Origin of the sequence: Streptomyces sp. NPDC058691 (assembly GCF_042714775.1) — a bacterium.
GTDB lineage: Bacteria > Actinomycetota > Actinomycetes > Streptomycetales > Streptomycetaceae > Actinacidiphila.
Window position 1 is genome coordinate 1 of sequence record NZ_JBHXSO010000022.1, and the last position, 113,827, is coordinate 113,827.

Consider the following 113,827-nt stretch of genomic DNA (forward strand, 5'->3'; position numbering starts at 1 on the left):
ACCCGGCCGCCGCCGCGCTGGAGGGCGTCGGCCTCCTGCGCCTGCGCCCGCTCGGCCCGGCGGCCGCGCGCCGCCTGCTCGCCGGGCGCCCGTCCGGGACGGCGCTGCCGGAGCCGGTGGCGGCCACCGTGCTGGCACTGGCCGGGGGCAATCCGCTCGCCCTGACCGAACTCGCCGACGCCGCGGCCGCCGGCCTGCTGCCGGACCCGCCCGCGCTCCCGGCCGAGAGCAGGCTGCGGGAACGGCACCGGGCCCGCTTCCACGCCCTGAGCCCGGCCGCCCGCGCCCTGGTGTCGGTGGTCGTGGCCGGCGGCCCGCTGCCCGCCGCCCTGCTGCGGGCCGCCGCCCGCCGGCTGCGTCTGGGCGCCGGGGCCCTGGACAGCGCCCATGCCGCGGGGCTCCTCGTCACCCGGGAGGGCACGACGGCCGTGCCGGGCCGGCTGTTGCGTTCCTCGCTGGCCGCGCTGCTCTCCCCCGCCGACCGCACGGCGGCGCACGCCACCCTGGCCGCCGTCCTGGACCCCTCCTCCGCCCGGCTCTACCGGGCCCTGCACCGGCTCGCCCTCGCCACCGGGCCCGCACCGGCGGCCGAGCGGCAACTGGAGGAGGCCGCGACCGCCGCCCGCCGCGACCGCGGCCACGCCGCGGCGGCCGCCGCCCTGGAACACGGCGCCGGTACGACCGCGCACCCCGCCACCCGCGACCGCTGGCTGCTCGCGGCCGCCGCCGACGCGCGGACCTCGGGGGACACCCGGTGGGCGCGGGAACTGCTGCGCCGGGCCGGACCGGGCGGCGGCCCGGCGCCGTCGGAGGCCCTGCGCGCGCTCGTCCAGGGTGAGATCCGGCTGCGCGACGGCGTGCCCGCCGCGGCATGCCGCGATCTGACCGGCGCCATCGGCCGCTTCCCGGCGACGCAGCGCACCCTCGCCCTACGGGCGCTGATGCTGGCGGGCGAGGCGTGCTGTCTGGCGGGGGACTTCACCGCCTACTTCGCGCTCGCCGAGCGGGCGCGCACGATGCGCCGCGGCGACGAGACCCCCGCGCAGCGGCTGGTCCTCGACCACTTCACGGGCCTCGCCGCGACCTTCGCCGGCCGGCACCGGGAGGCCCACTGGGCGCTGCGCCGGGTGGTGCGGCTGGCCGAGGCGGCCGGCGATCCGGAGTCGGCGATCTGGGCAAGCCAGGCGGCGTACACCCTGGGGGACGCGCGGCGGGCGCACGCGCTCGCCTCGGCCGCCGCGCAGCGGGCGCGGCGCCAGGGCGCCGCCGCCCTGGTGCCCGCGGCCCTGGTGTACGAGGCCCTGTGCGCGCTCGCGCTGGACCGCTACGCGGCGGCGGGGGAGGCGGCCGAGGAGGGCGTGCGGCTCGCCGAGGAGACCGGCCAGCGCAATCTGGCCGTCGACCATCTGTCCGTACTGGCCCTGCTGGCGGCGTTGCAGGGCGACAGCGCCACCGCCGCGGTGCGGATGAAGGCCGCCGGGCACGCGGTGGCGTCCCGCGGACTGGGCCGTCCCGAGGCGTTCAACTCCTGGGCGTCGGCCTGCGCGGACCTCGCCGCGGGCCGTCCGGCCGACGCGCTCTCCCGCTTCGGCCGGATGCGTGCAGGGGCGGGCCAGGTCAACCTGGCGATCCGGGGGCTGGCCACCCCGCACTTCGTCGAGGCGGCGGTGCGCTGCGGGCAGCGCGCGAAGGCCGAGGGCGCGCTGCGCGGCTACGAGGACTGGGCCGCGGGCAGCCACAGCACGCTGCGGCTGGCACAGGCCCACCGCTGCCATGCCCTGCTGGCCGAGGACGACGCGGCGGCCGTCGGCCACTTCCGCGAGGCGCTGCGGTTGCACCAGGACGACGACACCGTCCTGGAACTGGCCAAGACCGAGCTGTTCTACGCCTCCCGGCTGCGCCGCATCCGCCGTCCCGGCGAGGCACGTGGCCTGCTGCGGGACGCGCTGGCGGTCTTCCGGCAGTTCGACGCGCGCCCGTGGGCCGAGCGGGCCACCGCCGAACTGCGGGCGGCGGGCGACCGCGTCGGACCGGTGGCACGGGAGCCCGGCGGGGCCCGGGAGCTGACCGCGCAGCAGACCCGGATCTCCGAGCTGGTGGCCCAGGGGGCCACCAATCAGGAGATCGCCGACCTGCTGGTGCTCAGCACGCGCACCGTCGAGTACCACCTGCGGAACATCTTCAGCAGGCTGGGCGTGCGCTCCCGCGTCGAACTGGCGGCACTGTTCCGTTGACCGGGCGGCCCGGTCACCGGTGGTGGGTCAGGCCAGGGCGAACCAGGCGACGGCCGCCACGACCACGACGGCCGCGATGATGCCGACGATCAGTCCCGTCCGGTTGCCGCCCGAGGTCTGGGCCTGCGCGGGCTCCTCGTCGACGAAGGCGCGGAACATCTGGGTGTTGCCGGCCGGGTCGTAATTGTTGTCAGGGGTAGTCATGGTGCAGGACCCTAGCGAAGTCATGTCGTGCCGGTCACCCCTGGGGCCCGGACAACCGGGGGACGGGTACGGGAATACCGCCCGTCGAAATGGTGTCGCACGTTGCATGGCACTCATCGGCACCTCTGATCTCGATGTTCTTCCCCTCTCCCTCGGCGGCAACGTCTTCGGCTGGACCGCGGACGAGGAGACCTCCTTCGCCGTGCTGGACGCGTACACCGCGGCCGGCGGCAACTTCGTCGACACCGCGGACACCTACTCCTCGTGGGTCCCGGGCCACAGCGGCGGCGAGTCCGAGTTCCTGATCGGCAGCTGGCTCTCCAAGCGCGGGCGGCGCGACGACATCGTCGTCGCCACGAAGGTCGGCTCCCACCCGGACTTCAAGGGCCTGAAGGCCGCGACCATCAAGGCCGCGGCGGAGGAGTCGCTGCGCCGGCTCGGCACCGACCACATCGACCTCTATTACACGCACTTCGACGACGTCGAGACCCCGGTCGAGGAGATCATCGGCGCGATGGACGCGCTGGTCCGCGAGGGCAAGGTGCGCTACATCGCCGCGTCCAACATCAGCCCGGAGCGGCTGACCGCCTCGCTGGAGTTCTCCGACCGGGAGGGCCTGGCGAAGTACGTGGCGCTGCAGCAGCACTACAACCTCGTCGAGCGGGAGTACGAGGGCCCGCTGCGCGAGGTGGTGCGGGCGCACGGGCTGGCCTCGGTCCCCTACTTCGGCCTGGCGCGCGGCTTCCTCACCGGCAAGTACCGGCCCGGCGTCGTGGTGGACAGCCCCCGCGCGGGCGGGGCCGGCGCCTACCTGGAGTCGGAGAGCGGGCCGCGCGTGCTGGCCGCGCTGGACGAGGTGGCGGCGGCGCACGGCGCGGAGCAGGCGAGCGTCGCGCTGGCCTGGCTGCGGTCCCGGCCGACCGTCGTTGCGCCGATCGCCAGCGCCCGGACGCCCGAACAGCTGCCGGCGCTGCTGGCCTCGATGGAGCTGGAGCTGACCGCTCAGGAGCTTGAGCTGCTCACCGAGGCATCGGCCTGACCTGCGCCTTTCGCCACACGGCCCGCTTCCTTGACTGGAGGCGGGCCGTTCCTTTTGGAGCTTTTTACCCATAAGAATTTGCCTGCAGCAACCAATCAATCCTACGGTTGCTCAAGGCAACCAATAGTCCGGAGGGAAGGCGACGGTCCACATGGCATCGCAGGAGCTGTACGGGGAGCTGGCAGGCCAACTGCGCGCCATTCCCGCCGTGGCCCGCGAGCTCAGCCGCTCGTGCCCGCCGAACTGCCCGCCCGCCTCGCTGGGTGTGCTCGCGGTCGTGAGCCGCCACGGCGAACTGCGGATGAGCCGGCTGGCGGAGCTGCTGGACATCGACATGTCGGTCACCAGCCGCCATGTCGCACACCTCGCGGAGCGCGGCTGGATCGACCGGCTGCCCGATCCGCACGACAGACGCTCGCGGCTGCTGCGGCTGACCCCTGGCGGCATGGACATGCTCCGCGCCGCACAGGACGGAGTCACCGCCTCGCTCGCCGACCACCTGCGGGACTGGCCCGATCAGGACGTCATGGAGCTCTGCGGGCTGCTGGAGCGGCTGCGCACGGCCTTCACCGCCGACTGCCACCCCCGTACGCAAACGATCACGACGTGAAGAGGATGACGATGGCAACAACCGCAGCACCGGCCGGTGTGCGGGGGACCGACGCCCACAGCGGACACGCGGCCCCCATGTCGCACCGGCAGATCATGGAGGCCCTGACCGGGCTGATCCTGGGCCTGTTCGTGGCGATCCTGTCCTCCACGATCGTCTCCAACGCCCTGCCGAAGATCATCTCCGATCTGCACGGTGGTCAGAGCGCGTACACGTGGGTCATCACCGCCGCACTGCTCACCACCACCGCCACCACCCCGCTGTGGGGCAAGCTGTCCGACCTGTTCAGCAAGAAGCTGCTGGTCCAGCTGGCGCTGGTGATCTACGTGGTCGGCTCGCTGATCGCGGGGCTGTCGCAGAACACGGGCATGCTGATCGCCTGCCGGATCGTCCAGGGTGTCGGCGTCGGCGGCCTGATCGCGCTGACCCAGGTCATCATGGCCTCGATGATCTCGCCGCGGGAGCGCGGCCGGTACAGCGGCTACCTCGGCGCGGCCTTCGCGGTCGGCACCGTCGGCGGCCCGCTGCTCGGCGGCGTCATCGTCGACACCGACTGGCTCGGCTGGCGCTGGTGCTTCTACGTCGGCGTGCCCTTCGCGATCCTCGCGCTGGTCGTGCTGCAGAAGACCCTGCACCTGCCGGTCGTCAAGCGCCAGGCCAAGGTCGACTGGGCGGGCGCCACGTTCGTCACGGCCGCCGTCAGCCTGCTGCTCGTCTGGGTCACCTTCGCCGGCGACAAGTACGAGTGGATCTCCTGGCAGACCTGGGTCATGACCGGCGGCGCGGTGCTGCTCGGCCTGGTCTTCGTACTGGTCGAGTCCCGCGCGCGCGAGCCGATCATGCCGCTGCGGCTGTTCCGCAACAAGACGATCAGCCTGACCTCGGCCGCCTCGCTCTTCGTCGGCCTGGCGATGTACAGCGGAACCGTCTTCCTGAGCCAGTACTTCCAGCTGGCGCGCGACAAGTCGCCGACCATGTCCGGCGTCCTGACCATTCCGTTGATCGCCGGCCTGTTCGTGTCCTCCACCGTCTCCGGCCAGGTCATCACCCGGACCGGCCGCTGGAAGGCGATCCTGGTCTCCGGCAGCGTGCTGCTCACCGCGGGCCTGGGCCTGCTGGGCACGCTGCGGTACGACACCGTCTACTGGCACATGGCGATCTTCATGGCGCTGCTGGGCCTGGGCCTCGGCATGGTGATGCAGAACCTGGTCCTCGCCGTGCAGAACCAGGTGGGCGCCAGGGACCTCGGCGCGGCGAGCTCCATGGTCACCTTCTTCCGCACCCTCGGCGGCGCGGTCGGCGTCTCCGCGCTGGGCGCGGTGCTCGCCAACCGGGTCACCCACTACACCACGGACGGACTGTCCGCGCTGGGTGTGGACTCCACCGGCTCCTCCGACGGCGCCATCCCGGACCTCGGGTCGCTGCCGGCGCCGATCCGCCACGTCATCGAGACCGCGTACGGCCACGGCGCGGGCGATGTGTTCCTGGTGGCGGCCCCGGTCGCGTTCCTCGCGCTGCTGCTGGTGCTCTTCATCAAGGAGGTGCCGCTGCGGACGTCGAGCGGTCTGCAGCAGGCGGCCGGTGTGTCCGGACAGCCGGAGCCGGCGGCCGTCGTACCCGGCGGCCAGGAGCCGGTGGCCGCGGCCCCGGCCACCGTCCCGCTGCCCGCACCCGAACCCATACCCGCACCAGCGCCCGCACCCGTCCAGGAGGGCCCCATGATCCACGGCCAGGTACGCAACTCCGAAGGCGCCGGCGTCGAACGCGCCACGCTCACGCTGATCTCGCTCACCGGCAAGCAGCTCGGCCGGGCCACCGCACACGCCGACGGCGGCTACGTGCTCACCGCGCCCGGCGCCGGCTCGTACGTCCTGATCGCGGCGGCCGACGGCCACCAGCCGCAGGCCTCCACGGTCGTGGTCGGCGAGGAGCCGGTCCCCTACGACGTGGTCCTGGCCGGCACCAGCGGCCTCACCGGCACCGTCACCTCCGAGGCGGACGGCATCCCCGTCCACGGCGCCGTGGTCGTCGTCACCGACATCCGCGGCGAGGTGCTGGCCAGCGGCGGCACCGGGCAGGACGGCGGCTTCGGCTTCCACGGCCTCCCGGCCGGCGACTTCACCCTCGCGGTCAACGCCACCGGCTTCCGGCCGGTCGCCCTCCCCGTCGGGGTCGCCGGCACCGGCCCGACCCACGTCGATGTCGCGCTGCGCCTCGGCGGCCGCGTCCAGGGCACCGTCCTCGGCGGCGCGACCCGGCTGCCGCTGCCCGAGGCCCGCGTCACCCTCGTGGACGGGGCGGGCAACGTCGTGGCCACCGCCACGACCGGCGGCGACGGCGGGTACGCCTTCGGCGATCTGGACGCGGGCGAGTACTCGCTCATAGCCAGTGGATTCCCGCCGGTGGCGACCACGATCACGGTCGGCGACGAGAGCGCCAAGGACGTCGACGTGGAGCTCAGCCACCCCGAGGGGTGAGCGGGCCCGCTCGAGAACGGCCGGGTCGTGCGCCTGCGGAGACGCACGAACCGGCGCGGGGGGACCCCGGTCCGGTCCTGACGGCACGGCAGGGGACGGCCGCACCGTCCGGACCGGGCCACACCGGGTGGCTCCCGCAGGGGCCCGGGGTTCGCCCCGGGCCCCGTTCCCCCGGGGAACACACACGCAACGGAAGGCGAGCGATGAGCATGACCACGACCGGGAAGACGGGCCTGCGGGGGCGGGTCCTGACCAAGGACGGCTGGGCGGTGCCGCACGCCGTGGTGACGGTCACCGACATGACGGGTCAGCAGGTCGCCAGGGAGCCCGCGGACGCCGAGGGCACGGTGCGCACCGCCGCGCTGGCCCAGGGCGCGTACACGGTCATCGTGACGGCCGTCGGCTACCGCCCGACGGCGGCGACGGCGCTGGTCAACGCCTCGGGTTCGGCGGATGTCGGCACCCTGACGCTCGCCCGCTCCGGCGGTGTCGAACTGCCCCCGCCGGGCGTGTGGACCGTCGACCCCGCCCACTCCGAGATCCGCGCGGTCGCCCAGCACCTGGGCCTGTCCAGCGTGCACGGCCGCTTCAAGAGCTTCGCGGCGAGCATCGAGATCGCCGAGCATCCGCTGCGCTCCGGCGTGCAGGCCGTGATCGACGCGGCGTCCATCGACACCGGCAACGGCACCCGCGACGCGCACCTGCGCTCCCCCGACTTCCTGGACGTGGCGGCGCACCCCAGCGTGACCTACCGCAGCACCTCCCTGGAGCAGGCCGCCCCGGACCGCTGGACCGTGCACGGCGAGCTGTCGATGCGCGGCGTGAACCGCCCGGTGGACCTGGACCTGGCCTACCTGGGCACCGGCCCTGACCCGTGGGGCGGGGTGCGCGCCGCCTTCCGCGCGACGGCGCAGCTACGGCGGGAGGACTTCGCCATGCACTACAACCAGGTCGTGCAGGCCGGGATCGTCGCCGTCGGCACCACCGTGAAGGTCGAGCTCGACATCCAGGCCGTGCAGGGCACCACGCTCCCCGCCCTGTAGCCGCGGGCGGCATAGGCTGCTGTCATGGCCTACATCGCGACCAACACCGCCGTGCAGCTCGATCAGTTGCTGGAGTTCGTCCGTCCGCGCCACCGCGCCCTGCTGCTGACCACCCGCTCGGACGGGCGCCCCCAGGGCTCCCCCGTGACCTGCGGCGTCGACGACTCCGGGCGGCTGGTGGTCTCCACGTACCCCGAGCGGGCCAAGGCCCGCAACGCGCGCCGCGACCCGCGGGCGAGCGTGATCGTGCTCTCCGACGAGTGGGACGGGCCCTGGGTCCAGATCGACGGCACCGCCGAGGTGGTCGACCCGCCGGAGTCGGTCGAGCCGCTCGTGGAGTACTACCGCAACATCGCCGGCGAGCACCCGGACTGGGACGAGTACCGCGCCGCGATGCTCAAGCAGGGCAAGTCGCTGCTCCGGGTGACCCCGGAGCGCTGGGGGCCCCTCGCGACGGGCGGCTTCCCGGCCCGGCTGGCGCCCTCCGAGGACTGACCGGCCGGCTGGGCCGGGCGGGCCCGCCCGTGTACAGCGAGGGGCGGCGGCCGAGGGCCCCCCCCCTTCCCGCGTCCACGACCTGGGTCAGCTCGGGTCGGTCAGGTCGTAGACGGTCACTCCGCCCAGGGTCGTGGAGCCGAAGTTCTCCTCGACCCATGAGCTGATCTGTGAGGCCGTGCCATTGCCGCTACTGCCCCGGCCGCCGCCGCCCATGCCGCCCGAGGCGATGAAGTAGTGGATCCGGCCCTGTGCCACGTAGTTCTTGAACCGGTCGAGGGTCGGGGACGGGTCACTGCCGTTGAAGCCGCCGATGGCCATCACGGCCCTGTTGGTGGCCAGTTGGTAGCTCGCCGCGTTCTGTGAGCCGATCGCGGCGGCCACCCAGGTGTAGCGGTCGGCGTCGGCCAGGAGCGCGTTCTTGGCGGCGTCGCTCACGGTCGCGCCGTTCAGCAGGCCGCCGAGGCCGCCCGCGCCACCGCGTCCGGTGCCGCCGGAACCGCCCTGCGGGCCGCCGGGGAAGCCCTGTTGACCCTGGCCACCGCCCGGGAAGCCACCGGTGCCACCGCCCGGGAAGCCCTGCTGGCCCTGTTGCCCCTGCCCGCCGCCCGGGAAGCCGCCGGTGCCACCGCGCATGCCGCCGGGGAAGCCGCCGGTGCCGCGGCGCATGCCGCCCATGCCGCCCTGCACCGCGGGTCCGGCCGTCACGATGGAGCCGGTGTGCGGGGTGCCGATCGTCTGGAGGGTGTACGCCAGCGGCCCGCCGAGCGCCGCCGCGAGGCCGAGCGCGGCCGCCGCCAAGGCCAGGTGCCGGCCCAGTCGCGCCGCGAGCAGCAGTCCGAGCGTCGCCGCGATCCCGGCGACGAGTACCGCGTACCGGACCCAGGGGTACCAGTCCGCCGAGCGGCCCAGCAGGACGCACGACCACACCGCCGTCACCAGGACCGTGGCCGCGAGCACCGCCGACGCGGCCGGGTGCCGGCGCCGCTCCCACAGCAGCGTGGCGCCCATGCCCACCAGCGCCGCGATATAGGGCGCCAGGGCGATGTTGTAGTACTGGTGGAAGATCCCGGACATGAAGCTGAAGGTCAGGAAGGTGAAGACCAGCGCGCCGCCCCAGACCAGGAAGGCCGAGCGCCGGGCGTCGGCGCGCGGCGCCCGCCGGGTCAGCCACAGGCCGGCCACGAGCAGGACGAACGCCGCGGGCAGCAGCCAGGCGATCTGACCGCCCATGTCGGTGCCGAACAGCCGGCCCCAGCCGGTCTCGCCCCACTGGCCCCCGCCGCCCGGACCCGCGCCGCCGCCGACGGAGCCGGTCTCGTCGCCGGTGATACGGCCGAAGCCGTTGTAGCCGAAGGTCAGCGACAGGAAGCTGTTGTCCTGCGATCCGCCGATGTACGGGCGCGAGGACGCGGGCCACAGCTCGACGATCGCGACCCACCACCCGCCGGAGACCACGGCCGCCAGCCCCGCGAGCCCGATCTGCCCGAACCGCCGCCTGACGCGCGTGGGCGCGCACACCGCGTACACGACGGCCGGCGGCGGCAGGATCAGCCACGCCTGGAGCGTCTTGGTCAGGAAGGCGAGACCGAAGGCGACGCCCGCGAGCACCAGCCACTTCGTCCGGGCGTCCTCCAGGGCGCGCAGCACGCAGTACACCGCCACCACCATCAGCAGGCAGAGCAGGGCGTCCGGGTTGTTGAAGCGGAACATCAGGGCGGCGACCGGCGTGAGCGCGAACGCGAGCCCCGCGATCAGCCCCGCGGCCGCGCTGAAACGGCGTCGCACGGCGGCGTACAGCACGCCCACCGCCGCCACGCCCATCAGCGCCTCGGGCACGAGGACCGACCAGGAGCTCAGTCCGAAGACCCGCACCGACAGCGCCATCGGCCACAGCGCGGCCGGGGGCTTGTCGACGGTGATGGAGTTGCCGGCGTCCGAGGAGCCGAAGAAGAACGCCTTCCAGCTCTCGGCGCCCGCCTGCACGGCGGCGGAGTAGAAGGAGTTCGCCCATCCCGAGGCGCCCAGGTCCCACAACTGGACGACGGCCGTGAGGGCGAGCAGCGCGAGGAACGCCGGCCGGGCCCAGCGGGGGTCCTCCGGCCGCCCCCGCCACAGACGGGCGGCGATTCCGGCGGTACCAGCAGTACCAGCGGCGCCGCCGGTATCGAGGGGCCGCACGGCCAAGGGCGGGGGTGCCCCCTGCGGGACGGGGCTTCGTCCTGTGGCCCCCGGCGGCGGTGCGTCGGCCGGGACCGGGGTGCGGTGCACGGCCGCGGGGGTGTGTCCCGGGACCGGCGGGACGGTGTGCGGGGTCCCCGGGGTCCCCTCCGGCGCGTGGTGCGACGTGGTCATCGGTGGCTCCTGGGGTCGTGTGCCTCGTATTCCGGGTATTCCGCGGCCGTCACGGGGGCCGCGGAATCGTGCGGAAGGAGGTGCGGCGGGAGGGCGTGCCGTCCCGGCCGCCGCCGGGCGGCCGGCTCGTCGTCGTACGGCGTGCCCGGCCGGACCGCCACGGGCGGCACGGGCGGCACCGGCGGCACCGGCGATCCGGCGCCGGAGGCCGCGCGGTCCGGGAAGACCCAGGCGCGGAAGAGCAGGAAGCGCAGGACGGTCGCCGCCAGGTTGGCCGCGACGAGGACGGCGATCTCGGTGCCGTGCGAGGGACTGCCGTTCGCGCTGTGCAGGGCGGCCAGCGAGCCGCTGGTGAGCGCCAGGCCGATGCCGAACACGACCAGCCCCTGCGCCTGGTGCCGCGCGGCCCGGTCCCGGCCGCGCACGCCGAAGGTCAGCCGCCGGTTGGCGGCGGTGTTGCCCGCCGCCGAGATCAGCAGGGCCAGCGCGTTGGCCGGCTGGGCACCTGTCGCGCCGCGCAGGAGCGCGAAGAGCAGCAGGTACACGACGGTGCTCAGCCCGCCCACGGCGCAGAAGCCGGCCAGTTGCCGGGCGAGCCCGGCGGGCACGTCGGCGATGTCGCGGTCGCGCGGGTCGTCGCCGAAGGGCCGGCGCAGCCGGTCCAGCGGCAGCGCGCCCGTGGCGAGCGCCCGTCCGATCCGCCACAGGCCCTTGAGGTCGTCGGTCGCGGTGCGGACGAGGTCCACGGTCGAGTGGGGGTCGTCCACCCAGTCGACCGGCACCTCGTGGATGCGCAGCCCGGCCCGTTCGGCCAGCACCAGCAGCTCGGTGTCGAAGAACCAGCCGCTGTCCTCCACCAGCGGCAGCAGCCGCTCGGCAACGTCCTTGCGGATCGCCTTGAAGCCGCACTGCGCGTCGGTGAAACGGGCGGCCAGCGAGGTCCGCAACAGGATGTTGTAGGAGCGGGAGATGAACTCCCGCTTGGCGCCCCGGACGACGCGCGAACTGCGCGCCAGCCGGGAGCCGATCGCCAGGTCGGAGTGGCCGGAGATGAGCGGGGCGACCAGCGGCAGCAGCGCGTTGAGGTCGGTGGACAGATCGGCGTCCATGTACGCCAGCACGGGCGCGTCGGAGGCGGACCACACCGCGCGCAGGGCGTTCCCGCGGCCCTTGCGCTCCAGGCGGACGGCGGTGACGGCCGGTATCCCGGCCTCCAGCCCCTTGGCGATCAGGGCCGTGCGGTCGGTGCTGGCGTTGTCGGCGACGGTGATCCGGAAGGGGTAGGGGAAGGTCCGCTCCAGGTGCGCGTGAAGTCTGCGGACGCAGCCTTCGAGGTCTTTCTCCTCGTTGAAGACGGGGATCACGACGTCCAGTACCGGTCCGGTCCGGGAGACGGCCAGATGCTCGCGGGCGGGGAGGCTCCCCGGGCTCCGATCCTCCCGGCCGGTCGGCGGGAGCTGTTGGGTTCGCATGCCGACGACCCTCCCGGCGCGCGCTGTCATGACGTTGTGGCGGCGCTGAGCGGTGCCTGTGAGTCCGCGGCGGGCAGGTGGACGCGGAAGACGGTGGCACCGGGCTCGCTGTCGATCGACACCCGGCCGCCGTGCGCGGTCACCACCGCTTGCACGATGGCGAGTCCGAGGCCCGTGCTGCCGGCCGCCCGGGAGCGGGAGGCGTCGCCGCGGGCGAAGCGCTCGAAGACGTGCGGCAGCAGGGCGGGCGGGATGCCGGGGCCGTCGTCGGCGACCTCGACCCGCACCTCCGGGCCGTACGGCACGACCCGCGCCACCACGGTGGTGCCGGGCGGGGTGTGCGTACGGGCGTTCGCCAGCAGGTTGGTGAGCACCTGGTGCAACCGCTGCGGGTCGCCCCGCACGACGGTGGGGTCGTCGGGGAGTTCCAGCCGCCAGCGGTGGTCGCGCCCGGCCGCGCGGGCGTCGCTGACCGCGTCGACGACCAGCGGCGACATGTCGGTCCCGGCCAGGCTGAGCGGCCGGCCCGCGTCGAGCCGGGCGAGCAGCAGCAGGTCCTCGACGAGCGTGGTCATCCGGGCGGCCTCCGACTCGATGCGGCCCAGCGCGTGGCGGGTGTCCGGGCCGATGGCCTCGCGCCCGCGGCGGGTCAGCTCGGCGTAGCCGCGGATCGACGCCAGCGGGGTGCGCAGTTCGTGACTGGCGTCGGCGACGAACCGCCGTACCCGCGTCTCGCTCTCCTGCCGGGCGTGCAGGGCGCCGCCGACGTGGTCGAGCATGCGGTTGAGCGCGGCCCCGACCTGGCCCACCTCGGTGCGGGGATCGGTGTCGGCGTCCGGCATCCGCTCGTGGAGCGCCACCTCGCCGTGGTGCAGGGTGAGTTCGGAGACGCGGGTCGCGGTGGCGGCGACCCGGCGCAGCGGCTGGAGGTTGAGCCGGATCATGACGAAGCCGGCCATCCCGGCGGCGGCCAGGCCCGCGGCGGTGACGCAGACCTCGACGAGGACCAGGGTGCCGATGGTGTCCCGGACGCTCGCGGTGGGCAGCCCGACGATCCGGGCCTGCCCGTAGCCGTAGATGACCGACTGCACTCTGAAGGTGCCCAGGCCCGGGACGTCCAGCGTGTGGAGGGCGCCGTCCGGCGGGACGTACGCGAAGACGGCGGCCTGCCGGGCGGTGAGCTGCTCGATGTCCAGGCGGGTGCCCGTGGTGCTGCTGGGCTGGGAGCTGACGCCGGCGAGGACGACCGTGCCCGAGTCCACTTGGGCGCCGACGGTGCCCGGTGGGATGCCGGGGCCGGTGATGAAGGGCAGGGGGGAACCGTCGCCGGCGGCCCGGCGGTCCCCGCTCGGCAGGCTCCGCTGATCGCCGCCGGGACCCAGGGCGCGCTTCGCGACCGCGGCGACCTGGCCGTCCAGTTGCGCGTAGAGGAAGGACTGCAGGGCGAGCGCCGTGACCGTGCCGATCACCGCGCAGACGACCGCGATGAGCGCGACCGAGGAGACCACCAGCCGGGTGCGCAGCGACCAGCGGCGCCGGGGCCGGCGCGCGGCGGGCGTACGGCGCGGCGCGGGTGCGCCGCGGCTCACGCCGGTTCGCCCGGCTTGATCAGGTATCCGGCGCCGCGCCGGGTGTGGATCATCGGGGGCCGGCCGGAGTCGATCTTCTTGCGCAGGTAGGAGATGTACAGCTCGACCACATTGGCCTGGCCGCCGAAGTCGTACGACCAGACGCGGTCGAGGATCTGCGCCTTGCTGAGCACCCGGCGCGGATTGCGCATCAGGTAGCGCAGCAGCTCGAACTCGGTGGCGGTGAGGTGGATGCCGGCGCCGGCGCGGCTGACCTCGTGACTGTCCTCGTTCAGCACGAGATCGCCGACGACCAGCAGCGACTCCTGCCGCGCGGCGGCCGCCCCGGCCCGGCGCAGCAGGCCGCGCAGCCGGGCGACTACCTCCTCCAGGCTGAAGGGCTTGGTGACGTAGTCGTCGCCGCCCGCGGTGAGCCCGGCGATGCGGTCCTCGACGGCGTCCTTGGCGGTGAGGAACAGCACGGGCACGTCGGTCAGGTCGCGGCGCAGCCTGGCCAGGACCTCCAGCCCGTCCATGTCGGGCAGCATCACGTCCAGGACCACGGCGTCCGGGCGCAGTTCGCGGGCGGCGCGCAGGGCGTCGGCGCCGCTGCCCTCGGAGCGGACCTCCCAGCCCTCGTAACGCAGGGCCATCGAGAGCAGATCGGCCAGGGCGGTCTCGTCGTCCACGACGAGGACGCGCACGGGGGAGCCGTCAGGACGGGTGAGGTCGGCGGCGGCGGAGGAAGGAGACGCGGTCATGGGGAAAATCCTGTGAGCCGCCGCTGAGAGCACCCTTGGCGGTCTCTGTGAATTGTCTGAGAAACGCCTTCGTGACAGCCCGCCAGGGTCCCTGGGCGGCGGGGAGCACGGGAGGCGGCCGGACGCGAACACGCCGCCCGCGGGGAATGCGGAGGTGTCCTGGCCGCGTTTGGTACGACGGACTCCGGACTTCAGTCGACCTGGTGGTGGGAGACGGCCCATGGGCTTCAGCGGCAACGGCACGCAGGCGCAGGCGATCGGCCGGTACGGACTGTGGAACGGCGGTCTGCGCGACCCCGACCCCGCCCGCGCGAAGGAACTCGCCGAGACCGCAGCCGAGTTGGAGGAGCTGGGTTACGGCGCCCTCTGGCTCGGCGGCAGCAGCGGCGTGGAGCACGCCGCCCCGCTGATCGAGGCGACCTCGTCCATCACCGTCGCGACGGGCATCCTCAGCATCTGGCAGTACGAGGCCGCGGACGTCGCCGCCCGCTGGTCCGCGCTGGAGTCCGCCCACCCCAGCCGCTTCCTGCTCGGGCTCGGCGTCAGCCACGCGAAGCTCGCCGCACAGTACGAGCGCCCCTACGCCGCCATGACCGGCTACCTCGACGCACTGGACGCCGCCGGGGTCCCGGCCGGCCGCCGCGTGCTGGCCGCACTCGGCCCGAAGATGATGGAGCTCACCCGCGACCGCTCCGCGGGCGCGCACCCGTACCTCGTCACCCCCGAGCACACCGCGCAGTCCCGCGAGATCCTCGGCCGGGGCCCGCTGCTCGCCCCGGAGTTCACGGTCGTCCTGGACACCGATCCCGAGCGGGCCCGAACGACCGCCCGCGCCATGCTCTCGTTCTACCTGACCCTGCCCAACTACACCAACAGCTGGCTGCGGCTGGGCTTCACCGAGGACGACCTGGCGAACGGTGGCAGCGACCGCCTGGTGGACGCGCTCATCGGCTGGGGCGACGAGGAGCGGCTGCGCGAGCGCATCGACGCCTTCCTCGACGCGGGGGCCGACCACGTCGCCGTCCAGGTGCTGACCGCCGGCGGGGACCGGAACGGTCTGCCGCGCGAGGAGTGGCGGCGGCTCGCGGCGGCTCTGGGGCTCTGAGCCCGTCACCGGACCTGCGAAAAGAGGCAGTTGGCGACAGTCGGGGACAACCGTCCGTCAGGAACGGAAGCCTCCGCTCAAAGCCGTTCAGCGCCCGGCCGGGCACCGGGACCGGGCGTATGTTCGGCCCATGGACAGCGGCACCGTGCCCCGAACCGTCCCGGTCGACCGCATGGCGTCCGGCGACCACGCCTGCCTCGGCTTCGAGGACGAGGACGCCCGCTGGGAGGTCCGCGCCGCCTTCACCGCCATCGGCCTCGACCAGGGGGAACGCGTCCTGCTCTTCAGCGGGCGCGGCACACCCCCGGCGGAGGCCGTGACGAGGCTCACCGCACTCGGCGTCCGCGCCGCCGAGGCGGTGCGCCGCGGGGCACTCGTCATCACCCCGCTGGTCCCCGGCTACGACTCCGCCGCCGCCTGGTCCGCCCTCACCGAGACCGCCCGCCGCCTCGGCTACCGCGGACTGCGCGCCGCGGGCGACATGTCCTGGGCGCTGCGGCCGGGCCTCGACCGGGACCGGCTCATCGGGCACGAGGCCGCCATGACCCCGGTGCTGGCGGGCCTCGGGCTCACCGCCGTCTGCGAGTACGACCAGCGGCGCTTCCACGCCTCACTGCTGGCGCGGGTGCGCGCCGCCCACCCGGTGTGCCTGCGGCCGCCGTCCGGCGCCCTTCATGTCGAGCGGCTCGGCGGCACGCTCGCCCTCAGCGGCGACGCCGACCTCGCCACGCGCACCGAATTCGAGGTCGGCCTGCGCCACGCCTTCACCTCACCGGCCGGCCCGCCGTACGTCATCGACCTCACCGGTGTCGGATTCATCGACGCCCGCTGCGCCGGCGTCCTCATCCGCCACGCGGCGTCCCTCGGCCCCGCCGACCGCGTCACCGTCCGCTGCCCGCGACTGCACGCCCGGACCCTTCGCCTGTGCGGCGCGACCGAGGTCCCCCAACTCGTCCTCGACGAGACCTGAGGCTCAGACCTGCTGCGCCGCCCAGAACTCGTCCCAGGAGATCTTGCCGTCACCGTTGGTGTCGACCCTGCTGATCACGGACTGGGCCACCGTCTCGGTCACGTTGAAGTCACCCAGCTGGGCCATCACGCTCTTGTACTCGCTCGCCGTGATGAGACCGTCCCCGTCGATGTCGTACCGCGTGAACGCTCGCTTGCACGCCTCGATGTCGGCCATCGTGACCACCCCTCCATGTATGTGTCGGTCTGCAGCGGACACCCTAGCCGCCCCGGCCCGGCCCTCTCCCGGCGTGCGGCCAACCGTCCCTCCCGACCAGGGGAGGGACGCATGACGGAGGGTCTACACCCCGAGCGTCCGCCGGACATCCGCGTGCCGCTCCCGCGCCTCGGCGATCCAGTCGCCGCTCAGGTCCAGGGGCACGCGCACGCAGATCTGCGTACCGGGCGCATCGTGGACCTCGACCACGTAGGGGTCGTCGGCCACGAAGGTGAGGTACGCGGTGCCGCCTTCGTACGGCCAGTCCCCGGCGAACACCAGGTCTTCGTCCTGGTCGGCGTCGGCTTCCTCGACGGCATCCAGGAGCGAGCCCCATTCCTGTATGTCTTCGGCGTCGAACCCCGTCCGGACGGTGGCGTTGACGAAGTCGCTCGCGATGACGATCTCGGCGTCGTAGTAGTCCCCCTGCCGGGAGAGCACGCGGACGGCGACGCTTTGCCCCCCGTCGTCCAAGCGGATCAATTCCAGCGGCTCGGCGCTCTCGGCCAAGGCTCCCCCTCAGGCTGACACGGTTGCTCTGCTTCGTTGCCGTACGCACGACAAAGCCCCCTCCGGGATGATCCCGAGGGGGCTTTGGCCTGCTGTGCACTCGGCAGGATTCGAACCTGCAACCTTCTGATCCGTAGTCAGATGCTCTATCCGTTGAGCTACGAGTGCTTGTGCTTCCCGGCGTTTTCTTGCCGGTCGGCGTTGCGGGAACAACATTACATGACCCGCGCCGTGAGGTGAAATCCATTAGCCGCACCCTGCATGAGCTGCGGAAACGCCCCAGCGGAGGGGTCAGGAGGGCCTCCGGGAACGGCAGAAGCCCCGGCCGAGTGGCCGGGGCTTCCGGGGAGCGGAGGCGGAGGGATTTGAACCCTCGATGGACGGTAAAGCCCAAACCGCATTAGCAGTGCGGCGCCATAGACCGGACTAGGCGACGCCTCCAGGTGTCCCGCGCGAGCGGGTGCACGCAGATGATGACACAGCCCACTGGGCTGGGACCAATCGCTGACCAGATTACTAGGCCGCCCATGGGCAGGGCAAAGGCGTTGCGGCGGGCGTCGCCGCGGCGCGCCCACGATCGGGTGCGTTGCCGGGTCGCGGCGGGTGCCGGGCGGTAGGGACGAGGCATGCGAATGGCTCGAATGCCCCTGACCGCCGCGCTCGCGCTCGGCCTGTCGCTGACCGCCGCCGCGCCGGCGCCCGCCTGCCCGCCGGACCGGGCGGGGGACCGCCTGACGGTGATCGTGGACGACGGGAAGGACGGCCTGTCCTCGTACGAGCTGCGCTGCGGCCCGGGCGGCGGACGGGGGACGCACCCCGACGCGCGGGGCGCCTGCGACCGGCTGCGGCGGCTGGGCGGGCCGGTGGGGCCGGCCCCGAAGGGCACGCAGTGCACGATGATCTACGGCGGCCCGCAGCGGGCCCGGGTGCGCGGCACCTGGGACGGCAGGCCGGTGGACGACCGCTACGACCGCACGAACGGCTGCGAGGCCGATCGCTGGCGGCGGATGGCCCCCGTGCTCCCCGCGACGCCCGGCGCGGCCCCCGGCGGCGCCTTCACCGAACCGCCACGTCACGACCCATGGGCGTGACCGATACCACATCGGCGCCACGCAATCGTGAACGATACCCACACGTACGGGACATGGGCATCCGGAGCCTCCCGTCCAACGCCTGCCCGTACACTCGCTCTAGTGACATGCCCCGCGGTCGGCGGCAAGATGGGCCGCCACCGGTAGGACCCCTTGGTGGGTGTGGCGCGGCGGCAAGTGCGGTTTCCAGGGAGGACGCGTCTCGTGAGCAGCAGGCCATCCCGAGGCGCTGCTCGCCTCGCGGCAATACTCGACGCGCTCCCGGACGCGTTGCTGCTGGTCAATGCCAACGGCACCGTCGTCAACGCGAATTCCATCGCCCTGGAGACCTTCGAGTCCCCCGGAACGGCGCTCGTGGGCCGCGGCCTGCTGGACCTGCTGCCCTCCTTCGACGCCCGTCGCATCCCCGGCTCCATGCGCCGCCCGGACGACGACATGGGCCGCACGAAACCCACCCGGATGATCGCCCGGCGCACCGACGGCAGTGAAATTCCGGTGGAGGTTACGAGCGCCAACCTCGACGACGCCCGCACACCCTTCGCCGAGACCTACAGCTACACCGGCGACGAACTGCTGATGCTGGTCGTCCGCGACCTGACCGGCACCCTGGACACCGAGACCGAACTCGCCCGCCAGCAGCGCCAGACCGAGATGATCCTGCGCGCCGCGAGCGAGGGCGTCATCGGCGTCGACACCGAGGGCAAGATCGTCCTGGTCAATCCCTCGGCCGCGCAGATCCTCGGCTTCCGCGCCACCGATCTCGGCGGCCAGGAGATGCACCCCCTGGTCCACCACTCCCGGCCGGACGGCACCCCGCTGCCGTACGAGGAGACCCCGCTCGCCGGCACCCTGCGCTCCGGGCTGAAGCACCGCGCGCGGGGCCAGGTGCTGTGGCGCAAGGACGGGCGCTCGGTGCCGGTGGACCTGATCACGGCGCCGGTGCGGGAGGGCGACCAGCTGGTCGGCGCGGTGATGACCTTCACCGACCGGTCGGCCTTCGACGCGGTCGCGGCCCGCAACGAGCAGTTGCGGTCGCTGCTCGGCGACACGCTGCGCGGCCCGCTGGACGAACTGCGCGGCGAGCTCGCCGGGCTGGCCAACGACCCAGCCGGGCAGCTGTGGCCGGAGGCCAACCAGATCCTGCACCACCTGACGGCGGGCTACGCGCGGATCACCACGCTGATCGACAGCGTGCTCACCTTCCAGCGGCTCGACCGCGGCGAGGAGAAGCTCCAGCGCGAGACCACGTCCATGGACAAGGTCGTCGCGTCGGGTGTCGAGGCGGCCATCGAGCTGATCGGGCCCGGCCGGGCCCAGTACGCGGTGCACGCCCCGCCGATCGAGGCGACGGTGGACCCCGAGCGCATGTCGCAGGCGCTGTCCCACCTGATCGCGGACGTGGCGGGCGTGGACGCGGCCGGCAACGTGCCGGTCGTGGCGAACAGCGGCGACTCGACGATCGTGGTCGCGGCGGCGCAGCGCGGCGACTCCGTGCGCATCGAGGTGCGCGGGCCGCACGCCGGCGCCAACCCGGTGCACCTGCCGATCGCGCGCGGCATCGTCGAGCGCCACGGCGGGGTGCTGCAGACGCACGACGTGCCCGGGCAGGGCAGCGCGTACGTGGTCGAGGTGCCGGTCGGCACGGCGGGCGGCAAGACGGCGGTGAAGGAGCCCCGGCGGGAGTCGGAGACGACCGTCATGCCGGTGCCCTCGGAGCCGGTGCGCGGTACGGCCCCCGCGGCTCCCGCGGCCCCCATGGTCCCGGCCCCCGCCCTGGCACCGCCCCGCCCGGCCGACGACACCGCGCCGCCGGCGCTGCCCCCCGCGGGCGGTTCCGCGCTGGCGCTGCCCGCCGCGCCCACCACGGACTCCCCGACCCCGACCGGCCGCCGCCGGGCGCTGCGACGTCCCGGTGAGGCTCCGGCGCTGGAGGCCCGCCCCGTGGCGATCCCCGCCCCGGCCCCCCCGGCTCCGCACATCCCGGCCGCCGCGCCGGCCCCGCAGATCCCCGTCCCGGCGCCCGCGCCGCAGGCCCCTCCACCGGCGGCACCGCAGCAGGTCCCGGAGCAGCCGACCGGCCGCCGGGCCCGCCGCGCCACGGCACCCGCCCCGGCTCCGGCCCCGCAGGAGCCGCGGGCGGACCTGCTGCCGGCCCTCCCGTCGGCGCCGTCCCCGTCCCCCGCACCGGGCACGAACGGCAGCGGCCCCGGGCACGGAACCGCCGCCCCCGAGTGGCCGGAAGCCGTGGGTTCCGCGCCCCGCTCACGCGGCATCATCGAGAGCACCCCGCGCCCGTCCGCGATCGTCGACCCGCGCCGGCTGCCCGCCCCCGCCCCTGCGCCCGCCCCGGCTGTGCTGCCCACGCCGGAACCGGCGCCGGCCCCCGCGCCCGCGCCCCCCGCGCCGGTGATCCCGGAGCAGACGCAGCGCAGCCCCGAGCCCCCGGCCCCGCAGCCGGAACCGCCGGCGCCCGCCCCCGTGCCGCCGCCGGCGCAGCCCCAGTCGTCGACGACCCAGGGCCGCGCCATCAGCGTGCGCACCCTCGGTCAGGGCGTCCCCTTCGCCCAGCAGATCAGTGAGCAGACCGCGCAGCCGGTCACTCCGACCGGCCGCCGTCGCAAGCTGGCCAACCCCATGGAGTCCGAGGCCCGTCCGTCGGTACCCGCGGCGGCTCCGACTCCTACCCCGGCACCGGCACCGTCCCCGCCGAACGGCCGGAGCGCCCCGGGCGGTGCGGACACCCCCGGCCGCGCGTACGCCATAGGCGCCCCGACGGAGGACACCGAGGGCCCCGAACCGCTCGACGGCCCGAACGGCGCGGTCGATGTCACCGACGAGGCGCCGCACGAGCCGGAGGCCGTGTTCGACGAGCCGCGCCGCCTGCTGGTGTGGCCGGAGCCGGATGTCTCGACCCGCCAGGCGCTGACCGACCGCGGCTACCGCCCGGTCATCGTGCGCTCCCGCGAGGAGGTCGACGCCCAGGTCGCCGAGCCGCCCGCCGCGCTCTTCGTGGACCCACTGACCGGGCCCATCACCCGTACCGCGCTGCAGTCGCTGCGCCAGGCCGCCGCTCAGGCGGAGGTGCCGGTGCTGGTCACCGCGGGGCTGGGCCAGGCGACCCGGGAGGCCGCGTACGGCGCCGACCCCGCCGTGCTGCTGAAGGCGCTCGCGCCGCGCGACAGCGACCAGCACCCGCCGCGCGTGCTGCTGATCGAGGAGCACCTGCCGATCGCCCAGGCCTTCACCGGCACGCTGGAACGGCGCGGCATGCAGGTGGCGCACGCCTCCTCGGAGGCCGAGGCGATGACCATGGCCGGGCAGTTCCACCCGAACCTGGTGGTCATGGACCTCATGCTGGTGCGCCGCCGGCGCCAGGGCATCGTCGACTGGCTGCACGCCAACGGCCGCATGGAGCGCACCCCGCTGGTCGTCTACACCGCCGTGGACATCGACCCGGCGGAGCTGCCGCGGCTGGCGTCCGGCGAGACGGTGCTCTTCCTCGCGGAGCGCTCCACGAGCACGGACGTGCAGTCCCGCATCGTCGACCTGCTGGGCAAGATCGGTTCCTGACGGCCCGCAGGCTTTGGCGGACATGCCGGAGGCCCCGGCGAACCGGGGCCCCTGACAGTTCCTGACTGACGCTCCGTCAGCTCTGCGTGGGGGCCGGGGCCTCCACACCGCTTCTGGCCAGCGGGGGCAGCGTCGTGACGTCGAGCCCGCCGGACTTGTGCAGAGCGCGCAACTTCTTCTTGTCGAACTTGCCGACCGACGTCTTCGGCACGGCCGAGATGATCGCCCACCGCTCGGGCAGCTGCCAGCGCGCGATGTGCCCGCCGAGGAACGCGCGCAGCTCCTCGTAGCCGATCTCGACGCCGTCCTTGAGCACGACGGTGGCCAGCGGGCGCTCGCCCCAGCGGTCGTCGGGCACCGCGACGACGGCCGCCTCCGCGACACCGGGGTGCGCCATGAGCGCGTTCTCCAGCTCGACGGAGGAGATCCACTCCCCGCCGGACTTGATGACGTCCTTGGCGCGGTCGGTGAGGGTCAGGTAGCCGTCGTACGTGATCGTGCCGACGTCACCGGTGCGCAGCCACCCGTCCTCGCTGAACTTGTCCTCGGGGCGCAGCGATTCGGCGCCGGCGCCGCCGTAGTAGGCCGCGGCGATCCACGGGCCGCGCACCTCCAGCTCGCCCGCGGACTCCCCGTCCCAGGGCAGGATCTCCCCGGAGGGGCCGACCAGGCGCGCCTCGACGGAGGCGGGGAAGCGGCCCTGCGTGATGCGGTACGGCCACTCCTCCTCGGCCGTGAGGCCGGCCGGCGGGTGGGCCATGGTGCCCAGCGGCGAGGTCTCGGTCATGCCCCAGGCGTGGCAGAGCCGGACGCCCAGCTTGTCGTACGCCTCCATCAGGGAGGGCGGGCAGGCGGAGCCGCCGATGGTGACCTGCCGCATGCTGCTGATGTCGCGCGGGTTGACGGCGAGTTCGGCCAGCAGCCCCTGCCAGATGGTGGGCACCGCGGCGGCGTGGCTGGGGCGCTCCGCGGCGATCATCTCGGCGAGCGGGCCGGGCTGCAGGAAGCGGTCGGGCATCAGCATGTTGATGCCGGTCATGAAGGTGGCGTGCGGCAGGCCCCAGGCGTTGACGTGGAACTGCGGCACGACGACGAGGGTGGTGTCGCGGTCGCTCAGGCCCATCGACTCGGTCATGTTGACCTGCATGGAGTGCAGGTAGATCGAGCGGTGCGAGAAGAGGACGCCCTTGGGGTCGCCGGTGGTGCCGGAGGTGTAGCACATGGCCGCGGCGGAACGCTCGTCCAGCTCGGGCCAGTCGTAGGTGTCGGGGCGGCCCTCGATGAGGGACTCGTACGCGTGCAGGGCGGGACGGCAGCCCTCCAGGGGCGCGGTGTCGCCGGGGCCGACCACCACGACGTGCTCGACCGACTCCATCGCCGGGAGCAGCGGGGCGAGCAGCGGGATCAGGGTGCCGTTGACGAGGATGACCCGGTCGGCGGCGTGGTTGGCGATGAAGACCAGTTGGTCCGCGGGCAGGCGCAGATTGAGCGTGTGCAGGATCGCGCCCATCGAGGGGATGGCGAGATAGGCCTCGACATGCTCCGCGTTGTTCCACATCAAGGTGGCGACCCGCTCGTCGCGGCCCACCCCGAGCTCGTCACGCAGTGCCCCGGCGAGGCGGGCGGCGCGGGCCCCTATCTCGGCGAACGAGCGGCGGTGCGGCTCCCCTTCGCCGGTCCAGGTGGTGACCTGCGACCTGCCGTGCACGGTCGTGCCGTGGGTCAGAATCCGTGAGACCAGCAAGGGCACGTCCTGCATTGTGCTCAGCACCGGGCGCCTCCTCATCGAAGCGGCTACGCGAAGGTAGGTGGGTGCTGCGATTCTGCTGCCATACCGAGCGGTATGTCACTACCCCGGGAACAATTCGGGGTCCTCGCGCAATTTGCCCAGGGCGCGGGAGACGGCGCTCTTGACGGTGCCGACCGAGACGCCGAGCGCCTCGGCGGTCTGGACCTCGCTCATGTCCTCGTAGTAGCGCAGGACGACCATGGCCCGCTGGCGCGCGGGAAGCCGGGATATCGCGCGCAGCATGGCGTCGCGCTGGGCCTGCTGCTCGGCCTGGTCGTGACCGGTGAGGGCCGCCGGGCCGTACGGCTCGGGCAGGTCGTCGGTGGCGTACTCCTCGACGCGGCGCTTGCGCCACTGCGAGGTGCGGGTGTTGACCAGGGTCCGGCGGACGTAGCCGTCGACGGCTCGGTGGTCGTCGATCCGGTCCCACGCCAGGTAGGTCTTGGTCAGGGCGGTCTGCAGCAGGTCCTCGGCGTCGCACGGATCGGCGGTCAGCGAGCGCGCGGTCCGCAGCAGCGCCGGGCCCTTGGCCCGCACGTAGCTGGTGAACTGTGCCTGCGAGGCGCTGGTGCACACGGGCGTGGTCATGGCTCCACGCTATGAGCGCGGCCGGTCCCCGCGGATCCGCCGCAGGTGCCGGAGCGGGGTCACCCTGAAGTCGTACGAGGGGGGTCCGCCCCACCTCCGGAGGACGGAGAGCGGCGCCGCCGCCCCTACGGGGTCACCCCGCAGGGGCGGCGGCGCGGCGCGTCATCCGCGGCGTGTCAGTTGACGACGGCCACGGGACCGTCCAGGCGGTTGCGGTCGATCGCCAGCCGCTTGCCGCCATGCCTCTCGCGGACGGCGCCCGAGTACTGGTGGATCCGGCCGCCGTTCCAGGCGTCCCGGCTGAGCACCGGTTCGCTGCGCACCGCGGGCCTGCCCTTCCAGCGGGCGAACCAGACGGCCTCCGGGAGGTCGTCGGCACCCTGCCGGCGGGCCCGCTCGATGTGCCGGATACCGGACTCCGAGCTGCTGTACAGGCCGGGCAGGTAGCCGTTCTCGCTGACCTGACGGTCCCAGGCCTGGATGAAGCCCAGGGTCTGGTCGGCGCAGCGGGCCTTCCCGACGCGGTACGCCTCCATGTCGAGGTAGAGCGCGCTGCCGGGTTCGAAGCCGAGGTCGGCGGCGCTGCGCACGGCGTCCCAGCCCTCGCTCTCGCCCTGGCCCTCGGGGTCGTCCGGGTCGATCCGGTAGTTGCGCAGGTGCTTGCCGCGCACACAGGGCGACTGCGAGCCGACGTAGATCGGCATGATGCGCCAGCCCATCCGGTGCACGGACTGGACCCAGTTGCGGTTGAGGTTGCGCTGGCTGCAAGCACGGGCGCGGCCGCCGAAGTACACGCCGATGGCGCGGTACTTGGACTTCAGCCAGGCGCGCATCGTGGCCAGCGAGGGGGCGCGGCAGGTGTCGAAGCCGTAGCCCTTGAAGTTCCGCCGCTCGGGCGTGGCTCCGTCGGGCTCCTCGCTGCCGTAGGCGTCGTACGGCATGAGCAGTCCGGACAGGTCCGGGCCGAGGTCGTACCCGCTCAGTGCGTCGCCGGGATCCGTGTCGCCGCCCGGTGCCATGGCCGACGCCGGAACGGGCGCGAGCACGGCGGAGCGGGTAGCGGCGAGCCGGGGGACGGCGGCCTCCGCGGAGACCGGTCCGGTCAGCAGACAGGCGAGCACCAGCCCTACGATCGCCGCATATCGGATGATCGGCTTGTGTTCGTGCATGCGATGAGTGAAAGGGCGCGGCAGTCCGCCGGACCGTTCGCCACGCCCGGGTGTCCACCGGACGCAGCAATGCGGGCCTCGTGATCACCGGGGCCGCCGCAGGGCGCCCGGCCGGTCCGCAGCCCCGAGCGGCAGACCCGGGGCCGACACCTGCGCACCCGCTCCGACCAGCGCGTTCCACGCGCCGGGCGGCTGCCGGACGCTACTGCCCCGCGATCGGCGCACTCCTTCAGCCATGCCGTTCACACCGCGCGGGCACGCCTCTCCGAACTGGCCGCCGCGGGGGTTCACGGGTAGCGGGGCGGCGCACTTTCCACACGGCTGAAGACGGTGCCCCCGTCCCGGCGGCCGGTACGGTGTCCCACGCGCCGGAGCCGCGGGCGTCGCGGGCGTTCGCGGGCGTTCGCGGGCGTTCGCGGGCGGGAAGCCGGGGCCGGCGCGCTGTCCACAGCCTGTGGACACCAGAACGCGACTGCGCGACGGCAGTGAGGTTGCCGTCGCGCAGTCGCCCCTTGTCAGCGAGCCCCAGGGGCCCCGGTCACCACAGCGGACCGAAGAAGATGTTCACGTTCGACTGGTGGATCTCGGTGAACGCCGAGCCGACCACGCTCGCGTTGTTGTTCTGGTTGGACGCGCCCGCCCCGGTGGCGGCCTGCTGCGTCGTGGTCACGCTCCCGAAGTTGTCGCGCCCCACGCTGCCACCGCTGTTGCTCACCACGGTCGCGTTGGAACCGCCGCCCGACAGGGCTCCGTTGTCGGCCACTGCCGTCCCGGCGAACAGTGCCGCGGCCAGCGGCAGCGAGGCCATCGCGGCCAGGACTCGGGCGGTACGGGTGCTTGCCATGTCTTGCCCTCCAGAGGACTGGATACGGGGTGTGCGGGGCGGTTGGCCGACCGCTCCGCCGACTGTGCGACGTCGCCGCAACCAGAGTTGCCCAGCACTCGGGCCGCCAACCAGGCCCTCCGTCCCATTTCGCTCGCAAGCGTGACGATCTATCGACAAACCCCTAAGGTCACCTCAATTCACCGCATCGGCCCCATGGCGCGGCACACAACCCGGGCCGCACAAGCGGCAAAACGTTCACTCACGACTTTCGGCCAACCTTCGCCGGAGCCCGGAGCCCGGGGCACGCCGATCCGCCGGGTGCTGCCGTTGGGGCGGATAGCGCGCCGGGGGGCGTGGCGCGGCGGGGAGGCGGGCGCGCCGCTCCTTAGGCTCCGTCTGACGATCCGCGAGTGGGCCCGCTCCGCCGCACGGCTTCCCCTGGGAGAGAAGTGACTCGGTCCCGATCCACCGCGGCCCGGCTCGCCGCCGGCCTGGCGCTCCTGATCACCTGGCTCGCCGGATGCGGCCACGGCCCTTCGGTGCCCGGCCCGCAGGACGGCCCCGCCTCCCCGGCCGCGGCGGGCCCGCGCCTGCAGGACCCGCCGGAACTGGTGAGCCACGACGGCGTGCTCAAGACCGGCATCGTGGTCGAGCGGCGCAAGGTCCGGGTCGGCGACCGCCGGCTGTGGGCCACCACCTACAACGGCATGTACATGCCTCCGACGCTGCGTGTGCGGCCCGGCGACACCATCGACCTGACCATGACCAACAAGGTCGACGAGGACACCAACCTGCACGTCCACGGGCTCCACGTCTCACCGCGCAGCCCCTCGGACGACATCTTCATCGCCATCAAGTACGGGTCCTCGTACCACTACACCTACCGGCTGCCGCGCGACATCACCCCCGGCACCTACTGGTACCACTCCCACGCCGACATGATGTCCGCCGCCCAGGTCGCCGGCGGCGAGTCCGGCGTCATCGTCGTCGACGGCCTGCGGCAGTACCTGCCGCCGTCCCTGCGCGGCATCACCGAGCACGTCATCGCGCTCAAGGACTTCCAGGTCGAGGGCGATGCCGTCAAGACCCATCCGCTGAGCATCGGTGCCCCCACCAACCGCACCGTCAACGGCCAGCAGAACTCCGTCATCGGCATCCGGCCGGGCGAGACCCAGCTGTGGCGACTGGCCAACATCGGCGCCAACATCTACTACAAGCTGCACCTGCCCGGGCACCGCTTCCACGTGATCGCCCAGGACGGCTACCCCGTCCGGCGGGTCTGGGCGGCGGACTCCCTGGTCATCGCGGCCGGGGCGCGCTACGACGTCCTGGTCCGCGGCGGCTCTCCCGGCACCACACGACTGGAGACCCTGGCGTACGACACCGGCAAGGCCGGGAACCAGTTCCCCCGCGCCGATCTCGCCACCCTCGTCACCGGTGGCACCCCGGTCCGGCCGGCCGCGCTCCCGAGCGCCTTCGCCCCGAACGAGGACCTGTCCCGCGCCACGATCGCCGCCCGCAAGACCGTCGTCTTCACGGAGAACGCGGCGGGCACCGTCTTCTACGTCAACGGGCGCACCTACGACCCCAAGCGGAACGACTTCACCTCCGTGCTCGGCACCGTCGAGGAGTGGACGGTGCGCAACGACAGCGACGAGGAGCACTCGTTCCACGTCCACACCAACCAGTTCCAGCTGATGAGCACCGACGGGAAGCCCCACCCGCCCTCCCACCGCTGGTTCGACACGGTCAACGTGCCCGCCCGCGGCAAGGTGGTCCTGCGCATCCCGTTCCGGGACTTCACCGGGCGGACCGTCCTGCACTGCCACATCCTGAACCATGAGGACATGGGCATGATGGCCGTCCTCGACATCGTCCGTCCCTCCGGCCGGAGCCGGGACGAGACGCGGGGCAAGTAGTGCCCGGCCCCGGCTCCGGCTCGGGCTCCGGCGGGAAGGACGACCACGTGGCACCCGGCGACCCGACCCCGCCGATGGGCGAGGCGGAGGAAGCGATGCTCAACGCCCTCTTCACCCAGTCGCCGGTGGGCCTGCATCTGCTCGACACCGATCTGCGCGTGGTGCGGGTCAACACGGCCACCTCCGCCATGCGGGGTGTGTCGCCCGCGGCCCTGCTCGGCCACCGGTTCTCCGACGCGTACGACATCATCGACGCGGATCGGCACGAGGCGGCGGTCCGCGAGGTGCTGGAGACCGGCGTGCCGCTGCGCGAGTGGCTGGTGCGGGCACGCCGCAAGGGCGGGACGGCACCGCCCGGGTACTACGCGATGTCGGTGTTCCGTCTCGACAACCCGGGCGGGCAGGTGCTGGGGCTCGCCCTGTCGGTGGTCGACGTCACCCGCCGGGAACGGGCGTTCGAGCGGCTGCGGGTCCTGGACACGGTGCGCGAGAGGGTCGGCCGCACGATGGACTCCGTGGTGACCTGCGACGAGCTGGTCAGCACGCTGGTCCCGGAGTACGCCGAGGTGGCCGTCGTGGAACTGGTGGACGCGGTGCTCCGCGGCGACGATCCCCCGCTCTCCCCGCTCCCCGCGGGCGTCCCCCTGCTGCGGGCCGCCTACCGCAACAGCCGCGGGCCGGACCAGGTGCAGGCGCACCCGGTGGGCGCCGTGCTCAGGCTGCCGGGCCCGACCCCGTTCACCCAGGCCCTGGCCGACCTGCGGCCCCGGGTGATCGCCCTGGAGTCCGAGCCCCCATGGCTGGCCACCGACCCCGCCCGCGCCGAGGCCATCATCGCGGGCGGGGTGTGCTCGCTCCTGGTCGTCCCGCTGGCGCTGCACGGCAGCATCCTCGGCCTCGTCAGCCTCTACCGCGGCCGATACCTCGAACCGTACGACGAGGACGACATCGAACTCGCCCTGCAGATGGCCGACCACACCGCCCTGTGCATCGACAACGGACGGCGCTTCACCCGCGAGCACACCATCGCCTCCACCGTCCAGCGCCACCTGCTGCCGCACCGGCCCGCCACGCACACCGCCCTGGAGACGGCGTACGTGCCGACCGCCACGAACGGCGCCGGTTCCTGGTACGACACCATCTCGCTCTCCGCCGCACGCACCGCCCTGGTCATCGGCAACGTCGCCGGGCACGGCATCCACGCCACCGCCACCATGGGCCAACTGCGCACCGTCATCCGCTCGCTGGCCGCCTTCGACCTGCCGCCCGACGAACTCCTCGCCCGTCTCAACGACACCGCGACCCTGCTGGCCGCCGAACGCGCGTCCCTGCCGCCCAGCGACCCCCTGCACCGCGAGGCGCTGACCGCCGCGTGCGTGTACGCCGTCTACGATCCGCTGACCCGGATGTGCACCGTCGCCCGCGCCGGCCACCTCGCCCCGGTCATCGTGCGGCCCGACGGCACCGCGGAGACCCCCGACATCCCGATCGGCCCGCCGCTGGGCGTCACCAGCGGCTCGCCGTTCACCACTTGCGACGTGGCGCTGGAGGAGGGCAGCATCCTGGCCCTGTCCAGCTCACCCGTCGTGGCCGCCCATCTCGCCGGTCACCCCGGGCTGCTCCACCGTCCCCCGGATGCCGCGGACCCGGACGCGGGCGCGGACGCGGGCGCGGGCGCGGACCCGGGAGCGGACGCCGGCCCGCCCCTGGCGGACCTCTGCGACGACGTCCTCTACTCCCTCCCCACGGCCCTGGCCGGCCGCGCCGGCGCCCTCCTCCTCGCCCGCACCCGGCCCTTCCCCGCCGACCGGGTGGCCTCCTGGGAACTCGAACCCGAGCCCGCCGCGGTCTGCGCCGCGCGCCATCACGCCGGCGAACAGCTCGCGGCCTGGGGGATCGAGGGCGACACCGTCTTCAACACCGAGCTGATCGTCAGCGAACTCGTCACCAACGCCATCCGCCACGGCGCTCCGCCGCTCGCCCTGCGCCTCATCAACGACCGCACCCTCACCTGCGAGGTCCGCGACGCCGGCCCCGCCGCCCCGCGCCTCCGCCACGCCCGCACCGTCGACGAGGGCGGCCGCGGCCTGTTCATCACCTCCCAGCTCGCCCAGGCCTGGGGCACCCGCTACGACGCGGAGGGCAAGACGATCTGGACCGAGCAACCCCTGCCGCCGCGGCCGTCCTGACAGGCGACGGCCCCCGGCCGCGGTCGCGATCGGGGGCCGTCGCCCTGTCGTCCGGCTGCCCTTACTGCGAGATCACCTGGCCGAAGCCGGAGTTGCCCTTGAGGGACACGGTGCGGGCGCTGATGGTCTTGACGTTGACGGCCGTGGGCCCGGCGGCCGTGCCGCGCAGCACGGTGATCGTGCCGTAGGCGTTCTCCTCGCTGCCGATGACGAGCTCGGCCCGGCCGTTGCGGTTGTCGTCGACGATGCGGACCGAGGAGCCGAACAGGTCGTACCTCTCGACGTTGTCCGGAATCCCGGCCGTGGCCTGGGTGAAGCGCAGGGCACCGCTCGCCTTGAGCCCGGAGGCCGAACCGAAGAAGACCGTGACGGAGCCCGCGTCCTGCGTGCTGCCGACGTCCTCGCCGGGCGCGCCGACCGCGACATCGGCGTAGCCGTCGCCGTTGGTGTCGCCGACGCTCAACGCCAGGCCGAAGTGGTCCTCGGCCTCACCGCCGTCGGGAACGCCGGGGGTGTCCTGGCTGATGACCGTCGGGCGCTGCGCCGGGTTCGGGCCGGTGGCGGAGCCGTACCAGACGGCGATCTCGCCGCCCTTGTGGCCGTCGGGGGCCCCGGACCGGGGGTCGTCGTAGTTGCCGGTGACGACGTCGCCGTAGCCGTCGCCGTTGATGTCGCCGATGGCGACCTTCTCGCCGTCGGCGGAGGTCAGTTCGGTCTTGACGTACTTGGTGCCGTTCCAGCCGTGATAGCTGATGTCGCCGCCCGGGTCGTCGGTGACGAGGTACGGGTAGATGCGCTCGGCGTCGCCGTCTCCGTTGAGGTCGCCCGCGACGACGTCGCCCCTCGTGCCGAGGCCGAGCTTGGTGACGCCGCCCAGGGTGACAGAGGTCCCCGAACGCTTGAAGGGGCCCTTGAGGAGGCGGCTCTGGGTCCGGCCGGTGAGGGTGACATCGGCGTGGCCGTCCCCGTCGAAGTCGGCGGCGGCGACACCGCTCGCGTAGGTCTCCCACTCGCCGAAGGACGGCTGCGGCAGGATCGAACCGCCGGAGAGGCCGGACTTGCCGCCCCACAGGACCGTGGCCTGGCCGACGCCCTCCTTGCCACCGACCACCTGGCGGGGGGCGCCGACGACCAGGTCCGCGTAGCCGTCCTCATTGAGGTCGGCGGAGGTGAGGCTCGCGCCGAAGAAGTCGGTCGCCTCGGCCGTACCGGGCACATTGGCCGAGTTCTGGGTGATGACACTCCGCTTGCTGGAGGCGGAGATGCCCTTGGACGTGCCGTAGAAGACGACGACGGCGCCCGCGAGATCGGCGCTGCCGACGTCCGCGGACGGGGAGCCGACGGCGAGGTCGCGGTAGCCGTCTCCGTTGAAGTCGTCGTAGTGCTTCGCGGGAGCGGCGTCCGCCGGGACGGCGAGGGTGAGCGGGGTGAGGCCGGCCGTGAGCAGGCAGGCCGCGACCGTTGCGGTACGAAGACGCATGGGCGGCGGAGGCTCCTACGTGAGAGGGGTGTGCGGGGCGTCCAGCGCTGTCCGGGTGCCATGGGGCACCGCTTGTGCCGGGATCCGGCTCGGCATGGAGCGGCGGTGGCCTATCCCAGACCGCCGAAGGGCCGCCAGGGTTGTACGGGACGGGTGGGGAGATTTCCCGGATGCCGGCGCGCTGGGCCGGCGGGCCATCGGCTGGGGCCGACCAGCGGCTGACCTGGGACGTTCCGTTACTCTCCGGGGAGATCGCACAGCTCGGACGGGGCACCATGGACAAGAAGCGCAAACTCGCTCTGGCAGCGGCGGCAGTGGTCGTCGCCGCCGTGCCGAGCGCGCTGGTCGTACAGGACAGACTCGAAGCGGCGGAGCGGAAGTCGCTTGAGCAAGCCGCCGTGAAGATCTTCCAGCACGACGCGGACCTCCCCACGGCGCGGTGGCGCAGCGACGAACCCCCCATGGGCAAGGTGTGGGAAAAGGCCGTCGCCGCGGCTGACATCACCGAGGTCGAGATGCAGGGTGACCGGGCCAAGGTGTGGGTCAACGCGTACACCACGCCGTACGTCACCGACATGCTCGGCAAGCACCCGGAGCCTGACGTGCCCTACGTGGGCAGCCACGTCTTCGTGTTCGAGCCGGCGGGGGACGGCTGGCGACTCGCCGAGGACCTGACCCAGTCCGAGTTGGGCGGCTGACGTCTCGCATCGCGTCGCGTCACAGGTCGGCCACCAATTCCACACGTTTCCCACACGTATCCCGCGGACGGCGCTACGGTCATCCCCACACAGTCCTAGGGGGGACCGCATGACCTGGGGAAACCAGCCCAACCCGCAGCCCGGTTGGGGAAATCCGTACCCGCCACAACCCCCGCGGCCGACGCCGGGGGGCGGGCCGAAGTGGGCCCGCAAGCGCTTCGTGTTGCCCGCGATCGTCGTCGCCCTGCTCATCGGTGTCGGCATGGGGGGCGCGTCGAACGGGGACGGCACCGCCACGGCCGCGACCACGAAGGCCGCTCCCGCGCCGACGGTGACCGTCACGACGACGGCACGGCCCACCGCGACGGCAACCGTGACGGCGGACCCCGAGCCCGCCGTCACCGTGACGAAGACCAAGACGAAGACCGTCCGCGTCACCGTCACCGTCACGGCCAAGGCCGCCTCGAACGGCGGCAACAGCGGCGGAGGCGGCTCCGGCGGCGGCTCCACGTACTACGCCAACTGCACCGCCGCCCGGGCCGCCGGCGCCGCACCTCTCTACGAAGGCGAGCCCGGCTACGCCTCCCACCTCGACCGTGACGGCGACGGCGTCGCCTGCGAGTAGCCGCCGCGGCGAGACGAACGCGACAAGGTGAACGTCCAAGGGGGTGCCCTCGTGTCGAGGGCACCCCCTTCTGGCGGACGGGACGTCGCGATGTCCGGCAATCACCGGGATTGTTCGCGTGTCGCGGGTTCACTACTCCCGGGTCGTTGCCGACCATGGGCGGATGGCACCCAAGCGCAGGGAACCGCATCATCCGTTCCGCTCCTGCCCAACCGACGCGCTGCTGGCGGGGCTCCGCAAGGCGGTGTCGGTCGCGCTGCTGGCCGCGTCGCTGACAACCCTCTCTGCCGTCTGCGGCTGGCAGCAGTCCGCCATGGCCTCAGCAAGCCTGGCCCCCATTCCGAGGATCCCGTCACCGTCCGTCGACGTCCCGGCGAACGGGGTGATTTCCACCCGGCGCGTGTACTTCACAGAGACCACGCACGGGGTGCCCTCGGTGCACACCGTCCTCGACAACGAGCGCGACCTGTACCGGCTCCCCGGGTACTTCATGGCGTCGGAGCCCCGGATCGGTGAGGAGATCACGTCGCGCGCCGCGCGGACGGACTTCTCGCGCTTCGTCCTGGTCGCCTGGAGCCGCACGACGGGCTGCGACAGCACAAAGGACGCGACGCTGTTCCGCAGCGGCAGCCGTCTCGTGCTCGGCCTCGACCAGACCCCCATGGGCCGGTGCCTGGCGGCCAACCAGGTGGTCGCCGTCTTCGAGGTGCCGCGCGACCGGATGCCGAAGGAGCCGCGCTTCGCCCAGGAGCAGAACCCCCGGGCCGATCCGCCGGGCCCCGGGCGGACCTTGGCGTTGAGCCCCCTCGACGGCGACTCGCGCAGTTCCGGGGGGCGCCGCAGCGCCGAGGTCACGACCACCCGTCAGCTTGACGCCTTCCTCGCCGGCCTGCCCCGCAAGGGCGCGGACGCCGTGCGCAGGCAGCTGGCCGGCCATCCGCAGCGCGGCGGCGAACGGCGCTTCGCCTTCATCCTGTCGAGCTGCCGGGCCACCGGCGCCAATCTCAATATCGGCCGCCGGGAGCTGTCCGCGGCGCCCACCGGCGACGAGGCCGTGGACTGCTACCGGGCCCATCCGTACGTTGCCGTGCTCTCGATCGCGTCCCATCTCGTACCGGCGCACGCTCAGCTCGTCGGCTGACAGACACTTTCCGGCCGACACCGCCGGCCCACGGGTCATGCCTGCGCTTCGACGCGGTAACCCGCGGGCGGCAGCGGGCACTCACGGCAACCCGTACAGCAACGAGCCCCCGACCAGAACCGCTGGTCGGGGGCCGTTCACGGGCGGAGAGTGTGGGATTTGAACCCACGGTGACATCGCTGCCACGACGGTTTTCAAGACCGTTCCCTTAGGCCGCTCGGGCAACTCTCCCCGCGCCGCGTGCCCCGTGGACGGGGTGGCGGCGCGGGGACAGCCTAACGGGTCGGGTCAGCTGGCGCTGTCGCCCTTGCGCTCGCCGAGGGTGAGGGTGGCGGTGCGGGTCTGGCCGTCGCGGGTGTAGGTGACGTCGACCTTCTCGCCGGGCTGGTGCTGCCAGATCTCGCCGATGAGGGTCGGGGAGGAGTCGACGACGGTGTCGTCGAACTTGGTGATGATGTCGCCGGAGCGCAGCCCGGCCTTCTCGGCGGGGCCGCCGGCGGTGACCGCGGACGAGCCGGTGGCGATCTTGGCGCCCTCGCCGTTGTAGCTGGAGTCGACGCTGACGCCGATGACGGGGTAGATCGGCTGGCCGGTCTTGATCAGGTCCTCGGCGACGCGACGGGCCTGGTCGATCGGGATCGCGAAGCCGAGGCCGACGCTGCCGGACTGGGAGGTGCCGTCGTTGCTGCCGGTGGACTGGATCGCGGAGTTGATGCCGATGACGGCACCCTCGGAGTTGAGGAGGGGGCCGCCGGAGTTGCCGGGGTTGATGGAGGCGTCGGTCTGTATGGCGCTCATGTAGGAGGCGTTGGAGCCTTCGCCGTCGCTGGAGGCGATGGGGCGGTGCAGCGCGCTGACGATGCCGGTGGTGACGGTGCCGGAGAGGCCGAAGGGGGCGCCGATGGCGATGGTGGAGTCGCCGACGGCGACCTTCTCGGAGTCGCCGACGGCGAGCGGGGTGAGCTGGTCGGGGCTGACGCCCTTGAGCTTGATGACGGCGACGTCGTAGCCCTGGGCCCGGCCGACGACCTCGGCCTCGTACTTCTTGCCGTTGGAGAACGTGGCGGTGAGCTTGCCGCCGTCCGCCGCCGGGGCGACCACGTGGTTGTTGGTGAGGATGTGGCCTTCCTTGTCGTAGACGAAGCCGGTGCCGGTGCCGCTCTCCTGGCTGCCGGAGGCCTCGATGGTGACGACGCTGGGAAGGGACTGCTTGGCGATGCCGGCGACGGAGTCGGCGGCGCGGCTGAGGTCCTTGGGGTTGCCCGCGGCGGAGATCGTGGTGGACCCGCTGCTGTCGTTGCGGTCGGCGGCCCAGAAGCCGATGCCGCCGCCGATGCCGCCGGCGACCAGCGCGGCGACCAGGACCGCGGCGACCAGGGCGCCGTTGCCGCGCTTGCGCGGCGCGGCGGGGGCCGGCGGCACGGGCGCGCCCCAGACCGGGCCGGCGGGACCGCCGGGACCCGCGGGGCCCCCGAAGGGCTGGGTCGGCGGAACCGCGGGCGGCCCGGCCGGGTGCGCGGCGAAGGGACCCGCGTGCGGGGCCGCGTGGTGAGGGGGCGCGTGATGCGTGGCGGCGTGGTGCGGCGGGGGCGCGTGGTGCGGCGCGGCGTGCGGCAGGGCGGCGTGCGGGGGCACGGCGTGCGGCGGCGCCGGAGGCTGCACGGGCGGCTGCGCGGGGGGAACGGCGGCGTCGGCCGGCGGTGCGTCGGCCGGGTGCGCCGAAGCGGCCGCGGGAGGACCGTCGGCCGGCGCGGGCGCCGCCGGCGCCGGGGGATCGGCAGGGGCCGCGGGCGCGGCCTGCGGCGGCACGGGAGGTGCAGCGGGAGCGGCGGGCTCAGTGGCATCGGACGGCTGCGCCGGCTGCGTTGCCGGGACCGGACCGACCTCGTTCTCGGTGCTCACGGCTGTATCTCCTCCGGGAGTTGCGTTGTATGCCGTGCGTACGGTTGCGGTCACGGAGACGTACGACGGCCGACAGGATGGGGACAGCTTTTCCCACCGGTTGTCAGACCACCGTAAACAGTCGCGAGCGGCGTCCGTGGTACGACCGGGCGGATGGCACGATAGCCCGGTGACCCAAGACCGCGCGATCCAGGTCGTCGCCCACCGCGGTGCCTCCGAGGATGTCCCGGAGCACACCCTCGCCGCGTACCGGAAGGCGATCGAGGACGGCGCGGACGCCCTGGAGTGCGACGTACGTCTCACTGCCGACGGCGTGCTGGTCTGCGTCCACGACCGCCGGGTGAACCGCACCTCCAACGGCCGGGGCGCCGTCTCGGCCATGGAGCTCGCCGATCTGCGGACGCTGGACTTCGGCTCGTGGAAGGGGCAGCACACCGACGCCGAGGTGCCGGACCGCTTCGACGCCGACCCGGACGAGGCGAGCCGGGTGCTGACCCTCGAGCGCCTGCTGGAGCTGATCGCCGACACCGGCCGCCGGATCGAGCTCGCGGTGGAGACCAAGCACCCCACCCGCTGGGCGGGCCAGGTCGAGGACCGCCTGCTGGAACTGCTGGACCGTTTCGGCATGCTACACCCGCCGGCGGGCGAGCCGCCGCGGGTGCGGGTGATGAGCTTCTCCTCCCGCTCGCTGCGCCGGGTCCGGCTGGCCGCGCCCGAGCTGCCGACCGTCTTCCTCATGCAGTACGTGCTGCCCCGGCACCGCGACGGGCGGCTGCCCGCCGGGGTGCGGATCGCCGGGCCGAGCATCCGCATCCTGCGGGCGAACCCCGGGTACGTGGAGCGGCTGCACCGGGCCGGGCACAGCGTGCACGTGTGGACGGTCAACGAACCGGAGGACGTCGAACTGTGCGCGCGCCTCGGCGTCGAGGCCGTCATCACCAACCGCCCCAAGCAGGTTCTGGCCCAACTCGGCCGCTAGGCAAGGACGGTGGAGGACACCGCTCCACTCCCGCCGCCACGGCCGGCCGGAACTCGGCGCGCACCGGCGCGTTGAGTGCCCGTTCGATCGCTGTGTGTGCACCAAGAGATCGCTGTTGGCCGGTTTCCGGCATGAAACGAGAGGGCATCCATCCGGTGGCGTGGGGTGAAGGAGGTCTCGGGGGTGGCGTTGGTGGTGGCCCAGGAGGTGCCGACGTCCTCGACCATGGCCCTGCCGCATGGTCCGACGGGTGTCGCTGAGGCGCGGCGCAGGCTGCGCAAGGAATTGTGTACGAACGAGGTTCCGGAGCCCGTTGTCGACGACGCGGTGCTGATCCTCTCCGAGTTGCTGAGCAATTCCTGCCGGCACGCGCGCCCGCTGGGCGAGGACGAGCCGTCGGCGGCCGGCGGCAGCGGCATCCGCGCCGCATGGCGCATCGACGAGGACGGCCTGCTGACGGTCGAGGTGACCGACGGCGGCGGTCCGACCCGCCCGCTTCCGGCCAGTCCCTCGCTCACCGCACGCGGCGGCCGGGGGCTCGGCATCGTCCGCAGCCTGTCGCTGCGCTGGGGTGTACGGGACGCCCCGGGCGAGGTCACGGTCTGGGCGATGCTGGCGGTGCGCAGCCGCCACGCGCGGCGTGACGACCTGGCGCCGCAGATCGACATCCCGATCGACTTCGCTGACCCCTTCGAAGACCTTCCCTGACACGGGCCCGACCGCGTCCGGGCCCTCGGCAACGCGGCCCGGGCCCCGCCCCGGTCGCGACCTCCGCTGACGGAAGGGCACGTGGCGCTAGGCTCACGCCCGGAACACCGCCGTTACCGGGAGAGATCGAGCCATGGCGAACAAGCGCCCGACGAAGACGAAGGCCCCCGCCCGACCCGCGCAGCTCGCCGATGGGGAGATCCCCGTCGTCGGCGCCCGGGAGCCCTGCCCGTGCGGTTCCGGGCGGCGCTACAAGGCGTGCCACGGACGCGAGGCGTCTCACGCGGTGGCCGAGTTGGTGCGACGGCCGTTCGAGGGTCTGCCCGGCGAGTGCGACTGGGTGGCGCTGCGCGAACTGGTGCCCGCGGGGACGGCGGAGCTGAAGCTGAAGGACGGGCTGCCCGAGGGCGTGCCCATGGTCACGCTGGCGACCGTACTGCCCATGGCCTGGCCGGGGTTGCGCCGGGACACCGGCGCGGTGCTGCTGGGCCTGCAGAACGAGACGGCCTCCGGGGACATCAGCCGTGACCTCGCGGAGACGCTGCTGCGCGCGCTGACGGCGGAGCCGGGCCACCCCGTGGACGGGAACCGGCCGGCGCCGGTCGGACCGCGACTGCAGGACGTGCTCGACCTGGACGCGCCGTTCGAGCCGGTGGTGCACACCGGGTTCGAGTTCTGGCTGGAGAACGCGGACGCCGCCACCGGCGAGGTCGCCGCCTCCCTGGAGCGGGCGAACGCGGCCGTGATCCCCACCGTGCGGCTGACCGGCGTGGACGCCGCGTACTGGTGCCAGACCCCGGAGAAGAACCACCTGCGCTGGGTCATGCCGCACCCGGAGGAGCGGCTGCTGGACGCGATGTCGCGGCTGCACGCCGCCGGCGTCTCGTCGCTGGGCGAGGGCACCCGGCTGGTCGGGTCGTTCCGCGCACACGGTCTGGTCGTGCCGGTGTGGGACCTGCCGGTGGGCGTGTCCGCGGAGGAAGTGGAGAAGCCCGCGGCGGCGTTCGGCGAACGGCTGGCCGAGGCGCTGGAGCAGGAGACCCCGCTGACGGCGGACGAGCGCCGGGCGCGCAGCGGCTTCACGAACCGGCAGATCACGCTGAGTTGACACTCAGTGACAGCAGTGTGACGGTGTGAAGATCGTCGTGGTGATCCTGGTCACAGCCACCCCGGTCAGGGGTCGAACAAGGGCCGGAATCCGCGCACCCGGATTTGCGTTCGGGCGAAGTCTTGTTACCGTTTGAACAGTCCGGTCGCTGGTGCATCCCCCGTCGCCAGCGACCGGACGTTTCATTGTGCGGACCCGCTGCGCAGCAGCGGGCGTTCCGCGTTCTCCTCGGCGATCTCCGCCACCGCCATGTAGGGCTCGGCGCCCTCCGGCACCGGCACCGTCCGCTCGCGCGGTGTCTCGCAACTCCCGCTCCCCAGCGCCGCGTCGATGGCACAGCGTGCCTGCACGGCCCGGCCGTCGGGCAGCAGCAGGGTCAGCACACCGTCCAGCCGCCGGCCGGTGGTGTTGCTCCAGTACGTGCGCGCCCATGTGTCGCCCTCCGCGGCGACGGTGCAGGTCTGCGCCCGCAACCCCTGCGGCGAGACGGACTTCGGACCGCAGGACGCGCTCTGGCGTTCGGATTCGGCCGTCTTGGACAGGCTGCCCAGCAGTTCGGAGCCGCTCGACAGCAATCCGTCCGCCGTGTCGGCGGACACCGGTTCGACGGGGACGAGCGGCCCCGCGCCGGAGGCCGCCGGGACGACGAACGCGGCCGCCACGACGACACAGACGAGGGCGGCCATCCGAAGGTTCGACGCGCGCATCATGCGCCGAACATAGCGGGATCAAAGGGCGGAAAAGCCGGGGCCACGGGCAGTTGACCGCCCCGCGGCCCCGCTCTTACCCGAAAGAGTGACGGCGAACGGCACTCGGCACGCGAGGCTCAGTACGAGAGCCGGCTGCCGTCCGGCGCCGTACGCCCCGCCTGCACCAGCGTGTCGACGATCACCCGCACACTCGGCAGCCACGGCGTCCGCTCCCCCGGGTCCACGACCGGCCGTTGCTCCCAGCGCGCACCGCCGGCCCCGACGGGCGAGGGGGGCAGCACGGTGTAGCCGCCCTGACCGTGGAAGCGCAGCGAGGTCGGCACCCATTCGTGCCGGTCGAGCAACTCCCCCAGTTCCTCCAGGGAGTACGGCTCCACCAGGACCACGACACGGGTCGGGGTGGCCACCACCGGCCCGGTGCGCACTCCGCGCTTGGCGAGCACGCCCAGCGCCCGCGCCCCCGCGACGGCCGGCAGGCTGACCGCGGAGACGCACCCGCCGGTGGCGAGGACGACGGGCTGGTCCGGGTGGTGCGTCCACCACCAGCGCACCATCCGCGGGTCACGGGTGGCCGCCAGGAGGCCGGGGTCGCGCGGATGGGCGCCGGGGACCGGGCAGTCGGGGCGCAGGCAGGCGCAGCCGCCGTACGCGTCCGTCCCGGCTCCGGGCACCACGGGCCACTGCCACTGCTCGGCGCAGGTGAGCGCCGCGCGCAGCAGCTCGGGACTGCTCTTGCGTCGCTTTCCGAGGATCTCACGCATCCGCGCTCGTTCCTTTCCGTTGGCGCTCAGGGATCTGCCCATGACACAACGTAATCTGGAACACACCGCTTACGAGGCAGCGCATCACGTCTCGAGCCGAGCGTGGAACGTGGCGGGGGGTGGCGCACACATGGCGCTTGTTCGTCCAGGGTGTGCTGCGTACTGCGTTTCCGTGGTCTGCGTGCTCCGTGTGCGGTCCCGCTGGCTGTGCAACACCCCGCCGTGGGGGGAGGGTCGGCCGTCGCCGTCTAAGACGCTCGGGCCGGGCGCCGGGTTCCTGAGGCCGCCAACTCCCATCCCGTACGTACCCACTGCTGTGGATATGACGCACTGTCGAACCCCCCCAGTCGACAACTAATTGTGGCACGCGGTGCCCTTTTTCAGCCATACTCCCGCAACCCTTACGGCGCATCGACACCACCGCACCTACCTGGGCAATCCTGGACACACCCCTAAGGAGGCGGTAGAAGGTAATCCATTGATAGCGGCGCAGAACGACTTGGGGGTTTGCGATGCTATTGACACAAATGCGCTGCTCTACGGAGCCGCCGCCGTATCGCGTCAAAGGTCGCGAAAGCCGGCGACCATGAGCACGGCGGGACTTCCGAAAGTGGCCGGAATCAACCCACCCATTCCGACATCGGCGCACACTGCCGCTCCCGCGGTCGAACAACAATCCCACCCGGACGACCGGTCCAAACAGGGTGAGCAGGGCGGACCGGACGGGCCGGCCGGTCAACCCGGCGCGGTGCAGGACGGCTTGGCGTCGTCGGTCGCCGACCTGACGACACTGCACGAGCTGTCCGAACGCCTCGCCCGCACCGCCTGCGTCGAGGACGCGCTGCGCGAAATGCTGCGCGCGGGCGGCACCTTGACCGGCGCACGGCGCGGGCTGGCCTCGGCCGGCCCGGCCGACCAGGGCGGCCCGGCCACCGTCACCGGGCTCGGGCTCTGCCCGGCGGAGCTCGGCGCGCTGGAGACCGTCCCGCTGCCCGCCTCCCCCGGGACCGTGCCGGCCGAGGAGATCCACCCCGACCTGTGCCACGAGCCGGGCCTGGATCCGCGCCACCGCGAGGTCGCCGTGCGACTGGGCCTGGGCGCCAGCTACACGGTGCTGCTGGCCACGGAGAGCGCCGGGCGGCTCGGGTCTGCCGTCTGGTTCTACGACGAGCCCGCAGAACCGGGCGAGCGGCTGCGCCATCTCATCGGCCTGTACTGCCGCCACGCCACCGAGCACCTGGCCCGGCTGGTCGAGCTGGACCACCTCCGCGCCACCGCGGCCGGCCTGCGCGCGCAGCTGCTGCCCACCCGCCTGCCCCGGATCCCCGGGGTCCGGCTGGCCGTGACACACGTCGCGGCTCCCGGCGGAGGAGGGGACTGGTACGACGCGATGGCGCTGCCCGAGGGCGCCCTCGGGCTGTCCGTGGGCGGGGTCACCGGCTCCGGCACGGGCACGGTCGGCGCGATGGGACGGCTGCGGGCGGCCCTGCGGGCGTACGCGGTGCTGGAGGGCGAGGACCCGGTGGCGGTGCTGTCCGACCTGGAGCTGCTGCTGCGGCTGACCGAGCCCGCGCGCTCGGCGACCGCGCTGTACGCGCACGTCGATCCCGCCGCCCGCCGGATCGCGCTGTCCGGGGCCGGGCACTGCCCGCCGCTGGTCGTCGGCGAGCGCCGGGTGGAGTTCGTGGAGACCTCGCTGTCGGCACCGCTGGGCATGCTCAGCTGCTGGGAGGCCCCCAGCGCCGAGTTCCGGGCGCTGCCCGGCGAGACGCTGCTGCTCTACACCGACGGGCTGCTGCACCGCACCGGCGATGCCACCGACCGCGCCGTCACGCGTCTGCACGCCGCCGCGGCGGGTGCCCCGCGCGCCGCCCGGGAGGACCCGGCCCTGCTGACCGACCACATCCTGCGCACCCTGCTGCCGGACGGCCGCGGAGCCGAGGAGGGAACGGAGGACCTCGTCCTGCTGGCCGCCCGCTTCGACTGACCCACTTACGATGGGTGGGTCTACAGCGAGGAGGCATGACGTGGCCGAGGACCGCGCACCGGGGAACCCGGAAGGCGACGAGCCCATCAAGCAGCGGAAGAACGGCCTGTACCCGGCCGTCTCCGACGAGCTCACCGAAGTGATGAAGTCCGGCTGGGCCGACACGGAGCTGCACGGCCTGCAGCCCCTGGAGCAGTCGGCGTACGCCGCCAAGCGGCGCGCCGCCCTGTCCGCCCGCTTCCCCGGCGAGCGGCTGGTGGTCCCGGCCGGAAATCTGCGTACCCGCGCGAACGACACGGACTACCCCTTCCGTGCCGCCACCGAGTACGTGTACCTGACCGGCGACCAGACCCAGGACGCCGTCCTGGTCATGGAGCCGAACGGTGACGCGGGTCACGATGCGACCGCCTACCTGCTGCCGCGTTCCTCCCGGGAGAACGGCGAGTTCTGGCTCGACGGCCAGGGCGAGCTGTGGACCGGCCGCCGGCACAGCCTGGCGGAGGCCGAGGTGCTGCTCGGGATCCCCTGCGCCGATGTGCGCAAGGCCGCGGACGCGCTGCGCGAGGCGACCGGCCCGGTCCGCGTCGTCCGGGGCTACGACGCCGGCATCGAGGCCGCGCTGACCGACAAGGTCACCGCGGAGCGCGACGCCGAGCTGAAGGAGTTCCTGTCCGAGCTGCGGCTGGTCAAGGACGAGTGGGAGATCGGCGAGCTGCAGAAGGCCTGCGACTCCACCGCCCGCGGCTTCGAGGACGTCGTCCGCGTCCTGGACAAGGCCGAGGCCACGTCCGAGCGCTACATCGAGGGAACGTTCTTCCTGCGCGCCCGCGTCGAGGGCAACGACGTCGGCTACGGCTCCATCTGCGCCGCCGGCCCGCACGCCTGCACCCTGCACTGGGTCCGCAACGACGGCCCGGTGCGCTCCGGCGACCTGCTGCTGCTCGACGCCGGTGTGGAGACGCACTCCCTCTACACCGCCGACGTCACCCGCACCCTGCCGGTCGACGGCACGTACACCGGCATCCAGCGCAAGATCTACGACGCGGTGTACGAGGCCCAGGAGGCCGGCATCGCCGCCGTCCGCCCCGGCGCCGCCTACCGCGACTTCCATGACGCGGCCCAGCGCGTGCTGACGGAGAAGCTCGTCGAGTGGGGCCTGGTCGAGGGACCCGTCGACCGTGTCCTGGAACTCGGCCTGCAGCGCCGCTGGACCCTGCACGGGACCGGTCACATGCTCGGCCTCGACGTGCACGACTGCGCCGCGGCCCGCACCGAGACCTACGTCAACGGCACGCTGGAGCCCGGCGTGGTCCTCACCGTCGAGCCCGGCCTGTACTTCCAGGCCGACGATCTGACGGTCCCCGAGGAGTACCGCGGCATCGGCGTGCGCATCGAGGACGACATCCTCGTCACCGCCGACGGCAACCGGAACCTCAGCGCGGGCCTGCCGCGCAGCTCCGACGAGGTCGAGAGCTGGATGGCCGGCCTGCGCGGCTGAGCCACCGCGCGCGGGCGGTGCCCCCGCTCCGTCCCCACGGGACGGGGGGCCGCCCGCACCGGCGCAAGGACCGCGCGCGGGCGGGCGGTTGACGCCGGGCGGGGACGCCCTGGGTCACGACACCCTGAGCAGCGCGTCGTCCCGCCATTTGAGGATCTTGTCGAAACTGACCACCGCCCCGTGACCGGGCCGGTTGTGGAAGTGGACATGGTCCACCAGCGCCTCGATCAGGAACAGCCCGCGTCCGTGCTCGGCGTGCTGGTCCTTCTTCGACAGCGGTCGTACGGAGTGGTGCGTGCGGCGCAGATCCGGGGCGAAGCCCGGTCCGGAGTCGGCCACCTCGATGCGGCAGCGGTCGCCCTCGATACGGGCGGTCACCCGGTACTCGCCGTGGCTCGCGTGCTCAACAGCGTTGGCACAGGCCTCGCTGAGGGCCACGGACAAGTCGTACGAGATGTCGGGGTCCACCCCGGCGGTCTCCATCGTCCCCAGCAGGAGCCGACGGGCGAGCGGAACGCTCGCAGCCTCGCGCCGCAAATGGAGGGACCACCAGATGCTCATGCTCAGCCTCCTGGCTGCGGCTCGACATACCGTTACGTATTGCCCCGAAACACGGCCGGTAAGCGTGGTGTTGACGTGATGCCGCCCATACGGCCGATGCCCGGCCCTGGCACATGGGTGTACGCGGGCGGCCGGAACCCATAGCACACACCGCCGAAATGCGAGACCCACTGCACGCGAACGGGGGACCCGGTGAGAGGATGACGCCCGTCATGGCCTCTCCTGTGCGCGCCGGCGCCGATCTGCGACTGCTGCGGGCCGCGGTGTTCACCGCGGTCTGCGTCGTGTTGTCCGCGGTCGCGCACTCGCTCGCCTCGGGCCACGCGGTGCCCGGCTGGTCGCTGGTGGCCGGCTGGGTGATGGTCTTCGCGGTGGCGGCGCCGCTGGCCGGCCGGGAGCGGTCGCTCCCCGGGATCGCCGCGGGCCTGGCCGGCGGACAGCTGGCCCTGCACGTGCTGTTCAACGCGGGCGGGGTCTGCGGTCCGGGCGGCGCCCCCCGGACCGGCGGGATCATGGAGCTCGCCGGACGGCTGATCTGCAGCCACCGGGCTCTGCCGCTCACCCCGTCGACGGCACGGCAGATCGTGCGCCAGGCGGGCATCGACCCGGACGCCCTGCCGCTCGGTGGCATGGCCCACATGAGCGGGATGAGCGGGATGAGCGGCATGACGCACGCTCACGCCGAGAGCACGATGCTGGCCTACAGCCTGCCGATGCTGCTGGGGCACCTGCTCGCCGCGCTCGCCGCGGGCTGGCTGCTGCGCCGTGGCGAGGTCGCGCTGTGGCGGCTGATCACTCTGGGCGTGCGCGGTCTCGCGGAACTCACCGGCGCCGCCCTGCGGCACGCCGTCGCTCTGATGCGCGCCCTGGTGTCGGAGGCGCTCACCACGCCGTCCGCCGCGGCCGTCCCGCGCCGCCGGGCCGCCGACTCCGGTCGGCCGCGCACAGTCCTGTTGCGGCACAGCCTCGCCCGGCGCGGGCCTCCGGCGTACGCCCTCGCGGCCTGAACGCGACCCGCTCCACGGACGTAGGGAGACGGAGTCGCGCGCCGCACGCGTGCCATCTGTCATCCCTCACACCTTCATCACCCGTGGAGTGTCTGCACCCATGAACCCCATGAGCACCGCCATGCGTCGCGCCGTCGCCATCGCCGGACTCAGCGGAGCGGCCGTCCTCGCCGCCGCCGTGCCCGCCTTCGCGCACGTCTCCGTGCAGCCGGGCACCGCCGCCAAGGGCGGCTACAGCACCGTGGCCTTCAAGGTCCCCAACGAGGAGGACAAGGCGTCGACCATCAAGGTCGAGGTCAACCTGCCGGCCGACCACCCGATCGCGTCGGTCTCCCTCCAGCCCGTCCCCGGCTGGAAGGCGGAGGTCGTCAAGACCAAGCTCGCCAAGCCCATCACGAGCGACGACGGCAGCATCACCGAGGCCGTCACCAAGATCACCTGGACCGGTGGGAAGATCGCCCCGGGTGAGTTCCAGCAGTTCCCGGTCTCGCTCGGCCCCCTGCCGGAGGACGCCGACCAGCTGGTCTTCAAGGCCGTCCAGACGTACGACAACAAGGACGTCGTCCGCTGGATCGAGGAGCAGCAGGAGGGCCAGGACGAGCCGGAGCACCCGGCGCCCGTGCTGACGCTGGCGGCTGCCGCCGACGCCGAGCCCGGCGGTCACAGCCACGGCGCCGCCGCTTCCCCCTCCCCCGTCGCCGACACCAAGGCCGGTGGTGACGGCAAGACCGCCACCACGGTGAAGACCGCGTCCGCCGACTCCAGTGACACCACCGCCCGGGTCCTGGGCGTCGTCGGCATCGTCGTCGGCGTGCTGGGCGTCGGCTTCGGCGTGCTCGCCGGCCGCCGCCGCGGCGCCGGCGGCGGCACCCCCGCCGTCTGACGCAGCATCGCCGGGTGACCGCCGCCGTGCGCGGCGGCGGCCACCCGGCGTCGTACCGAACTTCCTGGGGAAACCTGATGCGTACCACCACCCGGACGGCGGCCGCGGCGGCCGCCGTCGCCGCGCTCGCCCTCACCCTGGCCGCCTGCGGCGGCTCCGACGACACGGCGGGCGCCGGCAACGACGCCGTCGTCGTGTCCAGCGACGCCACTCAGAAGGCCGCGACCGTCCTCGACACGCCGTTCGACAAGCCGGACATGATCCTCACGGACACCCACGGCGCGAAGTACGACCTGGTCAAGAAGACCGCGGGCAAGCCCACACTGCTCTTCTTCGGCTACACCCACTGCCCCGACGTCTGCCCGACGACGATGAGTGACATCGCCATCGCCAAGTCCAAGCTGCCCAAGGCCGAACAGGCCGCGCTCACCGTGGTCTTCGTCAGCACCGACCCCGCGCGCGACACCCCGTCGCGGCTCGGCGCCTGGCTGGGCGCCATGGACAAGTCCTTCGTCGGCCTGACCGGTGACTTCGCCACGATCCAGGCGGGCGCGCGCTCGCTCGGGATCGCCGTGGAGAAGCCCGTGAAGGAGAAGGACGGCAGCATCACCGTCACGCACGGCGCGCAGGTCATGGCGTACTCGCCGAAGGACGACAAGGCGCACGTGCTCTACATGTCGGGCACCACCTCGCAGCAGTTCGCCGCCGACCTGCCCAAGATCATCCAGGGACGGACACCGTGAGGCGCCCGGCCGCAGCGGTGGCGGTCGCGTTGACCCTCGGGCTGGGGCTCGGCGCCACGGCCTGCGGCTCCTCGCCGAACGGTCCCGAACTCAACGTCAGCGGCGCCTACATACCGCAGCCCGCGCTCGGGGACATGGCGGCCGGCTACTTCACGCTGACCAACAGCGGTGACCAGGACGCCCGGCTGACCTCGGTGACCAGCGACCTGGCCGGCGAGGTGACCATGCACTCCACCGCGGGCAACGCGATGCGGTCCGTGGCCTCGTTCACCGTCCCGGCGGGCGGACGGCTGACCCTCGGGCTCGGCGGCAACCACCTGATGCTGATGAAGCTCACGCACAAGCCCGTGGCCGGGGAGGAGGTGTCCGTGGAACTGCACTTCGACGACACCGACGCCATCGACGTACGGGTCCCGGTCAAGCCGGCGGGCTATCGCCCGGGGGACTGAGGAGGGCGTTATGAAGGAGCTGACGAAGGCCGGGCTGCGACTGCTGGCCGTACCACTGGCGGTGCTCGGCCTGCTGCTCGGCGGCGCCGCGCCCGCCTCCGCGCACGCCGCGCTGGTGAAGACCGAACCGGCACAGGGCTCGGTGGTGAAGACCGCGCCGCAGCAGGTGCGGCTGACCTTCTCCGAGGGCGTGCTGCTGGCGTCCGACGCCGTCCGCGTCCTCGGACCGGACGGCAAGCGGGCCGACAGCGGCGCCGCGAGCAACGGCGGCGAGGGGAGCGACACGGCGGTCGTCGCGCTGCGGCCCGGGCTGGGCAACGGCACGTACACCGTGGCCTGGAAGGCGGTCTCCGCCGACAGCCACCCGGTGGCGGGGGCCTTCGTCTTCTCCGTCGGCGCGCCCTCGAAGACCACGGTCAGCCTGCCCACCGAGGAGGCGGGCGGCGGTGTGGTCGGAGCGCTGTACGACGTAGGGCGCTACGCCGCCTATCTCGGGTTCGCCCTGCTGGTCGGCTCGGCCTTCTTCCTGGGCGTCTGCTGGCCGGCCGGCGCCCAGCTGCGGCCGCTGCGCCGGCTGGTCGCCGGCGGCTGGGCCACCATGGTCGCCGCGACGATAGCGCTGCTGCTGCTGCGCGCCCCGTACGCCAACGGGGGCTCTCTCGGGGACGTCCTCGACCTCGGCGCCGTGAGTGACGTCCTGGACACCCGGCCCGGCGCCGCGCTGCTGTCGCGGATGCTGCTGCTCGCGGCGTCGGCCGTCTTCATCGCCGTGCTGTTCGGCAGTTACGCCAAGCGCGAGGACCCGGTCGAGCGCCAGGACCTCGCCTGGGGTCTGTCGATCGGCGGCACCGTCGTGGCCGTGGGCCTCGCCGCGACCTGGGCGATGGCCGAGCACGCCTCGGTCGGCATCCAGGCGTCGGTGGCCATGCCGGTCGACATCGTCCACCTGCTGGCCATGGCGGTCTGGCTGGGCGGCCTGGCCACACTGCTCGTCGCGCTGTGGCGGGGGCTGCCGGTGGAGCGTTCGGCGGTACGGCGGTTCTCACGGATCGCCTTCTGGGCCGTGGCGGCCCTGGTCGCCACCGGCGTCTACCAGTCGTGGCGTCAGCTCGGCTCCTGGGACGCCCTGGTCTCCACCGGCTACGGGCAGCTCCTGCTGGTGAAGCTCGGACTGGTCGTGCTGCTGCTGGAGCTGGCCTGGCTCTCCCGGCGCTGGACGGGGCGGCTCGCCGAGAAGGCCAAGGCCGTCCAGCCCGTGCGGAGCGCGAAGAGCGCAAGGGCCGCGGCCGCCGTCGCCCAGCCGGTGGCCGCGGGGCGCGGCGGCGACCCCTCCGTACGCACCGCGCAACTGGCCCGGCAGGAGGCGGCGCTGGCCAAGGAGCGGGACCGCAAGGCGCGCGACGCCGACCCGGAGCGCACGGGCCTGCGCAAGTCCGTGCTCGCCGAGGCAGCGGTCGCGGTCGTGATCCTGGGTGTCACCACCCTGCTCACCGGTACGCAGCCGGGCCGGGCGGCCGAGGAGAGCGCGGCGGCGGGGGCGACCGCCCCGGCGACCTCGGTCCCCGAACCCCTGGACGTGCGGATCCCGTTCGACACCGGCGGCCCGAACGGCAAGGGCGAGGCGGAGGTGACGCTCGACCCGGGCAGCACCGCCGAGAACGAGCTGCACCTGCTGATCACCGCCCCCGACGGCCAGGCGCGCGACGTCCCCGAGGTGAAGGTCTCCTTCACCCTCCCGGCCAAGAAGATCGGCCCGATCCCGGTCACCCTGGGCAAGATCGACACCGGCCACTGGAGCGCGGAGAACGTCCAGATCCCGATCCCCGGGCAGTGGACGGTCTCGGTCACCGTACGGACCTCGGACATCGACCAGGTCACCCGCACCAGGACAGTGAAGATCAGTTGACGAACGACCCGATCCGCCGGCACATCTCGCGGCGCCGTCTGCTCGGCACCGCCGGTGCGGCCGGCGCCGCGGGGCTGGCCGTGGGCGGCGGCTCCGCCGTCGCGGCGAACGCGGCCCGCGACGAGCCGGCCGCGCTCGCCTCGGTGGGCGCCGCGAGCGTGCCCTTCCACGGTGTCCACCAGGCCGGCATCGTCACCGCGGCTCAGGCGCACGGCCATCTCGTCGCCTTCGACCTGGCCGCGGACGCCGGGCGCGGGGGCGCGGCCGCGCTGCTGCGCCGCTGGTCGGCGGCGGCCGAGGCGATGACGGCGGGCCGGGCTCCCGCCGGTGACGACCAGATCGCCCTGGACGCCGGGCCGTCCTCGCTGACCGTCACCTTCGGTTTCGGCCGCTCCTTCTTCGGCCGGACGGGGCTGCGGGCGCGGCTGCCCGAGGCACTGGCCCCGCTGCCGGCCTTCTCCGCCGACGCGCTCGACCCGCGGCGCGGCGACGGCGACCTGTGGATCCAGATCGGGGCGGACGACCCGCTGGTCGCCTTCCACGCCCTGCGCGTGCTGCAGAAGGAGGCCGCCGGAACGGCGGCACCGCGCTGGCAGATGAGCGGCTTCAACCGCGCCCCCGGGGCCACCGCCGTTCCCCGCACCACCCGCAATCTGATGGGGCAGATCGACGGCACCAACAATCCCAAGCCGTCCGACCCCGACTTCGGGCAGCGGGTCTTCGTTCCCTCCTCCGGCGCGCCGGAGTGGATGGCCGGGGGCTCGTACGCGGTGGTGCGGCGCATCCGGATGCTGCTGGACTCCTGGGACCACCTCCCCCTGGAGCGCCAGGAGCGGGTCATCGGGCGCCGCAAGTCCGACGGCGCCCCGCTGTCCGGCGGCACCGAGACCACCAAGCCGGACCTGAACAGGATCGAGGCCGACGGCCGGACCTTCGCCATCGCCGCCGACGCCCACGTCCGCGTGGCCGCACCGGAGTCCAACGGCGGCGCCGCGATGCTGCGGCGCGGCTTCTCGTACCACGACGGCTTCCGCGACGACGGCGCCCCGGACGCCGGGCTGCTCTTCGTGGCCTGGCAGGCCGATCCGCTGACGGGCTTCGTCCCCGTACAGCGCAAGCTCGACCGGGGTGACGGGCTCTCCCGCTTCCTGCGGCACGAGGCGAGCGCGCTGTTCGCGGTACCGGGCGGGGCGGGCCCCGGCGAGTATGTCGGGCAGCGGCTGCTGGAGGCGTAGGGCGGGCCGCCGGGAGGGCCCCTAGGCTGACCTGTATGTCGCCGGCGAGCCGCTACACCTATCTGGGTCCTGAGGGCACGTTCACCGAAGCCGCGCTGCGCACCCTCCCGGAGGCGGCCACCCGGGAGCTGGTGCCGGCGGTGTCGGTCCAGGCCGCGCTCGACGCGGTGCGCACCGGGGAGGCCGCGGCCGCGCTCGTGCCGATCGAGAACTCGATGGAGGGCGGCATCACCGCCACCCTCGACGAGCTGTCGGCCGGGACCCCGCTGATGATCTACCACGAGGTGCTGCTGCCGATCGTGTTCGCCCTGCTGACACGGCCGGGCACGGGGCTGGCGGACGTCAAGACCGTCACCGGGCACCCGGCGGCCCAGGTGCAGGTGCGCCGCTGGCTGGCGGAGCACCTGCCCGACGCCCAGTGGGAGTCGGCGGCCTCCAACGCGGACGGCGCGCGGCTGGTCGCCGAGGGCCGCCACGACGCGGCGTTCGCGGGGGAGTTCGCGGCCCCGACGTACGGACTGGACCCGCTGGCCACCGGGATCCACGACGCGGTGAACGCCGAGACCCGCTTCGTGCTGGTCGGCCGTCCGGCCAGGCCGGTCGCGCCGACCGGGGCGGACAAGACCTCCGCCGTCTTCTGGCTGGGCGAGGACCATCCGGGCGCGCTGCTGGAACTGCTGCAGGAGTACGCGGTGCGCGGGGTCAACCTGATCCGCATCGAGTCGCGGCCGACGGGCGAGGGCATCGGCCGCTACTGCTTCTCCGTCGACTGCGAGGGGCACATCACCGACCGCCGCGTCGGCGAGGCGCTGATGGGGCTGAAGCGGATCTGCCCGCAGGTGCGCTTCCTCGGCTCGTACCCGCGGGCGGACCGGGTAGGGCCGCAGCAGCGCAAGGGGACGACGGACGAGGAGTTCATCGCGGCCGCGGACTGGCTGGGGAGGGCTCTGGACGGACGGGCCTGACCCTCCGCTCCGCGCGTCCCAGGGGGCCTGCCGGTGAACAACCGGTGGGCCCTTCCGTTGTCCACCACGTTATCCACAGGCCTTGGGGGCGAGCTGGGGATAAGTCGACACGACAGTGATGACGAGTAGGGACCAGATCGACAAATCGGTACAGGGGCGCCATCCCACCGCACAGACCCTCAGGTCGGCATTCGTCACCCCAATACCTTCGAACAACTCGATAGGGGGAAGAATTCTCACTCGAAAGGGAGTGTGAGTGGGGTTTGACCGGGGAATCCATGGGCCCACGACGGTCCGCCGGAATGATCGACTCCATCGTCCACAGTTCATCCACACCCGCTGTGGACAAGCCGGTGGAATACCCGGCCCCCTGTGGATAACCCGTCCCGCCGGACCTGCTCCAACTGCCTTTGTCCACAGGCCACATGCCCTCGGGGGAGGGACGTGCGGAATTCGGTTGACGGACACTTTAACGTCATTTTCAGCCGCGCCCCATTTCCGGTGCCCTCCCTTTCGAATCGGACATAACGTTACATAAAGCACTTAACTTGTCGCGTTCGGGCCCGTTCCCCCGGTAGCCTGTCCCCGTGATTGACCTTCGCCTGCTTCGTGAGGACCCCGACCGTGTGCGCGCCTCCCAGCGCGCCCGTGGAGAGGACGTCGGCATCGTCGACGCCCTGCTCTCCGCCGACGAGCGGCGCAGGTCGTCCAGTACCCGCTTCGACGAGCTGCGCGCCGAGCAGAAGACGCTGGGCAAGCTCATCCCGAAGGCCCAGGGGGACGAGCGGGCCGAACTCCTCAAGCGGGCCGAGCAGCTGAAGGCCGCGGTCAAGGCCGCCGACGTCGAACAGCACGAGGCCGCCGAGGAGGCGCAGCGCCTGCTGCTGCAGCTGGGCAACATCGTCCACCCCGACGCCCCCATCGGCGGCGAGGAGGACTTCGTCGTCAAGGAGGTGCTCGGCACCCCGCGCGACTTCACCGCCGAGGGCTTCGAGCCCAAGGACCACATCGACCTCGGCGAACTGCTCGGCGCCATCGACGTCGACCGCGGCGCCAAGGTGTCCGGCTCGCGCTTCTACTACCTGACCGGCGTGGGCGCCCTGCTGGAGCTGGCCCTGGTCAACGCGGCCATCGCGCAGGCCGGCGCGGCCGGCTTCACCCCCGTCCTGACCCCGACGCTGGTCAAGCCCGAGGCCATGGCCGGCACCGGCTACCTCGGCCAGGTCGAGGACGACGTGTACTACCTGGAGAAGGACGGCCTGTACCTGGTCGGCACCTCCGAGGTCCCGCTCGCCGCGTACCACATGGACGAGATCATCGACGGCGCGAAGCTGCCGCTGCGCTACGCGGGCTTCTCGCCCTGCTACCGGCGCGAGGCCGGCTCGTACGGCAAGGACACCCGCGGCATCATCCGCGTCCACCAGTTCGACAAGGTGGAGATGTTCGTCTTCACCCGCCCCGAGGACGCCGAGGCCGAGCACGAGCGGCTGCTGGAATGGGAGAAGCAGTGGCTGACCTCGCTGGAACTGCCGTTCCGGGTGATCGAGCTGGCCTCGGGTGACCTCGGCTCCTCGGCGGCGCGGAAGTTCGACTGCGAGGCGTGGATCCCCACCCAGGGCAAGTACCGCGAGCTGACCTCGACCTCGAACACCACCGAGTTCCAGGCCCGCCGGCTGTCCATCCGGATGCGGGACGAGAACGGCACGCGCGCGCTGGCCACCCTCAACGGCACGCTCTGCGCCATCCCGCGGACGATCGTCGCGCTCCTGGAGAACCACCAGCAGGCCGACGGCTCGATCCGGGTCCCCGAGGTGCTCCGCCCGTACCTGGGCGGCCGTGAGGTGCTGGAGCCGGTCGCCAAGTGACTGCGCTCCCGCACCTGCCCTACCGTCTCGTGGCGACCGATCTCGACGGCACGCTGCTCGGGCCCGACCACACCGTCTCCGAGCGCTCGCGCCGAGCGCTCGCCGTGGCCACCGAGGCGGGCGCCGCGCACATCGTCGTCACCGGGCGCCCGGTCGCCCGCACCCGGCACGTGCTGGAATCACTGGGCTACCAGGGCCTCGCGGTGTGCATGCAGGGCGCGCAGGTCTACCACGCGGGCGAGCGACGGCTGCTGACCTCGGTCACGCTGGACCGGCCGACGGCGCGGCTGGCACTGGAGAAGATCGAGGCGGCGACCGGCCGGCTGACCGTCGCGGCGGCGCTCGACGGCATGGACGGCGACATCGTCCTCGGCCCCGGCTACCGGCTCTTCGAGTCGGAGCTTCCGGTGGGCCAGGTCGACGTGCTGGACGAGCTGTGGACGGCGCCGATCAGCAAGCTGTACATCCAGCACCCCCATCTGGGCGACGACGAACTCGCCGAGGCGGCCATCGCGGCCGCCGGCGGCCTGGTCGGGGTCGTGATGTCCGGGGCCGGCATCGTCGAACTGCTGCCGCTGGGGCTGTCGAAGGCCAGGGGCCTGTCGCTGGCCGCCCGTCGGCTGGGGCTGACCGCCGCGGACACCATCGCCTTCGGTGACATGCCCAACGACCTGCCGATGATCGACTGGGCCGGGTACGGCGTCGCCATGGGCAACGCCCACGAGTCGCTGAAGTCCGCCGCCGACGAGGTCACGGCCTCCAACGCCGAGGACGGTATCGCGGTGGTGCTGGAGCGGCTCTACCCCGCGGTATGAGCCCGCGGCAGGCCAGTCCGATCAGCAGGGCGGTGAAGTGCCCGAGGTCGGTGTACGTCCGTCCGGACAGCAGCAGCGGATACGCGAAGAAGCCCCCGGCGGCCGCCAGGTAGAGCCATCGCCACGGGGGTCGGAGGTAGTGCGTGAGCACGCCCACCACACCGGCGAGGCCGTAGCTCACACCGATGTCGACGGTGTGCGCCATCGACGGCGACAGCCGGTCGGCGTGGATGCCCAGGAAGACCGCCTGCTGGCTGATGAGCGTGGCGCCGACGTGGGCGACGGCGACGACCGCGAGCCAGCGCCGGGTGCCGAGCCGTCGCTCGGCGGGGGCGTGCACGACCTCGTAGAAGAGGAAGTACGGCAGGAAGGCCTGCGGGGACTCGATCCACAGCGCGCTGACGATCAGCACGCGGACCGGGTGGCTGCCCAGCTCTTCCAGGTTGGTGCTGTTGTGGTGCAGCAGGAAGCCGCGGATGTGCGGCGACACGGCCGCGAGGATGCCGCTGGTCACCGCGAGGATGAGCAGCCAGGTGTGGGTGCCGGGTGTGGAGCGCACCCACGCGCGGGCCTGAAGGAACAGCAGGCGCGCCGCGTCGCCCGGAGCGACGCGGCGCCGCCTGCCACCGGCGTCGTGCGCCGGCTCGTTCGATGCCATCCCTTCCATCTTGCGGCAGGGAAGGCTCAGGCACTCAGCCGGTTCAGGCCGCCTTGATCGCCGAGACGTCGAAGGTGAGCTTGACCTTGTCGCTGATCAGGACGCCGCCGCCCTCCAGGGCCGCGTTGTAGGTCAGGCCCCAGTCGGCGCGGTTGACGGTGGTCGAACCCTCGAAGCCGACGCGCAGGTTGCCGTACGGGTCGGTGGCCGAGCCGTTGAAGGCGAAGTCGATGGAGACCGGCTTGGTGGTGTCCTTGATGGTCAGGTCACCGTGCATGCGGTAGGTCTCCGCGTCGACCTGCTCGGCGGAGCTGCTCCGGAAGGTGATCTCCGGGTAGGTGGCGGCGTCGAAGAAGTCGCCGGTGCGCAGGTGCTCGTCGCGCTGGGCCTGGTTGGTGTCGATGCTGACGACCTTGATCTTCAGCTCGGCGGAGGAGTTGGCCGGCTTGGTGCCGTCGAGCTTCAGCGAGCCCTCGTACTCGGTGAACTGGCCGCGCACGGTGGTGACCATGGCGTGCCGGACGGAGAACCCGATCTCGCTGTGCGTCGGGTCGATCGTGTAGTCGCCGGTCAGGTTCGCCAGGTCGGCGGTGGCCACGGCACCGGGGGTGCCCGCGGTCTCGGCGTCGGTCTTGCGGCTGAACAGGCCCATGATGGGTTACTCCTCGTCGGGGGTTGGTTTACGTTTCAACCTCTTGAACGGTAACGCCATTCCCCTGGATCCTCAAGGAGGAACGTGACGTGGCCCACTTTCGAGGGAACACCAAAAACCGCCGCCGGTGCCGGCCACGGGCGGCGAGGCGCAGGTCGATGCGCTCGGCGAGCTCCGGACGGAAGAGGGCGACGAGCAGCCCCAGTGCGACCAGGAACACACCGACGGCGAAGAGCAGCGGAGTCTCGGGCGTCACTCAGCACATCAGACAATCCGATCCACGACGCCCCGAGGAAACCAGGCCGCCCGGGCGGTGAAGACCACCCGGGCAGCCGAGTCCGCAGCGCGGCGGGCTACTCCTCGCCGGCCAGCGTGAGCGCGCGCATCCGCTGCCCCGCGTACGCGGTGGCGAGCACGGTGACGCCGATCAGCAGCACCACCGCCAGCGGCAGCCCCACGTCGGACGTGATCTGGCCCTCGCCCGCGATCCGCTGCGCCAGCGCCAGCGCCCACTGCTGGACGCTCAGCGTGCGCGCGCCCGGCACCAGCGAGCCGATCAGCGACTCCCAGATCAGGGCGTACACCAGGCCGAAGACCACGGCCTGCCGGGTCACGACGCCCAGCAGCAGGAAGACCGCCGCATAGGTCACCGAGGCGACGGCCGCGGCCACGGCGAAGGCGACCGCGATGCCCTGACTGTTGCCGTTGAGGATGAAACCGGCGATCAGCGTCGGCACGGCGGAGAAGACCACCGAGACACCGATCGCGACCAGCAGCTTGGTGACGATGATCGTCGGCCGCGGGACGGGCTTGGCCAGCAGGTAGACGATCGAGCCGTCGTCGATCTCCGGCCCGACGGCGCCGGTGCCGGCGAAGACGCCGACCAGCGGCACCATCGTCGCCAGGGCGAAACCGCCCAGGACCGAGGTGGCGGTGGAGTCGTCGGCGCCGGTCAGGGCGCGCACCGCCGCCGAGATGAGGATCAGCAGCGCGGGAAGGGCGAACAGGACCAGGGCCCGGCGCCGGCCGAGCAGACCCCGGTAGGTCAGCCGGGCCACGGTGGGATTGAACAGTGGGAACACAGGAAGCTCCTCGCCCTATGCCGTGACCAGATAGGAGAACACGCTCTCCAGGGACTCGTCGGACGGCGAGACCGTGAAGAGCCGGATGCCGCGCTCGCGCGCGACCCGCGGCAGCAGTTCGGTGAAGCCGGCGAAGTCGATCGCCTGGATCCGCAGCGCCCGCTCGTGCCAGTCCAGCTCGATGGCCGCGGTGGAGTTGTCCGCGATCAGCGCGGCGGCCAGCGCCCGGTCGTCACTGGAACGCACCAGGTAGCGGTGCGGCCGGTCCGTCATCAGGCGGCGGATCTTGCGGAAGTCGCCGGAGGCGGCGTGGCGGCCGGCCACGACCACCTCGATGTGGCTCGCCAGTTGCTCGACCTCCTCCAGGATGTGCGAGGAGAACAGCACCGTGCGGCCCTCGTCGCCCATCCGCCGCAGCAGGTCCATCAGCTGGAGCCGCTGCCGCGGGTCCATGCCGTTGAACGGCTCGTCCAGCAGCAGCACCGACGGGTCGTGCACCAGCGCGGAGGCCATCTTGGCGCGCTGCCGCATGCCCTTGCTGTAGGTGGCGATCTTGCGGTCCTGGGCGAACTCCATCTCGACGGTGGCCAGCGCCCGAGCCGCCGCGGCGCCCGGATCGGGCAGGCCGTGCAGCTCGGCGTTGGCGATCACGAACTCGCGCGCCGTGAGGAAGTCGTACATCGCCTCCCGCTCGGGGACGATGCCGATGTGCCGGTACACCTGCTCGTTGCGCCAGATGACGGTGCCGTCCAGGGTCACGCTGCCGACCGAGGGGGCCAGGAAACCGGCCATCATGTTGATCAGCGTGGACTTGCCGGCGCCGTTGGGGCCGAGCAGACCGGTGACGCCGGGGCCGATCGTCATCGTCACGTCGTTGACGGCGACGACGTTGCCGAACCAGCGGGACACATGGTCGATGGACAAGGTGGTCACGACAGAACGGCCTTTCGGTAGCGGCGCATCAGCAGGCCGAAGCAGCCGGCGATCGCGGCGAGCAGGACAACGACGTAGACGACGCCGGCCGTCGCGTTCGGCGGGCCCGCCGCGTCGACGAAGGAGGACGACGCGCCCAGCACCCAGGTCTGCGCCCCGTCGATCAGCGTGATCGGCGAGAACAGCCCCAGCCAGCCGACCACGTCCTTGTCGCCCTGGACGGAGGCGACCGCCTGGACGCTGCTGACCGCGCCGTACGGGAGCGTGAACGCGGCGATGATCGCCGCGACACCGAAGCCCCGGCGCGGGGTGAGCGCCGCGATCACCAGGCCGAGGCCCGCGTAGAGCATCGACAGCAGCAGTTCCGCCAGCAGGGCCTTGGCGAAGCCCGAGGTCTGGTCGGAGAAGTCGAACTTCGCCAGCAGCGCGCCGATGTAGAGGATCACCACCGGGGTCGCGGTGAGGACGAACAGTGCCGTGGTGAGCGCCGCGAACTTGGCCGCGACGTAGTCGACCGCCTCGATCGGGCGCGAGAAGTACAGCGGCGTCGTCTTGAACCGCAGGTCCAGCGAGACCGACTGGGGGGCCTGCGCCGCCAGGAAGAGGCCGATCACCGCCTGCATGATGATCGCGTAGCGGGTGTACTCGATCGGCAGCTCGGTCATCTTCGTGCCGATCGCCACCGCGACGATGATCGCGGCGGGCGCGCACATCACCGCGAAAAGGATCATCGGCAGCACCTTGGACTTGACCGAACGGCCCAGTCCGTAGGCGCCGCGCAGGCTCTGTGTGAACAGCGAGCGCCTGGCGTACGCGCGGCCCAGCCGCGGCCCGTCGTAGTGCCGGTACCCGATGTCGTGAATGACGTCCTGGGCGCCGCCGGCAGCCGGCGCGCCCCCCTCAAGCTGCGTCACGGTCGTCCCCTCCCCGGAAGATCTCGGCGATGCGGTGGCGGCGCTGTTCCATCCGGACCAGGCCCGAGCCCAGTTCGGCGACGGCGTCGCGCACGGTGTCGTAGGTCTCGTCCCCGTCGATGTCGACGAGCAGCAGATGGCCGTCGGCGTGCACGTTCAGCCCCGCGGCGGTGAGCTTGCTCAGCAACTCCTCCTCGTGCTCGGTCACCTCGACCGCGAGGGAGGCGGTGGCCTGCGTGAAGTCGCTGGTGGAGGACGCGCGCAGCAGCTGTCCGCCGTCGATCACGACGATGTGGTCGCTGGTGCGCTCCAGCTCGCCGAGCAGATGGGAGGTCACGAGGACGGAGATGCCGAACTCGGCGTGGACGCGCCGGATCAGCCCGAGCATGTCGTCGCGGCCGACGGGGTCCAGCCCGTTCGTCGGCTCGTCGAGCAGCACCAGCCGTGGATCGTGCACCAAGGCCTGGGCCAGCTTCACGCGCTGCTTCATGCCCGTCGAATAGCCGCCCATGGGGCGGTAGCGCTCCTCGTACAGCCCGACATGGCGCAGCGTGTCGGCGGTCCGCTCGCGCGCGGCCGTCGGCGGCAGCCCGGACATACGGGCCATGTGCACGACGAACTCCGTCGCGGAGACGTCCGGCGGCAGGCAGTCGTGCTCCGGCATGTATCCCACGGCGGCACGGATGTCCGCGCCCTGGGTCGCCACGTCCATGCCCAGCACGGCGGCGCGGCCCTCGGTGGCCGGCGACAACCCCAGCAGGATCTTGATCAGGGTCGACTTGCCGGCTCCGTTCGCGCCCACCAACCCGGTCACCCCGGGTCCGATGTCCACGGTGAGCCGGTCCAGAGCGGTCACCCTCGGGTACCGCTTCGTCAGGCTTTCAGCAGCGATCACAGTCACACCACGAACCTAGTGGTGTGAACCACACCCGTCGTCAGCCTCGGGGGTAGTCGTCCGTAGTCCTTGGGACGGACGTTCCCGTAGGGGACGGGGGATCGCCGGATAGATTGCGGCCGGCGGGGATCTCATGCGGGAGGGGCGGAACGGGCGTGGAGAACGTCGGGAACGGCGGAGACGGGGGAAGTCGCAGGAGCCAGGGGACCACGGGCGGTTCGGCGGGCTCGGGGAGTTCGGGGAGTTCGCGGGGCTCGGGGAGCGGGCAGCGGGGGATCGTCAGGACGGTCCTGCGTGTGCTGCGCCGCAGACCGGCGCTGTTGTGTTTTCCGGCGCTGAGCGCGGGGGCCCTCGGGGTCCTCCTGCTCATCGCGTGGCTTCAGCCGCTGCGGGGCATCTGGGAGCGCGCGCGGCTCGACCAGTCGCCCACCACGGGGCAGTTCATCGCACTCCTGGTGATGTTCTTCCTGGTGTCCTGCACCAGTACGTACTTCAACGCGGCGCTGCTGCACTCCGTGCACGCCCTGGGGCACGACCTGCACCCGGCCGTGCGCGTCTCGCTGCGGGCGGCGCTGCGGCGACTGCCGACGCTGCTGGCGTGGTGCCTGCTCGGCAGCGGTCTGGGAATGGTGTTCCGGGTCCTGGAGTCGACCGCCGGGGTGTCCTGGATCTTCGAACTGGCCGGGACGTCCTGGTCGTTGTGGACCTTCTTCGCACTGCCCGTGATCGTCGTCGAGGGCACCGGCCTCTTCGCCGGCCTGCGCCGCTCAATGGCACTGAGCCGGGCGGAGCTGGGCAACTGGGTGGCCGGCGGGATACGCCTGGCCCTGACAACCGTCCTGGTGGTGGTCGTCGCGATCATCGCACTCATCCTCGCGGTCGAGTCGGACAGCGTGACGGTCATGGTCGCCGTGGCGGGCTGCGTCGTCGCGCTGTTCCTCGCGACGGGCCTGCTCTCCGCGACCGTTTCCGGCATCTACCGCATGACGCTCTACCAGCGGGCGGTGGCACGTCAGCCGGCCTGACCGGCTTGTCCTGCCGTACCCGTCGGGGCTGCCGTGACTGCCGGATCCGGTCGTGACGTCCGGTCCCGCGGTCCGTGGCAGCGCGTACGTGACGCTCACGCGCACAGTGCCCAGTCGCGGCGACGGTCGGCCGTGCGGGCGTGCGCCTCGGCCGCGGTCCTGGCCGAGCTCTCGTCGCCGCCGGCCGTCGCACCCTGGGCGGCAGCGTTCTCACGGATCCGGCGGGAACCGCTGCGCGGCACCGGGGAGGCGCCGTGGGCTTCGGCGCGGCAGCGCTGCTTCATCGTGGGCGGCAGCGACAGCTCGCGCAGGCACTCGGCGATACGGGGGACGAGGGTGTGCGCGGCGGACGCCTCATGCGACGCGGTGGACCCTGGCGACCCCGCAGGTGCCGATGGCACGGCGACGCGGCGGGCGAGGGCGGCGCGGTGTGCCGTGGCCTGCCGTGTCGTGCGGTCCGGCCGGGGTCGCGGCCGGGCGGCGGGAACGAGATGGCGTGCCGACCGCGCGCGGGGCGGGCGGACGGGTTCGCGGTGTTCCGGTGCCGCGCCCGTGGGTGGTGCCTTCACCTCCCTGGCGGTCTCGGCGAGCAGCGCCTCCACCAGGGAGAGCGGGGCGGCTTCCGATCGCGGCGCGAACGCCGCCGTGCTACGGCCGGCCGGGACGGCGAAGCCGAGACCGGCGATCATCTTGAGAAGGAGCGTGACAAAGGCGTTCCAGAACGCCTTGGCGTGATTGTTGACAGCCATGACCTCTCACTTCCTCGTGAGTCGGGGAGCGACTAGTCCGATGATGCGGAAGTGAGCACGAAATGCCCGGAAGCGCACCTCGAGAGTGGCGATATTCCGATCAACACCACCCGGGTGGCCCAAGCGGGACCCCATCGCCCCCGTTCGGAGGCCCGCTCACCTGACAATCTCCCGAGTTGCGGGCCCTGGGCACCGGTGTTACCGCGACGGTCCCATGGCCCCGCTTGGGACGGGAGGCCGCGGTGGCCTTCCCGACGGCTCGGCTTGCGCGGCGTCCGCGCCGAGGACCACCCGTCGTGCCGAAAACCCAGGGGCGGCTTCCGGTGGCGGATACCTTGGCCGCCGCGCCCTTCCGCTTCTCCTTCACGGGACCCTCGCCGTCGGGACGACTGGCGGTTCGACGTGGGCTACGACATGTCGGCTTTCGTCGAGGAACTGCCCCGTCTGATCGCCGGCCTGCGTGCTGGACGGGAGACGGAGGTCGATCTCTATCCGCAGGGGGTGGAGCGCACCTTGACGTTCCGCCCCGAAGGCGAGCGGGTGCGCATCTCCTGCGTGTCACGGACCTCCTGGGTCCCCCGGCCGGACGTCGAGGTGTGCGCCGCCGACGAACTCATGGACAGCTGTGTCCGGCTGGCCCGGGACGTCGCGGCCGCCCTCGAGGCCGTGGCCCCCGCGGTCGCCCGTCTGACGCCGTTCGACCAGTGGATACGGGGAGAGGCCTGAGGCACGGGCCGTATGGTCGTCTCATGCGTCTGAGCACTGTGATTCTGCCGATCTACCGTTGGGCCGCACAGGGGCGGGAGGTGTGGCGGCGGGCCGAGCAGCTCGGCTTCCACACCGGCTACACCTACGACCACCTGTCGTGGCGGAGCTTCCGGGACGAGCCCTGGTACGGGGCGGTGCCGACGCTGACGGCGGCGGCCGCGGCGACGGAGCGGATGCGGCTGGGGACCTTGGTGACATCGCCCAATTTCCGGCATCCGGTGACGCTGGCGAAGGAGCTCATCACCCTGGACGACATCAGCGAGGGCCGGCTGACGCTCGGCATCGGCGCGGGCGGGACCGGCTTCGACGCGACGGCGCTGGGGCAGGAGGCGTGGACGCCGCGGGAGCGGGCGGACCGGTTCGGGGAGTTCCTGCCCGTGCTGGACCGGCTGCTGACCGAGCCGGTCGCGGACTACGAGGGCGAGTTCTACTCGGCGCGCGAGGTGCGGAACATCCCCGGCTGCGTGCAGCGACCCCGGATCCCGTTCGCCGTGGCGGCCACGGGGCCGCGCGGGATGCAGCTGACGGCGCGCTACGGGCAGGCGTGGGTGACGTACGGCGACCCCAAGGGCCCGGCGGACGTACCGGTCGAGGACTGCCCGACGGTGGTCTCCCGGCAGTTCGACAAGCTGGAGATCGCGTGCGCGGAGATCGACCGCGACCCGGGCGACCTGGACCGGGTGCTGCTCACCGGGTCCACGGCGGAGCGCCCGCTGGAGTCCCTGGACGCCTTCGTGGACTTCGCCGGCCGGTACGCGGAGGCCGGTATCACCGAGATCGTCCTGCACTGGCCGGTGCCGGACTCGGTCTACGCCGCCGACGAGAAGATCTTCGAGCGCATCGCCACCGAGGCCCCCGCCCAGCTCAGCTGAGGCTGTGCCCGGTCCCCCGCCGCCGCCACTGGGCGAGCAGCACCGGCGACGCGACCGGCGGGGGACCGGCGGGGCAGACGTCGAAGTGGCTGATCCGGCAGGTGTCGGAGGGCACGGCGGACCGCAGGTTGACGGCGGTGCCGTCGCCCGCGACGCGCCAGCGGCGGCCGGCCGGGACGACGGCGGTGCGCCGCTCGCCGGGCTCGATCATGATCCATCGGCCACCGGTCGTGCGGTGCCACACGGCGGCGGAGCCGCACCGGGCACAGGTCGTGGCGGTGCCGGCCGCCGGGTCGGGGACGGGGGTACGGGCGGGTATCGCCCCGCGGGAGCCAAAACCGATCCCGTCCAGGACGGTCGCCACGGCATCGGCCAGGAGGACCGGCTCCCGGTCGGGCTGTTCCTCACAACGCGTCATGAGTGCCATGCCGCGATGGTGACAGCCGCCACTGACAATGCCCCGGCACGGAATGTGGCGGTGATCGCACCCGCCACCCGGCTACAGCCATCGGGGGGCGGATAGGCGACCATGGGGCGGTGACCTCAGCCACCCAGCATCCCCCGTCCCCGGACTCCGTCCTCGCGGCCCCCGTGCCGCGGCTGATCGCCACCGATCTGGACGGCACGCTGCTGCGCGACGACAAGACCGTCTCCGACCGGACGATCGCCGCGCTCGCGGACGCGGAGGCCGCGGGCGTCGAGGTCTTCTTCGTCACCGGCCGTCCGGCCCGGTGGATGGACGTCGTCGCCGAGCACACCGCCGGCCACGGCATGGCCATCTGCGCCAACGGCGCCGCCGTCTACGACCTGCACCGCGGGCGGATGCTCGCGTGCTATCCCCTCGACGCGCGTGACGCGCTCTCCGTCGTCGCGGCCCTGCGCACCACCGTGCCGGGTACGACCTTCGCCGTGGAACTGACGGGCGGTTTCGCGTACGAGCCGGAGTACCCGCCGTACGCGCCCATGCCCGAGGCCCTCGTGGCGCCCGTGGAGGAACTGCTCGGGGCGGCCGGAGGCGGTCAGCCGGTGCTGAAGCTGCTGGCCAAGCACCCGACGATGGACCCGGACGTCTTCCTGCGCACGGCGCTGGCGGCGGCCGGGCAGCACGCGGAGATCACCCGCTCCAGCCCCTCCGCGCTGCTGGAGATCAGCGGCACCGGGGTGAGCAAGGCGACCACGCTGGCCCGCTGCTGCGCCGACCGGGGGATCTCCGCCGAAGAGGTGGTCGCGTTCGGCGACATGCCCAACGACCTGGCGATGCTGTCCTGGGCGGGCACCTCGTACGCCGTCGCCAACGCCCACCCGGACGTACTGGCGGCCACCACGCACCACACCGCCGCCAACGAGGACGACGGCGTCGCGCGGGTCATCGAGCGGATCCTCGCGGCCCGCTGACCGCCCGCGGCCCCGCGGCCGCCCCGGCCCCGGGGCACTCACAGGGGCGCCTCCCAGGCCAGGGTGGTGCCCTTGCCGTCGGGGCCCGGCCCGAAGGTGGACTCACCGCCCAGCGACTCCGCCCGCCGGGCCAGGTTGCGCAGGCCGCTGCGCCGCCCGGTCTCCGGGATGCCGACCCCGTCGTCGGAGACGATGAGCCGGACCCCCTCCAGCCCGTCGCCGAGCACGGCGGTGGCGTCCACGATCACCTCGACCCGGGTGGCCCCGGCGTGCCGCAGCACGTTCGACAGCGCCTCCCGCAGCGCGGCGATGAGATTGCGGGCGCTGAGCGCGCCGACCCGTGAGTCCACGGGGCCCACGAAGCGCACGGAGGGCTGGAAGCCCAGGCCACGGGCGGTCACGGAGGTCTCCCGCAGCACCTGGGCGCGCAGTCCCGCCGGGGCGTCGTCACCTGGCTCCTGCTGGAGTGCGAAGATCGCGGTGCGCACCTCCTGGATGGTCGCGTCCAGCTCGTCCACGGCGTGCGCGATGCTCGCCTCGGCCTCGGGCGGCACCGACTTGCGGATGGCGCCCTGGAGCATCAGCCCGGTGGCGAAGAGCCGCTGGATGACCAGGTCGTGCAGATCGCGGGCGATGCGGTCGCGCTCCTCGTACACCGCCAGCCGGTTGCGGTCCCGCTGGGCCTCGGCGAGCAGCAGCGCGAGCGCGGCCTGCGCGGCGAACTGCGCGGCGAACACGCGGTCGGCCTCGGTGAAGCCCGGCGCGCCGCGCACCCGCGGCAGTGCCAGCGCCCCCATCACGTGCCCACTGCTGCGCAGCGGCAGCATCATGCTGGGCCCGAAGCGGGGCGTGATGGTCGCGCCCATGCGGTCGTCGGTGGCGGCGTCCTCGATGTACACCGGCTCCCCCGCCAGCAGGGGCGCGGCGGCCGGGCTGTCGGCCTCCAGGACGGTGCCGACCAGTCCGGCCGGGTGGTCGGCCGATGCCGCGACGACCTCCAGGCCGCCCTCGGCCGTCGGCAGCAGAACGAGGCCCGCGTCGGCCTCCACCAGCGCGCGGGCCTGCTCGGCGACGACGTCGAGCGCCCCGGCCCCCGGGTCGCCGGCCAGCAACGCCGTGGTGACGGAGCCGACCGCGTCGAGCAGCTTGGCGAGTCGTTCTGCCATACGGCGAGCGTAGGCCGCGAGCGGCCCTCATGCCGGGGCGGGCACCGCCGCGGCCCGCGCGTCAGCTGCGCGTTCCCGCTCCAGCGTGCGGTCGGCACGTCGTACGTGCCGCGCTGGACGACCCGGCCACGGCCGAGGACGACGATCTCATCCACCTCGGCCAGTCCGGTGAGCCGCCCCCGGCAGGCGAGGCGCAGGCGGCCCTCATGCCGGGGCGGGAACCGCCGCGGCCCGCGCGTCAGCTGTGCGTTCCCGCTCCAGGGTGCGGCGGAACGGGCCCTCGGCGACGGCCAGCGCGTCGTACGTGCCGCGCTGGACGACCCGGCCACGATCGAGGACGACGATCTCGTCGACCTCGGCCAGTCCGGTGAGCCGGTGCGTGATCAGGACGGTCGTACGACCGGCCGTCGCGGCCAGCAGATCCGCGGTGAGGGCGTCGGCGGTGGCCAGGTCGAGGTGCTCGGCGGGCTCGTCGAGGACGAGGACGGGGAAGCCGGCGAGCAGCGCGCGGGCGAGGGCGAGGCGCTGGAGCTGGCCGCCGGACAGTCGGGTGCCGTGCTCGCCGACGGGGGTGTCGAGGCCGAGGTCCAGCCGGGCGGCGGCCAGGGCGGCCGTCAGTTCGGCGTCCGCGGCGCCGGGGCGGGCGAGCCGCAGGTTCTCCCGGACCGTGCTGTCGAAGGCGTGCGCGTCCTGCGCGCAGAGCCCCACCATGCGGCGGACGGCGTCGCCGTCGAGGGTGGTCGCGTCGGTGCCGGCGAGGGTGTAGGCGCCGGACTCCGGGTCCAGGAAACGGAGCAGCACCTGCGCCAGGGTCGTCTTGCCCGCGCCGGAGGGGCCCACGACCGCCACCCGGCGGCCTGGTGTCAGCTCCAGGTCCACGCCGTCGAGGGCGGGCGCCGCCTGGCCGGGATGCCGGGCCGTCAGGCCGCGCAGCACCACCGGGTGCGGTGCCCGCGGCGCCGCCGCCGGGTGTTCCGGCTCCCGTACCGGCTCGGGGGCGTCCAGTACGTCGTGGACGCGCTGCGCCGCGCGCAGGCTGCGGCGGCGGTGCTGGGCCGCTACCGGCAGCCCCGCGACCGCCTCGAACGCGGCGAGCGGGGTGAGCACGACCACCGCGAGCGCGAGGCCGTCCAGCCGGCCGGCGGCGGTCGCCTGCACTCCGGCGAACGCGCACACCACGACGGTCAGCCCGGTCAGCAGCGTGCCCAGGCCCGTTCCGAGCGCGGCCCCGGCCGCCGAGCGGGCCGCGATCCGGGTCAGCGCGCGGTCCGCGTCCGCGGCCTTCGCGCGCCGCGCGACCAGAGCGCCGGCGACCGTCGACTCGGCCGTGCCGGTGAGCACGTCGACCACCTGCGTGGCCAGTTCGCCGCGAGCCGGGGCCAGGGCGCGCTCCGCCCGGCGCGACAGCGCGGCCGACAGCGCCGGCACGGCCACGCCCGCCGCGAGCAGCCCCACGGCGAGGGCGGCACCGGCCTCCGGCAGCAGCCACGCCGTGAACCCGGCCGCCACCGCGCCGGTGAGCGCGGCCGCGGAGGCGGGCAGCAGCCAGCGCAGGAAGTAGTCCTGCAGGGAGTCCACGTCCGCGACCAGTCGGGAGAGCAGGTCGCCGCGGCGGATGTCCCGCAGGCCGGCCGGCGCGAGGCGTTCCAGGCGGCGGTACACCGCCACCCGCAGGTCCGCGAGCGCGCGGAACGTCGCGTCGTGCGACACCAGGCGCTCCGCGTACCGGAACGCGGCACGCCCGATGCCGAAGGCCCGCGTCGCCGTCACCGCGACCATCAGATAGAGCACCGGCGGCTGTTGCGAGGCCCGCGCGATCAGCCACGCGGAAGTCGCCATCAGGCCCACCGCGCTCAGCAGCGCGAGCGCGGCCAGCACCAGCGCGAGCACGAACCGCGGCCGCAACGGCGACGCCGCGGCCCGCACGCGCCGCGCCACGCCGGCCTCCCCCGGCCGGGTCTCGGCGGAACGGACGGGCAGGCCCGCGTCGACGGGCTCGACGGGCTCGACGGGCTCGGCGGACACCTCGGCGAGCGCCTGCGGACGCGCGGAGAACGCCGCCGCTCCCGGGGTCCGGATGTCCGCGCGCACCGGGCCGCCGCCCAGCCGCACCTCGCGGTCCGCGATCGCCAGCAGCGCGGGCCGGTGGACGACCAGCAGCACGGTACGGCCGACCGCGAGCCGCCGGACCGCGTCGACCACGGCGGCCTCCGTCTCGCCGTCCAGTGCCGCCGTGGGCTCGTCCAGCAGGAGGACCGGCCGGTCGGCGAGGAACGCCCGCGCGAGCGCGACCCGTTGGCGCTGCCCGGCGGAGAGCCCGGCGCCGGCCTCGCCGACCCGGCGTGCGGGGTCGAGCTCGCCCGCGCACGCGTCCGCGAGGGCGGCGCGCACCTGCGCGTCGTCGGCACCGGGGCGGGCGAGCCGGACGTTGTCGGCGATGGTGCCGGCGAAGAGGTGGGGCCGCTGGGGGACCCAGGCGATGTGCCGGTGCCAGTCGGCGAGTTCGAGGTCGCCGAGGTCGGTGCCGCCGACCAGGACACGTCCGGCGGTCGGCCGGGTGAAGCCGAGGAGCACGCTCAGGAGCGTGGACTTGCCGACTCCGCTGGCTCCGGTGATCGCGACCGTCTCGCCGGGGGAGACCCGCAGGGACACCGTGCCGAGACGGCCGGCGACGGTGACGCCGTCGGCCTCGACGGCCGCGGTGCGCGGGTCGGGGGCGGCGGCGTCCCCGCGCCGCGGGGCCGGGGTCTCCAGGAGGGCGAAGACCTCGTCGGCGGCCGACAGCCCTTCGGCGGCCGCGTGGTAGTGGGTGCCGACCTGCCGCAGCGGCAGATACGCCTCGGGGGCGAGGACGAGGATGACCAGCCCCGTGTACAGGTCGAGTTCGCCGTGGACGAGGCGCATGCCGACGCCGACCGCGACCAGGGCCACGGAGAGGGTGGAGAGCAGTTCGAGGGCGAAGGAGGAGAGGAAGGAGATGCGCAGCGTCCGCATCGTGGCGCGCCGGTAGTCGGCGGTGACGGCGCGGATGGACTCGGCCTGCGCCTTGGCGCGGCCGAAGACCTTGAGCGTGGGAAGGCCGGCGACGACGTCCAGGAAGTGCCCGGACAGCCGGGCGAGCAGCTGCCATTGGCGGTCCATGTGGGCCTGGGTGGCCCAGCCGATGAGGACCATGAACAGCGGGACGAGGGGCAGGGTGACGGCGATGATGCCTGTCGACACCCAGTCCTCGGTGACGATGCGGGCGAGGACTGCGGTGGGAACGAGGACGGCGAGCCCGAGTTGCGGCAGGTAGCGGGCGAAGTAGCCGTCGAGGGCGTCGATTCCGCGAGTGGCGAGCGTGGTGAGTTCGCCGGTCCGGCGGTCGGTGAGCTGCGCGGGGCCGAGCAGGGTCGCGTGGTCGATCAGCCGCATGCGCAGGGTGGACTTCACCTCCGCCGCGGCCCGGTGGGCGCACAGTTCGGTGAGCCAGGAGACCAGGGCGCGGCCGACCGCGACCCCGGCGAGCAGCAGCAGCGGGGTGCGCAGTTCGCCGGTGCCGAGGCCGTCCTGGAACCCGCCGACCACGATCTTCGCGAGGAGCATCGCCTGGGCGATGACCAGCCCCGCGCCGATCAGGCCCAACAGGACGGAGACGGCGAGGAAGACGCGGGTGGCACGGGCGTACCGCAGCAGCCGCGGGTCGACGGGTTTCACGTGAAACAGCCCCTCGTGTCGCTCAGTGCGCTTCGGCGATGTGCTGGGTGCCGATCCGCTTGCGGAACACCCAGTACGTCCAGCCCTGGTAGAGCACGACCAGAGGTGCCGCGATCCCTGCGCACCAGGTCATGATCTTCAGCGTGTAGGGGGTTGAGGACGCGTTCTCGACCGTCAGGCTCCACGCCGGGTCCAGCGAGGAGGGCATGACGTCCGGGAAGAGCGTCAGGAAGAGGGTCGCCACTACGGCGACGACCGTGACCCCGGACAGCGCGAACGCCCAGCCCTCCCGTCCGCGCAGGTTCGCGCCCAGCGCCCCGAGCAGTGCCAGCACGGCGACGATCGCGGCGGCCAGGCTCGCGGCATCCCCGCCGTCCCCTTGCGTCCACGCCAGGAAGCCCACGGCGAGCACCGCGGTGACCGCGCCCGCGCCGGTGGCGAAGCGGCGGGCCCGCGCGCGGATGTCGCCGAGGGTCTTGAGCGACGCGAAGACCGCACCGTGGAAGGTGAAGAGGCTGAGCGTGACCAGGCCGCCGAGCAGCGCGTACGGACCGAACAAGTCCCAGACCTGCCCGGTGTACTCGCCGGACCGGTCGATCGCCACGCCGTGCACGATGTTGGCGAAGGCCACGCCCCACAGGAACGCGGGGATGAGAGAGGTCCAGAAGATGGCCCGCTCCCAGGTGGTCTGCCAGCGCTCGTCGGTGCGCTTGGCGCGGTACTCGAAGGCGACGCCGCGGACGATCAGGCAGACCAGGATCACCAGCAGCGGCAGGTAGAAGCCGGAGAAGAGGGTGGCGTACCAGTCGGGGAAGGCGGCGAAGGTCGCGCCGCCCGCGGTGAGCAGCCAGACCTCGTTGCCGTCCCAGACCGGGCCGATGGTGTTGATCAGCACCCGCCGCTCGGGGCGGTCGCGGGCGAGCAGCCGGGTCAGGACGCCGACGCCGAAGTCGAAGCCCTCGAGGAAGAAGTAGCCGGTCCACAGGACGGCGATGAGGACGAACCAGACGTCGTGGAGGTGCATGCCGTCGTCTCCCTAGTACGAGAAGGCCATCGGGCGGTCGGCATCGCTGTCGCCGCCGATCTTCGTGGGCGACATCAGGTCGTCCTCGGTGAGTTCGGGGGGCCCGGCCTTGGCGTACTTCACCAGGAGCTTGACCTCGACGACGGCGAGGACGGCGTAGAGCGCGGTGAAGACGACCAGCGAGATCACCACCTCGGCGGTGGAGACACCGGGGGAGACCGCGTCGGAGGTGCGCAGCACCCCGTACACGACCCAGGGCTGCCGGCCGGTCTCGGTGAAGATCCAGCCCCAGGAGTTGGCGATCAGCGGGAAGCCCATGGTGAGCAGCCCGATCCGCCAGTACCAGCGGGACAGCGATGGGCTGAGGACGGTGCTCTTCGTGAGCATCAGGTGGGGCGGCTCGTCGTCGCCGGTGCGCCGGCTCTCGGCGAGCCAGAACTTCCGCCGGGTGAGCCAGAGTCCGGCGAGGCCGACCGCGAAGGAGGTCATGCCGAAGCCGATCATCCAGCGGAAGCCCCAGTAGGCGGTGGGGATGTTGGGCCGGTAGTCGCCGGGGCCGTACTTGAGCTGCTCGGCCTTGTTCACGTCGTTGATGCCGGGGACGTACGAGCTGAAGTTGTCGTCGGCGAGGAAGGACAGCAGGCCGGGGACCTCGACGGCCACGGTGTTGTGGCCCTTCTCCACGTCCCCGTAGGCGAAGATCGAGAAGGGGGCGGGCGCCTCGCCGTCCCACAGGGCCTCGGCGGCGGCCATCTTCATCGGCTGCTGCTTGAACATGACCTTGCCGAGCAGGTCGCCGCTGACGGCGGTGAGCAGTCCGGCCACCACCGCGGTGACCAGGGCCAGTCGCAGCGAGGTCTTCATGACGGCGACGTGCTTCCTGCGGGCCAAGTGGTAGGCCGCGATGCCCATCATGAAGGCGGCGCCGGTGAGGAAGGCGGCGGTGAGGGTGTGGAAGACCACGACGAGGGTGGTGTTCTGGGTCAGCACCGCCCAGATGTCGGTGAGTTCGGCGCGCCCGGTGGCCTTGTTGTAGCGGTAGCCGACCGGGTGCTGCATCCAGGAGTTGGCCGCCAGGATGAAGTACGCCGACAGGATCGTGCCGAGGGAGACCATCCATATGCAGGCCAGGTGGATCCTGCGGGGCAGCTTGTCCCAGCCGAAGATCCACAGGCCGATGAAGGTCGACTCGAAGAAGAAGGCGATGAGCGCCTCGAAGGCCAGCGGGGCGCCGAAGACGTCGCCGACGAAGCGGGAGTAGTCCGACCAGTTCATGCCGAACTGGAACTCCTGGACGATGCCGGTCACCACGCCCATGGCGATGTTGATCAGGAAGAGCTTGCCCCAGAACTTGGTGGCCCGGAGGTAGGTGTCCTTGCCCGTGCGGACCCAGGCCGTCTGCAGGCCGGCGGTCAGGGCCGCGAGGGAGATCGTCAGGGGGACGAAGAGGTAGTGGTAGACGGTGGTGATGCCGAATTGCCAACGGGCGACGGCAACGGAGTCGAGTGCCAGCTCCACGCCACGCCTCCTTATCCTGGTGCGCTTGTGAAAGTGAACGCATTCACAAGCTCAGTATGACGTACATACTTTCGCCCCCTCACACCGGGGGGTGGGAGGGGGCGAAAGGGGTCGAAGCACCAGATCAGAGCCGCCGTGGCAGCCGCCGGAAGCGCGCTACGGCACTACAGCTCCTTGCGGAAGGCCTCGGCCGTGCGCAGCAGCACGTCGTTGGCACCGGTCTCGCCGATCGTGATCCGCACGCCCTCACCGGCGAACGGGCGCACGCTGACCCCCGCGCTCTCGCACCGCGCGGCGAAGTCCGTCGTGTGCTCCCCCAGCCGCAGCCAGACGAAGTTGGCCTGCGTCACCGGGACCGTCCAGCCCTGTGCGGTCAGCGCCTCGTACACCCGGACCCGCTCCGCGACCAGCGCGTCCACCCGGTCCAGCAGCGCCTCCTCGGCGCGCAGCGAGGCCACCGCCGCGTCCTGGGCGAGCTGGCTGACGCCGAAGGGGACGGCGGTCTTGCGCAGCGCGGCCGCCACCGGCTCGTGCGCGATCGCGAAACCGACGCGCAGGCCGGCCAGGCCGTACGCCTTGGAGAAGGTGCGCAGCACGGCGACATTGGGCCGGTCCCGGTAGACCTCGACGCCGTCGGGCACCTCGGGGTCGCGGATGAACTCCTTGTACGCCTCGTCCAGGACGACCAGCACGTCGGAGGGGACGCGGTCGAGGAAGCGCTCCAGCGCGGCACGGCGGACCACGGTGCCGGTGGGGTTGTTGGGGTTGCAGACGAAGACCAGCCGGGTGCGTTCGCTGATCGCGTCCGCCATCGCGTCCAGGTCGTGCGTCTCCTCGGCGTCCAGCGGGACGGGCACCGCGGACGCGCCGCTGATCCGCGTGATGATCGGATAGGCCTCGAAGGACCGCCAGGCGTAGACGACCTCGTCGCCGGGGCCCGAGGTGGCCTGCAGCAACTGCTGGGCCACGCCGACCGATCCGGTGCCGGTCGCGATGTGCTCCACGGGAACGGCGAAACGGTCCGCCAGCTCGGCCTGGAGCGCGGTGCAGGCCATGTCGGGATAGCGGTTGAAGCTCCCCGCGGCGGCCGTGACCGCCTCGAGGACACCGGGCAGCGGCGGGTAGGGATTCTCGTTGGAGGACAGCTTGTAAGCCGTCACGCCGTCCTCCACCGCCGGGGGTCGACCCGGCTTGTAGGTGGGGATACCGTCCAGTTCGCGGCGCAGTCGGGGGTTCATGCCCACACCATACGAGCGGCCCCCCGCTCTGGGGAGGCCCCTGATGTGCGCGAGTACCAGGGGGCGCCCGGCCGCGGTGGTGTGCTGGGCGGAGCGATGCGCGCCGGTGGCGCACGCGGTGGCGCGCATCCCTCGTAGGAGTGAGTTGATGCCGCTCCGGACCAGGGACCATTGCCCCCGCGATCCCGGCGGCCGGTCTCGTAACCAGCGGTCGAAACCCCATGCGACCTGCGCATTCAAGGCCCCGTCCCGGATCGCGGAACGCAGAAACGTCTCTGTCAATCCGCCACGCGGACCCCCCGCGAACGGACCACCCGAGCCCTACTATCACCACGCCATGACAGCAGCAGGGAACCACCAGGCGAACCGGCCCGTCGGACGCCGGCTGGAGCGGGCGGGCATCAGGGACGTGGCCGCCGCGGCCGGTGTCTCGATCACCACTGTCTCCGACGCGCTCAACGGCAAGGGCCGGCTGCCCGACGCCACCCGCGCACATGTCCGTGAGGTCGCCGACCGGCTGGGCTACCGCCCCTCGGCCGCCGCCCGCACGCTGCGCACCGGCCGGTCGGGGCTCATCGGGCTGACCGTGACCACCTACGGGGAAGAACCTTTCACCTTCACCGAGTTCGCCTACTTCGCCGAGATGGCCAGGGCCGCCACCTCCGCCGCGCTCGCCCGCGGATACGCCCTGGTCATCCTGCCCGCCTCGTCCCGCCACGACGTGTGGAGCAACGTGGCGCTCGACGGCACCGTCGTGATCGACCCCTCCGACCACGACCCGATGGTCACCGAACTCGTCCGGCAGGGCATCCCCGTGGTCAGCGACGGCCGCCCGGCCGGCAGCCTGCCCGTCCAGGCCTGGGTCGACAACGACCACGAGGCCGCCGTGCTCGGCATCCTGGAACATCTGGCCGAGGCCGGCGCCCGCCGGATCGGCCTGCTCACCGGCACCAGCACGGACACCTACACCCGGCTGTCCACCAGCGCCTACCTGAGCTGGTGCGAGCGGATCGGGCAGGAACCGGTGGTCGAGTCCTACCCGGCCCACGACCCCTGCGCCGGGGCCGTCGCCGCCGACCGCCTCCTCGCCCGCCCCGACCGGCCCGACGCGGTCTACGGCCTCTTCGACCCCAACGGCACCGACCTGCTGGCCGCCGCCCGGCGCTACGGGCTGCGCGTCCCGGAGGACCTGCTGCTGGTGTGCTGCAGCGAGAGCATGGTCTACGCGACCACCGAGCCGCCCATCACCACCCTCTCCCTGAAACCGGGGCGTATCGGCACCGCCGTGGTCCAGCTGCTCATCGACGCCATCGAGGGCGTGGACGGCGGCCGCCCGGTCCAGCAGGTCATGCCGACCGACCTCATCGTCCGCACCTCCTCCCAGCGACGCTCCCCCCGCACCACGGTGAACCCGCCGCGTGGACCCTCCGGGGGCTGAGCGGTACGTGCTCCGTGCCGGCCGGGCGGCCGGGGGACGGCGGCGGAACCGGAAACCCATGCGGAGCCGTATCCTCCGGGGGCGCGAGGGGCCCGCCCCGGGGGGATTTGTCCCGACCAGATGAAATCGCTATCACCAGGTGTGTCACGCCACGACATCGTCATTCCTATGATGGGCGGATGGCGGCGCGACGGTGGAGGGTTCGATGACTCAGGGGGCAGGTCAGGGACCCATGCTCGGCACGGGGTTCGGCGGGCATCCGCAGGGGGCGGAGGCCGCGGCCCAGAGCGCGCCACCGGCGCCTCCCGGCCCCCAGTCCGGCTACGAGCCCACACTCGTCGAAGAGATCCCGCTGCCCGAGGAGTACACGCCCACCCAGCGCGACCTCCCGGTCATCAGCGCCTCCGACGAACCGCCGCTCGGCCCGCTCTACGTCGTCGGCGACGTCCACGGCTACCTCGGCGAGCTCTGCGACGCCCTCTACGCGGTCGGGCTGATCGATGCCGAAGGCCACTGGGCGGCCGGCAACGCCCGCCTGTGGTTCCTCGGCGACTTCACCGACCGCGGCCCGGACGGCGTCGGCGTCATCGACCTGGTCATGCAGCTGTCCGCCGAGGCCGCCGCGGCCGGCGGCTACACCCGCGCCCTCATGGGCAACCACGAGCTGCTGCTCTACGGCGCCCACCGCTTCGGCGACACACCGGTGAACTCCGCCGGCGGCACCGCCACCTTCCTGGCCGCCTGGCGCCTCAACGGCGGCCAGACCAGCGACATGGAGCGGCTCCAGGACCACCACATCGCCTGGATGTCCCGGCTGGACGCGGCCACCCTCGCCGACGGCCACCTCCTGCTGCACTCCGACACCACCGCCTACCTGGAGTACGGCGAGACCATCGACGCCATGAACGACGCCGTCACCGGCATCCTCCAGCGCGGCGACGCCGACGAGTGCTGGGAGCTGTTCCGCAAGTTCACCCGGCGCTTCGCCTTCCGCGGCGAGGACGGGGCGCAGGCGGCGCGGGAACTGCTCGACACCTACGGCGGCCGGCGCGTCGTGCACGGCCACAGCCCCATCCCGTACCTGCTCGGCGAGGCCGGCGGCGAGCACACCGCGGACTCCCCCGACCGGACGACCGTCATCGAGGGACCGCACGTCTACGCAGACGACCTCGCGGTCGCGATGGACGGCGGGGTGACCATGGACGGCAAACTCCTGGTCGCACGCCTGCCGTTGTAGCCCCCGAAACCCCCATTTTCCGGAAACACTCTGTCACCCCGTCACCTCCGCGCTCTACCATCGGGGTATCCGTAGGCAGCTTCTCCTCCGCTTCCGCCCAGCCGGTCCGGAACTCCAGCGCGGACTTCGGGGCGGCACCGGAGACGGAGCATCGGGGGATGCACATGAACAGCGCTCCACATCTGCTCACCGAGGACCGCCCGGAGTTCGAGCGCGCCCTCGACACGGCTCTGCACTCGGAGAGCACCCGGGCCGCCCTCGCGGACGCCCGGAACCCGCTCAACACCGAGCAGTTGCGCACCATGGCGCTCAGCGCCACCGCGACCATTTCCGCCTGCGCGGCGCCGGAGTACGAGAGTTACGTCAAAGCCCGCGAGGCGCTGTCCGAGCAACGCCGCGAACGGCGGGTCGCCGCCGTCTCCGGCATCGGCTACGCGGCCGCCGCACCGGGCGTCGCCGACGGCTCGGGGGCCGGGCTGTTCGCGATCGTCGCCGTCCTCACACCCGTGCTCGCCGGCACCGCCGCCATGATCTTCCTGGTACTGGGCTACGCCCTGGCGCTCGGCCATCCCGAGCCGGACATCGCCCCTCCCCTGCGCCAGGCCGGCTGGCTCTTCGCGGCGGTCGCCGCCTGCGGGATCGTCGTCGGCATGATCGGCCTGCTCCTCACGGCCCTGCGCAACGACCCCACCGCCGAGAGCGACCACCCGCCCGACGAACCGCCCGAGGTCGCCGCGGCACGCGAGATCTGGCGCCGGGCCCTGCTGGAACGCGGCCTCCAGCCCTTCCTGGAGGCCGCCCTGGCCAAGACCGCCGGCTCCGCCCAGCCCCCACCGGACCGCCGGGGCGACGACAACCACCGCATGCCGCGCCTGGGTTACTCCCGCCCCGACTTCAGCAGCCCCGGCCCCGAGTCCTCCCCGGAACCCGGGCACCGGTTCACCAGCCCCGACTTCTCCAGCCCCGACTTCTCCAGTCCGGACTACGGCGGCCCCGACCACGCCCCCAACTGAAGGTGGCGGACGGCCCCCGCTCCCGCGTCGCCGCGGGAGCGGGGCCGTGTCGTTCCGCCGCGTGCGGGGTGGGCTCAGTCCGCCAGCGGCAGGTACACGCGGTTGCCCGCGGCGGCGAACTCCTCGGACTTCTCCGCCATGCCGGCCTCGATCTCCTCGGCCGTGGCGCCGTGCTGCCGCCGGATGTCCTGGGAGATCTTCATCGAGCAGAACTTCGGGCCGCACATGGAGCAGAAGTGCGCGGTCTTCGCCGGTTCGGCCGGCAGCGTCTCGTCGTGGAAGGCCCGTGCCGTGTCCGCGTCGAGGGCCAGGTTGAACTGGTCCTCCCAGCGGAACTCGAAGCGGGCGTCGGACAGGGCGTCGTCCCAGTCCTGCGCGCCGGGGTGGCCCTTGGCGAGGTCGGCGGCATGGGCGGCGATCTTGTAGGTGATCACGCCGGTCTTGACGTCGTCGCGGTCGGGCAGGCCCAGGTGCTCCTTGGGGGTGACGTAGCAGAGCATGGCCGTGCCCCACCAGGCGATCATCGCGGCGCCGATGCCGGAGGTGATGTGGTCGTAGGCGGGTGCGATGTCGGTGGTCAGCGGGCCGAGAGTGTAGAACGGCGCCTCCTCGCAGATCTCCTGCTGAAGTCTCACGTTGTCGGCGATCTTGTGCATCGGCACATGCCCCGGCCCCTCGATCATCGTCTGCACACCGTGCCGCTTGGCGACGCTGTTGAGCTCGCCGAGCGTGCGCAGTTCCGCGAACTGCGCCTCGTCGTTGGCGTCCGCGATGGAGCCGGGGCGCAGCCCGTCACCGAGGGAGTACGTGACGTCATAGGCGGCGAGGATCTCGCAGAGCTCGTCGAAGTGCTCGTAGAGGAAGCTCTCCTTGTGGTGGGCGAGGCACCAGGCCGCCATGATCGAGCCGCCGCGGGAGACGATGCCGGTCTTGCGGCGGGCGGTGAGCGGGACGTACCGCAGCAGGACTCCCGCGTGCACGGTCATGTAGTCGACGCCCTGCTCGGCCTGCTCGACGACCGTGTCCTTGTAGATCTCCCAGGTCAGCTCCTCGGCCTTGCCGTCGACCTTCTCCAGGGCCTGGTAGAGGGGGACGGTGCCGATGGGGACGGGGGAGTTGCGCAGCACCCACTCACGGGTGGTGTGGATGTTGCGGCCGGTGGACAGGTCCATGACCGTGTCGGCGCCCCAGCGGGTGGCCCAGGTCATCTTCTCCACCTCCTCCTCGATGGAGGAGGTGACGGCAGAGTTGCCGATGTTGGCGTTGACCTTCACCAGGAACCGCTTGCCGATGATCATCGGCTCGGTCTCCGGGTGGTTGACGTTCGCCGGCAGCACCGCGCGGCCCGCCGCGATCTCCTCGCGGACGACCTCGGGCGGGACGTTCTCGCGGATCGCGGCGAACTCCATCTCCGGGGTGATCTCGCCGCGCCGGGCGTACGCGAGCTGGGTGACCGCCTGCCCGCCCTGTCCGCGCCGGGGCGGGCGCGGACGGCCGGGGAAGACGGCGTCCAGGTTGCGCAGCCCGCCGCGGGGGAAGGTGTGCCTGACGCCGTCGTCCTCGGGGCGGACGGGGCGGCCCGGGTACTCCTGCGTGTCGCCGCGGGCGGCGATCCAGTTCTCCCGCAACGGCGGGAGGCCGCGGCGGACGTCGGTGGTGACGTTCGGGTCGGTGTACGGACCGGAGGTGTCGTACAGCGTCACGTCCCGGCCGTCGGTGAGGTGCACCCGGCGGACGGGGACCTCGATGTCCGGGCGGGACCCCGTCACATAGGCCTTGTGCGGGCCGATTTCGCGCGCGCCTGCATTCTGCATGGTCATGAAACCCACTCCCTACGCCGGCATTACCCGGTAACAGGTTCAGCGGTCGGCGCAGCTGGTGGCCTTCGGCCGGTCAGCGCCCTCTCAGCCCGGTGCTCCGAGCTCCCGCGGTGTGCAAAGCGGGCACAACGCTAGCGGGTCTTCTCCAGCGCGCACCAGCGGGCCTTGGCATGATCGGCGGGTGGACTCACCTCATGCGCACCCTCAGCCCCACGGCCACAGCCATGGCCACGGCCACGGCCACGGTCCCGTGCCGCCGGTCTCCCGGCATCTGCGGAAGGTCATCGCCGCGGTGCTGATCCCGTTCATCGCCGCGGTGGTGGTCGGCCTGGTGGTGCTCTGGCCCAACGGAGTGCCGGCCCACAAGCGCACGGGCGTCGGGTTCGACCAGCAGACGCAGTCGGGCCGGGTGGTGCGGGTCGAGAACGTCAACTGCGCGGACGTCAACGCCGTGCCGAACAGCCCCGCCCAGCCCAGCGCGGCACCGTCCGGCGGGCCGTCCCCCACCCCGTCGGCCCCGCCGTCGATCTGCGAGCGGGCGACCATCGAGGTCACCTCCGGCAAGGACACCGGCCGCACCTTCACCGAGATCGTGCAGCCGACCCAGACCCGGCACTACACACAGGGGCAGAAGGTCCTCCTCTCCTACGCGCCCGCCGCGCCCAAGGAGTTGCAGTACTCGGTCGCCGACGTGGACCGGTCGCTGCCGTTGTGGCTGCTGGCCGGGCTCTTCGCCGCCGCGGTGGTCCTGGTCGGGCGGCTGCGCGGGATCCTGGCACTGGTGGCGCTGATCATCAGCTTCGCGGTGCTGACGCTGTTCATCCTCCCGGCGATCCTGCACGGCAGCGATCCGCTGCTGGTGGCGGTCGTCGGCGGCAGCGCCATCATGCTGATCGCGCTCTACATGTGCCACGGCCTCAACGCCCGTACCTCGGTGGCCGTCCTCGGCACGCTCTGCTCACTGCTGCTGATCGCGCTGCTGGGCTCGGTGTTCATCGACTGGGCGGTGCTCAGCGGCAACACCTCGGACGAGACCGGGCTGATCCACGACCTCTATCCGGGCATCGAGATCCACGGCCTGCTGCTGGCGGGCATCGTCATCGGGTCGCTCGGTGTCCTGGACGATGTGACGGTCACCCAGACCTCGGCCGTGTGGGAGCTGCGGGACGCCGATCCGGGCGCCGGCCGGCGGAAGCTGTACCGGGCGGCGATGCGCATCGGCCGTGACCACATCGCCTCGGTGGTCAACACCCTGGTGCTGGCGTACGCGGGTGCCGCACTCCCGCTGCTGCTGCTCTTCTCCATCGCGCAGCGCGGCGTGCTGGCGGTGGCCGGCAGCGAGTTGGTCGCCGAGGAGATCGTGCGGACCCTGGTCGGCAGCATCGGGCTGGTGGTGGCCGTGCCGCTGACGACCGCGCTGGCCGCGCTGGTGGTGTCGGCGGACCGCTCCGGGGGGGACACTGTCCCCACGGGCGGCGGGCGGCGCCGGCGCCGCGCGCGGTGAAGCACCGAGGTACGGGGGTGGGCAGCGTGATCGGGCTTCAGGGGAGGGTGACCGGCACGGTGGGCCCGGGGCTGGTCGGCGAGGTGATCGTGCAGGTCCGCGGGGGTGCGGAGGCCTTCCTCGCGTACCCGGCCACCGAGGGGGAGCGCATCGGGAAGGGCACGGTCGTGGTGGTCGTCGAGTACCTGCCGCCGCGGACCGTGTACGTCGCGCCCGCGTACGGCTGACCGGGACGGGCGCGTTCGTATCAAGAACGCGACAAGGATGCGCCAGGATCTTCCCGTGCGTCTTGCGCAGGCGCACACTCCCGTACGCGGCCCCGATCGGGGCCAATCGTAAGGGGGCGTATGCCGATGGTGATCGGCGTCGCGGCGGGCGCGGTGCTCGTCGCTCTCATCATCCTGATCGTGCTGTTCCGGCTCATGTGGCGGGTCGCCGAGCCGAACGAGGCACTGGTCATATCGGGTTCCAAACACCGCACCGACGGCGTGGGGGAGGGCATGGGGTTCCGCGTCGTCACCGGTCGCGGGACGCTGGTGATGCCCGGTGTCCAGGTGGTGCGGAAGCTGTCGCTGGACCTCAACGAGGCCGAGCTGAACGTGGACTGCGTCACGCAGCAGGGCATCCCGCTCAAGGTGCACGGCGTGGTCATCTTCAAGGTCGGCGACGACACCGTGTCGATCGCCAACGCCGCACGGCGTTTCCTGGACCAGCAGAAGTTCATGCCCGAGCGGGTGCACAACGTCTTCGCCGGTCATCTGCGCTCCATCGTGGGCGGGTTGACGGTGGAGCAGATGATCCGCGACCGGGAGCGGCTGACGGCCGAGACCCGGGCGGCGTCGGGTTCGGAGATGGAGAAGCTCGGCCTGATCATCGACTCGCTGCAGATCCACGAGATCGTCGACCCGACCGGGTACATCAAGAACCTCTCGGCCCCGCACGCCGCCGCCGTCCACCGCGACGCACGTATCGCGCAGGCGGAGGCGGACCGGCTGGCCACCGAGGCCGAGCAGCAGGCGGCGGCCCGCATGGCGGAGGCCACCCGGGACAGCCAGATCCTCCAGGCCGGCTACACGGCCGAACGGGACAAGGCCACCGCATCCGCGCAGCAGGCGGGCCCGCTCGCCGAGGCGGCGGCCCGGCAGGAGGTCGTGGTCCAGGAGACCAGGGTCGCCGAACTCGAGGCGCAGCGGCGCGAGCAGCAGCTGCAGGCGGATGTCCGCAAGCCGGCGGACGCCTCCGCGTACGAGAAGCGGACGCTGGCCGAGGCCGAGCGCGACGCGCGGATCTCGGCGGCCGAGGCGAAGGCCAGGGAGACGGAGCTGGCCGCCATCGCCGAGGCGAACCGGGTGAAGACCGCCGCCGCGGCCCAGGCGGAGCAGACCAAGATCAACGGTGAGGCGACCGCCGCGGCCACCCGGGCCACGGGTGAGGCCGAGGCCGCGGCCACTCAGGCCCGCGGTCTGGCGGAGGCCGAGTCCGCCCGGGCGAAGGGTCTGGCGGAGGCCGACGCGATCAAGGCGCGGGCCGCCGCGCTGGCGGAGAACCAGGAGGCGGTCGTCGCCCAGCAACTGGCCGAGAACTGGCCGGAGATCGTCCGGGCCGGCGCGTCCGCCTTCGGCAACGTCGACCACATGGTGCTGCTCAACGGCGCCGACGGCATGTCCGAGATGTTCGCCAAGGCGCTCACCATGGGCGGCACGGGCCTGGGGCTGGCCCGCCAGCTGCTCGCCCAGATGAACGGTGGGGCCGAGCCGTCGTCCAATGGCTCGGCGCCGCAACGCCCCGAGCGCGTCCCGCTCCAGGACTGAGCGGAGCGCTCCCGCGGGGTCCGGTCGTCTCCGGGCCCCGCGGGGTCACCACTTGTCGCGGGAGTCCGACGACGAGGTGACCTTCTTCACCACGAACACCAGGCCGCCGACCAGCGCCACGAAGATCAGCACCTTGAACAGCAGCCAGAACAGGAAGCCGACCGCACTCGCGATCATGCCGCCGAAGACCACGATCGCGATCACCGGCACCGCGACCCACTTGACCCACCAGGGCACGCCCTCGAACAGCTTCACCGTTTCCTCCTCCGTATCGTCCTTGGTCCCAAGGCTAGGGCCGCGGGGGTCCGGTGCGGAGGCCCGGTGGACCCCATCCGCCCCTGACCGTCCCCCTACGGGACCCGGGGTGCGGCCCTCATCCCTCGGGCGGCGAGAAGACCACCAGGACCCGCAGGTCCTCGCTGACATGGTGGAAGCGGTGCGGCACCCGGGCCGGCACATAGACCACGCTGCCCCGCGCGACCTGCGTCGTCTCCTCCCCCACGGTGATCAGCGCGCGGCCGCTCACCACGAGGTAGATCTCGTCCTGGGCATGCGGTTTCTGCGGATCGAGCTCGCCGGCCCCCAGCGCGTACAGCCCGGCGGACATGTTCCGCTCCCGCAGGAAGCTCAGATACGCGCCGTCGTTGGCGGCGCGCTCGGCCTCCAGGTCGTCCAGCCGGAACACCTTCACTTGCCCGCTCCCTTACACCCCTGTGCCTGCGCGATCACTTCTGCGACGATCTCAGCCATGATGAACTTCGTCGTCAAGACGCTCGCGAACGCCGGGGCCCTGCTGGTGGCCATCTGGCTCGTGGGCAACATCACGCTCACCGGTGACGACACCGCGCACAGAGCGCTCACCCTGGTCCTGGTCGCCCTGGTCTTCGGCCTGGTCAACTGGCTGGTGAAGCCGTTGCTGAAGCTGCTCTCGTTCCCCCTGCTGATCCTCACCCTGGGATTGTTCACCCTGGTGGTGAACGCCCTGATGCTGCTGCTGACCTCCTGGCTGTCCGGGAAGCTGGATCTCGACTTCCACGTCGAGGGCTTCTGGGCTGCCGTTCTCGGCGGTCTGATCATCAGCATCGTGTCCTGGGCGCTGAACATGGTCCTGCCCGACGAGGACTGAGCGCGGAAGCTGCATCATGGAGGCCATGAGCGCTGCGTCGTCGCCCCGCACCCCGTTCCGGGTGTGCTTCGTCTGCACCGGCAACATCTGCCGGTCGCCCATGGCCGAGCACGTCTTCCGCGCTCGCGTCGAGGAGGCCGGGCTCGACGGCCTGGTCGTGGTCGACAGCGCGGGCACCGGCTCCTGGCACGAGGGGGACGGCGCCGACCACCGCACGGTGTCCGTGCTCCGTGCCGCGGGATACGGGCACGAGCACGTGGCCCGGCAGTTCCAGCCCGAGTGGTTCGCCGGCCTGGACCTGGTCGTCGCCCTGGACGGCGGGCATCTGCGGGCCCTGCGGCGCCTCGCGCCGACCCCGGAGGACGCCGCCAAGGTACGGCTGCTGCGCAGCTGGGACCCGGCGGCCGCCGGCGCCGCGGACGGCGCCGGACTCGATGTACCCGACCCCTACTACGGGTACATGGACGGCTTCGAGCTCTGCCTGGAGATGTGCGAGGCCGCCGCCGGCGGCCTGCTGGACGCCGTGCGCGACGCCCTCGGCGAGCCCGCCCCGGCCCCGTGAACCGGCCCGCAGATCCCGGGGGTCCCGACGGCCGCGGCGGCCTTGCCGCTCGCGTGGCGGCCCTGCTGGGCCGGGACGCGGGCGAAGCGGTCCCGGTGGGCGGCGGTTCCATCTGCACGACGGCCCGGCTGAGGGTTCCCGACGGCCGCGCGGTCTTCGCCAAGACCCTCGACGGCGCCCCGGACGGCTTCTTCGCCGCCGAGGCGGCGGGACTGCGGCTGCTGGCCGGCTCCGGCACGGTCGCGGTGCCGGAGGTGCTGGCGGCCGACCGGCACACCCTGGTCCTGGAGTGGATCGAGCCCGGTCCGGCCACCCCGGCCCAGGCCGAGCGGCTGGGCCGCGAACTGGCCGCCCTGCACGGCGTGCGGGCCCCGGCCTGGGGCACCGCCGGTCCCGGCTTCATCGGCGGGCTCCCGCTGCCGTCCCCTGCCGGACGGCCGCCCACCGCCGCCGAGGACTGGCCCGCCTTCCACGCCAGGCACCGGCTGCTGCCCTTCCTGCGGCAGGCCGCCGACGGCGGGGCGATGGCCCCGGCCGACGTGCGGTCGGTGGAGCGGGTCTGCGAGCTGCTGCCGCGGATCGCGGGAGCCCCGCGGCCCCCCGCGCTGATCCACGGCGACCTGTGGTCCGGCAACGTCCTGTTCGCCGCCGACGGCCGCGCCCGGCTGGTCGACCCGGCCGCACAGGGCGGCCTCCCCGAGGCGGATCTGGCCATGCTGGAGCTGTTCGGCTGCCCGCAGTTGCCGCGCGTCCTCGCGGCGTACGAGGAGGTGCGCCCCGTACCGGGGCGGCAGGAGCGCCTGGCGCTGCACCAGTTGCACCCGCTGCTGGTGCACGCGGCCCTCTTCGGCGGCCACTACGGAGCCGCCGCCGGCCGCGCCGCCCGGGAGGCCCTGTCGCGGGCCTAGCGGGCGATCGGGTTGGATGGGCCGTACACCGACATGGTCCGCCGGTACGTTCGACGTGCCGGGGAGAACGAGGAGAGCGCGATGACGGAGTACGAGAACGCGCCCGGGGACAGCACCCGCAGCGTGCACGCCGGGCGCCCGGAAGCGCGGCCGCATGAGCCGGCGCTGCCCGGCCCGGTCTTCGCCGCGCACTTCCACCTGCCGGGCGACGTCACCGGCCCGTACACCTACGGCCGCGACGAGAACCCCACGTGGACCCGGCTCGAGGAGGCCATCTCCGCCCTGGAGTCCCCGGGCACCGACGCCGAGACGCTGGTCTTCTCCTCGGGCATGGGCGCGATCGCCTCCGTGCTGCTCTCCCAGGTGAGCACCGGGGACACCGTGGTGCTCCCCTCGGACTGCTACCAGGCCACCCGCTCCCTGCGGGGGCGCCTTGAGGAGTACGGGGTCGCGGTACGGCTCGCCCCGACCGCGGGCGACGCGCAGGCGGAGGTGCTCCAGGGCGCGAAGCTGCTGTGGATCGAGACCCCGTCCAACCCGGGCCTGGACGTGTGCGACATCCGGCGGCTGGCCGACGCGGCGCACGCCGCCGGCGCGCTGGTCGCCGTGGACAACACCCTGGCCACCCCGCTCGGCCAGCGCCCGCTCGACCTCGGCGCGGACTTCTCGGTGGCCAGCGGCACCAAGGCGCTGTCCGGCCACGGCGACCTGCTGCTGGGCTACGTGACCACCCGCCGCCCCGAACTCGCCGCCCAGGTACGGCTGTGGCGCAAGACCGTCGGCGCCATCCCGGGCCCGATGGAGGCCTGGCTGGCGCACCGCTCGCTGTCCACCCTCGCGCTGCGCGTGGACCGGCAGGCCGCCAACGCGCTGGCGCTGACCACCGCGTTGCTGGAGCGCCCCGAGGTCACCGACGTACGCCACCCCGGTCACCCGGAGGACCCGGCGCACACCGTCGCCGCCGCGCAGATGGCCCGCTTCGGCAGCGTCGTCTCCTTCACCCTCCCGGACAAGGCGCACGCCGAACGCTTCCTGTCCGCCCTGCTGTTGACGACCGAGGCGACGAGCTTCGGCAGCGTGACGAGCACGGCCGAGCGGCGGGCGCGCTGGGGTGGCGACGCGGTGCCCGAGGGCTTCGTGCGCTTCTCGGTGGGTGTGGAGGACGCGGCCGACATCGTGCGGGACGTGCTGCACGCGCTCGACACCGCCAAGTAGCGCCCACTGTTCATTCGGAACAGATATATCTACGTAGACGTCGCTACGCAGAATGGGTGGCCCGAGCCTCCCCCCTCGTGGCTCGGACCACCCTGGCTATACGCGCGGAGATCCGCTCGAACAAGGCTAGTTGACTCTGCGTCAGTGTCCAATCACAGTTGCGATGCAGACCTATCGATATATTTATAGTTGCGGGCACGACAAACGCTTCAAGGGAGCGGTTCCATGGATCTGGCTCTGCTGCGCACGTTCGTCACGGTGCACCGAGCCGGATCCTTCACCAGGGCCGCCCAGTTGCTGGGCCTGTCCCAGCCCGCGGTCACCAGCCAGATCCGGAGCCTGGAGCGGCAGGTCGGCCGCCCCCTGTTCCTGCGGCTGCCGCGCGGGGTCAGCCCCACTCCCGTCGGCGACGACCTGGCCCACAGGGTCGCCCCACACCTCGACGCCCTCATGGAGATCACCGAGGGGGATCTCGCCGAGGAGTCCGGCAACCGCACCGTCCATCTCGCCGGGCCGCCCACCTTCACCTCGCTGCGCGCCCTGCCCGCCCTCGCGCCGCTGGTCGCCGAGGGCCTGCAACTGCGCATAGCGCTCGCCGGCGAGGACGAGGCGCTGGCCGGTCTCGCCGCCGGGCACCACGACGTGTCGCTGGGCACCATCCGCCCGCGCGACCGGCTGCTGGCGGCCACCGCGCTGTGGGACGAGGAGCAGATCCTGGTCGCCGCGCCCGCCTGGCAGGAGCGCATCGGCGGCCCGCAGGCGGTGCACACCCACGGGGCGCGGGCCCTGGACGACGTCCCGGTGATCTCCTACGACGAGGGCATGCCGCTGCTCGACCACTACTGGTCGGCGGTCTTCGACAGCAGCCCCGCCATCGTGCCCGCGGTGGTGGTGCCGGACCTGCGGGCGGTGCTGGAGTGCGTGGTGGCCGGGGTCGGCATGGCCGTGCTGCCGCGCTACCTGTGCTGCGAGGCGCTGACCGAGGGAGTCGCCGCGGCGCTGCTGGAGCCGCCGGTGCCCCCGCTGCGCACCTACTTCCTCTCCGTGCGCGCCGGGACGCTCGCCCTGCCGCACATAGCGCGGGTGCACGATCAGCTCGTGCGCGCCGCGACCGGCTGGTGAGCACGCGCCGGGCGGCCGCCGGGTGACATCCGAGGGAACGGCGCGTTCCGATTCGCCGTCCCGGAGGCGTTTGCCGTCTCCCGTGCCGCGGCAGATCTCAGGCATGGCCCCGGACACCGGAACACCCGCCCCACCCGCTCCGCCGACCGCCCCGGCCACCCGGCCCGTGGTCAAGCGCACCGCCCGCGCCATCCTGCTGGACGGCGACTCCCTCGTCCTCATCAAGCGCACCAAGCCCGGCCTCAGCCCGTACTGGGTCACCCCCGGCGGCGGCGTGGAGGCCGGGGACGCCACCGTGGTGGAGGCCCTCCACCGCGAGCTCGACGAGGAACTGGGCGCCAAGGTCACCGACGTCGTCCCCGCCTTCGTCGACACCGTCGAGCACATCGCGGGCGACGGCTCGCACGGCGTGAAGGTGCAGCACTTCTTCGTCTGCCGGCTGGCGTCGATGGACCCGGCCCGGCGACACGGCCCCGAGGTGGACGAGCCCTCGGGGACGTACGAGATCGTGCATGTGCCCTTCAGCCGGGTCGGGCTCGCCTCGGTGGAGGTCGTCCCGCTCACCCTGCGGCACTACCTGGACGGCAACATCGAGGGCGTGCTGGGACTGCTCTCCTCCGACCTGGGCTGATCCGGGCCGGACGCTGGTGGGGCAACGTTTTTCCTCGTGAGGTGGGAGCCCGGGGCCGAGGGGGACGCGGTGGATCAGTCGCCGGCCGCGACCAGTTCCTCGATCAGGTCGTGTCGGATGCGCTGTGAGGGGATGCCGCTGCGCAGCAGGCTGTCCACGCCGCTGCGGATCATCCCGGGCGGGCCGCTCAGGTAGGCGTCGAACTCCGGCCAGGGCCCGTACTGGTGGACGATCTCCGGCAGTTGACCGTGCAGACTGCCGGGGCCGCCCTCGGAGACCACCGGGCGCACCGACAGCCAGGGGTGCTCGCGGTCCAGCCGCAGCAGGGTGTCGAGGTCGTACAGGTCGTGGTCGCTGCGGGCGCCGTAGAAGACCTCCATGGCGCGCCGCCGGCCGTGCTCGGCGACGTCCTCCACCAGCGCCTTGATGGGGGCGATGCCGGTGCCGCCGCCGAGGCAGAGCAGACCGTTGTCGGCGCTGTGGTCGACCACCATGGAGCCGGACGGGGGTCCGAGCCGGACGATGTCGCCCGGCCGGGCGCGGTGCACCAGCGCCCTGCTCACCCAGCCGGCCGGAACGGCCTTGACGTGGAAGAGGAGCAGGCCGTCGGCCCGCGGGGCGGACGCGAAGGAGTAGTGCCGCCACACGCGCGGCCACCAGGGGGTCTCCAGCGTCGTGTACTGCCCGGCGAGGAAGGGGTAGGGCTGGTCGGGCCGCACGGTGACCACGGCTATGTCGGGGGTGCGCAGCTCGTGCGAGACGATCTCGGCGTGCCACCAGGGCGGCGCGTGCTTCTCGTCGGCGGCCGCGGCGTCGATCATGATCTGCGAGATCGCGGTGTAGGCGCGGACCCAGGCGGCCTCGACCTCGTCGTCCCAGATGTCGGCGGCATAGCGGGTCAGGGCGCCGATCAGGCACTCGCCGACGGCCGGGTAGTGCTCGGGGCGGGTGCCGTACTTGCGGTGCCCGCGGCCGAGATGGGCCAGGTATTCGGTCAGCGTCTCGGCGTCGTCGATGTGTTCTGCGGCGGTAAGAAGCGCTCTCAGCAATCGGTCCCGCTGGGCGTCCATCGCCGCCGGGAAGAGTTCGCGCAATTCCGGGTGCCGTATGAACAAAAGCGCATAGAAATACGACGTCGTTTTGTCAGCGACGGGGCCCACGGTTTCCATGGTCCTGCGGATCAGTACCGCGTCGGGGCTCGGCCCCGACGCGGGGCCCGGCTCCGCGCGGGGCGACGGATCGGGGGCCGGCAAGGTCGGCGGGGGCGGTGGGGGCGGGGGCGGATCCGGGATCGGCGGGGGCGCGGCGGCGACGCCGCCACCGGCCCCCGGCCGTGCGGATATCCGGCCGGCACCCGTTCCCACCGGCCGTATCGTCCGCACCGGCCTGCTGGGCATCCCGCTCCCGGGGCCCCCTGCGTCCGTGCCGCCCGCCGCGCCATCGTGGTGCGGCCGCGGCCCCTCGGGGGCCCGGCGGGGGCTGAACCATCCGTCGCTGTCGGCGTCGGCCCCCTTGCCGGGCCCGGCCGCGTTCGTGGTCAGAGCGTCCATGATCAGCTTCGCCTCGAGCTTCTCCCGGTCGGTGTCCGTCGTCGGCACACGTTCTGCGCGGAGAGCCTGCCAGGCGCGTCATGCCGAAGGGACAAATAGCCGGAAGTACGGGAAACGCGGATACGAATCCCGTTAGGCTCGGTTACCTACGGTCTCCGCCCATTGCCGTGGGCATGCGTGCCGATGGGAATTCACACGTCACCCCGTGACGAGTGCATATGCTTCCCGCAAATCACGACCGGCGTAGGCGTGGGTCGCCAGGCCGCTCACGTGGTGGTCGCCGTTGACGGCCACCGAGACCGGCACCGCAGCGAAGAGCGCGGTGTCCGACATCGAGTCCCCGTACGCCACGCACTCCCGCCGGCTCACCCCGTACCGGGCGCACAGCTCGTCCGCCGCCGTCACCTTGGACTGCGGCAGCAGGATGCCCGACCGGTCCAGCAGCGCGTCCGGCGCGAACGGCACCGCGGGGAAGACCGAGGCCCGCACCTCGTGCGCGCCCCACTCCAGCAGCCGCCGCACGAAGAAGTCCGGCGAGAGCGAGATCACGGCGCAGTGCTCGCCGCGCGCCGCGATGTCCGCCCACACCTCGCGTATCCCGGTGAGCCACGGGGCTCCCTCGAAGGCCGCCGCGATGTGGGCGTCGGTCAGCAACCCGTACATCCCCCAGGCGCGCTCGGCGTAGCCGGGCGGGTCGATGACGCCGCCCGCGAGCGCCACCTCCAGCTCGCGGAACTCGGCCACCAGCCCCAGCTCCCGGGCGAGTTCCATGCTCGCCGAGGAGCCGTGCATCAGCGTCCCGTCCATGTCGAAGATGTGCAGCCGTCCCACGTTCCCTCTCCCCTCGTCCGCCCCCTGGGACGGTACGCGACCCTGGCCGCCGGGGTCGTGCCGGTGCCGCTGCCGGCGGGCGCGTGGTTCGGGATCAGGCCGCCCGGACGGCAGTCCGCACGACGGATCGCCGGCCGGCGCACCCGATGCCCATAGGGGAAAACTATGCCCGCCGCGCGCCCGCACCCCGCCACGCTTCCCGCATGACGACGCCCCTGCCTTCCCCGCTGCCCGCCCGCCGCCTCGGTCCCGGCGATCTCGCCGCCTGCTCGGAACTCGCCGTCAGCCGCGACTGGGGCGCGGAGGAGCACAAGTGGCGCTTCCTGCTCACCCACGGCACCGGCTGGGGCATCGACGCCCCCGACGGCCGGGGCCTGGCCGCCACCGCCATCCTCACCCGCTACGCGGGCGGCCTTGCCGCCGTCAGCATGGTGCTCGTCGCCGCCCGTTACGAGGGCCGCGGCCTCGGCCGGCGCATCATGACGCACGTCCTCGGCGAGGCCGGGGACGACACCGTCACCCTGCACGCCACGGACCGCGGCCGCCCGCTGTACGAGAAGCTCGGCTTCCGCGCCGTCGGCACCGTCGTCACCCACCGCGGCACCTTCCGCCCGCCGGCCGCGGACGAAGCGGGCCCGGCCGCCGTGCGCCCCGCGGGGGATGCGGACCTGCCGGCCCTGCTCGCCCTGGACGCCGAGGTGTTCGGCGCCGACCGCTCGCCCCTGCTGCGCGACCTCCCCCGCTTCGCGACCCGCACCCTGGTGGCCGAGGAGGACGGCAGGCTGACCGGCTACGCCTCCGCGTGGCTCAATGAGGGCACCCTCATCGTCGGCCCGGTCGTCGCGGACACCACGGCCGTCGCCCGCCGGCTCATTACGGCGATCGCCCGCGACGCCGCGGGCCCCGTCCGGCTCGATCTGCTCACCGAGGACCCACTGCGGCACACCCTGCCCGCCTGGGCCACCGCGCAAGGCGTCGTGCCCGCCTTCCCCAACACCCTGATGGTGCTGGGCGACCGCGACCTGCCCGGCGACGACGCACGGCGCCACACGCCGCTCATGCTGGCGCTGGGCTGACCGCGCGCGGGGCCGAGGGCGGCCGGGAATTCCGGCGCCACAGCCGTACGGACGTCAGGTCTGGGCCATGTCCACGAAGCGGGAGTAGTGGCCCTGGAAGGCCACGGTGATCGTCGCCGTGGGGCCGTTACGGTGCTTGGCCACGATCAGGTCGGCCTCGCCGGCGCGGGGGGACTCCTTCTCGTAGGCGTCCTCGCGGTGCAGCAGGATCACCATGTCGGCGTCCTGCTCGATGGAGCCGGACTCACGCAGGTCACTGACCATCGGCCGCTTGTCCGTGCGCTGTTCTGGCCCACGGTTCAGCTGGGAGAGCGCGATGACCGGCACCTCCAGCTCCTTGGCGAGGAGCTTGAGGTTCCGGGACATGTCGGAGACCTCCTGCTGGCGGCTCTCGGGGCGGCGCGAGCCGCCCGCCTGCATCAGCTGGAGGTAGTCGATGACGACCAGGCGCAGGTCGTTGCGCTGCTTCAGGCGGCGGCACTTGGCGCGGATCTCCATCATCGACAGGTTCGGGGAGTCGTCGATGTAGAGGGGGGCCGCGGAGACGTCGGGCATCCGGCGGGCGAGCCGGGTCCAGTCGTCGTCGGTCATGTTGCCGGAGCGCATGTGGTGCAGCGCCACCCGGGCCTCGGCGGACAGCAGGCGCATCGCGATCTCGTTGCGGCCCATTTCGAGGGAGAAGAAGACGCTGGGCATGCCGCTGGCGACCGAGCAGGCCCGGGCGAAGTCCAGCGCGAGCGTGGACTTGCCCATCGCGGGACGGGCGGCGATGACGATCATCTGGCCGGGGTGCAGGCCGTTGGTGAGGGAGTCCAGGTCGGCGAAGCCCGTGGGCACGCCGGACATCTGGCCGCTGCGGGAGCCGATGGCCTCGATCTCGTCGAGTGCGCCCTCCATGATGTCGGAGAGCGGCAGATAGTCCTCGCTGGTGCGCTGCTCGGTGACGGCGTAGATCTCGGCCTGGGCCGAGTTGACGATCTCGTCGACGTCGCCGTCGGCGGCGTATCCCATCTGCGTGATGCGCGTGCCGGCCTCGACCAGGCGCCGCAGGACCGCGCGTTCGTGCACGATCTCGGCGTAGTACTCGGCGTTGGCGGCGGTGGGCACCGCGTTGACGAGGCTGTGCAGATACGGGGAGCCGCCGACGCGGCTGAGCTCGCCGCGCTTGGTGAGCTCGGCGGCCACCGTGATCGGGTCGGCGGGCTCGCCGCGCGCGTAGAGGTCGAGGATCGCCGCGTAGACCGTCTCGTGCGCGGGACGGTAGAAGTCGGCGCCCTTGAGGACCTCGACGACGTCGGCGATGGCGTCCTTGGACAGCAGCATGCCGCCCAGCACCGACATCTCGGCGTCCAGGTCCTGCGGGGGGACGCGCTCGAAGCCGCCGCCACCGCGGTCCTCGTCACGGTCGCGATCGCGGTCGTGGTCGCGGTCGTCCTTGCGGCGGAAACGGGCGACGGGCAGCCGGTCGCCGGGACCGTCCGGCGGGAAGGGAGGCTCCCCTCCCCAGTGGTCCTCCGCGGGTTCGGGCTGGCTCACCCCCCTGCCACCTCCTCCCGTGGACGCGCATCGTCACCGCTGCGTGGCCGTTCTTTCCTACGCCATCGCTCTGACACTTCTGACAATCGAGACGCCCGCGCACGCCTGTGGCACGTCGGGCGACGCCCCACGGTAGGGGTCCCCGGGGCCCGGAGCCAAGACGGTTATCCACAGGGGCTGGGGACGACCTGTTGAAGAAACCGCTTCGCCTGTGGAGAAGCCCGCCCAAGCTGTGTACAGGGCGGGGGACAGTGACGTGGACAAGCACACAATCACCCAATGATCACGGCCTTGACCTGCGCTTTCTTCATCCACCCACTGTGGAAAAGAAAAACTTCCCCCTTCGGCTCAAGATCGCGACAAACGACGCGGAGCAGATCACCCTGCGCAGCGACAGGTAATGGATGAAATCACCTTGCGGCTATTACATGTGGATGATTACGCTGGCCGCGTGCCTCAGACCGCCGAGTTCTCCCGCCAGCAGTCCGCCCGCCGCCACGACCGCGAGATCATCGGCCTCGCCCTGCCCGCCTTCGGCGCCCTGATCGCCGAACCGCTCTTCCTCCTGGCCGACAGCGCGATCGTCGGTCACCTCGGCACGGCACAGCTCGCCGGCCTCGGTGTGGCCGGTGCCCTCCTCACCACGGTCGTCGGAGTCTTCGTCTTCCTCGCGTACGCCACCACGGCCGCCGTCGCCCGCCGGGTCGGCGCGGGCGACCTGCCCGCCGCGATCCGCCAGGGCATGGACGGCATCTGGCTCGCCCTCCTGATCAGCGTCGCCGCCATGGCCGTGACCGTCCCCGCCGCGCCCGCCCTCACCGGCCTCTTCGGCGCCTCGGGCACCGCGGCCCCGTACGCCGTCACCTATCTGCGGATCAGCGCCCTGGGCATCCCCGCGATGCTCGTCGTCCTCGCCGCGACCGGCGTCCTGCGCGGCCTGCAGAACACCAGGACCCCTCTGTATGTGGCCGTCGCGGGCTTCGCCGCGAACGCCGGGCTCAACGTACTGCTCGTCTACGGCGCCGGGTTCGGCATCGCCGGTTCCGCCTGGGGCACCGTCATCGCCCAGAACGCCATGGCGGCCGCCTACCTCACGGTCGTCGTCCGCGGCGCCCGGCGGCACGGCGCCTCCCTGCGGCCCGACCTCGCGGGCATCCGGGCCTGCGCCCGGGCCGGGACGCCGCTGCTGATCCGCACGCTGAGCCTGCGCGCCGTCCTCATGATCGCCACCGCCGTCGCGGCCCGGCTCGGCGACGTGTCGATCGCCGCCCACCAGATCACCTTCGCCCTGTGGACCCTCGCCGCGTACGCCCTGGACGCCCTCGCCATCGCGGGCCAGGCCATCATCGGCCGTCACCTGGGCGCCGGCGACGCCGAGGGGGCGCGGTCCGCCTGCCGCCGCATGGTGCGGTGGGGAATCGCGGCGGGCGTGGCGATCGGGCTGGTGATGGCCGCGGGCCGGCCGCTGCTCGCGCCGCTGTTCACCTCCGACCCGTCGGTGCACTCCGCCCTGATGCCGGTGCTGCTCGTCGCGGCGCTGGCGCAACCGGTCAGCGGAGCGGTCTTCGTCCTGGACGGCGTGCTCATCGGGGCCGGTGACGGCGGCTACCTGGCCGGATCCATGATCGTCACCCTGATCGTCTTCGCCCCGGTCGCCCTGGCCGTGCCCGCGCTGGGCGGCGGCCTGACCGCGCTGTGGTGGGCGATGAACCTGATGATGCTGACCCGGCTGGTCACCTTGCGGCTGCGCGCCCGTTCCGGCGACTGGGCGGTCACCGGCGCGGTCCGCGCCTGACCGGCCGGCTTGGCGCGAACGAGGCCCAGGCGCGGAAGCACCACCCGGAACGGACGAAGGGCCCGGAACCATGTGGTTCCGGGCCCTTCGCTCACGCGGTGGGGGTCAGCTCGCGACGACCTCGACGTCGAGACCGGCCTCGACCTCGGGGTGCAGACGCACCGACACCTTGTGCGAGCCCAGCGTCTTGATCGGCGAACCGATCTCGACCCGGCGCTTGTCCACGTCCGGACCGCCCGCGGCCTTGATCGCGGCGGCGATGTCGGCCGGGGTCACCGAGCCGAACAGACGGCCGGCGTCACCCGCGCGGGTCGCCAGCTTGACCTTGACACCAGCGAGCTGCGCCTTGACGGCGGTGGCCTGCTCGATGGTCGCGATCTCGCGGATCCGGCGCGCGCGGCGGATCTGCTCGACGTCCTTCTCGCCACCCTTGGTCCACGCGATCGCGAAACCGCGGGGGATCAGGTAGTTGCGGGCGTAGCCGCTCTTGACCTCGACGACGTCGCCTGCGGCGCCGAGGCCGCTGACCTCATTGGTGAGGATGATCTTCGCCATTGCTGAGTCACCCTTCCTTAGCGAGCGGTCGAGGTGTAGGGCAGCAGCGCCATCTCACGGCTGTTCTTCACGGCCGTGGCGACGTCGCGCTGGTGCTGGGTGCAGTTGCCGGTGACCCGGCGGGCACGGATCTTGCCGCGGTCGGAGATGAACTTCCGCAGCAGGTTCGTGTCCTTGTAGTCCACGTACGTGATCTTGTCCTTGCAGAACACGCAAACCTTCTTCTTCGGCTTGCGAGCAGGCGGCTTCGCCATTGTCTCTCTCCAGTGTGATCAAGAAGTGTGGTGCGCCGCCCTTAGAAGGGCGGCTCGTCCGAGTAGCCGCCGCCGGAACCGGAGCCACCGCCCCAGTTGCCGCCACCACCCTGGCCGCCACCGGCCGGAGCGCTGGTCGCCCAGGGGTCGTCGGCGGGAGCGCCGCCCTGGCCGCCACCGGAGCCACCGCCCCAGTTGCCGCCACCACCCTGGCCGCCGCCGTAACCGCCCTGACCGCCGCGGGCGCCGCCGGCACCGCCGCCGCTCGCCCTGGTGATCTTGGCGGTCGCGCTGCGCAGGCTGGCGCCGACCTCGTCGACGTCCAGCTCGTAGACCGTCCGCTTGACGCCCTCGCGGTCGTCGTAGGACCGCTGCTTCAGCCGGCCCTGCACGATCACGCGCATGCCCTTCTGAAGGGACTCCGCCACGTTCTCCGCCGCCTGCCGCCAGACCGAGCACGTGAGGAAGAGGCTCTCGCCGTCCTTCCACTCGTTGGTCTGCCGGTCGAAGGTGCGGGGGGTGGACGCGACACGGAACTTCGCGACCGCCGCACCGGAGGGGGTGAAGCGCAGCTCGGGGTCGTCGACGAGATTGCCGACGACCGTGATGACGGTCTCGCCTGCCATGGTGGGTGACCTCTCGGCTTTTCTTGGCTGCTCGGTATCCCGAATGCCGTGAGCCGTCAGGCTCAGTGGGTTTCGGGGCGGAGGACCTTGGTCCGGAGGACCGACTCGTTCAGGTTCATCTGACGGTCGAGCTCCTTGACGACCTCAGGTGTGGCGTTGAGGTCGATGACCGAGTAGATGCCCTCGGGCTTCTTCTTGATCTCGTAAGAGAGACGACGACGGCCCCAGGTGTCGATCTTCTCGACCTTGCCGCCGCCCGTACGGACGACACCAAGGAAGTTCTCGATCAGCGGGGAGACAGCACGCTCCTCGAGATCGGGGTCGAGGATCACCATCACCTCGTAGTGACGCATGTGGAACCCACCTCCTTCGGACTCAGCGGCCATGGCGTTTCCATGGCAGGAGGGTTTGCATCGCGTCGCAACGGTATCGCGGGCCACCGACAACGCCCTGGGCGTTCCGGGGATCGCACCCCGGAGGCCCTGTGGATCGCTGGGCGGATCGTCGGATGGCCCTGCACAGACACCGGTGCAGACGGTACACACTACCCGGCCCCGTGCTTCCGGTTGAAATCCGCCCGCGGAAGGCCGCAATCTGTACACATCGGGTGTGTCCGGCGCTACGATGCGCCACTTCTCCGTCACGGAGGTGCCCCATGGCACAGGCAGTACGACCCACCACCGACGCTCGTCACCACCACCGCTTCCGATTCACCTTCAACAGCGACGGCCAGCCCCACCCGGTGGAGAACGGCCTCGCCATCGCGACGCTCGTGCTGGGCCTGCTCGCCTCCATCGCCTCCATCTGGAGCGGGCTGCACCTGCTCAGCTCCTGGGCCGGCCTGATCGGCCTGCTCGTCGGCGCCTACGGGCAGTACCGCTCGGTCACCACCGCGGAGCGCTTCTTCTTCATCATCGGGATGGGCCTGGCCGGGATCGGCTTCTACATCGGCATGGCCCACGGCGGTCTCTTCGGCGGAGTGCTGGGAGGTTAGGCCGCGGCCCGCGGTTGTCCACAGCCCTCGCGGGGGCGTTCGCCGTTCGCAGTAGGCTTCGGCGCAGTAGTAGTGCAGTAGTAGTGCAGACAGAGACGCCTTAGCCGCAGCAGCGATGGGGAGCGCCCCGCATGAGCTTGACCCTGAGGACCATCAGTCGGGAACAGCACCTGGCGTACATCCAGAGCCTGCCCTCGGCGAGCCACTGCCAGGTCCCCGCCTGGGCGGACGTCAAGACCGAATGGCGCTCGGAGAACCTGGGCTGGTTCGACGACAGGACCGGTGAACTGGTCGGCGCGGGCCTGGTCCTGTACCGGCAGCTGCCCAAGGTGAAGCGGTACCTGGCGTACCTGCCCGAAGGCCCGGTCATCAACTGGTACGCGCCCAACCTGGAGGAGTGGCTGCGCCCGATGCTCGCGCATCTGAAGCAGCAGGGTGCCTTCTCCGTGAAGATGGGCCCGCCCGTGGTGATCCGCCGCTGGGACGCGAACGCCATCAAGGCGGGCATCGCCGACCCGGACGTCAAGCGCCTGCGCGACGTCGAGGCGACCTTCATCGAGCCCCGCGCCTTCGAGGTGGCCGACCGCCTGCGCCGCATGGGCTGGCAGCAGGGCGAGGACGGCGGCGCCGGCTTCGGCGACGTGCAGCCGCGCTACGTCTTCCAGGTCCCGCTGGAGAACCGCAGCCTGGACGACGTCCAGAAGGGCTTCAACCAGCTGTGGCGGCGCAACATCAAGAAGGCCGAGAAGGCCGGCGTCGAGGTCGTCCAGGGCGGCTACGACGACCTGCCGGTGTGGCAGCAGCTGTACGAGGTCACCGCCGAGCGCGACCACTTCCGGCCGCGCCCGCTGTCGTACTTCCAGCGCATGTGGCAGGTGCTCAACAGCGAGGACCCCAACCGCATGCGCCTGTACTTCGCCAAGCACGAGGGCGAGGTGGTCGCCGCCGCGACGATGCTCGTCGTCGGCCGGCACGTCTGGTACTCCTACGGCGCCTCGGCCAACCACAAGCGCGAGGTCCGTCCCAGCAACGCCATGCAGTGGCGCATGCTGCGGGACGCCTACGCGCTCGGCGCGAGCGTGTACGACCTGCGCGGCATCAGCGACTCCCTGGACGAGAGCGACCACCTCTTCGGGCTCATCCAGTTCAAGGTGGGCACCGGTGGGCAGGCTGCCGAATACTTGGGCGAGTGGGACTTCCCGCTCAACAAGCTGCTCCACAAGGCGCTCGACATCTACATGTCGCGTCGCTGACCAGCCCGCCCGCCCGACCGCCGACACCACGAAAGGCCACCCCACCCGCCATGGCGCTCTCCCTGTACGTCGACACCGTGCGCTGGCGTGCGCACCAGCAGTCCGTGGCGGAGCAGTTCCCGGGGCTGATCCCGGTCTGCAAGGGCAACGGATACGGCTTCGGCCACGAGCGCCTGGCGGAGGAGGCCATCCGGCTGGGCTCGGACATCCTGGCGGTCGGCACGACGTACGAGGCCGCGAAGATCAAGGACTGGTTCGGCGGTGACCTGCTCGTCCTCACCCCGTACCGGCTCGGCGAGGAGCCGGTGCCGCTGCCGGACCGGGCCATAAGGTCCGTCTCGTCGGTGGAGGGCGTGCGCGGCCTGGTGGGCGCGCGGGTCGTCATCGAGGTCATGAGCAGCATGAAGCGCCACGGCGTGAGCGAGGACGACCTCGTCAAGCTGCACTCGGCCATAGACGACGTCCGCCTGGAGGGCTTCGCCATCCACCTGCCGCTGGACCGCACCGACGGCTCCGACGCCGTGGAGGAGGTCTTCCACTGGATGGAGCGGCTGCGCGCGGCCCGGCTGCCGCTGCACACGCTGTTCGTCAGCCACCTCAAGGCGGGCGAACTGGAGCGGCTGCGCACCCAGTTCCCGCAGACGCGCTTCCGCGCCCGGATCGGCACCCGGCTCTGGCTCGGCGACCACGAGGCCACCGAGTACCGCGGCGCCGTCCTGGACGTCACCCGCGTCGCCAAGGGCGAGCGCTTCGGCTACCGCCAGCAGAAGGCGGGTGAGGACGGCCACCTGGTGGTCGTGGCCGGCGGCACCTCCCACGGGGTGGGCCTGGAGGCCCCCAAGGCCATGCACGGCGTCATGCCGCGCGCCAAGGGCGTCGCCCGGGCCGGCCTGGCCACCATCAACCGCAACCTGTCGCCCTTCGTGTGGGCGGGCAAGCAGCGCTGGTTCGCCGAGCCCCCGCACATGCAGGTGTCGATCCTCTTCCTGCCGGGCGACGTCGCCCCGCCCGCCGTCGGGGACGAGCTGGTGGCCCATCTGCGGCACACCACGACCCAGTTCGACCGCGTCGTCGACCGCTGACGCCGCGCTCCGCGCACCGCGCACCGCGCACAGTGAGGCCCCCGCGCCGCAGGGCTGCGAGGGCCTCAGGAGCGCCGCGGAGGTCAGGCCGGGGGATTCCCGTCCACGCCCCACTGCACGGGCTGCTGGACCGGCGCCCCGGGCCCGTACGCGGCCTCCGGACCGGCGAACGGGGCGGCGTGGCGCGCATGGTGGCCCGAGCGGCCCAGGGCGACCTTGTCCTCCGCCCCGTCCAGCACACCGCCGGAGGGGTCGTCCGAGCCGTCCCGGCGGACCGGGTCGCGCTCGGGGAAGAGCACGTCGCGGACGATGATCGCGCACAGGTAGAGCGTCCCCAGCAGGTGCACGGCGATGGCGAGGTGGTAGCCCTCCATCGGCAGCCCCTTGTTGCCGCCGCCCGTGGTGTAGGCCAGGTAGAACCAGATGCCGAGGAAGTACACGACCTCGGCGGCCTGCCAGATCAGGAAGTCCCGCCAGCGCGGCCGGGCCAGCGCGGCGAGCGGCACCAGCCACAGCACGTACTGCGGTGAGTAGACCTTGTTGGTCAGGATGAAGGCCGCGACGACGAGGAAGGCCAGCTGGGCGAAGCGCGGCCGCCGCGGGGCCCACAGCGCCAGGAGGCCGATCCCGACCGCCAGCAGCGCCGTCAGCGCCGCGGCGTAGAAGTTGACCACGCTCCGGTCGAGCGAGATGTTCGTCTGCTGGGTGATGATCAGCCAGAAGGAACCGTAGTCCACGCCCCGTTCCTGGCTGAAGACGTAGAAGCGCGACCAGCCGTCCCAGGCGAGGAACGCCACCGGCAGGTTCACCACGAGCCAGGCACCCGCCGCGCCGGCCAGGGCGACGCCCCACGCCTTGAGCTTTCCGGCCCGCAGGGCCAGTACGAGCAGCGGCCACAGCAGGAGCACCGGGTACAGCTTCGCGGCCGTCGCCAGGCCGATCAGGATGCCGGCGGCCAGCGGGCGGCTGCGTGACCACAGCATCATCCCGGCGGCGGTGAGGGCCACCGCGAACAGGTCCCAGTTGATCGTCGCGTTCAGCGCGAACGCCGGTGCCAGCGCGACCAGCAGCGCGTCCCAGGGGCGGCGGCGGTTGGTGCGCGCCACGCAGACCGCGATGACCGCGGTGCACACCATCAGCATCCCCGCGTTGACCAGCCAGTAGATCTGCTCACGGTGCTGGATCGTGCCGCCGTGCGGGGTCAGCCAGGAGGCGACCTCCATGAAGACGCCGGTCAGGACCGGGTACTCCAGGTAGCCCATGCCGCCGGAGACCGCGTCCGGGATGTGGTCGAAGTACGGCACCAGGTCGTCGGCGAAACCGCGCCCGTAGTACAGGTGCGGGATGTCCGAGTAGCAGGCGTGGCTGTACTGCGCGTTCGCGCCGAAGAACCAGCCGCTGTTGTAGCAGGGCACCTTCTGCACCATGCCGAGCGCGAACATCCCGATCGCCACCAGCACGATCACCCGCAGCGGGTTCCACCACCCGCTGCGCCCCACCGCGGCGAACCGCCCGAGCGGCCCCCCGATGACCTCGCTCCCGGCCCAGGCGACCGGGTCCTCCCCCGTCGGAGGCACGACCTCCTCGGCCTCCCGGGCCTCCTCGGCCGCCCCGGCCTCCCGGTGGTGGTCTTCGCGCACGCTCGTCATGCGGACATCCTGCCCTACGCGGCTGAGCGGGGGCTGTCCCAATCCCCACGCCGCCGCGAACGGCCGCGGATCGATGCGGGTGTGGTCCCCTCCGGGCGAGCCCGGAACGGCCCTCAGCCGTTGGGTTCTGCGAGGAGACCGCCGCCCCTGCTACTGCTGGAGGAAGGGGTCGAACTCGGCGTGGTGGATGCCCCGCCGTCCGCGCCACCGCCGTTGCCGCCGTTTCCGTTGCCCCCGTTGCCGTTGCCCCCGTTGCCGTTGCCGCCGTTTCCGTCGCCGCCGTCCTGGCAGCCGAAGAACTGGTTGCAGGTCTCGGTCGGCGTGCTGGTGGGCGTCTGGGTGGGCTGCGTGATCGTCGGGGTCGGCGTCGAGCTCGCGCTCTGGGTCGGCGAGGACGAGACGGACGGGCTCGGGGACGAGGGGGCGCCCAGCTCGTCGTGGATGTCACCGATCTTGACCGGCTTCGGGAAGGGCGTGTCCTGCGTGCCCTTGAGCGCCGACTCCATGTACTCGGTCCAGACCTTGGTCGGGATGTCACCACCGTGGATGGACTCGACACCCGCCGTGCCGTTCATCGAGAGCAGAGTGTGGCTCTTCGGGTTCTCACGGAACATCGCGACCGAGGTCGACAGCTGCTGGGTGTAGCCGACGAACCAGGCCGACTTGTTGCTGTCGGTCGTACCGGTCTTGCCGGCCGCCGTCCGGCCGAGCGCCAGGGCGTTCTTACCGGTACCGTTCTTGATCACGTTCTGCAGCGTGTCGGTGACGTTGTCCGCCACCTCCGCCGGCATCGCCTCGGTGGGCTTCGGCTTGGCGAAGCCCGGTACGTCCACGCCGCCCTGCTTGACCGAGGTCACCGAGTACGGCTCGACGTGCTTGCCCGAGGCGGCGAAGGTCGCGTAGGCGTCGGCCATGCGGACGGCGCTCGGGGTCGAGGTGCCCAGGGCGAACGAGGCGTTCCGGCCGGCCAGCGACTCCTTCAGGATTCCGGCCTTCTCGGCGACCGAGGCCACCTTGTCCATGCCGACGTCCATGCCGAGCTGCACGAAGGGTGTGTTGATGGACTGCTCCATCGCCTTGCGCAGCGTGATGTAGCCCCAGGGGTAGTTGCTCTCGTTCTCCTGATAGAAGGGCGTGTTGTCCTTCTTCAGGACGTCGCTACCGTCGTTGTTCTTGACCCTCAGGTGGTCGTTGCCGTTGTACTTGCTGAGTGGCGAGATGCCCTCGCCGTCGCTGCGGTAGGTGCCGTACTCCATGGCCGCGGCGAGCACGAACGGCTTCCACGTCGAACCGACGGGTACACCCGAGGTGTTGGCGTTGTTGGTGAAGTGGTTGTTCTCGAAGCCGGCGCCGCCGTAGATCGCGACGATCGCGCCGTCGTTCGGCTTCACCGAGGCCGCGCCGAACTGGACGTACTTGTCCTTCTCGCGCTTCTTCGGATTGAGGTTCTCCTTCTCAATCTTCTTGACCGCTTCGGACAGCGCGTCCACCTTCGGCTTCTCGAAGGTCGTGTAGATCTGGTAGCCGCCCTGGTCGAGCTCCGCCCGGCTGATCTTGGAGTGGCTGAGCACGTAGTTCTTGGCGGTGTCCACAAGATAGCTGACCTGGCCGGTCATGCCCTTGGTGGCCTTCAGGCCCTGCGGCATGGGGTACTTGGAGACGGCCTTGTCGTACTCGGCCTTGGTCAGGTGGCCGTCCTTGTACATCTCACCGAGGATCCAGCGCCAGCGCTCCTCGGAGTTCTTCCGGTTGGCCTCCGGAGTCGCGATCTTGTCGGTGCTCGTGTTGCCGGCCGGATCGTAGTACGTGGGTCCCTTCAGCAGCGCCGCGAGGAACGCGCACTGGCTGGGCGTCAGCTTCTCGGCGTCCTTGCCGTAGTAGGTCTGGGCCGCTGCCTGGATGCCGTAGGCGCCGCGTCCGTAGTACGAGGTGTTCAGGTAGCCCTGGAGGATCTCGTCCTTGCTGAGCTTCGTCCCCACCTTTATGGAGATGAAAAGCTCCTTGAACTTCCGGCTGACGGTCTGGTCCTGGCTCAGGTAGGTGTTCTTGACGTACTGCTGGGTGATCGTGGAACCACCCTGCGCGTCACCGCCCTTGGCCATGTTGAACAGGGCCCGGCCGACACCCATGGGGTCGACGCCGGAGTCCTTCTCGAAGGTCTTGTTCTCCGCCGAGATGACCGCGTACTGCATGGCCTGGGGGATCTCGGCGAGGGTGACGTTCTGCCGGTTGGCGCCGGTGCCGGTCGCCACCATGCGGGACTTGTCCGCCCAGTAGAAGACGTTGTTCTGCGACTTGGCGGCGGTGTTCTCGTTGGGGATGCCCACCATCGCGTAGCCGATGCCCGCTGCCGCGACCATGCTGCCGAAGAAGAAGAGGCACAGTCCCGAGACGAGCTTCCAGGACGGCATCCAGCGCTGCCAGCCGTCCTTGCCCCAGCGCGGGTAGTCGATGATGCGCTTCTTCGGCGGCTGGCCGCCGCCGCGTCCGCCCCCGGCACCCGCGCCCGAGCCCGCTCCCGCGGTGCGGCGCCGGCCACCCTTCTGCGAGGTCTGGGCAGCGCGACGCGCGGCGGCACGCCCCTGGTAGGGGGGCTCGCCCCCGCCCCGGCGTCCTCCCTGACCCGCTCCCGTGCCCGGGCCCACGCCGTGACCGGCGCTCTGACGTGCGCCCTGCCCGGGGGCGGGCGGGCGTCCGCCCTGGCCCCCGGCCGCGCCGTCCCGGCGGGGCTGCGGCGGGCGCGGCCCGCCGCCCGCGCCCTGGGCCGGACCGGCTCCACGCGTACCGTACGACGACTGCGATGGCGGCGCTTCCCGCCGGCCTCCTGGCGGCGGGGGTTGCTGCTGCGCGCCGCGCCGGGCGGCTGCGCGGCCGCCGCCGGGCGGCGTCTGCTGCGGCTTGCGACGGTGCTCGCTCATGAACAGCTACTCCTAGGACAGGCGGAATCGCCTGAAAGCGGCAGTGGTTTTCCGGTCCCCCCGGCGTGCGTTGGCCGCACTGCACCACGGACAAGGACGCTCACTCGTGCCCCACGGTTCCCGGTGCTCTGCATGGCGAACAGAGTACGCAGGGTCAAAAGACGCGCTAGCCCGATGTTCATCACATAAGGGGCGGTTGACGCTGTGCAGATTTCCCGATGTGACGTCGGTCACCGTGGGGCACCTTGCGGGTCCCGGTTGGGCGTTCTATCGTCACGATGTATCGAGCCGATACATCGCGGCGAGATAAGAGGCGACGACGGCAAGGACGGAGGCGGGAAGAGGGCATGAGCAAGCGCTCGGGCATTCTCGAGTTCGCCGTCCTTGGCTTGCTGCGCGAATCCCCGATGCACGGTTATGAGCTGCGGAAACGGCTCAACACCTCGCTCGGTGTGTTCCGCGCGTTCAGCTACGGGAGCCTCTACCCCTGCCTCAAGACACTGGTCGCTCAGGGCTATCTGGTCGAGGAGACCGGCCCCGAGTCCGATCCGCTCGCGGCGCCGCTGGCCGGCCGGCGGGCGAAGATCGTGTACCGGTTGACGGCGGCCGGCAAGGAGCACTTCGAGGAACTGCTCGCCCACTCCGGACCGGACGCATGGGAGGACGAGCACTTCGCTGCTCGTTTCGCCTTCTTCGGCCAGACGTCCAGGGACGTACGGATGCGTGTCCTCGAGGGGCGGCGCAGCCGCCTCGAGGAACGCCTGGAGAAGATGCGCGCGTCCCTCGCGCGCACCCGTGAGCGGCTCGACGACTACACGCTCGAGTTGCAGCGGCACGGCATGGAGTCGGTGGAGCGCGAGGTCCGCTGGCTGAACGAGCTGATCGAGACCGAGCGGGCGGGGCGCGGCAGGCCGCCCCTGTCCACTCCGTCCTCCGACGCCGAGCAGGACAACCAACAGGAAAACGACGAGGAACCCGGCAGCGACCGGGGATCCGCGTGACGATCACACAGGGAGCAACCGGAATGGGTTCGGTTCGCGTAGCCATCGTGGGCGTGGGCAACTGCGCCGCGTCGCTGGTGCAGGGTGTCGAGTACTACAAGGACGCCGACCCGGCCGGCCGCGTGCCCGGCCTCATGCACGTGCAGTTCGGCGAGTACCACGTGCGTGACGTCGAGTTCGTGGCGGCCTTCGACGTGGACGCCAAGAAGGTCGGCCTCGACCTGGCCGACGCCATTGGTGCCAGCGAGAACAACACCATCAAGATCTGCGACGTGCCGCAGTCGGGCGTGACCGTCCAGCGCGGCCACACCCTGGACGGTCTGGGCAAGTACTACCGCCAGACCATCGAGGAGTCCGGCGAGGAGCCGGTGGACATCGTCCAGATCCTCAAGGACCGCCAGGTCGACGTGCTCGTCTGCTACCTGCCGGTCGGTTCCGAGGCCGCCGCCAAGTTCTACGCGCAGTGCGCCATCGACGCCAAGGTCGCGTTCGTCAACGCCCTGCCGGTGTTCATCGCGGGCACCAAGGAGTGGGCGGACAAGTTCACCGCGGCGGGCGTGCCGATCGTCGGCGACGACATCAAGTCCCAGGTCGGCGCCACCATCACGCACCGCGTGCTGACCAAGCTCTTCGAGGACCGCGGCGTCATCGTCGAGCGCACCATGCAGCTGAACGTCGGCGGCAACATGGACTTCAAGAACATGCTCGAGCGCGAGCGCCTGGAGTCCAAGAAGATCTCCAAGACGCAGGCCGTCACCTCGCAGATCCCGGACCGCGACCTGGGCGAGAAGAACGTGCACATCGGTCCCTCGGACTACGTGGCCTGGCTGGACGACCGCAAGTGGGCCTACGTCCGCCTTGAGGGCCGCGCGTTCGGTGACGTCCCGCTGAACCTGGAGTACAAGCTCGAGGTCTGGGACTCCCCGAACTCCGCCGGCGTCATCATCGACGCGCTCCGCGCCGCGAAGATCGCCAAGGACCGCGGCATCGGCGGCCCGATCCTCTCGGCCTCCTCCTACTTCATGAAGTCCCCGCCGGTGCAGTACTTCGACGACGAGGCCCGCGAGAACGTGGAGAAGTTCATCCGCGGCGAGGTCGACCGCTGATCGGCGGTTCAGCCACCGTTCACCCCCCGTCGCATGACGCGACCGCACAGGCCCCCGGGTATGACACCCGGGGGCCTGTGCGGCGTGTGAGGCTGTGCGCATGCCCGTAGTACGTGATCTCCGTCTGCTGCTGCGTTTCCGTGACTTCCGGCGGTTGCTGGCGGTACGGCTCCTGTCGCAGCTCTCCGACGGGGTGTTCCAGGTGGCGCTGGCGGCCTATGTGGTGTTCTCCCCGGAAAAGCAGACCTCGCCGGCCGCCATCGCCTCCGCCATGGCGGTGCTGCTGCTGCCTTACTCACTCCTGGGACCCTTCACCGGCGTCCTGCTCGACCGCTGGCGGCGCCGGCAGGTGCTCCTCTACTGCAACCTGCTGCGGGCACTGCTCTCCGTCGGCACCGCCGTCCTGATGCTGCTCCGGGTGCCGGACTGGCTCTTCTACCTGTCGGCGCTCTCGGTCACCGGCGTCAACCGCTTCGTGCTGGCCGGCCTGTCGGCCGCGCTGCCGCGTGTGGTGGACGGCGACCGCCTCGTGATGGCGAACTCGCTCTCACCGACCGCGGGCACCCTCGCGGCGACCGTGGGCGGCGGGGCGGCGTTCCTGATCCACCTCGGGGTCGCCGAGGGCCGGACATCCGACGCCCTGGTGGTGCTTCTGGCGGCGCTGGTCTACCTGTCGGCCGGGCTGACCTCCCTGACGCTGGGGAAGGACCTGCTGGGCCCCGATCCCGCCCGGGTCCAGCCGCGGGTCGGTGAGGCCCTGCGCAGCACGTTCAGCGGCCTTCTGCACGGGCTGCGGCACCTGCGGGAACGCCCACGAGCCGCACGCGCCATGGCCGCGATGACGGCGATGCGCTTCTGCTACGGCGGACTGACGGTGACGGTGCTCATGCTGTGCCGGTACGCATGGGCCACCGGAGGCTCGAGTGGCGACTCCGGCGGGGACGGGCTGGCGCTGCTGGGCCTCGCGGTCGCCGCGTCCGGGGCGGGGTTCTTCGTGGCGGCGGTGATCACCCCGTGGTCGACGGGACGTGTCGGCACCTTCGGCTGGATCACGGTCTGTGCGGCCTCGGCCGCCGTCCTGCTGCCGGGACTGGGACTCCCTTTCCGTCCGATCCCGATACTCGTGGCCGCCTTCGTCCTCGGAATCGCCACCCAGGGAGCGAAGATCGCCACGGACACGGTCGTCCAGTCCTCGATCGACGACGCCTACCGCGGCCGGGTCTTCTCCCTATACGACGTCCTCTTCAATGTGGCCTTCGTCGGTGCGGCGGCCGTCTGCGCGCTGATCCTGCCGCCTGACGGGCGCTCTTCCGTCCTGCTGATCGCGCTGGCTCTGATCTACGCCGCGGTGGCGGTGGGCACTGCCCGCACTCCGCTCCGTTTCACGTGAAACACGGGGCCATTGCCATGTTTCACGTGAAACATCCGACCCGTCATGCCGGAGGGGGTCGTGTTTCACGTGAAACACGGCCCCCTCCGGGCACCTCGACCGTCTCCCGGCCCGCGACGCTCAGACGCTCTGCGCGGCCCACCATTCCTTGAGAGCCTTCTCCGCGGCCTCCTGGCCGAGCGGACCGTGCTCCAGCCGCAGCTCCAGCAGGTGGGCGTAAGCCTTGCCCACCTGCGGACCCGCGGGGATGGCCAGGATCGCCATGATCTGGTTGCCGTCCAGGTCGGGCCGGATCGCGTCCAGCTCCTCCTGCTCCCTCAGCCGCTCGATGCGCTCCTCCAGCCCGTCGTACGTACGCGACAGGGCGGCGGCCTTACGGCTGTTGCGCGTGGTGCAGTCCGAGCGGGTCAGCTTGTGCAGCCGCTCCAGCTGGGAGCCCGCGTCGCGGACGTAACGGCGTACCGCGGAGTCGGTCCACTCGCCGGTGCCGTAGCCGTGGAAGCGCAGATGCAGCTCGACCAGCCGGGCGACATCCTTGATCGTCTCGTTCGGGTACTTGAGTTTCGTCAGCCGGGTCTTGGTCATCTTCGCGCCCACCATCTCGTGGTGGTGGAAGGAGACCCGCCCGTCGGACTCGAAACGCCGGGTCCGCGGCTTGCCGATGTCGTGCAGCAGCGCCGCCAGACGCAGCACGAGGTCCGGGCCGTCGGCTTCCAGGGCCATCGCCTGGTCGAGCACCGTCAGCGTGTGCTCGTACACGTCCTTGTGCCGGTGGTGCTCATCACTCTCCAGCCGCAGGGCCGGCAGCTCCGGCAGCACACGATCGGCCAAGCCCGTCTCGACCAGCAGACGCAGACCCTTGCGCGGGTGGTCGGAAAGGATCAGCTTGTTGATCTCGTCCCTGATCCGTTCCGCCGAGACGATCTCGATGCGGTCGGCCATCTCCGTCATCGCGGTGACCACCTCGGGGGCCACCTCGAAGTCCAGCTGCGCCGCGAAGCGCGCCGCGCGCAGCATCCGCAGCGGGTCGTCGGAGAAGGACTCCTCCGGGGTGCCCGGTGTGCGCAGCACCCGCTGGGCGAGATCGCTCAGGCCGTCGTGGGGGTCGACGAACTCGGGGTCTGGCAGCGCGACCGCCATCGCGTTGACGGTGAAGTCCCGGCGTACGAGATCTTCCTCAATGGTGTCGCCGTAGGAGACCTCCGGTTTCCGGGAGGTCCGGTCGTAGGCCTCGGAGCGGTAGGTCGTGATCTCGATCTGGAAGCCGTCCTTGCGGCAGCCGACCGTGCCGAAGGCGATGCCGACCTCCCAGACCGCCTCGGCCCAGCCGCGGATGATCCTCAGCACATGGTCGGGCCTGGCGTCGGTGGTGAAGTCCAGATCATTGCCGAGCCTGCCGAGCAGGGTGTCGCGGACCGAACCGCCGACGAGGGCAAGCCGGAATCCGGCGTCCTGGAAGCGGCGGCCGAGTTCCTCGGCCACCGGCGCGATGACGGGCGCCGGCTTCAGGGTCTGGGGGGCGTTGTTGGCATTCGGCACAACAGAACAGGGTACGTGCCCGTGCGCCCTACGGCAGACCGGTTTAGTGTCGTCCCATGATCGCCACGGACCGGACCTCGGCCGTCATTGTGCCGATCTTGTGGCCCCACCACAGCACTTCGACTCATCGAGCATCGTTACCATTCCAGGACGCACATCCGATGACGACGAGGGACGGCCAGCGCGTGGGCGAGGCGGCACAGCACCCTGGGACAGCTCCGGCCCGTACGAGGCTGCGTCGAGCGGCGGCACTGCTCGTCGGCGCGGCGATGTTCGCCGGTCTGCTCCAGGCCCAGACGGCTCCCGCGGCGCACGCGGACTCCTCGGCCAACGGCGTGGACGTGTCGGTGGACTCACTGTCCCCCACCGTCCCCGCCAAGGGCGACACCCTCACGCTGACCGGCACGGTCACCAACAAGGGGAAGCAGACCGTCAGCGGCGCCGAGCTGGGCGTGGAGATCGCCCCCGGCGGCCCGCTCACCAGCCGCAGCGCCATCGCCACCGCCGCCGGGCGCGGCGCGTACAGTCCGGGTGTCGACGGCTACGAGATCTCCGGTCACTCGGCCGCCGTCAAGGACCTGTCGGCCGGCATGAGCCGGTCCTTCACCCTCAAGGTCCCCGTCAAGGACCTGCAACTGGGTGCCGACGGCGTCTACCAGCTGGGGGTCTCCCTCGCCGGGCAGACCCGGGCCACCGGCTACCGGCAGATCCTCGGCATGGAGCGGACGTTCCTGCCCTGGTACAGCACCGCGAACGCCAAGAGCACCCGCTACACCTTCCTGTGGCCGCTGATCGACCGTCCCCACCTGGCCGTGCGCAGTGAGGGCGACGACCAGCAGAGCCCGATCTTCCTGGACGACCACCTCGCCCGCGACCTGGCTCCCGGAGGGCGGCTGCAGCAGCTGGTGACCCTGGGCAGGAACCTCCCGGTCACCTGGGTGGTCGACCCGGACCTGATCGCCACCGTCGACGCGATGACGCGGCGCTACCAGGTGGCCGGTCCGGGCGGTGATCTCGATCACACCACCTCGGGCACCGGGACCGAAGACGCCAAGCGCTGGCTGACCGACCTGAAGACCGCCCTGACGGGCGACGAGGTGGTGGCCCTGCCCTTCTCCGACCCGGACATCGCCTCGATCGCGCACCACGGCAAGAACGTCGCCGGGACCCTGGCCCACCTCAACACCGCCACCGAGCTGGCGACCACCACCTTCGAGACCGTCCTGCACATCACGCCCGCCACGGATGTGGCCTGGCCGGTGGAGGGCGCCGTCGACCCCTCCATCGTCGACGTCGCCACCTCGGCGGGCGCGGACAAGGTCATCGCCCGCAGCGACAGCCTCGGTGAGCCCGGCAAGCCCAGCTACACGCCCACCTCCGCCCGTCCCATCGGGGGCGGCACGACCGCGGTGGTGGCCGACGCGGGGCTCTCCAAGGGCTTCGAGGGCGACATGATGCGGGCCGGGAACGCCACCTCGGCGATCCAGAGGTTCGTCTCCCAGACGCTCATGATCACGATGCAGGCGCCCGACCGGCAGCGGAGCATCGTCGTCGCCCCACAGCGCATGCCCAGCGCCTCGCAGGCCCAGGCCATGGCGCAGGCCATCACCTCTGTGGAGTCCAGCGCCTGGGCAGAGACGGCCGACTTCTCCGACGCCGCCAAGGCCACCCCGGATCCCCGGGCCAACCGCACGGTGCCCCGCGCCGGCGCCTACCCGGCGAGCCTGCGCAAGCGGGAGCTGAGCACGGACGCGTTCCGCCAGATCCAGAGCACCCAGGCCAAGCTCAACGGCTTCCTGGTCATCCTCAGCCGCAAGGACCGGGTGACCACGCCCTTCACGACGGCGCTGCTGCGGTCGATGTCCACCGAGTGGCGCGGGAATCCCGGGAGGGCCGCTTCTTTCCGCTCGGCGATCGGCGTGTACCTCTCCGATCTCATGGGGCTGGTCCAGATCCTCCCCAAGACCGGTACCCTCACCCTCTCCGGCCGCAGCGGCACCATCCCGGTGACCGTGAAGAACGAGCTCGGCCAGACCATCGAGGGCCTGGAGCTGGAGCTCAGCTCCAGCCAGGGCAACAGCATGGACCCGGGCGCCCCGCAGCCGGTCACGGTGGAGGGCGGCCACACCCGGTCCCTGAAGTTCGCGGCGACGGCGGCGCGCAACGGCCTCAACACCATCACCGCGCAGCTGTACACCAAGGACCACGTCGCCTACGGCAAGCCGATCACCTTCACGGTGGACGTCACCTCGATCACCTCCACCGTCATGCTGGTGATCGCCGCCGGCCTGCTGCTGCTTGTCCTCGCCGGCGTACGGATGTATCACCAGCGCAAGCGCCGTGCCGCTGTCGAGGACGGCGGCGATGACGGCGATGACGGCGACGGGGACGGGGAAGACGCGGAGGAGGACACCGCCGACGGCACCGCGAAGGGCACCGGAAATGCCCAGGACGGCGCCGGGCCCGGGCAGCCGGGTGACCCGGCGGCGGACACCGCCGCGCAAAGTAAGGACCCGTCCGGGACGGGTGAGAAGGTGGACCGATAGTCAGCGAGTCAGGGGCCGATGAGGTGGGGCAGTGATGAACGCGCCGTACGACGGTGAACGCGAACGGGAAGCGGGGGAGCGGTTCCCCGCCCAGCCCGGGCAGCCCCCCGCCGTGCCCGACCCGTATCTGCAGGACACCTATGCCCGCGATCCGTACCAGCGGCAGGACCCCACCGCGCAGGATCCGGTGGACGAGGCGCTGTACGACCGCACCGCGCACCCGGCCCAGGACTACGGCCGGCCCTACGGCCACCAGCCCTACCGGATGCCCTACGCGGACGACGCCGCCACGCGGTACGTGGGCGTGGACGAGCTCGTCTCGTACGCCCCCGACGAGCACGGCGCCCAGGCCCCCCAGCCGGACGCCTACGCTCACCTCTTCCGGGACGACCCGGAGCCGCCCGCTCCCGAGCCGGAGCCCGTGGTGGAACCGGTGCAGGCGAAGGCGGGCAGCCGCGGCAGCAGCCTGCTGAAGTCCAGTGCCGTCATGGCGGCCGGCACCCTGGTCTCGCGGCTCACCGGCTTCCTGCGCACCTTGGTGATGGCCGCCGCGATCGGCGTCGGCACCCTGAACGACGGCTACCAGGTCGCCAACACGCTGCCCACGATGATCTACATCCTGGTCGGCGGCGGCGCGCTCAACGCCGTCTTCATCCCGCAGCTCGTCCGTGCCATGAAGAACGACGAGGACGGCGGCGAGGCCTACGCCAACCGCCTGCTCACCCTGGTCGTCACCGGCCTCGCGGTCGTCACCGCGATCTGTGTGGTCGCGGCCCCCGTCTTCATCCAGGCGATGTCCCACGACATCGCCTCCGACCCGGTCAGGTTCGAGGTCGCGGTCACCTTCGCCCGCTACTGCATCCCCACGATGTTCTTCATGGGCGTGCACGTCGTACTCGGCCAGATCCTCAACGCCCGCGGCCGGTTCGGCGCGATGATGTGGACCCCGGTCCTCAACAACATCGTCACCATCGCCACCTTCGGCGCCTTCATCTGGGCCTTCGGCTCCTTCACCACGACCGGGGTCAGCTCGGCGACCATCACCCCCGACGGTGCCCGGCTGCTCGGCATCGGCACCCTGCTCGGCCTGGCCGTGCAGGCGCTGTCGATGCTGCCGTACCTGCGCGACGCCGGCTTCCGTATCCGCCCCCGCTTCGACTGGCGGGGCCACGGCCTCGGGCATGCCGCCCGGCTGGCCAAGTGGACCTTCTTCTTCGTCCTCGCCAACCAGATCGGCATGATCGTGCTGACCCAGTTCGCGACGGCGGCCGGTGCGGCGGCGGAGAAGGCGGGCCAGGAGGGCACCGGCATCACCGGCTTCAACTACGCGCTCCTGCTGTGGCAGATGCCGCAGGCGATCATCACCGTCTCCGTCATGACCGCCGTACTGCCGCGGATCTCCCGCGCCGCGGCCGACGGCGACGCCGCGGCGGTCCGTGACGACCTCTCCTACGGCCTGCGCACCTCGGGCGTGGCCATCGTGCCGTGCGCCTTCGCCTTCCTGGCGCTCGGCGTCCCGATGACCACCCTGCTCTACAGCGGATCCGGCAGCGGCGCCCTGAACATCGGCTTCATCCTGATGGCCTTCGGACTCGGCCTGATCCCCTTCTCCGTGCAGTACATCGTCCTGCGCGGCTTCTACGCGTACGAGGACACCCGCACCCCCTTCTACAACACCGTGATCGTGGCCGCGTGCAACGCGGTGGCGGCGGCGCTGTGCTACTTCCTGCTGCCCGCCCGCTGGGCGGTCGTCGGCATGGCCGCCGGCTACGGCCTGGCCTACACGATCGGCGTGGGCGTCGCGGTGAAGCGGCTGCGCCACCGGCTCGGCGGCGACATCGACGGCAAGCGCGTGGTGCGCACCTACGCCCGCCTGTTCGGTGCGAGCATCCCCGCCGCGGCCGCCGCGGGGGCCGTCGTCTACGGTGTCTCGCACTCGCTGGGCCACGGCGCCGCCGTCTCACTGCTGTCACTGGTCCTCGGCGGCGTGGTGCTGGGCGGGGTCTTCTTCATCGCCGCGAAGCGCATGCGCATCGAGGAGCTGACGGCCATGGTCGGCATGGTCCGTGGCCGGCTGGGCCGCTGATTCAAGGGCCGCGGGGCAACCATCGCCCGCTCCCGCGTGTCGTGCATAGCGGTGGACTGTTGGCACAATTGTCCTTGGCTGTGTTGTCAGATCTTGCAACGGATGGGGAGGCAGGAACGACGGTGGCGGAACGGAGCACGGCTGCCGTCGGAGTGGCCAACGAGAGCGGCGACAAGCAGCTCACCGCTCACGCGGACAGTGCCACTGCCGACGAGGCGACCGACCTGAGCGAAGAGCAGGACGCACCGCAACAGACCCTCCCCGAGGAGACAGCACCGACCAGGAACGCGCCGCCGGAGCTCCACAGCGGCCACAAGCTCGCCAGGCGCTACCGCCTGGAGGACTGCCTCACCCGCGTCGACGGCTTCAGCAGCTGGAAGGCCTTCGACGAGAAGCTCCGCCGCGCCGTGGGCATCCACATCCTGCCCGCCGACCACGGCCGTGCCCGCCCGGTGCTGGCCGCGGCCCGCTCCGCGGCGCTGCTGGGCGACCCCCGTTTCGTCCAGGTCCTCGACGCCGTCGAAGAGAACGACGTCGTCTATGTCATCCATGAGTGGCTTCCCGACGCGCGTGAGCTGACCGAGCTCATCGCCGCCGACCCGCTGGAGCCGCACGAGGCCTACCAGATGGTCAGCCAGGTCGCCCAGGCCATGGCCGCCGCCCACCGCGAGGGCCTGTCGCATCTGCGGCTCAACCCGGACGCCGTGCTCCGCACCGAGGCCGGCCAGTACCGCATCCGCGGTCTGGCCGTCGCCGCCGCGCTGCGGGGCATCTCCTCCGAGCGCCCGCAGCGTGAGGACACC

Annotated in this window: 98 protein-coding genes, 3 tRNA genes, 1 pseudogene and 1 riboswitch (1 of these 103 cut by a window edge); of the genes and pseudogenes, 56 read left to right on the forward strand and 46 right to left on the reverse strand. The window is 72.2% G+C overall.

The window, feature by feature from the left end; genetic code table 11:
• Positions 1–2,234: LuxR C-terminal-related transcriptional regulator (locus tag ACFWVC_RS17390; RefSeq protein ID WP_384285826.1), on the forward strand; the 2,234-nt coding region annotated here is incomplete at its 5' end.
• 27 nt (positions 2,235–2,261) lie between these two features.
• On the opposite strand, the gene ACFWVC_RS17395 is transcribed toward ACFWVC_RS17390, so the two are convergent.
• A complete protein-coding gene (locus tag ACFWVC_RS17395; protein ID WP_384285828.1) occupies positions 2,262–2,438 on the reverse strand; it encodes a hypothetical protein in 177 nt (58 codons plus the stop codon).
• Between the two features lie 106 nt (positions 2,439–2,544).
• Here ACFWVC_RS17395 and ACFWVC_RS17400 point away from each other — a divergent pair, with 106 nt between their 5' ends.
• The 5 genes from ACFWVC_RS17400 to ACFWVC_RS17420 all read left to right on the forward strand — a co-directional run bounded on the left by ACFWVC_RS17400 (position 2,545) and on the right by ACFWVC_RS17420 (position 8,102).
• Positions 2,545–3,477, forward strand: coding sequence for an aldo/keto reductase (locus tag ACFWVC_RS17400; protein WP_384285830.1), 933 nt, complete (start codon positions 2,545–2,547; stop codon positions 3,475–3,477).
• Between the two features lie 151 nt (positions 3,478–3,628).
• A complete protein-coding gene (locus ACFWVC_RS17405) occupies positions 3,629–4,087 on the forward strand; it encodes a MarR family winged helix-turn-helix transcriptional regulator (protein WP_384285832.1) in 459 nt (152 codons plus the stop codon).
• 11 nt (positions 4,088–4,098) lie between these two features.
• A complete protein-coding gene (locus ACFWVC_RS17410; protein WP_384285834.1) occupies positions 4,099–6,564 on the forward strand; it encodes an MFS transporter in 2,466 nt (821 codons plus the stop codon).
• Between the two features lie 209 nt (positions 6,565–6,773).
• Positions 6,774–7,607, forward strand: coding sequence for a YceI family protein (locus ACFWVC_RS17415; RefSeq protein WP_384286176.1), 834 nt, complete (start codon positions 6,774–6,776; stop codon positions 7,605–7,607).
• A gap of 24 nt (positions 7,608–7,631) precedes the next feature.
• Entirely contained in the window at positions 7,632–8,102 is a 471-nt protein-coding gene (locus tag ACFWVC_RS17420; protein WP_384285836.1) for a PPOX class F420-dependent oxidoreductase, read from the forward strand.
• A gap of 87 nt (positions 8,103–8,189) precedes the next feature.
• On the opposite strand, the gene ACFWVC_RS17425 is transcribed toward ACFWVC_RS17420, so the two are convergent.
• From ACFWVC_RS17425 to ACFWVC_RS17440, 4 genes are read right to left on the reverse strand one after another with little or no spacing between them, the layout of a single operon-like run.
• Entirely contained in the window at positions 8,190–10,457 is a 2,268-nt protein-coding gene (locus ACFWVC_RS17425) for a glycosyltransferase family 39 protein (protein ID WP_384285838.1), read from the reverse strand.
• Positions 10,454–11,929 (reverse strand): glycosyltransferase, encoded by a 1,476-nt coding sequence (locus ACFWVC_RS17430; protein WP_384285840.1) that lies wholly within the window; start codon positions 11,927–11,929, stop codon positions 10,454–10,456. Before ACFWVC_RS17430 ends, ACFWVC_RS17425 begins: the two co-directional genes overlap by 4 nt.
• Before the next feature lie 26 nt (positions 11,930–11,955).
• Complete coding sequence (locus tag ACFWVC_RS17435; RefSeq protein WP_384285843.1) at positions 11,956–13,518, reverse strand: ATP-binding protein; 1,563 nt, start codon at positions 13,516–13,518, stop codon at positions 11,956–11,958.
• Positions 13,515–14,258 (reverse strand): response regulator transcription factor, encoded by a 744-nt coding sequence (locus ACFWVC_RS17440; RefSeq protein WP_384285847.1) that lies wholly within the window; start codon positions 14,256–14,258, stop codon positions 13,515–13,517. Before ACFWVC_RS17440 ends, ACFWVC_RS17435 begins: the two co-directional genes overlap by 4 nt.
• Before the next feature lie 220 nt (positions 14,259–14,478).
• Here ACFWVC_RS17440 and ACFWVC_RS17445 point away from each other — a divergent pair, with 220 nt between their 5' ends.
• Both ACFWVC_RS17445 and ACFWVC_RS17450 read left to right on the forward strand, forming a co-directional pair.
• The gene (locus tag ACFWVC_RS17445; protein WP_384285853.1) at positions 14,479–15,363 is read left to right on the forward strand and encodes an LLM class F420-dependent oxidoreductase; all 885 of its coding nucleotides are present in this window, start codon (positions 14,479–14,481) and stop codon (positions 15,361–15,363) included.
• A 130-nt stretch (positions 15,364–15,493) separates the two neighbouring features.
• On the forward strand, positions 15,494–16,333 hold the full coding sequence (locus ACFWVC_RS17450; RefSeq protein ID WP_384285858.1) for an MEDS domain-containing protein: 840 nt from the start codon (positions 15,494–15,496) through the stop codon (positions 16,331–16,333).
• A 3-nt stretch (positions 16,334–16,336) separates the two neighbouring features.
• On the opposite strand, the gene ACFWVC_RS17455 is transcribed toward ACFWVC_RS17450, so the two are convergent.
• The 4 genes from ACFWVC_RS17455 to ACFWVC_RS17470 all read right to left on the reverse strand — a co-directional run bounded on the left by ACFWVC_RS17455 (position 16,337) and on the right by ACFWVC_RS17470 (position 17,539).
• Positions 16,337–16,549: an EF-hand domain-containing protein gene (locus ACFWVC_RS17455; RefSeq protein WP_360904243.1), complete on the reverse strand. Its 213-nt coding sequence runs from the start codon at positions 16,547–16,549 to the stop codon at positions 16,337–16,339.
• A 123-nt stretch (positions 16,550–16,672) separates the two neighbouring features.
• Positions 16,673–17,098, reverse strand: a complete 426-nt coding sequence (locus tag ACFWVC_RS17460) for a DUF5959 family protein (RefSeq protein ID WP_384285866.1) — start codon at positions 17,096–17,098, stop codon at positions 16,673–16,675.
• 95 nt (positions 17,099–17,193) lie between these two features.
• Positions 17,194–17,266 (reverse strand) — tRNA-Arg (locus ACFWVC_RS17465).
• A 182-nt stretch (positions 17,267–17,448) separates the two neighbouring features.
• Positions 17,449–17,539: transfer RNA gene (locus ACFWVC_RS17470), tRNA-Ser, on the reverse strand.
• Positions 17,540–17,730: 191 nt separating this feature from the next.
• Here ACFWVC_RS17470 and ACFWVC_RS17475 point away from each other — a divergent pair.
• Together ACFWVC_RS17475 and ACFWVC_RS17480 are read left to right on the forward strand one after the other, a co-directional pair.
• Complete coding sequence (locus tag ACFWVC_RS17475) at positions 17,731–18,189, forward strand: SSI family serine proteinase inhibitor (protein ID WP_384285868.1); 459 nt, start codon at positions 17,731–17,733, stop codon at positions 18,187–18,189.
• 204 nt (positions 18,190–18,393) lie between these two features.
• Positions 18,394–21,759 (forward strand): PAS domain-containing protein, encoded by a 3,366-nt coding sequence (locus tag ACFWVC_RS17480; RefSeq protein WP_384285871.1) that lies wholly within the window; start codon positions 18,394–18,396, stop codon positions 21,757–21,759.
• 76 nt (positions 21,760–21,835) lie between these two features.
• Here the strand turns inward: ACFWVC_RS17480 and ACFWVC_RS17485 are convergent, their stop codons facing one another.
• The 4 genes from ACFWVC_RS17485 to ACFWVC_RS17500 all read right to left on the reverse strand — a co-directional run bounded on the left by ACFWVC_RS17485 (position 21,836) and on the right by ACFWVC_RS17500 (position 26,149).
• On the reverse strand, positions 21,836–23,530 hold the full coding sequence (locus ACFWVC_RS17485; RefSeq protein ID WP_384285873.1) for a long-chain fatty acid--CoA ligase: 1,695 nt from the start codon (positions 23,528–23,530) through the stop codon (positions 21,836–21,838).
• Positions 23,531–23,608: 78 nt separating this feature from the next.
• Positions 23,609–24,136 carry a SigE family RNA polymerase sigma factor gene (locus tag ACFWVC_RS17490; RefSeq protein ID WP_384285876.1) on the reverse strand — a complete coding sequence of 176 codons (528 nt, stop codon included), beginning with the start codon at positions 24,134–24,136 and terminating at the stop codon, positions 23,609–23,611.
• A gap of 176 nt (positions 24,137–24,312) precedes the next feature.
• Complete coding sequence (locus tag ACFWVC_RS17495; protein ID WP_384285879.1) at positions 24,313–25,305, reverse strand: DUF1906 domain-containing protein; 993 nt, start codon at positions 25,303–25,305, stop codon at positions 24,313–24,315.
• A 538-nt stretch (positions 25,306–25,843) separates the two neighbouring features.
• The gene (locus ACFWVC_RS17500) at positions 25,844–26,149 is read right to left on the reverse strand and encodes a hypothetical protein (RefSeq protein ID WP_384285882.1); all 306 of its coding nucleotides are present in this window, start codon (positions 26,147–26,149) and stop codon (positions 25,844–25,846) included.
• A gap of 431 nt (positions 26,150–26,580) precedes the next feature.
• Between ACFWVC_RS17500 and ACFWVC_RS17505 the strand changes: the two genes are divergently transcribed.
• Both ACFWVC_RS17505 and ACFWVC_RS17510 read left to right on the forward strand, forming a co-directional pair.
• Positions 26,581–28,050: a multicopper oxidase family protein gene (locus ACFWVC_RS17505; protein ID WP_384285885.1), complete on the forward strand. Its 1,470-nt coding sequence runs from the start codon at positions 26,581–26,583 to the stop codon at positions 28,048–28,050.
• A 47-nt stretch (positions 28,051–28,097) separates the two neighbouring features.
• Complete coding sequence (locus ACFWVC_RS17510; protein WP_384285887.1) at positions 28,098–30,239, forward strand: SpoIIE family protein phosphatase; 2,142 nt, start codon at positions 28,098–28,100, stop codon at positions 30,237–30,239.
• A gap of 61 nt (positions 30,240–30,300) precedes the next feature.
• Here ACFWVC_RS17510 and ACFWVC_RS17515 read toward each other — a convergent pair whose 3' ends face one another.
• Entirely contained in the window at positions 30,301–31,719 is a 1,419-nt protein-coding gene (locus ACFWVC_RS17515; protein ID WP_384285891.1) for an FG-GAP-like repeat-containing protein, read from the reverse strand.
• Positions 31,720–31,994: 275 nt separating this feature from the next.
• Between ACFWVC_RS17515 and ACFWVC_RS17520 the strand changes: the two genes are divergently transcribed.
• The 3 genes from ACFWVC_RS17520 (at position 31,995) to ACFWVC_RS17530 (ending at position 34,183) form a co-directional block, all read left to right on the forward strand.
• Positions 31,995–32,417, forward strand: a complete 423-nt coding sequence (locus ACFWVC_RS17520; RefSeq protein ID WP_384285896.1) for a hypothetical protein — start codon at positions 31,995–31,997, stop codon at positions 32,415–32,417.
• A 109-nt stretch (positions 32,418–32,526) separates the two neighbouring features.
• A complete protein-coding gene (locus tag ACFWVC_RS17525) occupies positions 32,527–33,042 on the forward strand; it encodes an excalibur calcium-binding domain-containing protein (RefSeq protein ID WP_384285900.1) in 516 nt (171 codons plus the stop codon).
• A 163-nt stretch (positions 33,043–33,205) separates the two neighbouring features.
• Positions 33,206–34,183 carry a hypothetical protein gene (locus tag ACFWVC_RS17530; RefSeq protein WP_384285906.1) on the forward strand — a complete coding sequence of 326 codons (978 nt, stop codon included), beginning with the start codon at positions 33,206–33,208 and terminating at the stop codon, positions 34,181–34,183.
• Between the two features lie 144 nt (positions 34,184–34,327).
• Here ACFWVC_RS17530 and ACFWVC_RS17535 read toward each other — a convergent pair.
• Both ACFWVC_RS17535 and ACFWVC_RS17540 read right to left on the reverse strand, forming a co-directional pair.
• Positions 34,328–34,414: transfer RNA gene (locus tag ACFWVC_RS17535), tRNA-Ser, on the reverse strand.
• A gap of 57 nt (positions 34,415–34,471) precedes the next feature.
• Positions 34,472–36,085 carry a S1C family serine protease gene (locus tag ACFWVC_RS17540; RefSeq protein ID WP_384285911.1) on the reverse strand — a complete coding sequence of 538 codons (1,614 nt, stop codon included), beginning with the start codon at positions 36,083–36,085 and terminating at the stop codon, positions 34,472–34,474.
• 169 nt (positions 36,086–36,254) lie between these two features.
• Between ACFWVC_RS17540 and ACFWVC_RS17545 the strand changes: the two genes are divergently transcribed.
• The 3 genes from ACFWVC_RS17545 (at position 36,255) to ACFWVC_RS17555 (ending at position 38,880) form a co-directional block, all read left to right on the forward strand.
• Positions 36,255–37,064 carry a glycerophosphodiester phosphodiesterase gene (locus tag ACFWVC_RS17545; RefSeq protein ID WP_384285916.1) on the forward strand — a complete coding sequence of 270 codons (810 nt, stop codon included), beginning with the start codon at positions 36,255–36,257 and terminating at the stop codon, positions 37,062–37,064.
• 183 nt (positions 37,065–37,247) lie between these two features.
• Positions 37,248–37,772, forward strand: a complete 525-nt coding sequence (locus ACFWVC_RS17550; protein ID WP_384285919.1) for an ATP-binding protein — start codon at positions 37,248–37,250, stop codon at positions 37,770–37,772.
• Positions 37,773–37,905: 133 nt separating this feature from the next.
• The gene (locus tag ACFWVC_RS17555) at positions 37,906–38,880 is read left to right on the forward strand and encodes a DUF5926 family protein (protein WP_384285923.1); all 975 of its coding nucleotides are present in this window, start codon (positions 37,906–37,908) and stop codon (positions 38,878–38,880) included.
• A gap of 182 nt (positions 38,881–39,062) precedes the next feature.
• On the opposite strand, the gene ACFWVC_RS17560 is transcribed toward ACFWVC_RS17555, so the two are convergent.
• Both ACFWVC_RS17560 and ACFWVC_RS17565 read right to left on the reverse strand, forming a co-directional pair.
• On the reverse strand, positions 39,063–39,590 hold the full coding sequence (locus ACFWVC_RS17560) for a hypothetical protein (protein ID WP_384285930.1): 528 nt from the start codon (positions 39,588–39,590) through the stop codon (positions 39,063–39,065).
• Positions 39,591–39,706: 116 nt separating this feature from the next.
• Positions 39,707–40,351, reverse strand: coding sequence for a bifunctional DNA primase/polymerase (locus ACFWVC_RS17565; protein WP_384285935.1), 645 nt, complete (start codon positions 40,349–40,351; stop codon positions 39,707–39,709).
• Between the two features lie 586 nt (positions 40,352–40,937).
• On the opposite strand from ACFWVC_RS17565, the gene ACFWVC_RS17570 reads away from it, so the two are divergent.
• Together ACFWVC_RS17570 and ACFWVC_RS17575 are read left to right on the forward strand one after the other, a co-directional pair.
• On the forward strand, positions 40,938–42,338 hold the full coding sequence (locus ACFWVC_RS17570) for a PP2C family protein-serine/threonine phosphatase (protein WP_384285938.1): 1,401 nt from the start codon (positions 40,938–40,940) through the stop codon (positions 42,336–42,338).
• A gap of 10 nt (positions 42,339–42,348) precedes the next feature.
• A complete protein-coding gene (locus tag ACFWVC_RS17575; protein WP_384285943.1) occupies positions 42,349–43,836 on the forward strand; it encodes an aminopeptidase P family protein in 1,488 nt (495 codons plus the stop codon).
• 114 nt (positions 43,837–43,950) lie between these two features.
• On the opposite strand, the gene ACFWVC_RS17580 is transcribed toward ACFWVC_RS17575, so the two are convergent.
• Positions 43,951–44,397 carry an ATP-binding protein gene (locus tag ACFWVC_RS17580; protein ID WP_384285948.1) on the reverse strand — a complete coding sequence of 149 codons (447 nt, stop codon included), beginning with the start codon at positions 44,395–44,397 and terminating at the stop codon, positions 43,951–43,953.
• A 212-nt stretch (positions 44,398–44,609) separates the two neighbouring features.
• Here ACFWVC_RS17580 and ACFWVC_RS17585 point away from each other — a divergent pair, with 212 nt between their 5' ends.
• The 9 genes from ACFWVC_RS17585 (at position 44,610) to ACFWVC_RS17625 (ending at position 54,265) form a co-directional block, all read left to right on the forward strand.
• Positions 44,610–45,404: a hypothetical protein gene (locus ACFWVC_RS17585; RefSeq protein ID WP_384285950.1), complete on the forward strand. Its 795-nt coding sequence runs from the start codon at positions 44,610–44,612 to the stop codon at positions 45,402–45,404.
• A gap of 100 nt (positions 45,405–45,504) precedes the next feature.
• Positions 45,505–46,287, forward strand: coding sequence for a YcnI family protein (locus tag ACFWVC_RS17590; RefSeq protein ID WP_384285955.1), 783 nt, complete (start codon positions 45,505–45,507; stop codon positions 46,285–46,287).
• 77 nt (positions 46,288–46,364) lie between these two features.
• Positions 46,365–47,030 (forward strand): SCO family protein, encoded by a 666-nt coding sequence (locus ACFWVC_RS17595; protein ID WP_384285958.1) that lies wholly within the window; start codon positions 46,365–46,367, stop codon positions 47,028–47,030.
• Entirely contained in the window at positions 47,027–47,479 is a 453-nt protein-coding gene (locus tag ACFWVC_RS17600) for a copper chaperone PCu(A)C (protein ID WP_384285962.1), read from the forward strand. The genes ACFWVC_RS17595 and ACFWVC_RS17600 overlap by 4 nt, the downstream gene beginning before the upstream one ends.
• Positions 47,480–47,489: 10 nt before the next feature.
• Positions 47,490–49,385, forward strand: coding sequence for a copper resistance CopC/CopD family protein (locus ACFWVC_RS17605; RefSeq protein ID WP_384285966.1), 1,896 nt, complete (start codon positions 47,490–47,492; stop codon positions 49,383–49,385).
• Positions 49,382–50,620, forward strand: coding sequence for an iron uptake transporter deferrochelatase/peroxidase subunit (gene efeB / locus ACFWVC_RS17610; protein ID WP_384285970.1), 1,239 nt, complete (start codon positions 49,382–49,384; stop codon positions 50,618–50,620). The genes ACFWVC_RS17605 and efeB overlap by 4 nt, the downstream gene beginning before the upstream one ends.
• 35 nt (positions 50,621–50,655) lie before the next feature.
• Positions 50,656–51,585, forward strand: coding sequence for a prephenate dehydratase (pheA, locus tag ACFWVC_RS17615; RefSeq protein WP_384285976.1), 930 nt, complete (start codon positions 50,656–50,658; stop codon positions 51,583–51,585).
• Positions 51,586–52,172: 587 nt separating this feature from the next.
• On the forward strand, positions 52,173–53,450 hold the full coding sequence (serS, locus tag ACFWVC_RS17620) for a serine--tRNA ligase (protein ID WP_384285980.1): 1,278 nt from the start codon (positions 52,173–52,175) through the stop codon (positions 53,448–53,450).
• Positions 53,447–54,265, forward strand: a complete 819-nt coding sequence (locus ACFWVC_RS17625) for an HAD family hydrolase (protein ID WP_384285982.1) — start codon at positions 53,447–53,449, stop codon at positions 54,263–54,265. Before serS ends, ACFWVC_RS17625 begins: the two co-directional genes overlap by 4 nt.
• Here the strand turns inward: ACFWVC_RS17625 and ACFWVC_RS17630 are convergent.
• From ACFWVC_RS17630 to ACFWVC_RS17660, 7 genes are all read right to left on the reverse strand, one after another.
• Positions 54,201–54,923, reverse strand: coding sequence for a rhomboid-like protein (locus tag ACFWVC_RS17630; protein WP_384285985.1), 723 nt, complete (start codon positions 54,921–54,923; stop codon positions 54,201–54,203). The two genes, ACFWVC_RS17625 and ACFWVC_RS17630, sit on opposite strands and share 65 nt — an antisense overlap.
• A gap of 43 nt (positions 54,924–54,966) precedes the next feature.
• A complete protein-coding gene (locus ACFWVC_RS17635; protein WP_384285988.1) occupies positions 54,967–55,575 on the reverse strand; it encodes a YceI family protein in 609 nt (202 codons plus the stop codon).
• A gap of 28 nt (positions 55,576–55,603) precedes the next feature.
• Positions 55,604–55,831 carry a hypothetical protein gene (locus ACFWVC_RS17640; RefSeq protein WP_384285990.1) on the reverse strand — a complete coding sequence of 76 codons (228 nt, stop codon included), beginning with the start codon at positions 55,829–55,831 and terminating at the stop codon, positions 55,604–55,606.
• A gap of 97 nt (positions 55,832–55,928) precedes the next feature.
• Positions 55,929–56,648, reverse strand: coding sequence for an ABC transporter permease subunit (locus ACFWVC_RS17645; protein ID WP_384286181.1), 720 nt, complete (start codon positions 56,646–56,648; stop codon positions 55,929–55,931).
• 24 nt (positions 56,649–56,672) lie between these two features.
• On the reverse strand, positions 56,673–57,590 hold the full coding sequence (locus ACFWVC_RS17650) for an ABC transporter ATP-binding protein (RefSeq protein ID WP_384285993.1): 918 nt from the start codon (positions 57,588–57,590) through the stop codon (positions 56,673–56,675).
• Positions 57,587–58,504 carry an ABC transporter permease gene (locus tag ACFWVC_RS17655; RefSeq protein ID WP_384285997.1) on the reverse strand — a complete coding sequence of 306 codons (918 nt, stop codon included), beginning with the start codon at positions 58,502–58,504 and terminating at the stop codon, positions 57,587–57,589. Before ACFWVC_RS17655 ends, ACFWVC_RS17650 begins: the two co-directional genes overlap by 4 nt.
• Positions 58,491–59,405, reverse strand: a complete 915-nt coding sequence (locus ACFWVC_RS17660) for an ABC transporter ATP-binding protein (protein ID WP_384286001.1) — start codon at positions 59,403–59,405, stop codon at positions 58,491–58,493. Before ACFWVC_RS17660 ends, ACFWVC_RS17655 begins: the two co-directional genes overlap by 14 nt.
• Before the next feature lie 290 nt (positions 59,406–59,695).
• On the opposite strand from ACFWVC_RS17660, the gene ACFWVC_RS17665 reads away from it, so the two are divergent.
• Complete coding sequence (locus ACFWVC_RS17665; RefSeq protein ID WP_384286006.1) at positions 59,696–60,424, forward strand: DUF6159 family protein; 729 nt, start codon at positions 59,696–59,698, stop codon at positions 60,422–60,424.
• A 95-nt stretch (positions 60,425–60,519) separates the two neighbouring features.
• On the opposite strand, the gene ACFWVC_RS17670 is transcribed toward ACFWVC_RS17665, so the two are convergent.
• A complete protein-coding gene (locus tag ACFWVC_RS17670) occupies positions 60,520–61,173 on the reverse strand; it encodes a DUF6344 domain-containing protein (RefSeq protein ID WP_384286009.1) in 654 nt (217 codons plus the stop codon).
• 402 nt (positions 61,174–61,575) lie between these two features.
• Here ACFWVC_RS17670 and ACFWVC_RS17675 point away from each other — a divergent pair, with 402 nt between their 5' ends.
• Both ACFWVC_RS17675 and ACFWVC_RS17680 read left to right on the forward strand, forming a co-directional pair.
• Positions 61,576–61,899 (forward strand): hypothetical protein, encoded by a 324-nt coding sequence (locus ACFWVC_RS17675; RefSeq protein ID WP_384286012.1) that lies wholly within the window; start codon positions 61,576–61,578, stop codon positions 61,897–61,899.
• 23 nt (positions 61,900–61,922) lie between these two features.
• On the forward strand, positions 61,923–62,813 hold the full coding sequence (locus ACFWVC_RS17680) for an LLM class flavin-dependent oxidoreductase (protein WP_384286017.1): 891 nt from the start codon (positions 61,923–61,925) through the stop codon (positions 62,811–62,813).
• On the opposite strand, the gene ACFWVC_RS17685 is transcribed toward ACFWVC_RS17680, so the two are convergent.
• Entirely contained in the window at positions 62,806–63,240 is a 435-nt protein-coding gene (locus ACFWVC_RS17685) for a DUF6083 domain-containing protein (protein WP_384286021.1), read from the reverse strand. The genes ACFWVC_RS17680 and ACFWVC_RS17685 overlap by 8 nt on opposite strands.
• 110 nt (positions 63,241–63,350) lie before the next feature.
• Here ACFWVC_RS17685 and ACFWVC_RS17690 point away from each other — a divergent pair, with 110 nt between their 5' ends.
• A complete protein-coding gene (locus ACFWVC_RS17690) occupies positions 63,351–64,208 on the forward strand; it encodes an HAD family hydrolase (RefSeq protein ID WP_384286027.1) in 858 nt (285 codons plus the stop codon).
• Between the two features lie 38 nt (positions 64,209–64,246).
• On the opposite strand, the pseudogene ACFWVC_RS17695 reads toward ACFWVC_RS17690, so the two are convergent.
• The 5 genes and pseudogenes from ACFWVC_RS17695 to hisC all read right to left on the reverse strand — a co-directional run.
• Positions 64,247–65,350: pseudogene (locus ACFWVC_RS17695) on the reverse strand (GAF domain-containing sensor histidine kinase); the annotation flags it as partial.
• 228 nt (positions 65,351–65,578) lie between these two features.
• Positions 65,579–69,070 carry a thiol reductant ABC exporter subunit CydD gene (gene cydD / locus ACFWVC_RS17700; RefSeq protein ID WP_384286031.1) on the reverse strand — a complete coding sequence of 1,164 codons (3,492 nt, stop codon included), beginning with the start codon at positions 69,068–69,070 and terminating at the stop codon, positions 65,579–65,581.
• Positions 69,071–69,092: 22 nt separating this feature from the next.
• Entirely contained in the window at positions 69,093–70,094 is a 1,002-nt protein-coding gene (gene cydB, locus ACFWVC_RS17705) for a cytochrome d ubiquinol oxidase subunit II (RefSeq protein WP_384286035.1), read from the reverse strand.
• A gap of 12 nt (positions 70,095–70,106) precedes the next feature.
• Positions 70,107–71,612 carry a cytochrome ubiquinol oxidase subunit I gene (locus ACFWVC_RS17710; RefSeq protein WP_384286038.1) on the reverse strand — a complete coding sequence of 502 codons (1,506 nt, stop codon included), beginning with the start codon at positions 71,610–71,612 and terminating at the stop codon, positions 70,107–70,109.
• Between the two features lie 164 nt (positions 71,613–71,776).
• On the reverse strand, positions 71,777–72,850 hold the full coding sequence (hisC, locus tag ACFWVC_RS17715) for a histidinol-phosphate transaminase (RefSeq protein ID WP_384286043.1): 1,074 nt from the start codon (positions 72,848–72,850) through the stop codon (positions 71,777–71,779).
• A gap of 337 nt (positions 72,851–73,187) precedes the next feature.
• Between hisC and ACFWVC_RS17720 the strand changes: the two genes are divergently transcribed.
• The 3 genes from ACFWVC_RS17720 (at position 73,188) to ACFWVC_RS17730 (ending at position 76,538) form a co-directional block, all read left to right on the forward strand.
• Positions 73,188–74,288, forward strand: a complete 1,101-nt coding sequence (locus ACFWVC_RS17720) for a LacI family DNA-binding transcriptional regulator (protein ID WP_384286045.1) — start codon at positions 73,188–73,190, stop codon at positions 74,286–74,288.
• A 232-nt stretch (positions 74,289–74,520) separates the two neighbouring features.
• Positions 74,521–75,525 (forward strand): metallophosphoesterase, encoded by a 1,005-nt coding sequence (locus ACFWVC_RS17725; protein ID WP_384286049.1) that lies wholly within the window; start codon positions 74,521–74,523, stop codon positions 75,523–75,525.
• Between the two features lie 158 nt (positions 75,526–75,683).
• The gene (locus tag ACFWVC_RS17730) at positions 75,684–76,538 is read left to right on the forward strand and encodes a hypothetical protein (RefSeq protein WP_384286054.1); all 855 of its coding nucleotides are present in this window, start codon (positions 75,684–75,686) and stop codon (positions 76,536–76,538) included.
• 74 nt (positions 76,539–76,612) lie between these two features.
• Here ACFWVC_RS17730 and thiC read toward each other — a convergent pair whose 3' ends face one another.
• Positions 76,613–78,358, reverse strand: coding sequence for a phosphomethylpyrimidine synthase ThiC (gene thiC / locus ACFWVC_RS17735; protein ID WP_384286058.1), 1,746 nt, complete (start codon positions 78,356–78,358; stop codon positions 76,613–76,615).
• Positions 78,350–78,477, reverse strand: a riboswitch (TPP riboswitch). (Overlaps the previous gene by 9 nt.)
• A 62-nt stretch (positions 78,478–78,539) precedes the next feature.
• Between thiC and ACFWVC_RS17740 the strand changes: the two genes are divergently transcribed.
• The 3 genes from ACFWVC_RS17740 (at position 78,540) to ACFWVC_RS17750 (ending at position 81,673) form a co-directional block, all read left to right on the forward strand.
• On the forward strand, positions 78,540–79,862 hold the full coding sequence (locus ACFWVC_RS17740) for a YibE/F family protein (RefSeq protein ID WP_384286064.1): 1,323 nt from the start codon (positions 78,540–78,542) through the stop codon (positions 79,860–79,862).
• Positions 79,863–79,888: 26 nt separating this feature from the next.
• Positions 79,889–80,089, forward strand: a complete 201-nt coding sequence (locus tag ACFWVC_RS17745) for a hypothetical protein (protein ID WP_384286070.1) — start codon at positions 79,889–79,891, stop codon at positions 80,087–80,089.
• A gap of 120 nt (positions 80,090–80,209) precedes the next feature.
• Positions 80,210–81,673 (forward strand): flotillin family protein, encoded by a 1,464-nt coding sequence (locus tag ACFWVC_RS17750; RefSeq protein WP_384286075.1) that lies wholly within the window; start codon positions 80,210–80,212, stop codon positions 81,671–81,673.
• A 45-nt stretch (positions 81,674–81,718) separates the two neighbouring features.
• On the opposite strand, the gene ACFWVC_RS17755 is transcribed toward ACFWVC_RS17750, so the two are convergent.
• Both ACFWVC_RS17755 and ACFWVC_RS17760 read right to left on the reverse strand, forming a co-directional pair.
• Positions 81,719–81,928, reverse strand: coding sequence for a DUF5326 family protein (locus tag ACFWVC_RS17755; protein WP_384286077.1), 210 nt, complete (start codon positions 81,926–81,928; stop codon positions 81,719–81,721).
• A 118-nt stretch (positions 81,929–82,046) separates the two neighbouring features.
• Positions 82,047–82,364 carry a cupin domain-containing protein gene (locus ACFWVC_RS17760; RefSeq protein WP_384286081.1) on the reverse strand — a complete coding sequence of 106 codons (318 nt, stop codon included), beginning with the start codon at positions 82,362–82,364 and terminating at the stop codon, positions 82,047–82,049.
• Between the two features lie 57 nt (positions 82,365–82,421).
• Between ACFWVC_RS17760 and ACFWVC_RS17765 the strand changes: the two genes are divergently transcribed.
• The 6 genes from ACFWVC_RS17765 (at position 82,422) to ACFWVC_RS17790 (ending at position 87,237) form a co-directional block, all read left to right on the forward strand.
• A complete protein-coding gene (locus ACFWVC_RS17765; RefSeq protein ID WP_384286084.1) occupies positions 82,422–82,799 on the forward strand; it encodes a phage holin family protein in 378 nt (125 codons plus the stop codon).
• 25 nt (positions 82,800–82,824) lie between these two features.
• Positions 82,825–83,361 carry a low molecular weight protein-tyrosine-phosphatase gene (locus ACFWVC_RS17770; RefSeq protein WP_384286089.1) on the forward strand — a complete coding sequence of 179 codons (537 nt, stop codon included), beginning with the start codon at positions 82,825–82,827 and terminating at the stop codon, positions 83,359–83,361.
• A gap of 53 nt (positions 83,362–83,414) precedes the next feature.
• Positions 83,415–84,269 (forward strand): fructosamine kinase family protein, encoded by an 855-nt coding sequence (locus tag ACFWVC_RS17775; protein WP_384286092.1) that lies wholly within the window; start codon positions 83,415–83,417, stop codon positions 84,267–84,269.
• A gap of 81 nt (positions 84,270–84,350) precedes the next feature.
• Positions 84,351–85,484: a cystathionine gamma-lyase gene (locus ACFWVC_RS17780; RefSeq protein WP_384286094.1), complete on the forward strand. Its 1,134-nt coding sequence runs from the start codon at positions 84,351–84,353 to the stop codon at positions 85,482–85,484.
• A gap of 225 nt (positions 85,485–85,709) precedes the next feature.
• Positions 85,710–86,606, forward strand: coding sequence for a LysR family transcriptional regulator (locus tag ACFWVC_RS17785; protein ID WP_384286097.1), 897 nt, complete (start codon positions 85,710–85,712; stop codon positions 86,604–86,606).
• A gap of 103 nt (positions 86,607–86,709) precedes the next feature.
• A complete protein-coding gene (locus ACFWVC_RS17790) occupies positions 86,710–87,237 on the forward strand; it encodes an NUDIX domain-containing protein (protein WP_384286099.1) in 528 nt (175 codons plus the stop codon).
• Positions 87,238–87,311: 74 nt separating this feature from the next.
• Here ACFWVC_RS17790 and ACFWVC_RS17795 read toward each other — a convergent pair whose 3' ends face one another.
• Positions 87,312–88,787 carry a globin domain-containing protein gene (locus ACFWVC_RS17795; RefSeq protein WP_384286185.1) on the reverse strand — a complete coding sequence of 492 codons (1,476 nt, stop codon included), beginning with the start codon at positions 88,785–88,787 and terminating at the stop codon, positions 87,312–87,314.
• 198 nt (positions 88,788–88,985) lie between these two features.
• Positions 88,986–89,618, reverse strand: coding sequence for an HAD family hydrolase (locus ACFWVC_RS17800; protein WP_384286102.1), 633 nt, complete (start codon positions 89,616–89,618; stop codon positions 88,986–88,988).
• A 203-nt stretch (positions 89,619–89,821) separates the two neighbouring features.
• Here ACFWVC_RS17800 and ACFWVC_RS17805 point away from each other — a divergent pair, with 203 nt between their 5' ends.
• Positions 89,822–90,694 carry a GNAT family N-acetyltransferase gene (locus ACFWVC_RS17805; protein ID WP_384286105.1) on the forward strand — a complete coding sequence of 291 codons (873 nt, stop codon included), beginning with the start codon at positions 89,822–89,824 and terminating at the stop codon, positions 90,692–90,694.
• 54 nt (positions 90,695–90,748) lie between these two features.
• Here the strand turns inward: ACFWVC_RS17805 and dnaB are convergent, their stop codons facing one another.
• Entirely contained in the window at positions 90,749–92,230 is a 1,482-nt protein-coding gene (dnaB, locus tag ACFWVC_RS17810) for a replicative DNA helicase (protein ID WP_384286108.1), read from the reverse strand.
• A 451-nt stretch (positions 92,231–92,681) separates the two neighbouring features.
• On the opposite strand from dnaB, the gene ACFWVC_RS17815 reads away from it, so the two are divergent.
• On the forward strand, positions 92,682–94,025 hold the full coding sequence (locus ACFWVC_RS17815; protein ID WP_384286110.1) for an MATE family efflux transporter: 1,344 nt from the start codon (positions 92,682–92,684) through the stop codon (positions 94,023–94,025).
• A 105-nt stretch (positions 94,026–94,130) separates the two neighbouring features.
• Here the strand turns inward: ACFWVC_RS17815 and rplI are convergent, their stop codons facing one another.
• The 4 genes from rplI to rpsF all read right to left on the reverse strand — a co-directional run bounded on the left by rplI (position 94,131) and on the right by rpsF (position 95,813).
• Complete coding sequence (gene rplI, locus ACFWVC_RS17820; RefSeq protein ID WP_384286112.1) at positions 94,131–94,580, reverse strand: 50S ribosomal protein L9; 450 nt, start codon at positions 94,578–94,580, stop codon at positions 94,131–94,133.
• Positions 94,581–94,597: 17 nt separating this feature from the next.
• Positions 94,598–94,834 (reverse strand): 30S ribosomal protein S18, encoded by a 237-nt coding sequence (gene rpsR, locus ACFWVC_RS17825; RefSeq protein WP_026250812.1) that lies wholly within the window; start codon positions 94,832–94,834, stop codon positions 94,598–94,600.
• Positions 94,835–94,875: 41 nt separating this feature from the next.
• A complete protein-coding gene (locus ACFWVC_RS17830; RefSeq protein ID WP_384286116.1) occupies positions 94,876–95,460 on the reverse strand; it encodes a single-stranded DNA-binding protein in 585 nt (194 codons plus the stop codon).
• A gap of 62 nt (positions 95,461–95,522) precedes the next feature.
• Positions 95,523–95,813, reverse strand: coding sequence for a 30S ribosomal protein S6 (rpsF, locus tag ACFWVC_RS17835; protein WP_319663375.1), 291 nt, complete (start codon positions 95,811–95,813; stop codon positions 95,523–95,525).
• Positions 95,814–96,115: 302 nt separating this feature from the next.
• On the opposite strand from rpsF, the gene ACFWVC_RS17840 reads away from it, so the two are divergent.
• The 3 genes from ACFWVC_RS17840 to ACFWVC_RS17850 all read left to right on the forward strand — a co-directional run bounded on the left by ACFWVC_RS17840 (position 96,116) and on the right by ACFWVC_RS17850 (position 98,789).
• Entirely contained in the window at positions 96,116–96,454 is a 339-nt protein-coding gene (locus tag ACFWVC_RS17840; RefSeq protein ID WP_384286118.1) for a hypothetical protein, read from the forward strand.
• 131 nt (positions 96,455–96,585) lie between these two features.
• Positions 96,586–97,707 carry a lipid II:glycine glycyltransferase FemX gene (locus tag ACFWVC_RS17845; protein WP_384286120.1) on the forward strand — a complete coding sequence of 374 codons (1,122 nt, stop codon included), beginning with the start codon at positions 96,586–96,588 and terminating at the stop codon, positions 97,705–97,707.
• Positions 97,708–97,757: 50 nt separating this feature from the next.
• Positions 97,758–98,789: an alanine racemase gene (locus ACFWVC_RS17850; RefSeq protein WP_384286122.1), complete on the forward strand. Its 1,032-nt coding sequence runs from the start codon at positions 97,758–97,760 to the stop codon at positions 98,787–98,789.
• Between the two features lie 83 nt (positions 98,790–98,872).
• Here ACFWVC_RS17850 and ACFWVC_RS17855 read toward each other — a convergent pair whose 3' ends face one another.
• Both ACFWVC_RS17855 and ACFWVC_RS17860 read right to left on the reverse strand, forming a co-directional pair.
• Positions 98,873–100,438 carry a glycosyltransferase family 87 protein gene (locus tag ACFWVC_RS17855; RefSeq protein WP_384286124.1) on the reverse strand — a complete coding sequence of 522 codons (1,566 nt, stop codon included), beginning with the start codon at positions 100,436–100,438 and terminating at the stop codon, positions 98,873–98,875.
• A gap of 113 nt (positions 100,439–100,551) precedes the next feature.
• Positions 100,552–103,356 (reverse strand): transglycosylase domain-containing protein, encoded by a 2,805-nt coding sequence (locus ACFWVC_RS17860; protein ID WP_384286127.1) that lies wholly within the window; start codon positions 103,354–103,356, stop codon positions 100,552–100,554.
• A gap of 347 nt (positions 103,357–103,703) precedes the next feature.
• Between ACFWVC_RS17860 and ACFWVC_RS17865 the strand changes: the two genes are divergently transcribed.
• The 3 genes from ACFWVC_RS17865 (at position 103,704) to ACFWVC_RS17875 (ending at position 106,853) form a co-directional block, all read left to right on the forward strand.
• Positions 103,704–104,357 (forward strand): helix-turn-helix transcriptional regulator, encoded by a 654-nt coding sequence (locus ACFWVC_RS17865; RefSeq protein WP_384286130.1) that lies wholly within the window; start codon positions 103,704–103,706, stop codon positions 104,355–104,357.
• Positions 104,358–104,380: 23 nt separating this feature from the next.
• A complete protein-coding gene (locus ACFWVC_RS17870) occupies positions 104,381–105,463 on the forward strand; it encodes an inositol-3-phosphate synthase (RefSeq protein WP_384286132.1) in 1,083 nt (360 codons plus the stop codon).
• 100 nt (positions 105,464–105,563) lie between these two features.
• A complete protein-coding gene (locus tag ACFWVC_RS17875; RefSeq protein WP_384286134.1) occupies positions 105,564–106,853 on the forward strand; it encodes an MFS transporter in 1,290 nt (429 codons plus the stop codon).
• 120 nt (positions 106,854–106,973) lie between these two features.
• Here ACFWVC_RS17875 and ACFWVC_RS17880 read toward each other — a convergent pair whose 3' ends face one another.
• Positions 106,974–108,392, reverse strand: a complete 1,419-nt coding sequence (locus ACFWVC_RS17880) for a CCA tRNA nucleotidyltransferase (protein WP_384286136.1) — start codon at positions 108,390–108,392, stop codon at positions 106,974–106,976.
• A gap of 161 nt (positions 108,393–108,553) precedes the next feature.
• On the opposite strand from ACFWVC_RS17880, the gene ACFWVC_RS17885 reads away from it, so the two are divergent.
• From ACFWVC_RS17885 to ACFWVC_RS17895, 3 genes are all read left to right on the forward strand, one after another.
• Positions 108,554–110,938: a DUF6049 family protein gene (locus ACFWVC_RS17885; RefSeq protein WP_384286138.1), complete on the forward strand. Its 2,385-nt coding sequence runs from the start codon at positions 108,554–108,556 to the stop codon at positions 110,936–110,938.
• 34 nt (positions 110,939–110,972) lie between these two features.
• Entirely contained in the window at positions 110,973–113,024 is a 2,052-nt protein-coding gene (gene murJ / locus ACFWVC_RS17890) for a murein biosynthesis integral membrane protein MurJ (RefSeq protein ID WP_384286141.1), read from the forward strand.
• A 122-nt stretch (positions 113,025–113,146) separates the two neighbouring features.
• Positions 113,147–113,827, forward strand: partial view of a serine/threonine protein kinase gene (locus tag ACFWVC_RS17895; protein WP_384286143.1) — the beginning only. Its footprint extends 1,026 nt past the window's final position; the window shows 681 of its 1,707 coding nt (coding positions 1–681); it begins with the start codon at positions 113,147–113,149; the stop codon falls past the right edge of the window.

Excerpts from the sequence above, each read along its gene's own strand:
- ACFWVC_RS17750 (WP_384286075.1), top strand. The coding sequence starts at position 80,210 with ATGCCGATGGTGATCGGCGTCGCGGCGGGCGCGGTGCTCGTCGCTCTC.
- ACFWVC_RS17595 (WP_384285958.1), top strand. The coding sequence starts at position 46,365 with ATGCGTACCACCACCCGGACGGCGGCCGCGGCGGCCGCCGTCGCCGCG.
- ACFWVC_RS17870 (WP_384286132.1), top strand. The coding sequence starts at position 104,381 with ATGGGTTCGGTTCGCGTAGCCATCGTGGGCGTGGGCAACTGCGCCGCG.
- ACFWVC_RS17720 (WP_384286045.1), top strand. The coding sequence starts at position 73,188 with ATGACAGCAGCAGGGAACCACCAGGCGAACCGGCCCGTCGGACGCCGG.
- pheA (WP_384285976.1), top strand. The coding sequence starts at position 50,656 with ATGTCGCCGGCGAGCCGCTACACCTATCTGGGTCCTGAGGGCACGTTC.
- ACFWVC_RS17420 (WP_384285836.1), top strand. The coding sequence starts at position 7,632 with ATGGCCTACATCGCGACCAACACCGCCGTGCAGCTCGATCAGTTGCTG.
- ACFWVC_RS17770 (WP_384286089.1), top strand. The coding sequence starts at position 82,825 with ATGAGCGCTGCGTCGTCGCCCCGCACCCCGTTCCGGGTGTGCTTCGTC.
- cydB (WP_384286035.1), bottom strand. The coding sequence starts at position 70,094 with ATGCACCTCCACGACGTCTGGTTCGTCCTCATCGCCGTCCTGTGGACC.
- rpsF (WP_319663375.1), bottom strand. The coding sequence starts at position 95,813 with ATGCGTCACTACGAGGTGATGGTGATCCTCGACCCCGATCTCGAGGAG.
- ACFWVC_RS17395 (WP_384285828.1), bottom strand. The coding sequence starts at position 2,438 with ATGACTACCCCTGACAACAATTACGACCCGGCCGGCAACACCCAGATG.
- ACFWVC_RS17455 (WP_360904243.1), bottom strand. The coding sequence starts at position 16,549 with ATGGCCGACATCGAGGCGTGCAAGCGAGCGTTCACGCGGTACGACATC.
- ACFWVC_RS17850 (WP_384286122.1), top strand. The coding sequence starts at position 97,758 with ATGGCGCTCTCCCTGTACGTCGACACCGTGCGCTGGCGTGCGCACCAG.
- ACFWVC_RS17440 (WP_384285847.1), bottom strand. The coding sequence starts at position 14,258 with ATGACCGCGTCTCCTTCCTCCGCCGCCGCCGACCTCACCCGTCCTGAC.
- ACFWVC_RS17635 (WP_384285988.1), bottom strand. The coding sequence starts at position 55,575 with ATGGGCCTGTTCAGCCGCAAGACCGACGCCGAGACCGCGGGCACCCCC.
- ACFWVC_RS17585 (WP_384285950.1), top strand. The coding sequence starts at position 44,610 with ATGGCCTCTCCTGTGCGCGCCGGCGCCGATCTGCGACTGCTGCGGGCC.
- murJ (WP_384286141.1), top strand. The coding sequence starts at position 110,973 with ATGAACGCGCCGTACGACGGTGAACGCGAACGGGAAGCGGGGGAGCGG.
- ACFWVC_RS17670 (WP_384286009.1), bottom strand. The coding sequence starts at position 61,173 with ATGGCTGTCAACAATCACGCCAAGGCGTTCTGGAACGCCTTTGTCACG.
- ACFWVC_RS17410 (WP_384285834.1), top strand. The coding sequence starts at position 4,099 with ATGGCAACAACCGCAGCACCGGCCGGTGTGCGGGGGACCGACGCCCAC.
- ACFWVC_RS17630 (WP_384285985.1), bottom strand. The coding sequence starts at position 54,923 with ATGGCATCGAACGAGCCGGCGCACGACGCCGGTGGCAGGCGGCGCCGC.
- rplI (WP_384286112.1), bottom strand. The coding sequence starts at position 94,580 with ATGGCGAAGATCATCCTCACCAATGAGGTCAGCGGCCTCGGCGCCGCA.
- ACFWVC_RS17405 (WP_384285832.1), top strand. The coding sequence starts at position 3,629 with ATGGCATCGCAGGAGCTGTACGGGGAGCTGGCAGGCCAACTGCGCGCC.
- ACFWVC_RS17840 (WP_384286118.1), top strand. The coding sequence starts at position 96,116 with ATGGCACAGGCAGTACGACCCACCACCGACGCTCGTCACCACCACCGC.
- ACFWVC_RS17560 (WP_384285930.1), bottom strand. The coding sequence starts at position 39,590 with ATGATGCGCGCGTCGAACCTTCGGATGGCCGCCCTCGTCTGTGTCGTC.
- ACFWVC_RS17490 (WP_384285876.1), bottom strand. The coding sequence starts at position 24,136 with ATGACCACGCCCGTGTGCACCAGCGCCTCGCAGGCACAGTTCACCAGC.
- ACFWVC_RS17500 (WP_384285882.1), bottom strand. The coding sequence starts at position 26,149 with ATGGCAAGCACCCGTACCGCCCGAGTCCTGGCCGCGATGGCCTCGCTG.
- ACFWVC_RS17525 (WP_384285900.1), top strand. The coding sequence starts at position 32,527 with ATGACCTGGGGAAACCAGCCCAACCCGCAGCCCGGTTGGGGAAATCCG.
- ACFWVC_RS17860 (WP_384286127.1), bottom strand. The coding sequence starts at position 103,356 with ATGAGCGAGCACCGTCGCAAGCCGCAGCAGACGCCGCCCGGCGGCGGC.
- ACFWVC_RS17605 (WP_384285966.1), top strand. The coding sequence starts at position 47,490 with ATGAAGGAGCTGACGAAGGCCGGGCTGCGACTGCTGGCCGTACCACTG.
- ACFWVC_RS17830 (WP_384286116.1), bottom strand. The coding sequence starts at position 95,460 with ATGGCAGGCGAGACCGTCATCACGGTCGTCGGCAATCTCGTCGACGAC.
- ACFWVC_RS17785 (WP_384286097.1), top strand. The coding sequence starts at position 85,710 with ATGGATCTGGCTCTGCTGCGCACGTTCGTCACGGTGCACCGAGCCGGA.
- ACFWVC_RS17865 (WP_384286130.1), top strand. The coding sequence starts at position 103,704 with ATGAGCAAGCGCTCGGGCATTCTCGAGTTCGCCGTCCTTGGCTTGCTG.
- ACFWVC_RS17565 (WP_384285935.1), bottom strand. The coding sequence starts at position 40,351 with ATGCGTGAGATCCTCGGAAAGCGACGCAAGAGCAGTCCCGAGCTGCTG.
- ACFWVC_RS17555 (WP_384285923.1), top strand. The coding sequence starts at position 37,906 with ATGGCGAACAAGCGCCCGACGAAGACGAAGGCCCCCGCCCGACCCGCG.
- ACFWVC_RS17520 (WP_384285896.1), top strand. The coding sequence starts at position 31,995 with ATGGACAAGAAGCGCAAACTCGCTCTGGCAGCGGCGGCAGTGGTCGTC.
- ACFWVC_RS17400 (WP_384285830.1), top strand. The coding sequence starts at position 2,545 with ATGGCACTCATCGGCACCTCTGATCTCGATGTTCTTCCCCTCTCCCTC.
- ACFWVC_RS17685 (WP_384286021.1), bottom strand. The coding sequence starts at position 63,240 with ATGGCACTCATGACGCGTTGTGAGGAACAGCCCGACCGGGAGCCGGTC.
- ACFWVC_RS17795 (WP_384286185.1), bottom strand. The coding sequence starts at position 88,787 with ATGGACGCTCTGACCACGAACGCGGCCGGGCCCGGCAAGGGGGCCGAC.
- ACFWVC_RS17425 (WP_384285838.1), bottom strand. The coding sequence starts at position 10,457 with ATGACCACGTCGCACCACGCGCCGGAGGGGACCCCGGGGACCCCGCAC.
- ACFWVC_RS17780 (WP_384286094.1), top strand. The coding sequence starts at position 84,351 with ATGACGGAGTACGAGAACGCGCCCGGGGACAGCACCCGCAGCGTGCAC.
- ACFWVC_RS17570 (WP_384285938.1), top strand. The coding sequence starts at position 40,938 with ATGAGCACGGCGGGACTTCCGAAAGTGGCCGGAATCAACCCACCCATT.
- ACFWVC_RS17875 (WP_384286134.1), top strand. The coding sequence starts at position 105,564 with ATGCCCGTAGTACGTGATCTCCGTCTGCTGCTGCGTTTCCGTGACTTC.
- ACFWVC_RS17725 (WP_384286049.1), top strand. The coding sequence starts at position 74,521 with ATGCTCGGCACGGGGTTCGGCGGGCATCCGCAGGGGGCGGAGGCCGCG.
- ACFWVC_RS17515 (WP_384285891.1), bottom strand. The coding sequence starts at position 31,719 with ATGCGTCTTCGTACCGCAACGGTCGCGGCCTGCCTGCTCACGGCCGGC.
- ACFWVC_RS17430 (WP_384285840.1), bottom strand. The coding sequence starts at position 11,929 with ATGCGAACCCAACAGCTCCCGCCGACCGGCCGGGAGGATCGGAGCCCG.
- rpsR (WP_026250812.1), bottom strand. The coding sequence starts at position 94,834 with ATGGCGAAGCCGCCTGCTCGCAAGCCGAAGAAGAAGGTTTGCGTGTTC.
- ACFWVC_RS17730 (WP_384286054.1), top strand. The coding sequence starts at position 75,684 with ATGCACATGAACAGCGCTCCACATCTGCTCACCGAGGACCGCCCGGAG.
- ACFWVC_RS17450 (WP_384285858.1), top strand. The coding sequence starts at position 15,494 with ATGGACAGCGGCACCGTGCCCCGAACCGTCCCGGTCGACCGCATGGCG.
- hisC (WP_384286043.1), bottom strand. The coding sequence starts at position 72,850 with ATGAACCCCCGACTGCGCCGCGAACTGGACGGTATCCCCACCTACAAG.
- ACFWVC_RS17575 (WP_384285943.1), top strand. The coding sequence starts at position 42,349 with ATGGGTGGGTCTACAGCGAGGAGGCATGACGTGGCCGAGGACCGCGCA.
- ACFWVC_RS17475 (WP_384285868.1), top strand. The coding sequence starts at position 17,731 with ATGGCTCGAATGCCCCTGACCGCCGCGCTCGCGCTCGGCCTGTCGCTG.
- ACFWVC_RS17530 (WP_384285906.1), top strand. The coding sequence starts at position 33,206 with ATGGCACCCAAGCGCAGGGAACCGCATCATCCGTTCCGCTCCTGCCCA.
- ACFWVC_RS17415 (WP_384286176.1), top strand. The coding sequence starts at position 6,774 with ATGACCACGACCGGGAAGACGGGCCTGCGGGGGCGGGTCCTGACCAAG.
- ACFWVC_RS17805 (WP_384286105.1), top strand. The coding sequence starts at position 89,822 with ATGACGACGCCCCTGCCTTCCCCGCTGCCCGCCCGCCGCCTCGGTCCC.
- ACFWVC_RS17495 (WP_384285879.1), bottom strand. The coding sequence starts at position 25,305 with ATGCACGAACACAAGCCGATCATCCGATATGCGGCGATCGTAGGGCTG.
- ACFWVC_RS17445 (WP_384285853.1), top strand. The coding sequence starts at position 14,479 with ATGGGCTTCAGCGGCAACGGCACGCAGGCGCAGGCGATCGGCCGGTAC.
- ACFWVC_RS17790 (WP_384286099.1), top strand. The coding sequence starts at position 86,710 with ATGGCCCCGGACACCGGAACACCCGCCCCACCCGCTCCGCCGACCGCC.
- ACFWVC_RS17590 (WP_384285955.1), top strand. The coding sequence starts at position 45,505 with ATGAACCCCATGAGCACCGCCATGCGTCGCGCCGTCGCCATCGCCGGA.
- ACFWVC_RS17680 (WP_384286017.1), top strand. The coding sequence starts at position 61,923 with ATGCGTCTGAGCACTGTGATTCTGCCGATCTACCGTTGGGCCGCACAG.
- ACFWVC_RS17855 (WP_384286124.1), bottom strand. The coding sequence starts at position 100,438 with ATGACGAGCGTGCGCGAAGACCACCACCGGGAGGCCGGGGCGGCCGAG.
- ACFWVC_RS17885 (WP_384286138.1), top strand. The coding sequence starts at position 108,554 with ATGACGACGAGGGACGGCCAGCGCGTGGGCGAGGCGGCACAGCACCCT.
- ACFWVC_RS17845 (WP_384286120.1), top strand. The coding sequence starts at position 96,586 with ATGAGCTTGACCCTGAGGACCATCAGTCGGGAACAGCACCTGGCGTAC.
- thiC (WP_384286058.1), bottom strand. The coding sequence starts at position 78,358 with ATGACCATGCAGAATGCAGGCGCGCGCGAAATCGGCCCGCACAAGGCC.
- ACFWVC_RS17765 (WP_384286084.1), top strand. The coding sequence starts at position 82,422 with ATGATGAACTTCGTCGTCAAGACGCTCGCGAACGCCGGGGCCCTGCTG.
- ACFWVC_RS17580 (WP_384285948.1), bottom strand. The coding sequence starts at position 44,397 with ATGAGCATCTGGTGGTCCCTCCATTTGCGGCGCGAGGCTGCGAGCGTT.